This window comes from Acinetobacter genomosp. 33YU (genome assembly GCF_001990725.1).
GTDB lineage: Bacteria > Pseudomonadota > Gammaproteobacteria > Pseudomonadales > Moraxellaceae > Acinetobacter > Acinetobacter seifertii.
The window spans coordinates 230,687-346,029 of sequence record NZ_LFZQ01000007.1 but is presented as its reverse complement, the minus strand read 5'-3'; the positions used below and the strand labels follow the sequence as shown (position 1 = coordinate 346,029).

General features: G+C 37.6%; 103 protein-coding genes and 1 pseudogene (2 of these 104 running past the window's edge). 65 read left to right on the top strand and 39 right to left on the bottom strand.

All coding sequences use genetic code 11. The features are described from left to right. A protein-coding gene (locus tag AC056_RS09180; RefSeq protein ID WP_077163422.1) for an aldehyde dehydrogenase family protein crosses the window boundary here: on the bottom strand, positions 1–200 show its start. It extends 1,312 nt beyond the left edge of the window; only the first 200 of its 1,512 coding nucleotides appear in the window; its start codon is at positions 198–200; the stop codon falls past the left edge of the window. Positions 201–342: 142 nt separating this feature from the next. On the opposite strand from AC056_RS09180, the gene AC056_RS09175 reads away from it, so the two are divergent. Next, the gene (locus AC056_RS09175) at positions 343–1,533 is read left to right on the top strand and encodes a helix-turn-helix domain-containing protein (protein WP_004700959.1); all 1,191 of its coding nucleotides are present in this window, start codon (positions 343–345) and stop codon (positions 1,531–1,533) included. Here AC056_RS09175 and AC056_RS09170 read toward each other — a convergent pair. Together AC056_RS09170 and mdh are read right to left on the bottom strand one after the other, a co-directional pair. Then, positions 1,530–2,498 (bottom strand): alpha/beta hydrolase, encoded by a 969-nt coding sequence (locus AC056_RS09170; RefSeq protein ID WP_077163421.1) that lies wholly within the window; start codon positions 2,496–2,498, stop codon positions 1,530–1,532. The genes AC056_RS09175 and AC056_RS09170 overlap by 4 nt on opposite strands. A 195-nt stretch (positions 2,499–2,693) precedes the next feature. Further along, on the bottom strand, positions 2,694–3,866 hold the full coding sequence (gene mdh, locus AC056_RS09165; protein WP_077163420.1) for an iron-dependent methanol dehydrogenase: 1,173 nt from the start codon (positions 3,864–3,866) through the stop codon (positions 2,694–2,696). 230 nt (positions 3,867–4,096) lie between these two features. On the opposite strand from mdh, the gene AC056_RS09160 reads away from it, so the two are divergent. The 3 genes from AC056_RS09160 to AC056_RS09150 all read left to right on the top strand — a co-directional run bounded on the left by AC056_RS09160 (position 4,097) and on the right by AC056_RS09150 (position 7,145). Continuing rightward, the gene (locus tag AC056_RS09160; RefSeq protein ID WP_077163419.1) at positions 4,097–5,809 is read left to right on the top strand and encodes an AAA family ATPase; all 1,713 of its coding nucleotides are present in this window, start codon (positions 4,097–4,099) and stop codon (positions 5,807–5,809) included. A 43-nt stretch (positions 5,810–5,852) separates the two neighbouring features. Then, a complete protein-coding gene (locus AC056_RS09155; RefSeq protein ID WP_213033482.1) occupies positions 5,853–6,212 on the top strand; it encodes a 5-carboxymethyl-2-hydroxymuconate Delta-isomerase in 360 nt (119 codons plus the stop codon). Between the two features lie 81 nt (positions 6,213–6,293). After that, positions 6,294–7,145 carry an AraC family transcriptional regulator gene (locus tag AC056_RS09150; protein WP_077163417.1) on the top strand — a complete coding sequence of 284 codons (852 nt, stop codon included), beginning with the start codon at positions 6,294–6,296 and terminating at the stop codon, positions 7,143–7,145. A gap of 28 nt (positions 7,146–7,173) precedes the next feature. Here the strand turns inward: AC056_RS09150 and thiM are convergent, their stop codons facing one another. The 3 genes from thiM to AC056_RS09135 all read right to left on the bottom strand — a co-directional run bounded on the left by thiM (position 7,174) and on the right by AC056_RS09135 (position 9,596). Further along, complete coding sequence (thiM, locus tag AC056_RS09145) at positions 7,174–8,001, bottom strand: hydroxyethylthiazole kinase (protein WP_077163416.1); 828 nt, start codon at positions 7,999–8,001, stop codon at positions 7,174–7,176. Positions 8,002–8,029: 28 nt separating this feature from the next. Further along, complete coding sequence (locus tag AC056_RS09140; RefSeq protein WP_139344642.1) at positions 8,030–9,187, bottom strand: hypothetical protein; 1,158 nt, start codon at positions 9,185–9,187, stop codon at positions 8,030–8,032. Positions 9,188–9,338: 151 nt separating this feature from the next. Further along, entirely contained in the window at positions 9,339–9,596 is a 258-nt protein-coding gene (locus tag AC056_RS09135) for a hypothetical protein (protein ID WP_004700972.1), read from the bottom strand. Positions 9,597–9,915: 319 nt separating this feature from the next. Between AC056_RS09135 and pepN the strand changes: the two genes are divergently transcribed. The 9 genes and pseudogenes from pepN (at position 9,916) to AC056_RS09090 (ending at position 20,853) form a co-directional block, all read left to right on the top strand. After that, positions 9,916–12,522 carry an aminopeptidase N gene (gene pepN / locus AC056_RS09130; protein WP_077163415.1) on the top strand — a complete coding sequence of 869 codons (2,607 nt, stop codon included), beginning with the start codon at positions 9,916–9,918 and terminating at the stop codon, positions 12,520–12,522. Between the two features lie 500 nt (positions 12,523–13,022). After that, entirely contained in the window at positions 13,023–13,559 is a 537-nt protein-coding gene (locus AC056_RS09125) for a spore coat U domain-containing protein (protein ID WP_199983325.1), read from the top strand. A gap of 91 nt (positions 13,560–13,650) precedes the next feature. Continuing rightward, positions 13,651–14,355, top strand: coding sequence for a molecular chaperone (locus AC056_RS09120; RefSeq protein ID WP_077163414.1), 705 nt, complete (start codon positions 13,651–13,653; stop codon positions 14,353–14,355). Positions 14,356–14,364: 9 nt separating this feature from the next. Continuing rightward, positions 14,365–16,824, top strand: a complete 2,460-nt coding sequence (locus AC056_RS09115) for a fimbria/pilus outer membrane usher protein (RefSeq protein WP_077163413.1) — start codon at positions 14,365–14,367, stop codon at positions 16,822–16,824. After that, the gene (locus AC056_RS09110; protein WP_077163412.1) at positions 16,815–17,837 is read left to right on the top strand and encodes a spore coat U domain-containing protein; all 1,023 of its coding nucleotides are present in this window, start codon (positions 16,815–16,817) and stop codon (positions 17,835–17,837) included. The genes AC056_RS09115 and AC056_RS09110 overlap by 10 nt, the downstream gene beginning before the upstream one ends. A gap of 231 nt (positions 17,838–18,068) precedes the next feature. After that, complete coding sequence (locus AC056_RS09105) at positions 18,069–18,755, top strand: glutathione S-transferase family protein (RefSeq protein WP_077163411.1); 687 nt, start codon at positions 18,069–18,071, stop codon at positions 18,753–18,755. Positions 18,756–18,762: 7 nt separating this feature from the next. Then, positions 18,763–19,524 carry an SDR family NAD(P)-dependent oxidoreductase gene (locus AC056_RS09100; protein WP_077163410.1) on the top strand — a complete coding sequence of 254 codons (762 nt, stop codon included), beginning with the start codon at positions 18,763–18,765 and terminating at the stop codon, positions 19,522–19,524. 9 nt (positions 19,525–19,533) lie between these two features. Beyond that, positions 19,534–20,217, top strand: a complete 684-nt coding sequence (locus tag AC056_RS09095) for an SDR family NAD(P)-dependent oxidoreductase (RefSeq protein WP_077163409.1) — start codon at positions 19,534–19,536, stop codon at positions 20,215–20,217. Positions 20,218–20,295: 78 nt separating this feature from the next. After that, positions 20,296–20,853 (top strand): annotated as a pseudogene (locus AC056_RS09090) (chorismate mutase). A gap of 28 nt (positions 20,854–20,881) precedes the next feature. Here the strand turns inward: AC056_RS09090 and AC056_RS09085 are convergent. Then, positions 20,882–21,367 (bottom strand): Lrp/AsnC family transcriptional regulator, encoded by a 486-nt coding sequence (locus AC056_RS09085; protein ID WP_031944456.1) that lies wholly within the window; start codon positions 21,365–21,367, stop codon positions 20,882–20,884. Positions 21,368–22,021: 654 nt separating this feature from the next. Between AC056_RS09085 and AC056_RS09080 the strand changes: the two genes are divergently transcribed. After that, complete coding sequence (locus tag AC056_RS09080; protein ID WP_077163408.1) at positions 22,022–22,360, top strand: hypothetical protein; 339 nt, start codon at positions 22,022–22,024, stop codon at positions 22,358–22,360. A 247-nt stretch (positions 22,361–22,607) separates the two neighbouring features. Here the strand turns inward: AC056_RS09080 and AC056_RS09075 are convergent, their stop codons facing one another. Then, entirely contained in the window at positions 22,608–23,069 is a 462-nt protein-coding gene (locus tag AC056_RS09075) for a hypothetical protein (protein WP_077163407.1), read from the bottom strand. 34 nt (positions 23,070–23,103) lie between these two features. After that, a complete protein-coding gene (locus tag AC056_RS09070; protein WP_077163406.1) occupies positions 23,104–23,631 on the bottom strand; it encodes a hypothetical protein in 528 nt (175 codons plus the stop codon). Positions 23,632–24,280: 649 nt separating this feature from the next. Between AC056_RS09070 and AC056_RS09060 the strand changes: the two genes are divergently transcribed. Beyond that, positions 24,281–24,835, top strand: coding sequence for a TetR/AcrR family transcriptional regulator (locus tag AC056_RS09060; RefSeq protein ID WP_077163405.1), 555 nt, complete (start codon positions 24,281–24,283; stop codon positions 24,833–24,835). Positions 24,836–24,899: 64 nt separating this feature from the next. On the opposite strand, the gene AC056_RS09055 is transcribed toward AC056_RS09060, so the two are convergent. The 8 genes from AC056_RS09055 to AC056_RS09020 all read right to left on the bottom strand — a co-directional run bounded on the left by AC056_RS09055 (position 24,900) and on the right by AC056_RS09020 (position 37,849). Continuing rightward, positions 24,900–27,134, bottom strand: coding sequence for a TonB-dependent receptor (locus tag AC056_RS09055; protein WP_077163404.1), 2,235 nt, complete (start codon positions 27,132–27,134; stop codon positions 24,900–24,902). 153 nt (positions 27,135–27,287) lie between these two features. After that, positions 27,288–28,061, bottom strand: a complete 774-nt coding sequence (locus AC056_RS09050; protein ID WP_139344638.1) for an HpcH/HpaI aldolase family protein — start codon at positions 28,059–28,061, stop codon at positions 27,288–27,290. Continuing rightward, positions 28,054–31,581: an IucA/IucC family protein gene (locus AC056_RS09045; protein WP_077163403.1), complete on the bottom strand. Its 3,528-nt coding sequence runs from the start codon at positions 31,579–31,581 to the stop codon at positions 28,054–28,056. The genes AC056_RS09050 and AC056_RS09045 overlap by 8 nt, the downstream gene beginning before the upstream one ends. Continuing rightward, positions 31,578–32,783, bottom strand: a complete 1,206-nt coding sequence (locus tag AC056_RS09040; RefSeq protein WP_077163402.1) for an MFS transporter — start codon at positions 32,781–32,783, stop codon at positions 31,578–31,580. The genes AC056_RS09045 and AC056_RS09040 overlap by 4 nt, the downstream gene beginning before the upstream one ends. Before the next feature lie 3 nt (positions 32,784–32,786). Continuing rightward, the gene (locus AC056_RS09035; RefSeq protein WP_077163463.1) at positions 32,787–34,427 is read right to left on the bottom strand and encodes an IucA/IucC family protein; all 1,641 of its coding nucleotides are present in this window, start codon (positions 34,425–34,427) and stop codon (positions 32,787–32,789) included. 71 nt (positions 34,428–34,498) lie between these two features. After that, positions 34,499–35,512: a 2,3-diaminopropionate biosynthesis protein SbnB gene (gene sbnB / locus AC056_RS09030; protein WP_003652251.1), complete on the bottom strand. Its 1,014-nt coding sequence runs from the start codon at positions 35,510–35,512 to the stop codon at positions 34,499–34,501. A 21-nt stretch (positions 35,513–35,533) separates the two neighbouring features. Further along, positions 35,534–36,538, bottom strand: coding sequence for a 2,3-diaminopropionate biosynthesis protein SbnA (sbnA, locus tag AC056_RS09025; RefSeq protein ID WP_077163401.1), 1,005 nt, complete (start codon positions 36,536–36,538; stop codon positions 35,534–35,536). Between the two features lie 363 nt (positions 36,539–36,901). Continuing rightward, positions 36,902–37,849: a metal-dependent hydrolase gene (locus AC056_RS09020; RefSeq protein ID WP_077163400.1), complete on the bottom strand. Its 948-nt coding sequence runs from the start codon at positions 37,847–37,849 to the stop codon at positions 36,902–36,904. Between the two features lie 327 nt (positions 37,850–38,176). Between AC056_RS09020 and AC056_RS09015 the strand changes: the two genes are divergently transcribed. The 7 genes from AC056_RS09015 (at position 38,177) to AC056_RS08985 (ending at position 42,751) form a co-directional block, all read left to right on the top strand. Further along, entirely contained in the window at positions 38,177–39,412 is a 1,236-nt protein-coding gene (locus AC056_RS09015) for a mechanosensitive ion channel family protein (RefSeq protein WP_004701012.1), read from the top strand. 307 nt (positions 39,413–39,719) lie between these two features. Further along, a complete protein-coding gene (locus AC056_RS09010) occupies positions 39,720–39,971 on the top strand; it encodes a hypothetical protein (protein WP_004701014.1) in 252 nt (83 codons plus the stop codon). 407 nt (positions 39,972–40,378) lie between these two features. Beyond that, positions 40,379–40,849, top strand: a complete 471-nt coding sequence (locus tag AC056_RS09005; protein ID WP_077163399.1) for a hypothetical protein — start codon at positions 40,379–40,381, stop codon at positions 40,847–40,849. Between the two features lie 182 nt (positions 40,850–41,031). Then, positions 41,032–41,385 (top strand): hypothetical protein, encoded by a 354-nt coding sequence (locus AC056_RS09000; protein ID WP_228144359.1) that lies wholly within the window; start codon positions 41,032–41,034, stop codon positions 41,383–41,385. A 182-nt stretch (positions 41,386–41,567) separates the two neighbouring features. Next, positions 41,568–41,849, top strand: a complete 282-nt coding sequence (locus AC056_RS08995) for a hypothetical protein (protein ID WP_004701021.1) — start codon at positions 41,568–41,570, stop codon at positions 41,847–41,849. 175 nt (positions 41,850–42,024) lie between these two features. Then, the gene (locus AC056_RS08990; RefSeq protein WP_077163397.1) at positions 42,025–42,408 is read left to right on the top strand and encodes a hypothetical protein; all 384 of its coding nucleotides are present in this window, start codon (positions 42,025–42,027) and stop codon (positions 42,406–42,408) included. A gap of 211 nt (positions 42,409–42,619) precedes the next feature. Then, a complete protein-coding gene (locus AC056_RS08985; RefSeq protein WP_019458666.1) occupies positions 42,620–42,751 on the top strand; it encodes a hypothetical protein in 132 nt (43 codons plus the stop codon). Positions 42,752–42,793: 42 nt separating this feature from the next. On the opposite strand, the gene AC056_RS08980 is transcribed toward AC056_RS08985, so the two are convergent. Continuing rightward, entirely contained in the window at positions 42,794–43,498 is a 705-nt protein-coding gene (locus AC056_RS08980; RefSeq protein WP_077163396.1) for a hypothetical protein, read from the bottom strand. Between the two features lie 381 nt (positions 43,499–43,879). On the opposite strand from AC056_RS08980, the gene AC056_RS08975 reads away from it, so the two are divergent. Continuing rightward, positions 43,880–44,311 (top strand): DNA breaking-rejoining protein, encoded by a 432-nt coding sequence (locus AC056_RS08975; protein WP_077163395.1) that lies wholly within the window; start codon positions 43,880–43,882, stop codon positions 44,309–44,311. Between the two features lie 60 nt (positions 44,312–44,371). Here AC056_RS08975 and AC056_RS08970 read toward each other — a convergent pair whose 3' ends face one another. Both AC056_RS08970 and AC056_RS08965 read right to left on the bottom strand, forming a co-directional pair. Further along, positions 44,372–45,955, bottom strand: coding sequence for an ATP-binding cassette domain-containing protein (locus AC056_RS08970; protein ID WP_077163394.1), 1,584 nt, complete (start codon positions 45,953–45,955; stop codon positions 44,372–44,374). 265 nt (positions 45,956–46,220) lie between these two features. After that, positions 46,221–46,664 (bottom strand): universal stress protein, encoded by a 444-nt coding sequence (locus tag AC056_RS08965; RefSeq protein WP_077163393.1) that lies wholly within the window; start codon positions 46,662–46,664, stop codon positions 46,221–46,223. A gap of 285 nt (positions 46,665–46,949) precedes the next feature. On the opposite strand from AC056_RS08965, the gene AC056_RS08960 reads away from it, so the two are divergent. From AC056_RS08960 to AC056_RS08945, 5 genes are all read left to right on the top strand, one after another. Continuing rightward, a complete protein-coding gene (locus AC056_RS08960; protein WP_004701036.1) occupies positions 46,950–47,177 on the top strand; it encodes a hypothetical protein in 228 nt (75 codons plus the stop codon). Positions 47,178–47,605: 428 nt separating this feature from the next. Next, entirely contained in the window at positions 47,606–48,049 is a 444-nt protein-coding gene (locus tag AC056_RS08955) for an RDD family protein (protein WP_077163392.1), read from the top strand. 303 nt (positions 48,050–48,352) lie between these two features. Continuing rightward, positions 48,353–48,511 (top strand): hypothetical protein, encoded by a 159-nt coding sequence (locus AC056_RS19580; protein ID WP_004701042.1) that lies wholly within the window; start codon positions 48,353–48,355, stop codon positions 48,509–48,511. A gap of 101 nt (positions 48,512–48,612) precedes the next feature. Further along, a complete protein-coding gene (gene mgtA / locus AC056_RS08950) occupies positions 48,613–51,369 on the top strand; it encodes a magnesium-translocating P-type ATPase (RefSeq protein WP_077163391.1) in 2,757 nt (918 codons plus the stop codon). A gap of 15 nt (positions 51,370–51,384) precedes the next feature. Then, positions 51,385–52,104 carry an MgtC/SapB family protein gene (locus AC056_RS08945; RefSeq protein ID WP_004701047.1) on the top strand — a complete coding sequence of 240 codons (720 nt, stop codon included), beginning with the start codon at positions 51,385–51,387 and terminating at the stop codon, positions 52,102–52,104. Between the two features lie 73 nt (positions 52,105–52,177). Here the strand turns inward: AC056_RS08945 and AC056_RS08940 are convergent, their stop codons facing one another. Next, the gene (locus AC056_RS08940; protein WP_077163390.1) at positions 52,178–53,350 is read right to left on the bottom strand and encodes a benzoate/H(+) symporter BenE family transporter; all 1,173 of its coding nucleotides are present in this window, start codon (positions 53,348–53,350) and stop codon (positions 52,178–52,180) included. A 187-nt stretch (positions 53,351–53,537) separates the two neighbouring features. Between AC056_RS08940 and AC056_RS08935 the strand changes: the two genes are divergently transcribed. Next, positions 53,538–54,011, top strand: a complete 474-nt coding sequence (locus AC056_RS08935; protein ID WP_004701051.1) for an Lrp/AsnC family transcriptional regulator — start codon at positions 53,538–53,540, stop codon at positions 54,009–54,011. A 35-nt stretch (positions 54,012–54,046) separates the two neighbouring features. Here AC056_RS08935 and leuE read toward each other — a convergent pair whose 3' ends face one another. The 3 genes from leuE to AC056_RS08920 form a co-directional block, all read right to left on the bottom strand. Continuing rightward, positions 54,047–54,697: a leucine efflux protein LeuE gene (gene leuE / locus AC056_RS08930; RefSeq protein ID WP_004701054.1), complete on the bottom strand. Its 651-nt coding sequence runs from the start codon at positions 54,695–54,697 to the stop codon at positions 54,047–54,049. 73 nt (positions 54,698–54,770) lie between these two features. Beyond that, the gene (gene tal, locus AC056_RS08925; protein ID WP_049065164.1) at positions 54,771–55,760 is read right to left on the bottom strand and encodes a transaldolase; all 990 of its coding nucleotides are present in this window, start codon (positions 55,758–55,760) and stop codon (positions 54,771–54,773) included. Between the two features lie 130 nt (positions 55,761–55,890). Continuing rightward, positions 55,891–56,784: a LysR family transcriptional regulator gene (locus AC056_RS08920; protein ID WP_004701057.1), complete on the bottom strand. Its 894-nt coding sequence runs from the start codon at positions 56,782–56,784 to the stop codon at positions 55,891–55,893. A gap of 90 nt (positions 56,785–56,874) precedes the next feature. Here AC056_RS08920 and aceI point away from each other — a divergent pair, with 90 nt between their 5' ends. Continuing rightward, the gene (aceI, locus tag AC056_RS08915) at positions 56,875–57,309 is read left to right on the top strand and encodes a chlorhexidine efflux PACE transporter AceI (RefSeq protein WP_004701059.1); all 435 of its coding nucleotides are present in this window, start codon (positions 56,875–56,877) and stop codon (positions 57,307–57,309) included. 60 nt (positions 57,310–57,369) lie between these two features. On the opposite strand, the gene AC056_RS08910 is transcribed toward aceI, so the two are convergent. Next, positions 57,370–58,938 (bottom strand): acetyl-CoA C-acetyltransferase, encoded by a 1,569-nt coding sequence (locus tag AC056_RS08910; protein ID WP_004701062.1) that lies wholly within the window; start codon positions 58,936–58,938, stop codon positions 57,370–57,372. A gap of 235 nt (positions 58,939–59,173) precedes the next feature. Between AC056_RS08910 and AC056_RS08905 the strand changes: the two genes are divergently transcribed. The 3 genes from AC056_RS08905 to AC056_RS08895 all read left to right on the top strand — a co-directional run bounded on the left by AC056_RS08905 (position 59,174) and on the right by AC056_RS08895 (position 62,825). After that, entirely contained in the window at positions 59,174–60,565 is a 1,392-nt protein-coding gene (locus tag AC056_RS08905) for a 3-oxoacyl-ACP reductase (protein ID WP_077163389.1), read from the top strand. Between the two features lie 74 nt (positions 60,566–60,639). Next, positions 60,640–61,494, top strand: a complete 855-nt coding sequence (locus tag AC056_RS08900; protein ID WP_077163388.1) for a MaoC family dehydratase — start codon at positions 60,640–60,642, stop codon at positions 61,492–61,494. 71 nt (positions 61,495–61,565) lie between these two features. After that, positions 61,566–62,825, top strand: coding sequence for a serine hydrolase domain-containing protein (locus tag AC056_RS08895; protein WP_077163387.1), 1,260 nt, complete (start codon positions 61,566–61,568; stop codon positions 62,823–62,825). A 47-nt stretch (positions 62,826–62,872) separates the two neighbouring features. Here the strand turns inward: AC056_RS08895 and AC056_RS08890 are convergent, their stop codons facing one another. Beyond that, entirely contained in the window at positions 62,873–63,451 is a 579-nt protein-coding gene (locus AC056_RS08890; RefSeq protein ID WP_077163386.1) for a TetR family transcriptional regulator, read from the bottom strand. 125 nt (positions 63,452–63,576) lie between these two features. On the opposite strand from AC056_RS08890, the gene amvA reads away from it, so the two are divergent. The 5 genes from amvA to AC056_RS08865 all read left to right on the top strand — a co-directional run bounded on the left by amvA (position 63,577) and on the right by AC056_RS08865 (position 72,537). Further along, positions 63,577–65,055: a multidrug efflux MFS transporter AmvA gene (gene amvA / locus AC056_RS08885; protein ID WP_077163385.1), complete on the top strand. Its 1,479-nt coding sequence runs from the start codon at positions 63,577–63,579 to the stop codon at positions 65,053–65,055. A gap of 257 nt (positions 65,056–65,312) precedes the next feature. After that, positions 65,313–67,094 carry a metalloendopeptidase CpaA gene (cpaA, locus tag AC056_RS08880; protein ID WP_077163384.1) on the top strand — a complete coding sequence of 594 codons (1,782 nt, stop codon included), beginning with the start codon at positions 65,313–65,315 and terminating at the stop codon, positions 67,092–67,094. 22 nt (positions 67,095–67,116) lie between these two features. Continuing rightward, entirely contained in the window at positions 67,117–67,749 is a 633-nt protein-coding gene (gene cpaB / locus AC056_RS08875) for a metalloprotease secretion chaperone CpaB (protein ID WP_077163383.1), read from the top strand. Between the two features lie 123 nt (positions 67,750–67,872). Then, positions 67,873–69,984 (top strand): DNA polymerase III subunit gamma/tau, encoded by a 2,112-nt coding sequence (locus AC056_RS08870; protein WP_077163382.1) that lies wholly within the window; start codon positions 67,873–67,875, stop codon positions 69,982–69,984. Between the two features lie 324 nt (positions 69,985–70,308). Further along, positions 70,309–72,537 carry a phosphocholine-specific phospholipase C gene (locus tag AC056_RS08865; protein WP_077163381.1) on the top strand — a complete coding sequence of 743 codons (2,229 nt, stop codon included), beginning with the start codon at positions 70,309–70,311 and terminating at the stop codon, positions 72,535–72,537. 47 nt (positions 72,538–72,584) lie between these two features. Here the strand turns inward: AC056_RS08865 and AC056_RS08860 are convergent, their stop codons facing one another. Continuing rightward, entirely contained in the window at positions 72,585–73,019 is a 435-nt protein-coding gene (locus tag AC056_RS08860) for an acyl-CoA thioesterase (protein WP_077163380.1), read from the bottom strand. After that, positions 73,019–74,176 (bottom strand): iron-containing alcohol dehydrogenase, encoded by a 1,158-nt coding sequence (locus tag AC056_RS08855; RefSeq protein WP_077163379.1) that lies wholly within the window; start codon positions 74,174–74,176, stop codon positions 73,019–73,021. Before AC056_RS08855 ends, AC056_RS08860 begins: the two co-directional genes overlap by 1 nt. A gap of 303 nt (positions 74,177–74,479) precedes the next feature. Here AC056_RS08855 and AC056_RS08850 point away from each other — a divergent pair, with 303 nt between their 5' ends. From AC056_RS08850 to AC056_RS08840, 3 genes are all read left to right on the top strand, one after another. After that, positions 74,480–74,839, top strand: coding sequence for a YcgJ family protein (locus tag AC056_RS08850; protein WP_213033481.1), 360 nt, complete (start codon positions 74,480–74,482; stop codon positions 74,837–74,839). Between the two features lie 399 nt (positions 74,840–75,238). Next, a complete protein-coding gene (locus tag AC056_RS19860) occupies positions 75,239–75,469 on the top strand; it encodes a hypothetical protein (protein WP_139344641.1) in 231 nt (76 codons plus the stop codon). 232 nt (positions 75,470–75,701) lie between these two features. Beyond that, positions 75,702–76,244: a cysteine hydrolase family protein gene (locus tag AC056_RS08840; protein WP_077163377.1), complete on the top strand. Its 543-nt coding sequence runs from the start codon at positions 75,702–75,704 to the stop codon at positions 76,242–76,244. A 261-nt stretch (positions 76,245–76,505) separates the two neighbouring features. Here AC056_RS08840 and AC056_RS08835 read toward each other — a convergent pair whose 3' ends face one another. Next, a complete protein-coding gene (locus AC056_RS08835) occupies positions 76,506–76,973 on the bottom strand; it encodes a winged helix-turn-helix transcriptional regulator (protein WP_077163376.1) in 468 nt (155 codons plus the stop codon). Positions 76,974–77,035: 62 nt separating this feature from the next. Between AC056_RS08835 and AC056_RS08830 the strand changes: the two genes are divergently transcribed. The 5 genes from AC056_RS08830 to AC056_RS08810 all read left to right on the top strand — a co-directional run bounded on the left by AC056_RS08830 (position 77,036) and on the right by AC056_RS08810 (position 81,285). Next, a complete protein-coding gene (locus tag AC056_RS08830; protein WP_077163375.1) occupies positions 77,036–77,263 on the top strand; it encodes a tautomerase family protein in 228 nt (75 codons plus the stop codon). Positions 77,264–77,564: 301 nt separating this feature from the next. After that, the gene (locus AC056_RS08825; protein WP_004701092.1) at positions 77,565–78,068 is read left to right on the top strand and encodes a low molecular weight protein-tyrosine-phosphatase; all 504 of its coding nucleotides are present in this window, start codon (positions 77,565–77,567) and stop codon (positions 78,066–78,068) included. 19 nt (positions 78,069–78,087) lie between these two features. Then, the gene (murB, locus tag AC056_RS08820) at positions 78,088–79,122 is read left to right on the top strand and encodes a UDP-N-acetylmuramate dehydrogenase (RefSeq protein WP_077163374.1); all 1,035 of its coding nucleotides are present in this window, start codon (positions 78,088–78,090) and stop codon (positions 79,120–79,122) included. Between the two features lie 4 nt (positions 79,123–79,126). Next, a complete protein-coding gene (locus AC056_RS08815; protein WP_077163373.1) occupies positions 79,127–80,257 on the top strand; it encodes a YdcF family protein in 1,131 nt (376 codons plus the stop codon). Continuing rightward, positions 80,257–81,285 (top strand): alpha/beta hydrolase, encoded by a 1,029-nt coding sequence (locus AC056_RS08810; RefSeq protein WP_004701095.1) that lies wholly within the window; start codon positions 80,257–80,259, stop codon positions 81,283–81,285. Before AC056_RS08815 ends, AC056_RS08810 begins: the two co-directional genes overlap by 1 nt. Before the next feature lie 60 nt (positions 81,286–81,345). Here the strand turns inward: AC056_RS08810 and AC056_RS08805 are convergent, their stop codons facing one another. The 3 genes from AC056_RS08805 to AC056_RS08795 form a co-directional block, all read right to left on the bottom strand. Then, positions 81,346–81,849, bottom strand: coding sequence for a hypothetical protein (locus AC056_RS08805; protein WP_077163460.1), 504 nt, complete (start codon positions 81,847–81,849; stop codon positions 81,346–81,348). 61 nt (positions 81,850–81,910) lie between these two features. Then, on the bottom strand, positions 81,911–82,966 hold the full coding sequence (locus AC056_RS08800; RefSeq protein ID WP_077163372.1) for a linear amide C-N hydrolase: 1,056 nt from the start codon (positions 82,964–82,966) through the stop codon (positions 81,911–81,913). Between the two features lie 209 nt (positions 82,967–83,175). Beyond that, complete coding sequence (locus AC056_RS08795; RefSeq protein WP_077163371.1) at positions 83,176–84,849, bottom strand: FMN-binding glutamate synthase family protein; 1,674 nt, start codon at positions 84,847–84,849, stop codon at positions 83,176–83,178. 539 nt (positions 84,850–85,388) lie between these two features. On the opposite strand from AC056_RS08795, the gene AC056_RS08790 reads away from it, so the two are divergent. The 5 genes from AC056_RS08790 to AC056_RS08770 all read left to right on the top strand — a co-directional run bounded on the left by AC056_RS08790 (position 85,389) and on the right by AC056_RS08770 (position 91,148). After that, positions 85,389–85,820, top strand: a complete 432-nt coding sequence (locus AC056_RS08790) for a hypothetical protein (RefSeq protein WP_077163370.1) — start codon at positions 85,389–85,391, stop codon at positions 85,818–85,820. Positions 85,821–86,349: 529 nt separating this feature from the next. Continuing rightward, entirely contained in the window at positions 86,350–86,880 is a 531-nt protein-coding gene (locus tag AC056_RS08785) for a spore coat U domain-containing protein (protein ID WP_213033480.1), read from the top strand. An 89-nt stretch (positions 86,881–86,969) separates the two neighbouring features. Further along, positions 86,970–87,677 (top strand): molecular chaperone, encoded by a 708-nt coding sequence (locus AC056_RS08780; RefSeq protein WP_077163369.1) that lies wholly within the window; start codon positions 86,970–86,972, stop codon positions 87,675–87,677. A 40-nt stretch (positions 87,678–87,717) separates the two neighbouring features. Then, complete coding sequence (locus tag AC056_RS08775) at positions 87,718–90,126, top strand: fimbria/pilus outer membrane usher protein (RefSeq protein ID WP_081410803.1); 2,409 nt, start codon at positions 87,718–87,720, stop codon at positions 90,124–90,126. Next, positions 90,117–91,148 carry a spore coat U domain-containing protein gene (locus tag AC056_RS08770; protein ID WP_077163367.1) on the top strand — a complete coding sequence of 344 codons (1,032 nt, stop codon included), beginning with the start codon at positions 90,117–90,119 and terminating at the stop codon, positions 91,146–91,148. The genes AC056_RS08775 and AC056_RS08770 overlap by 10 nt, the downstream gene beginning before the upstream one ends. A 71-nt stretch (positions 91,149–91,219) precedes the next feature. Here the strand turns inward: AC056_RS08770 and AC056_RS08765 are convergent, their stop codons facing one another. After that, a complete protein-coding gene (locus AC056_RS08765) occupies positions 91,220–92,572 on the bottom strand; it encodes a PepSY-associated TM helix domain-containing protein (RefSeq protein WP_077163366.1) in 1,353 nt (450 codons plus the stop codon). A gap of 317 nt (positions 92,573–92,889) precedes the next feature. On the opposite strand from AC056_RS08765, the gene AC056_RS08760 reads away from it, so the two are divergent. The 3 genes from AC056_RS08760 to AC056_RS08750 all read left to right on the top strand — a co-directional run bounded on the left by AC056_RS08760 (position 92,890) and on the right by AC056_RS08750 (position 95,765). Continuing rightward, positions 92,890–93,687 carry an MBL fold metallo-hydrolase gene (locus tag AC056_RS08760; RefSeq protein ID WP_077163365.1) on the top strand — a complete coding sequence of 266 codons (798 nt, stop codon included), beginning with the start codon at positions 92,890–92,892 and terminating at the stop codon, positions 93,685–93,687. A gap of 261 nt (positions 93,688–93,948) precedes the next feature. Further along, entirely contained in the window at positions 93,949–95,115 is a 1,167-nt protein-coding gene (locus AC056_RS08755; protein WP_213033479.1) for an MFS transporter, read from the top strand. 146 nt (positions 95,116–95,261) lie between these two features. Then, positions 95,262–95,765 (top strand): hypothetical protein, encoded by a 504-nt coding sequence (locus AC056_RS08750; protein ID WP_004701120.1) that lies wholly within the window; start codon positions 95,262–95,264, stop codon positions 95,763–95,765. A gap of 45 nt (positions 95,766–95,810) precedes the next feature. Here the strand turns inward: AC056_RS08750 and accC are convergent, their stop codons facing one another. The 4 genes from accC to AC056_RS08730 form a co-directional block, all read right to left on the bottom strand. Then, positions 95,811–97,190 carry an acetyl-CoA carboxylase biotin carboxylase subunit gene (gene accC, locus AC056_RS08745; RefSeq protein WP_077163364.1) on the bottom strand — a complete coding sequence of 460 codons (1,380 nt, stop codon included), beginning with the start codon at positions 97,188–97,190 and terminating at the stop codon, positions 95,811–95,813. A gap of 16 nt (positions 97,191–97,206) precedes the next feature. Then, a complete protein-coding gene (accB, locus tag AC056_RS08740; protein ID WP_004701124.1) occupies positions 97,207–97,626 on the bottom strand; it encodes an acetyl-CoA carboxylase biotin carboxyl carrier protein in 420 nt (139 codons plus the stop codon). A 17-nt stretch (positions 97,627–97,643) separates the two neighbouring features. Beyond that, a complete protein-coding gene (gene aroQ, locus AC056_RS08735; RefSeq protein WP_019458705.1) occupies positions 97,644–98,099 on the bottom strand; it encodes a type II 3-dehydroquinate dehydratase in 456 nt (151 codons plus the stop codon). 235 nt (positions 98,100–98,334) lie between these two features. Further along, a complete protein-coding gene (locus AC056_RS08730; protein WP_077163363.1) occupies positions 98,335–99,663 on the bottom strand; it encodes a Y-family DNA polymerase in 1,329 nt (442 codons plus the stop codon). Between the two features lie 220 nt (positions 99,664–99,883). On the opposite strand from AC056_RS08730, the gene AC056_RS08725 reads away from it, so the two are divergent. After that, entirely contained in the window at positions 99,884–99,988 is a 105-nt protein-coding gene (locus AC056_RS08725; protein WP_077163457.1) for a hypothetical protein, read from the top strand. A gap of 17 nt (positions 99,989–100,005) precedes the next feature. On the opposite strand, the gene AC056_RS08720 is transcribed toward AC056_RS08725, so the two are convergent. Next, the gene (locus tag AC056_RS08720; RefSeq protein ID WP_077163362.1) at positions 100,006–101,028 is read right to left on the bottom strand and encodes an ABC transporter substrate-binding protein; all 1,023 of its coding nucleotides are present in this window, start codon (positions 101,026–101,028) and stop codon (positions 100,006–100,008) included. Next, complete coding sequence (locus AC056_RS08715; RefSeq protein WP_077163361.1) at positions 101,029–101,619, bottom strand: ANTAR domain-containing response regulator; 591 nt, start codon at positions 101,617–101,619, stop codon at positions 101,029–101,031. A gap of 455 nt (positions 101,620–102,074) precedes the next feature. Here AC056_RS08715 and AC056_RS08710 point away from each other — a divergent pair, with 455 nt between their 5' ends. The 10 genes from AC056_RS08710 to moaCB all read left to right on the top strand — a co-directional run. Beyond that, a complete protein-coding gene (locus AC056_RS08710) occupies positions 102,075–102,344 on the top strand; it encodes a hypothetical protein (RefSeq protein ID WP_309171092.1) in 270 nt (89 codons plus the stop codon). Positions 102,345–102,355: 11 nt separating this feature from the next. Then, a complete protein-coding gene (nirB, locus tag AC056_RS08705) occupies positions 102,356–104,902 on the top strand; it encodes a nitrite reductase large subunit NirB (protein ID WP_077163359.1) in 2,547 nt (848 codons plus the stop codon). Between the two features lie 12 nt (positions 104,903–104,914). Continuing rightward, positions 104,915–106,537: a nitrite reductase small subunit NirD gene (gene nirD / locus AC056_RS08700; RefSeq protein ID WP_077163358.1), complete on the top strand. Its 1,623-nt coding sequence runs from the start codon at positions 104,915–104,917 to the stop codon at positions 106,535–106,537. Positions 106,538–106,556: 19 nt separating this feature from the next. Beyond that, positions 106,557–109,337: a nitrate reductase gene (locus AC056_RS08695; protein WP_077163357.1), complete on the top strand. Its 2,781-nt coding sequence runs from the start codon at positions 106,557–106,559 to the stop codon at positions 109,335–109,337. Next, a complete protein-coding gene (mobA, locus tag AC056_RS08690; RefSeq protein ID WP_077163356.1) occupies positions 109,334–109,963 on the top strand; it encodes a molybdenum cofactor guanylyltransferase in 630 nt (209 codons plus the stop codon). Before AC056_RS08695 ends, mobA begins: the two co-directional genes overlap by 4 nt. A gap of 150 nt (positions 109,964–110,113) precedes the next feature. Further along, complete coding sequence (locus AC056_RS08685; protein WP_077163355.1) at positions 110,114–112,387, top strand: molybdopterin-dependent oxidoreductase; 2,274 nt, start codon at positions 110,114–110,116, stop codon at positions 112,385–112,387. Positions 112,388–112,614: 227 nt separating this feature from the next. After that, positions 112,615–113,655: a GTP 3',8-cyclase MoaA gene (gene moaA / locus AC056_RS08680; RefSeq protein ID WP_077163354.1), complete on the top strand. Its 1,041-nt coding sequence runs from the start codon at positions 112,615–112,617 to the stop codon at positions 113,653–113,655. Further along, positions 113,656–113,910, top strand: a complete 255-nt coding sequence (locus AC056_RS08675) for a MoaD/ThiS family protein (RefSeq protein ID WP_077163353.1) — start codon at positions 113,656–113,658, stop codon at positions 113,908–113,910. Between the two features lie 3 nt (positions 113,911–113,913). Further along, positions 113,914–114,399 (top strand): molybdenum cofactor biosynthesis protein MoaE, encoded by a 486-nt coding sequence (locus AC056_RS08670; protein ID WP_077163352.1) that lies wholly within the window; start codon positions 113,914–113,916, stop codon positions 114,397–114,399. Between the two features lie 23 nt (positions 114,400–114,422). Next, a protein-coding gene (moaCB, locus tag AC056_RS08665) for a bifunctional molybdenum cofactor biosynthesis protein MoaC/MoaB (protein WP_077163351.1) crosses the window boundary here: on the top strand, positions 114,423–115,343 show its 5' portion. 3 nt of this gene lie beyond the right edge of the window; 921 of the gene's 924 nt are visible here — the first part of the coding sequence; it begins with the start codon at positions 114,423–114,425; the stop codon falls past the right edge of the window.

Sequence of the window (115,343 nt, the reverse complement as noted above, 5' to 3'; positions counted from 1 at the left end):
TTGTGTGCTGCATCTAGAGCGAGCTCAATATCTTCGGCACTTGAGCGTGGAATACGTGTAAAAGCTTTTCCGTCAACAGGAGATACATTGTCAAAATATGCACCCTTTACAGGTGCTAACCATTCACCGCCAATAAAATTTTCGTATTGTGATTTAAATTGAACTTTTGAGCCTGGTTGATTTGGATCGATATAGCGCATATAAATATTCCTTTGCTTTTTAGGACTAAAGACTAACAAGAACCCTGTCAGTAGGTACTTTCGTACTTTGTATAATTAGGATATAAAGAAGAAGGTTGGAGAAAGGTTGGAATAGAAATGTGGATATATAAGGAATTTACAAATGTTCACAAAAAAGGATTTATTGCAGCAACGGACGTTGATTGATCAACTGCGCACGCAAAATAGTCTCTCTCCTCAGAATGCTGCCAAACTCGGCCAAAGTATTGCAAGCTCGTGGGAACGATCAGCTTCTGCTGCGATTCCTAAAGAACGTTTTGCGGCTCCCTTAGTCGAGAAAAAAACTGCTTCACAAAACGCTTTAGATATGGCTCTAAGCCAATGTGCCGACGACTTACGTCATATTGCAGAGCAATCTTCAATGGTGATTGCTGTCGGTGATATCGGCAGTACGATTATCTGGACGGCAACAAGTGCTCAAATGCAAAGTGCTGCTGAACGTGTGCATTTTGTGCAGGGTGGGCAGTGGCGTGAAGAATTTGTTGGTACGAATGCCTTGGCTTTATCTTTAAAAACTCAACAATCAAGCTGTGTTTTTTCAAACGAACATTACATGGAATCGATTCATGATTGGGTGTGTTATGCTGCGCCGATTATCGATCCATACTCGAAACAAACTCTTGGTGTTGTTGATTTATCAACCACTTGGAAGAATCATAATAGTTTAGGAATATTGGCTGCTGAACGTTGTGCATCCATTATTCAATCCGCTTTGCTAGAGCAGCAGCGCCAGCAATTACATATTCGTGCTTTTTCGACACCGCAAGTTAAATTTAATGGCAAAAGTTTATTATTGACACCGCGCCAAATTGAGATTTTAACCATATTGGCGTTATGTCCACATGGTTTAACTTTAGAGCATCTTTATCAGGCGCTCTATGGCGAACGTAAAGTCAGTATGGGTACGCTTAAAGCTGAAATGTCTCAACTACGAGATATTTTGGGTGGTTTACTTGGTTCACGTCCATATCGTTTACTTGTACACGTTGAAGCCGATTTTTTACAAGCTGAACAAGCGCTCGATGCGGGATATGCGGCCTCAGCTTTGCAGCTTTACACAGGTGTATTTCTGGCAAAAACGGAAAGTCCGTTTTTATGTGCATGGCGTGACTGCCTTGAGTCACGCTTGAGCGATGCAATTTTTAAAACACAAGAAACAGATTTATTACTTAAGCATTTAGCTCATTTTCCTGAAGCAATTGATGCGGTAGAACGCCTTATGGAGCTATTACCGAGTGAACATCCTGCGCATCAACTGCTGGTGAAATACCTTGACTCACCTAAACTCAGTTAAGTGATTTTTTGATCTAGCCACTGGAACAATTGTTGATAGACTTGTTCCCGTACTGGCTGGCCTGAAAGCACTAAGTCATGTAATCCATTGTGAATAGAAACTACAGAGACATCGCCTTTCATTTTTTTACCAAATTTGGCAATGTCTTTAACATCTAAAATGATATCGCTTTGAGTCGCATCTGGTCCCCATTTTTTAGGGTTTTTAGTTTGGTGCGAGTGCATAATCAGTGCGGGAACATTGAGTTTAACCCCGCGATGTATTTCTTTTTGTGCTGTATGAATCGCATGTAGAAAGCTGAGTTGAACCGTAGGGGCAGAGGTCGGTTTCCAGTCCAGATTAAAGTCCCATTCGCCCTTGAGCTGTTTGTGAAGGCTCGCGGTGTACCACTTGTTTAATTGACTTGGGAATTTAACTTTTGGCAGATATTTTCCTACTCGACTGAGTACTGGAATACCAAATTTTTTCTCGACTAGACTTAAATTGAAGTCGTAAAACGGGCTGTTTGCCCAAAGTCCTTTAATCAGAGGGTGATTCGCGTTATGGGCAGCATAAAGCGTTGCTGTCAAACCGCCAGTCGAATGTCCTGCAAGCAAGACTTGGGTATGTTTCTCTTCGCCAATAATCTCTAATGCTTGGGTAATTTCGGCGTCGTATTCATTTAAATCATGCACATTATAGAAAATTTGATGAGGCAATTTTGAACGCCCATATTTTCTTAAATCAAGTGCATAGAAGTCATAACCATGAGCATTGAATTGCTCAGCCATTTCGGTTTGAAAGAAATAATCTAAAAAACCATGAATATATAGCACAGCTTTTTGAGTCGATTGAGCTGCCTTTTTACGCACTAAGGTAGCTACAACTTTTCCTTCGTAATCATTAGGAAAGTTGAGTGTAAGCTGATCGTAGCCAGCACCTAAAATATCTGGAACATAATTTTGATTAGCTGAAGATGTATTCATTTTTATCGAGCTATTGTAATTAAGACATGCAGAGTATCCTTCAATGAAATGGGCGAATTGTCAATCAGGTTTGGAGAAGGTTGGAGTATAGGTTCTAAAAAAAGGGAATACCGCTGGAGCTAAGTATTCCCCAAAAAAGTAAGTCAACGGTCGGAGGGATTTGACTTACTAGAGGGACATGCCATTACATCAGGATTAAAGTGCTGCTTTGAAAATCTCCACAACTTGAGCATGATTAGCTTTACGAGGGTTGGTCAGCATACATGCATCTTTTTGAGCATTATCTGCCATCACTGCAAGGTCTTCGGTTTTCACACCTAACTCTGTTAAGCCAGATGGAATACCAATCGATGCAGACAGTTTGCGAATGGCGTCAATTGCAGCATAGGCAGCTTCCATCACTGTTAACCCGTGAGTTCTTACACCCATTAACTCGGCGATTTTTGCGTAACGATCTGGGCAAGCAATTAAGTTAAATTCACATACGTGTGGTAATAAGATTGCGTTACATACGCCGTGAGGTAGGTTATAGAAACCGCCCAACTGGTGCGCCATGGCATGAACATAGCCTAATGACGCGTTGTTAAATGCCATACCAGCCAAATACTGCGCATAGCTCATCGCATCTCGTGCTTCGATATTTTCGCCGTTTGCGACAGCAGGTTGTAGCCATTGGCTAATCATGGTGATGGCTTTTTCTGCACACGCATCGGTAATTGGGTTTGCCGCTGTAGAAACATATGCTTCAACTGCATGGGTTAATGCATCCATACCTGTTGCAGCAGTTAAACCAGCTGGTTTTGCAATCATGAGTTTCGGGTCGTCAATTGCAATGAGTGGGGTACAACGCCAGTCAACAATTGCCATTTTTACATGAGTGTCTGTATTGGTAATAATACAGAAACGAGTCATTTCAGATGCAGTACCAGCAGTTGTATTTACTGCAATCAGTGGTGTCATTGGCACTTTGCTTTTATCAATGCCCTCATAGTCACGAATATGACCACCGCCAGCGGTAACTAGGCCAATACCTTTTGCGCAGTCATGAGATGAACCGCCACCTAAAGACACAATAAAGTCACAGCCATTGTCGTTATAGGCTTTCACGCCATTGTGAACATTAATATCCGTTGGGTTAGGTTCTGCACCCGGGAAAATATGGCTCGAAACGCCTGCTTCGGTTAAATAGTTTGCGATAAGGTCTGCAACGCCAAATTTAAATAAGCCTTCATCGGTCACAATTAATGCTTTTTTTGCGCCGAGGTTTTGCGCCTTCGTACCAATTTCTTTAGCACATCCTGGTCCAAAGAGAGATACGCAAGGAATATAAAAACCGTTTGTTTGATCTGCAATATTTTTAAAAGCCATGGAGTGATTCCTTTTTCCATAAATCCATTGTTTGTTATTACAGGTGAGCCTCACCATGGGCTTAGTATTGTGATCTGAAGATTATTTTCCTACCTACCAAAAACCTACCAAATATTACTTGGGATTTAATTATTGATTTTTAATGACTTTATATAAAATTTGGCGCATTCATTTAATTTTTTCGGGAAAATCGTTAAGCTATGGGCTGTTGAAGATGTACATATGAGATTATGAAACAGGAAACTGCGCTTAAACTGCTCAAAGCAGGTGAAAATGTTTTTTTAACCGGTTCGGCTGGTGCAGGGAAAACCTATACACTCAATCAGTACATCCAATATCTAAAAGCACGTAAAGTGCCCGTGGCTATTACAGCATCTACAGGTATTGCGGCAACGCATATGAACGGCATGACCATTCATACGTGGGCGGGCATCGGTATTAAAGATCAGTTAACTGACGATGACTTAAAACGTATGAAAGAGCGTAAATATCTCAAGGAACACCTTGAAAATGCGCAAGTTCTCGTTATCGATGAAATTTCGATGCTACATGCGAAGCAGCTTAATCTGGTCAATCAGGTTTTAAAATATTTTAAAGAAAGTGATGAGGCTTTTGGCGGTATTCAAGTCATTGTGGCTGGAGATTTCTTCCAGTTGCCACCAGTAGGACGTAATGGTGAAGCTAATCGTGACAAATTCTGTTTTATGTCAGATGCATGGGTCGAAGCCAAATTCCGAGTATGTTATTTAACAGAACAGCACCGTCAAGACGATGAAATTCTAAATCAGATTTTAAATGCCATCCGTGCGCAGAATATTCAATCAGATCATTTACACGCATTACGTCAATCACGCTCACATGATATTGGTGAGACCTTTACTCGTCTTTATACGCACAATATGGATGTCGACAATATCAATTATCAGCACTTAAATGAAATTGATAATGAAGGGCATCAATTTAATGCCGTTTTAGATGGTAATGAGAAACTGGTAGAAACTTTAAAATCCTCGGTACGCGCACCAGAAGAACTCACACTGAAAAAGCATGCCAAAGTTATGTTTGTCAAAAACAACTTTGATATGGGATATATCAATGGAAGCTTGGGTGAAGTTATCGGCTTTGAAGAAGATGACGAAAATGGCTTACTGCCGAAAGTAAAACTAACCGATGGCACGACATTGCTTGTTGCCCCTGAAACATGGTCAGTTGAAAATGAAGCAGGCAAAGTGATTGCAAGTTTTCAGCAAATTCCACTTCGTTTAGCGTGGGCGATTACTATTCATAAAAGTCAGGGTATGACTTTAGAAGCTGCAGAAATTAACCTCATGAACACCTTTGAGAAAGGGCAAGGTTATGTTGCTCTTTCGCGCTTAAAATCTTTAACAGGGTTAAAGCTATTAGGTATTAATGAACAAGCTTTAGAGTTAGATAGTTTAGCTGTTAAAGCCGATCGCCGTTTTCAGGAGTTATCGGCTGAAGCCGAAGATAACTTTGCAGATGTAGATTTAACGGCTCAGCACAAAGCTTTTATTCGTCATTGTGGCGGTACCTTAAATGAAACCGAGATTTCTCGTAATGAGAAGAAACTCGCAAAAGGTGGCAAGCAAAATTACGCTACGGCAACGCTAGATGAAACACGTGCCTTGTTTGAAGAAGGCTACGAGATTGAAGACATTGCGCATGAACGTGGCTTGACACCAGCAACGATTATTAACCATTTGGCTCGACTTCATAAAGAACAAAAGCTGGATATTTCGGTTGCTCATCCTGGTGAAGAAGTGGTTGAAGAAGTCCGTAAAATTTATAAGAAATTGAAAAAACGTCAGAATCCAGATCATTTTTCTGATGATGGTTCGATCAAACTAAGACCAATTGTTGAAGCAACTAGTCCTCGAATGGGATATGATCAGGTTCGATTAGCTTTATTATTTATTGAATAAAGTTTGATTTGCTTAATTACTTATTACATAACTTGAGGTGGCTATGCCGCACGTAGTAGTCGATTATTCAGAAAACTTAACTGGATTAAACGCAAAACAATTACTTGAAGAAATTAATAGCACACTGATTGAGACAGAGTTATTTAGTCCAGAAGACATTAAAAGCCGTGCACGTAAAGATGATGTTTTCCTAATAGGCTTAGGAGCTGATCAAGCCTATATTCATGTAAAGGCGTATATTTTGTCGGGAAGAACGGCTGAACAAAAACAGCTTATGGGTGAGCAATTATTAACAGCACTTAGCAACAAAAGATATTTACAACAAGGGTTTAATAAAGAAACTCAATTGTGTGTTGAGCTAATTGACATGCCAAGAGAAGATTATTTTAAGCAAGTTGTATAACTATAAAAAGCGCAATTTCGATCAAGAATAGCGATGAGCACTATGTAAAAGTAGTGCTATCGAATGAACAGACATAAATGTATGGCTGTATATACACAAAAGCTGCAACTGGTTTGCGATTATATTCAAAGACATTTAGATGAAGATTTAGATGTTGACCGATTGAGCCAGATTGCGACCTTATCTAAGTTTCATTTTCATCGCATTTTTGCCATTCATATTGGTTTAAATGTGATGAAGTTTATTCAACTTTCTCGTTTAAAGCGGGCCTCTTTTCAACTGGCTTTTGAACCCGATCTCAAGATTATTGAGATTGCATTACAAGCAGGGTTTGACAGTCCCGAGGCATTTACTCGTGCATTTAAGCGTTCATTTGATCAAACTCCTCGGGCTTTTAGAGATAAACCAGACTGGGAATCTTGGCACCAGAAGTTTGTTTTTACGATTCCAAAAAGTGAGCTAAAAATGAATGTAAATATTGTTGAGCGACCTGCTGAAAAGATTGCGTATCTATCGCATTTAGGAAGTCCCGATAAAGTCTTGGAAACAGCTGCGCAGTTTATTGCTTGGCGCAAAGAAACTGGCTTATCGCCTGTAACCAAGTCTAGAACTTATGGTATTCCGTTTGCTGACCCTGATCAGACACCATCTGATGAGTTTCGGTTTGATATTGCAGGTTCAATTGAAAAGGCGGTACCTGAAAATAGTTACGGCGTACAAACAGGTGAAATTCCTGCGGGGCGTTATGCAACCGTAAGACATTTTGGTAGCCATGACCAGATTAAAGATAGCGTCTATTACATCTTTAGAAACTGGTTACCTGAGCAACCAGAAGAAGCAGGGGATTATCCAGTTTTCTTTCACTATCACAACTTTGTGCACGAAGTGAACGAGTGCGACCTTGTTACCGACATTTACTTACTTCTAAAGTGAGTCTAATCTGATACAGGCCTAGCTTAGGTTATGCCTGTATGTTTAAAAGTTTGATATCTGCATATTGTTCAATCAGGTTGTCATCTAGCATATGGAGATAATCCATAAAGATGCTACTAAAGCTTCCCATGGTTTGCGCTTGATTTGCTGCAAGTTTACCCGCAATTGCAAAATGAACATGAGCTGAGAGAGCAGCAATAGTTGGTGTTGTCACAGCGCTATATGCGGCAATTAACACACCTAAAGCACAGCCTGTTGCAGTAATTTTTGGTTGTAAAGGACTTCCGCCGTTCACTTGAATCACTGCATCTATTTCATGAGACAATATATAATCTGATTCGCCCGAAATAGCGATACAACTTGCATGTGTTAAGAGAGGAAAAGCTTGTTGATAGGCTTGGTCGCTACTTAAAGTGCTATCTACACCTTTAGATTGAACCTGATTGCCTGCAAGCGTACTGATTTCTGAAGCATTACCACGAATAACGCTTGGCTTGAACTGTAAAAGCTCGTCTGTCATTTGACTGCGCCAAGCTAGAATTGGGCCGTAACCGACTGGATCAAGTACCCAAGGAATATTGTTAAGTTGTGCTGTTTTGGCAGAGATTTGCATGGCTTGCATTTGCTCTGAAGTTGGCGTCCCCAAATTAATGCTCAAAGCCGATGAGATCTTGGTAAAGCTTTCTGCTTCATAAGGATTATCAATCATTGCCGGTGAAGCACCAGAAGCCAGTAACACATTGGCTGTGTAGTTGGCTGCAACGCTATTGGTAATGCATTGAACAAGAGGCGTTTGTGCCTGCATGTTTTGCCAAGCTTCAATCACCTGTTCAATGAGGTTTGATGTTGAAGTCATCTGATCATCCTTATTAAGCCAGAAGTATTTAACGGGTAAAATAGTGATCCTGATGCTTACATCTTTCGCAAATCAAAGAAACATAATCTGCTGCATCATAATCAACACTTAAATCATTTGAACCACAATGCATACACCGTTTAACCGAGTAAAAGTTTAACCGAGGTTCAATTTTTCGCCATGCTTTCCATACAGGTTGTACAAAAATGTGTTCGTCATAACCTAAAAAGCGGTTAAACAAAATGTGGCTCATTTTACTGTAAGGAATATTGTAAGGGCGTGGCAACATTGAAGTTTCCCACTTTTCAGCTAAAGCCCGTTCCCGATATTGCTCTAAAGTTTTCTTTAATAAATTGGTATTAATAAATTTTTCATTACGTGGCTGTAGCGCCTTTTGTTTATAAAGATATTCGAGTGCAGTTTGAATCAAATAATAAATTTGACCAATGGCCAATGAATCCATTAAACGATAGCAAAAAGTTTGAAAGTTAGAGCTTCCAGCAATTTGAATACCCCATGTTCGGCAGTAGAACTGCGTAAACTGAATAATTTCTTGATAGAGCACTTGAAACAGGACGTCTTTCACTTCGTCGGCACTACGAAACGGAATACCAAGACTTAAGTTTTCATAAAACCAGAGACGTAGTTGTTGGGCTACACTAAATAAGCTTGGGTCACTATAACCATCTAAACGAATGTTTAAATAAAAGCACTGTGGTTCGTCAGATTGATCCTGTGCATTTAAAATTCCATCTTTATGAAGCTGTTTAATGAGATGATTTTGGAACATCCAGTTGGGTGTAATAGGCTGATATTTTATTTGGTCCCAGTGAATGTATTCGTCATGCGCAACATCGTCACGTGCATAATCATCGAGCAAGCTAAGTAGAAAAAGTTTATTTAAAAAACTAAGTTGCTCCAGACTACGTTGAGGTTGATCTTTTGACTTAAACTGGCGTTGTTCTTGTAGGCGGGTTTGCTGTAAAAGTTTCTTTCTTTGTTTAGTGCATTGGTCACAGTGGCACGTCATTTTTGTGTCTTTAAATACACGGTGCTGGCAATGACTGCATTCATGAAACTGAATGTCTTGCTCAAATTGTTCGGCATCTACCCAATACATTGAAGCTTGGCAGAGTGGGCAATGGCTACTTTCATCTAGCTGTTTCTGTAGAATTTGTAAGGCCATTTCGCTCCGAACACTTAAATCAATCATGATTGACCTATTATACACAGCCGCATTGCCGATAGCTGAGATTGTATTTTTGTTTGGTGCAAAAATAGAAAACCTAAAATCTTTATTTTGATTTTAGGTTTACATAAGGGGTTAAAAGTTAAGGTTAAACAGGGCACGGTAAGCTCTCATCATGTTGTCCAAGTTTTTTAGCATTAATAAGCGCCTGTACTTTTTTACTTGGTAATTTCACTTTACCTAATGCGTCATAAGTATTAACGATAGTTGTTACCTCCTGAGCAGTCATTGAAATACCTTCAGCAGTTAAAAACACGGCAATCACATGATGGTCGAGTCCCGCTGCATCTAGATCATGAATAGCTTTAATATTTTCTAAACGATGTAAATAAGTTTTTAATTCCATAGTAGCTACCTCTTGTTCTGATCGAAATACTTATACTGGTATATTAGTTAAGGCAAGAACCATGCCTAAAATGTAAGCAGCTCCTAAAAAATGTTAAAAGCGAAAGGAGTTTTATTTTTATTGTATAGATTGATTATATAAACAACGATTATCGTAATTTTGGTCTAATCTGTGCTAATAAAACCAGATTCTAATTTGAAATGTATAAATCAAGTCCCATTAATTTTATTAAGGTAAGCAAACATAGTATGTATGAATGTGTATGATCAAGTTCATAAAATTCGTACTACGGTTTTCGAAAAGTATATAAGGAATAAAGATGAATATTGCGGCACAGCCTCCCGTTCAGGCAGATCAAACAGTTTATTTAAAAGATTATCAAAAACCTTCGTTCTTGGTTGAATCCATTAATCTTGATATTCAAGTTTATGATGATAAAACAATTGTTGATTCAACTTTAGTCATGAAGCGTCAAACTGCTGGAGACTTGGTGCTGTTGGGCCGTGACCTTGAGTTGCAATCTATTCAGCTCAATGGTCAAACGCTTACTCCTGCACAATATTTACTCGATAGTGAGCAACTGGTGATCACTAACGCACCAGATGAAGTCATTTTACAAACTCAAGTGATTATTCATCCGGAAACCAATACTCAGCTTGAAGGCTTATATAAAGCTGGTGATTTGTTTGTTACGCAAAACGAGCCTGAAGGCTTCCGCAAAATTACCTTCTATCCAGACCGTCCAGACGTACTTTCCGTCTTTACGACTCGTGTAGAAGCAGACAAAAAATACCCAGTATTACTTGCCAATGGTAACTTGCTTGAAACAGGTGAAGCGGGTGAAAACCGTCACTTTGCGATCTGGCAAGACCCAACTAAAAAACCAAGCTATTTATTCGCCTGCGTTATTGGTGATTTGGCTGTATTGAAAGATCGTTATACCACTTCGGAAGGTCGTGATGTTGCCTTAGAAATCTATGCCATTGAGAAAGACATTCCAAAATGCCATATCGCGATGGAAGCATTAAAGCATTCAATGCGTTGGGATGAAGAACATTACGGCCGTGCCTATGACCTCGACAACTATATGATTGTTGCAGTGAGTCAGTTCAACATGGGTGCAATGGAAAATAAAGGTTTAAACATCTTTAATACTTCATGTGTACTTGCTGATGAAGAATACACAACGGACGCAGCGATTATGCATGTCCAGTCTGTAATTGCCCATGAATATTTCCATAACTGGACAGGTAACCGTATTACATGCCGTGACTGGTTCCAGTTGTGTTTAAAAGAAGGTTTAACGGTATTCCGTGATCAGTCTTTCTCGGAAGATTTACAATCTGCTGCGGTTCAACGTATTGATGACGTTGCTGTACTTAAATCACACCAATTCCCTGAAGATGCAGGTCCATTGTCGCATCCACCACGTCCAGACCACTTTGTAGAAATTAATAACTTCTATACAGCGACTGTTTATGAAAAAGGTGCGGAAATTAACCGAATGATGTCGACCTTACTTGGTAAAGAAAAATACCGTAAGGGAACAGATGAATACTTCCGCCGTCATGATGGACAAGCCGTGACTGTAGAGGACTGGGTTGCTGCATTATCAGCAGGTTCGGGTGTCGATTTATCTGCATTTTTAACTTGGTATAACCAGCCAGGTACACCAAAGCTTGAAGCAAAAGGTGAGTACGATGCAGCAGCACAAACTTACCGTTTAAGCTTTAAACAAAGCCTGAAAGCTCATCCTAAATATCCAAATTTAAAAGCTGTTCCAATTCCTGTGGCTTTAGCGCTATTTAATGCTAAAACAGGCGAGCAATATACATTGCACAGCAACAGCTTATTCGTTAATGATGTTAAAGATGGTGTGTACTTGTTTGATCAAGACGAGGCAACCATTGAGTTTACAGGTGTGACTGAACAGCCAGTTGTTTCGTTACTCCGTAATTTCTCTGCGCCTGTAAATCTTGTATTTGACTATACCGATGCAGAATTAGCTTTCTTAATTCAGCATGAAACCAATGGTTTTAACCAGTGGCAAGCAACTCAAACCTTGCTTGAGCGTATTTTGTTAGAAGACCATTCTGCCGATGCTTACATTCAAGCTATTCAAAGCACTTTACCTGAGTTAGTTGGCCGTGACCCACTTTTAGCATCTCGTTTGTTTGATGTACCTAGTGAAGGTTATTTGGGTAGCCGTATTGATCAGGACTATGCACCAGCCGATGTTCATGTAAAACGTGAAGCCTTGCTGAATCGATTAGCACAAGAGTTAGGTTCTTTCTGGAAAGATACTTACCTTACCCTTGACCCAGACCTGCAAAAAGAATTTTCTTTAGCGATGGGTGTTCGTGCATTAAAAAATATCATGCTGATGATGATGGCTCGTCAGGGCGATCAAACTGCATTTGAATTGGCTTATGAGCAATATCAAAACACAGGTAACATGTCTGAACGTTTAGGTGCATTACGTGTACTAGTTTGGCAAAATGCGCCTCAAGCGAAGCAAGCACTTACTGATTTTTATAACCGCTTTAAAGATGAAGCATTATCTTTAGACCAATGGTTTATGATTCAGGCAGCCAATCCAAATGCGACAGCAGAAACAATCGAGTATTTAATTCAACATCCTGATTATGACCTCACGACGCCAAACCGTATTCGTGCTGTAAGTGGTGGCTTGTCAAATAACCCTGAAAATACTTGGGGCTTTGGTGTAGCGCACTTTATTAATCTTGCGCAATATCTTGACGAGAAAAACCCGATTTTAGGTTCACGTTTATTACAGGTATTGTCACGCTGGTATACGCTTGCAGAGCCTCAACGTACGCAAGTGCAACAAGCTTTGCAGGCATTACAGCCTAAAGTGAAATCTAAAAACGTTTCTGAAACTTTAAATAGTATGTTAAGCGTTTAATTATTTAACAATACTTAATAAAGGTCTCGTATGAGGCCTTTATTTTGACCATTATTTTGTATTTTTAAATTATAAAGTTTTTTAATTAATATTAAATGTATTATTTAAATATATTAAAAAATAAAATACTTTAATTTTAAGTGAATTGTTTGGTTAAAAAATTGATTTATGTGACCAAATTCAATAAAAATATAGATTGAAATATTTGGTTAAAGTTTTACAGGTAAATATTGTTGAATATATTTTAAATTAATATAAATCAATTATTTGTAATTTTGCTGTGTCTTTTTTTATAATTGGAAATTAAGTTTTATTAACAGTATTTTGTTAGTTGGAAATTAAAATAATAATAAACTCATGCATTTTAATTATTTTTATGTATGATATTTAAAAATAGGAATAAAAAATAAGCTTTAAAAGAGCAGTCAAATAAAAATGATTGTAAGGATAAGAGTTAATTTTTTTATATCTATTAATTCGACAATTTCATTCAAAAGGTTTTGACCATGAAAAAGACTTTTTTTTATTTATCAGCACTTGCTATAGCATTAATTTCTGTTAATGCAGCAAATGCCGCTACAGCAACGGGGACATTAACTGTTAAGGCGACAGTAACAAATAGTTGTGTCCTTAATACCTCTGCAACAGGTACCACAACAAATGCGGTTTTGGACTTTGGTACTTTAAGTTCTCTGACTAGTAATGTTGATGCCGATACCACAACGACAGGCGGTACAGCAATTAAAGTCCTTTGTAACAACACTGTGCCATGGACTTTGTCATTTGATGGTGGTCAAAATGTTTTATCCACTCAACGACGCATGATCGGTGGGGCAACAAGTAACGAATATATCCCTTATAACTTGTATTCAGATACAGGCCGCGGTACCGCGATTGGAATTGCTACAACAGCTTATAGTGGAACTGGTAGTGGTGCAGTACAAACAGTGAACGTATATGGCCGTCTTCCTGCTGGTTCAGCTTTGCCAAGCGCTGGTAGCTATGTTGATACAGTAACTGTGACTGTGACTTATTAATTTTTTAAATAAGTTCTGTTCATTGTTGTCGCTAGCTCTTTTGTAAGAGCTAGCTCTAGCTTAATTTGAGAAAAGTAATTCTGGGCAAGTTATGAAAAAAAATATCTTTGTTGCTACAAGTTTATTGTTATTTTTGCCTAGTATGTTAAATGCTGCCTCAATACGTCTTTCTCCTGTGAGTGTTGAAATATTGAGTGATCAATCTGCGTCCTCAATTAGTTTATATAACCAGTCGAACGAAAGTGCTGACTTACAAATACGTATATTTGAATGGACTCAGAATGCTGGACAAGATCAATTAATTCCAACAGATGATATTGCAGTTAGTCCACCTTTCTTAAAATTAAAACCGAATGATTCTTATAATTTACGTGTAGTTCGCATTAAGCCAGAACCAATTTCTGGTGAAAAAACTTATCGTATTATTCTTGATGAATTACCAAAACCCATCGATAGCCGTAAAGCATCGCAAGGTGTAAATGTATTACTTCGCTCATCATTACCTGTATTTGTAGTGAATAAAGATGCGATTACCCAACTGAACTGGAAAATTGATGCGAAGCAAAATGATACTTCCTTGAATATTAGTAATATTGGTAACAGACATGCACTTTTAAATGACTTAATTCTTGTAGATAACACAGAGAATAAAAGTTATCCGATTAAAGTAAATACCGTAAATGGTTATATCCTTTCAGGAAAATCAAAAAATTATTCAATTAATAATTTTACTTATCAGCCAAATCACAAATACAGTATTTCTCTAACAGTTAATGGTAAAAAAACCACACTTTAAGAGGCTTATATGAAATATATTATAGGTGTCTTATGTGTCGCATATTTTCCAGCACATTTATTTGCTGAACAACTTTTAGATCATACGAACACTGCGGTTCCCAGTGTTCCTAAGTCTATAAGTAACAATAATAAATATATGCACGAAAAGACGGATGGACAAGAACAAGAAAATAATTTTACTCAGCTATTTCTAAATATTTCTATTAATTCAAATGCCTCTGAAGACTTGTTTTCTGTAAAACAATCTAAGGATGAAAAACTATATATTCGCTCTGGTGACTTAAAAACGCTAAGAATAAAAATTGATGAGCATATCCCTGACAGCCAATGGGTATGTATTAATGAATTGAAAGGAATCCAGTTTAAGTATCTGGAAAATGAGCAGTCTCTAAACTTACAGGTTCCTGCGAGTATGTTGAGTGATTATTCTGTTGACTTAACTGGTCAACCGACTACAAACACCAACTTACTAAAAATGAAACCTTTAAATGCTGCAATTCTGAATTACAGCATGTATCACACCATTACTAATAATGAGAGTATTTTCTCAGGTTCGGCAGAAGGGATTTTTAACAGCGCGCTTGGTAATTTTTCATCAGGCGTTTTATACAACAGTAATAATGAAAATAGTTATAGCCATGAGAAGTGGGTGCGCTTAGAGAGCAAGTGGCAATATGTAGATCCTGAAAAAGTCAGGATATATACCCTAGGTGACTTTATTTCCAATAGTTCTGACTGGGGCAGTAGTGTGCGTCTTGCCGGTTTGCAGTGGTCGAGTGCCTATACCCAGCGTGGCGATATTGTTACTTCTGCGCTGCCACAGTTTTCCGGTTCAGCGGCGCTGCCTTCTACACTGGACTTATACGTTAACCAGCAAAAGATTTATTCAGGTCTAGTGCCTTCAGGTCCATTTGATGTTAAGCAGCTTCCGTTTATTTCAGGAAATGAAGTTACACTAGTCACCACCGATGCAACAGGTCAGCAAACCATTACTAAAAAACCTTATTACTTTTCATCGAAGATTTTGGCAAAAGGTATAAATGAGTTTTCAGTCGATGTTGGGGTTCCGCGCTACAACTACGGACTGTACTCAAACGATTATGATGATGCCACCTTTGCCTCTGGTGCAATTCGTTATGGTTATAGCAACTCACTGACCTTAAGTGGTGGTGCAGAAGCTTCCACAGATGGTCTTTCCAACGTGGGAACGGGCTTTGCCAAGAACCTGTTTGGTGTTGGGGTGATTAATGCCGATATTGCTGCAAGTCAGTATAAAGATGAAAATGGCTATTCGGCTCTGGTTGGTTTAGAAGGGCGAATTAGCAAGAATATTTCATTTAATACCAGCTACCGCAAAGTATTTGATAACTACTTTGACTTGGCACGGGTGTCACAAATTCGATATTTAAAAGAAAATCAGCTTAATGCTGAATCACAAAACTATTTAAACTACAGCGCGCTGGCAGACGAGATTTTTAGAGCAGGGATTAACTATAACTTTTATACGGGTTATGGTGTTTATGTCGGCTATAACCAGATCAAATACAGTGATAACTCGTATAAGTTACTGTCTGCTAACTTAAGCGGAAGCTTAAACAAAAACTGGGGTTTTTATAGTTCTGCATATAAGGATTATGAAAACCATAAGGACTATGGTATTTACTTTGCGCTGCGCTATACGCCATCTACCAGAGTCAATGCGATTTCTAGTGTATCCAGTGATAGTGGCAGGCTGAGTTATCGCCAAGAAGTATTTGTTTTATCGGAACCGCAAGTTGGTTCATTTGGATGGGGTGGTTATGTTGAGCGGGATCAAGATGCACATGCTAACAATGCATCGGTCTATGGATCTTATCGAGCACGAGCTGCGTACCTGACAGGCCGTTATAACCGAATTGGAGATAATGACCAAGTTGCACTTTCAGCGACAGGATCTTTAGTTGCAGCAGCAGGCCGTATATTTGCGGCGAATGAAATTGGAGATGGTTATGCTGTTGTCACCAATGCTGGACCGAAAAGCCAAATTTTAAATGGTGGCATAAATCTAGGAACAACGGACAAGTCTGGAAGATTTCTTATACCAAGCCTTATGCCGTATAGAGAGAACCATATTTATTTAGATCCATCATATCTGCCTTTAAATTGGAATGTTAAATCTACAGATCAAAAAACAGTAGTAGGCTATCGCCAAGGGACTTTAGTCGACTTTGGTGCTCATCAGGTTATTTCAGGTTTGGTGAGAGTAGTTGATAAAAACAACTCACCATTATTACCGGGTTATAGCGTTCGAATTAATGGGCAACAAGATGCCGTAGTGGGCTATGACGGTGAAGTATTTATTCCAAATCTATTACAACAAAACAAACTTGAAGTAGATCTTCTTGATCATGGTTCATGTCAAGTTGAATTTACATATAACAGTAATCAGTACTCAACTAAAAAATTGGGACCTTATATATGTCATTAAATATTATGAATAAGGCTCAAATAGAGAGCTCTAAAAAAATTTCCTTATCTTTAAAGTACTTTATAGGTATTTGCTTATTTTATCTCGTTTATGCTTTTTTTAGTCCAACACATGCTGCTTGTACGGTAGCTGGAACCACAAATAATACGTTTATTTACACAGCAGCAAATATTAATAGTGATGCAACTGTAAACTTTTCAGGAACAATTAGTTGCACGAATGGAGGACTACTACCTCAAATTTCTCCGTTTATGTGTATGAAGACAGTATTTACAGGAGCAACCACTACAAATAATAGCGTATCGTTACCATATACAGTCACTGCAACTGTTGGTGGAGCAGGTTCTTCTACCACCAATCAAACTTCCAATGTTTGGTATGGTCCAGTGGTAACAATCGCTTCAAATAATATTCTTAGTTACTCAGTAAATGTGAAGGTACCGGCACGAACGGGATCCCTCATTGCATACCCTCAAGGAACCTATACAGCTACAGTTCAACTCTTTTGGGATATGGATCTTCTAGCGGTGTTATGTTTAGGAGATGTCATCAGTTGGAGTTCTGGAAATGTAACTTTAACAGCAAACTTTGTAGTGCCGACGCTTTGCCAATTAAACTCAACTTCAACTGTCGATTTTGGCAATATTAATGATATCGGTATTACTAAACGTGACTACACGACTCAAGGTGCTGTAAATACGACCTGTAACTATGGAACTCCATATACGATTTATTTAGGGGATGGCAATAACCGTATAAGCGGAGGGTTCAGGCGTATGGCCAATAGTAATAATGAGTTTATTCCCTATCAGTTATATAAAGATTCTAACTATAGTTCGGTGTGGGATGCTACAGGTGGGGTAGCTAGTATTGGTGGAGCAGGTGGAGTGTCTGGCACTGGATCAGGTAACGCTCAAACTACAACCGTTTATGGGAAAATTCCGCAGGGTACTACCATTGCAAGTAGGCCAGGTGCTTACTCCGATAATGTTGTTGTTACAGTGACTTATTAATTATTTTAAAGCTATATAAGAAGCTCTTTTATGACAGAGCTTCTTATAATTAAAATTGTATTGGCTAGAAATTGCTAAAATATAAATAATAAAAATCAAATAATTCTTAGTATTCGAAACTTGACCGTCATCAAAAATGGTTTGACTTAAAAAGCTATTCTGTATATTTATTTATCAGTTCTAAAAGAGAACTAGTAAGTAAAACAGGCAATTAAAAATAAAGGTGAATAAATGTCGGATATTATTTTGCACCAATGGGAAATTTCTCCATTTTGTCAAAAAATTTCAAGGGCTTTGAAATTTAAGGGTATCCCATTTGATACAGTGAACTATAACGGCATTCTTGGTGCCAAAGTTCCTTTGCTGAGTAAAGTGGGGAAAGTGCCCGTTATAGATGATAAAGGGCAACGTATACAAGACAGTACTCGTATTGCTCGTTATTTAGATGAAGCCTATCCAGATACACCGCGACTTTATCCCGAAGATCCAAATCAAAAAGCACTTGCCGAACTGTGGGAAGACTGGGCAGATGAGTCTCTTTATTTTTATGAGGTGTATTTAAGGGTAAATGACTCGGAAGCGTTAGAAGAAGCAATCCGTATTAGTAGCATTGGTCGCCCAGCATATGAAAAGCCAATGGTAAAAGCTTTTATTTTAGCCGAATTAAAAACACAGCTTTTCTTTCAGGGTTTAGGCCGAATGAAAGCCGAAAATGTTGAAGCAGAGTTTATTAAACATCTAGACCGTATTGAGCAGGTGTTATCACAAAGTGAATGGTTGGTTGGAGATAACCAAACGATTGCAGACATTGCTGTGGTTGCTCAACTTGGTGAAGTGGTTCGAACAAGTAAAAAGTTTAGTAAAGAAATTTTGAATCGTCCGTTTATTGCTTTATGGTATAAAAAACAAACAGGGTGAAACGGCTATGTCATTAGAACCACCGAGTAAAACACGAGATTGTGCAGTTATTATTGGTGTCGGAGCTTCACAGGGAATCGGAGCCGCCGTTTGTCATCGTTTTGCAAAAGAAGGATTAAAAGTTTACGTTGCTGGGCGAACTTTCCAGAAAATTGAAGCAGTCGCTGCCGAAATTCATACAAAAGGCGGTGAGGCAACCGCATTTCGTTTAGATGCTGAAGATATACATCAAGTACAAGCCTTGTTTGACACCATTACTAGTCAAAACGAACGTATTACTGCTGTTATTCATAATGTCGGAGGAAATATTCCCTCAATTTTTTTACGTAGTCCACTCTCCTTTTTCAATCAAATGTGGCAATCCACATTTTTATCGGCTTATTTGGTTTCTCAAAGCAGTCTAAGAATTTTTAAAGAACAAAAACACGGTACGCTTATTTTTACTGGGGCGAGTGCTTCATTACGTGGAAAGCCCTTTTTCGCTGCTTTTACCATGGGTAAATCTGCCTTACGAGCTTATGCATTAAATCTAGCTCAAATATATAAAAATCAAGGCATTCATATTGCGCATGTCATTATTGATGGAATGGTTGATGGGGATAGAGTGAATAAAGCTTTATTTGGTTTAGGCCGTTTAGCACGCCTTACACGTGGGACGGGTGGGCTTAATCTTAATGCAATAGCAGAAAACTATTGGATGCTTTACCTACAAAGTCCTGAACTCTGGACACATGAGTTAGATTTACGCCCATACCAAGAAAAATTTTGAGAGACTTATATGCTAAAAACAATATTTCAGAAGTTTCAAAAAAAGCAGGGCTGTGTAGTGGTTGCAGGCCATGATTTAGAACTACCTGATCAAAGTTTTGTAATTTTAGATAAACACAGCCAATCTCAATTACACGTTTATCAAGTCGTACATGATGCAATTGTTCAGAACATACAAGTTACCTCTGTAAATGATGGCATAACAAGTGTTCGCTTAAACTTGGTAAATACTAAGCATTTAAAAAGTCTGCTGAAATATATAACAGAGCATCGCCATACCATTGAGTTATGCGTCTTTCAGCCAAATTTTTCATCTGCGCCAAATATTGAATCTTTATCTTTAGAAGAAATTGAGCACAGTTGGCAGACTACAGGTTTAAGCGCAGTGAGCGTGTCGCAATCAGTGCTGAAACCGATGTTAAAGCAGCAAAGAGGTAAAGTTATTTTTCTTGGAGCACCATCTCACAATTCACCTCACCACGATGTATTAAGCCAAAGTATGTTTGCGGGTATTCGAGCGTTATCGCAGTCATTGGCAAGAGAGTTTCAGCCCAAAGGCATACATGTGACGTATTGCATGTTAGAAAAATGGGATGGACAAAACCCGCACTTTATTTCATCTGTTAAACAAGTATGTCAGCACATCTATCACCAATCTGAATCTGCATGGAGCCAAGAGCTTAGCATATCTTGAGATTTTACTTTCGAGGGTTCTTAAAATAGAGTACTGCTTTGGAATGACAGCACAACAATAATTTCGATAGGTACTCAAATGTTAAATATTAAGAACGCTCAACAAACGGTTAAGGTAGCGACTACAGTGGCAGCTTTGATGTGTTTTTCTTCACTGGCACAAGCATATCAATATGATCAAACCGCGCGTTTAGTTAACGAGCGTTTATCTTATATGAAAGATGTCGCAGGCTATAAAGCAGAGCAGCATTTACCGATTGAAGATTTAGCTCAAGAAAAGAAAGTACTTGACCAATCACTTTCTGAAGCCGAATCTTTTGGACTGAATAGCTAAACGGTAAAGCCGTTTATAGTGACACAAATGAATGTAGCCAAAGCTATTCAGTACCGATATAGAGCAGATTGGCTGTCGAGTCCTGAAACCAATTGGAAGCCTCAGGACTTAAGCGAAGTGCGTTTAAAAATTAGTTCTTTAAACACCGAACTTCTAAAAAATATTGCCTATGAACTCAAGAAAAATAATAACAAGGCACCGCATGGCTGTAGCTATATGTGGCCAGTTCAGCATCCTCAGCTAAAAGAAGCCGATAAGAAGGCTTTATGTGCAACATTGAATAAAATCAAATTAAAACAATGAAGCACCTAAAACGGCTTATATAAGTAAATTATTCAATTAACATTAAATCGGCAGTATTGGCAGATTTAAGTGGTCGTAAAGCAAAGGTTGAACGCGTGTGCCGAATACCTTTAATCGAATAGAGCTTTTTACGTAAAAAGCGTTCGTAATGTTCGGCATCTTTTACGGCCACTTTCACCAAGTAATCATAGTCACCCGTAACTAAATGCGCCTCGACCACTTCAGGAATATCTGCCAAAGCTTCACTAAAGTTTTCTAGCATTTCGTCGTCGTGGCGTTCTAGCGTAATTTCAATAAAGAATAACTCGTGAATGCCAATCGCTTTTGGGTTTACGTTTACCGTATAGCCTTCAATAATTTTTAGAGTTTCTAAACGTTTGAGTCGAGTCCAACAGGGTGAAGATGAAAGCCCAACTTCTTCAGCGAGCTGCGCAACCGTTAAACGTCCATTTCCACGAAGGGCAGATAATATTTTCCGATCTATGCGATCTAGTGTGTATTCTGTGCTGTTCAAAATATAAACCAAAGAAGATTCTTCTGTTAATTTTTAATATACGTGATTTTTATGCTGAGATCATTTAAAAAAACTGAAAATACAGTAAACATTTTGAGGTCGACAGCCATACACTATTTCTATGCATCGAACTCTACTGGATAGGAGTTGTGATGAAGCAAAGAGTACTGTTTCAGTAAGGGTGACTAAACAGTGCTCTTTGCGGATCTTATAAAAATTTAAATATTCGTATTTTTTGCTTCGAAAAATTGCTTTAAAAAACAACTTTCACATATATCTTAGTTTTATTTAAAAAAATATATTTGTATGTCTATCGCATACTCTTTCAAAAGACTAAATGCACTGATTTAATGAAGTTAATTCTCATTTTTTATTTTATAACTATTCTTATATAGCCTTATAAGTTCTTTTATTAAAATCTTAATAGAATGTTATCTAACGAGAAGAATAATTTAACTAATAAAGATAATTATAAAAACTCATATCACTTATTCATAAAAATTAATTCCACATTTTTATTAAGGTGATGAAATATTCAAAAGATAAGAGGATTTATCTAACTTTCTTATTATTAATAGACACTTATAAACAATTATTATTTAATACACCCGCAACATTGCCACTTATACTTTTAATAATTTTATCGGGGAAATAATGCGTAATTTTTTAGTAACAGCTTTCACTTTATTGGTAGGTACATCAGTTTATGCTGGTCAAGAACCCAAAACTTTTGTAACGCGGACAAGCTGCGAGAGAACAGTACAATTACATGGCTTTTTAAGCCGTGCTCAACTTGATTGTAATTATCACTATAACTCACAAGAATTAGTTCATGAATCTGACAAGTGTACTAAACATGAATTAGGTGAAAAATATGGTAGAGAAGTTATGAGATTAGGTATGGACCAATTTGAAGCGCGCAAGCGCGAAGATATGAAAGGCCAATTATGCAGTATGGTTTTAAAAGAGTTTCCAAACTATATTAGAAAATAAAATGGAATCTTAAAAAGCCTCTGTAGGCAAGCCGATAAAATGGATTTTATGATTCATTTTATCGGTGTATCACTTCATATAACTATTAGTTAAATCAGAAAATAATTATTAAGAATCCATCCAATATCACATTGACACTTAAAATCTCTCTTATTATTCTCTGCGGTAGAATGAAGGTGGGACGCTTTATGCGTGCCAGTTGCTAGATGGCTGGTCTGTCAACCCGCCTTTGTTCTGTCATCATGATTTATAAAATTGAATTTTGATATTTAATTAACTCATTTAATGCAAACTTAACAGTTTGTATAGGAATAGTTTCCACATAACCTTCACCAGCTTTTATGAGTGAATGAGATCCATAGAATGGATGATTTGGTACTTTAAAAAAGAAGAATACTTCATGGACGTTCCTTACAGTACTATTTTGAAAATCATAGATATTATTTTCTAATTCTAAATACTCTAAATTTATTAACTTTTTAATTAACTCAATGTTTTCATTAACAGTATCTACTTGGAGATAGTCTATTTCTCGCTGGTTAGTATATAGCAATAAGTTTAAGTCATTAATTAAAACTGTAAGATTTATAGGGGTCTCATAATTGCTAAAAGAAGTACCATTAATATTAACAACTAATAAAAAGAGATCATTCTTAGGTTCATATTTTTCTATTGAAAAGAAAAATTCTTTTTTACCTAACTCTTTCATCTATCTCCAACTCTTTCTTCATATTGAAAAAAAACTAGATAAAACCTTCACTCCATTTTTTGTCTAATTCTTTTAAATCATTATATGCTTTTTCAAATTCGCTCAACGAAAAACTTAACCGCGGAGCAGAAGGTGAGGTTTCCCAAACTACGGATGTCACAACATCGTGAATATGGTTAAATGCAAGACCAAAACGAGCCCATACGACTTGATCTGTGGAAACAATTTGTTCAACCATAATTACGCTGCATGCTAGATCTAAATCATCAGAGCAAATTAATATTGGAACCACTGTTGAAACAGCTCCATTTTTATAAACTTCAGGCTTAAGAAGTTTCCATGCATTACTTAATGCTAACTCACTATCATAGTCATATAACCAACCTTGAGCTGGAACTAAAGTTTCTGCACGATCAATAATTTGGGTATTCTGGTGCACCCATATATTTAATGGAATATTATCAATTGCAAGAATAGGGAATGGTTTAAAATTACCATTAGCATCTTTTATACATCCTTCAATCAGATGTTCACGTAAAAGAGTAGCTGAGATCGTATTCATATTTATAAGTTAATGTGCGTTAAGCAAATATAATATATTCTATTCAATAGATTAACGAATCTAATCTAATGAAAAACAAAAAATTATTTATCCATTTTCTAGCCAATATCACATTGACACCCCAAATCTCTGCGATTATCCTTTGCCTGCTGGCCTACATTGCCAGTCGATTTTGACAGATCGATTTAACACACAAGACATCAAAAAGTTCTCTTTTTGGTGGCGAACTCGTTCGTCCCCCTTCGTAGCGGTAGGGCGAGGGAGGGACGCCTTGTGCGTGCTGATTCTTGTGTGTCAGTCTGTCAACCTTCTCTCGTTCTACCACCATAATCATTTGACAGTGATCTGGTAGAACTTCTTTACACACAAGGAGTCCGCTATGCGTACTAATTCATCTTATTTATTGGCCTTTGCCAAAATCTCTCTGTCCATACCATTTAAACATTCTATAAATCGGTTTAATCGACTCTAGGTTTTCTGCACCTTAAGAATCGTTACGACTCAAAAATCATAGCAACAATAAACCTGAGATAGGCGAGCACACCTTAATTGTGTCGCTTTTACATGCCTTTTTTTAGCACTCATTTTAAGAGTGACGGCATTTCTATCTCTTTTACATACAACAAAAATTATTTTAAACGGTACAAATATGTCACCTTTAATACTTTCTACACGTGCTTTAAAAGTTGTGAATCATGCAATTCATTTATTCCATCAACACGGATTCCATTTAGTAGGTGTCGACAGAATAGTGAAAGAGTCTGAAATTACAAAAATGACGTTTTATCATTACTTTCAGTCCAAAGCGCGGTTTATTGAAATCTGTCTACTTGTGCAAAAACAACGTCTTCAAGACAAAGTCGTTGCAACGGTGGAATATGACCAAGACTCAAGTGTGAGAGACAAACTCAAAACACTGTATGACTTACATACAGACTTAGAAGGAATGTATTACCTGTTATTGAAAACCATTTTTGAAACTAAAAATAATTATCCAAACGCTTACCAAACTGCGGTGAGATATAGAATGTGGCTCACCAATGAAATCTATAGTCAGCTAAAAATGCTTAAAATATATACTGCGTATGATGAAGCTAAACTTTTTTTACAGATGATTGAAGGTGCTATTATCCAAAGGCAGAGTCATAACGATGTAGATGAAAGAGATAAGCAATTCCAATATTTTATAGCGATGTTTTTATAAAATATTCTAAAAATAAAAGCCCCGAAGTCGGGGCTTTTACTGTATTAGGGTCTAAGCAAAGTTCTTACCATTTATGACTATAAGTCACTTTAAGCGTTATACCATTTGCAAGTAAGTGGCTGGTGTTATCGTTCGTTCTTAGTAATTGGCTATAAAGCGGGTAGTACTTGCGGTTAAACATGTTTTCTAAACCAATGGTCATGGTGTCTTTCTTGTTAAGCGCAAAACTACTGATCAAATCTGCTGTGGTATAAGATTTTACATCGTAGCGACCAAAACTATTTACACCATTTAAACGGTAATCTTCTGAACCAAAGTATGTTGCTTGTAATCGGTTCGTCCAAGTTTCAGTTGGACTGTAAGAGATATAACCCGTGAGTTTTAATGGTGGAATACGGAAACCCGTCATGTCTTGTTCATTACCGTTTTGAGGTTTTTCACGGCCTTTCATCCATGTAACGCTACCGCCAGTTCCCCAGACATTTGCATCATCAAGATAATCAAGTGTTGCTTCAACCCCAGTAACTTTCTCTTTGGTTCTTGCTAGTACTAAACCATTGTTGAATGATTGCACAGCACCTAAGTCAGATGTTGAACGGAATACCGCTAGGCTTGAAGAGATATTATTAAAGTTACCTTTCCAACCGAGTTCATAGTTATCAACCTTAACAGGCTCTAAGAATGACGAACCAAGGTTAAAACTTGTACCTGCATTACGAATAATTAAACCGACATCAGGTAACTGAAAACCTTGGTTAAACGATGCATAAATCGAGTGTTGGTCGTTTGGTGAGAAAGTCACATTAGCATTGTACAACCATGCATCAGCTTTTACTTTTCCGCCTGGAACCGTGTAAGGATTGGTTTTGCCTAATTGTGATAATGGAACAAAGCTATCAATTTGGGCATAGCTATCTTCATAGCGTGTACCAGCTTCTGCTGACCATTGGTCATTAAAGCGGTGTTTTAACTGCACAAAACCACCGACACTTTGCGTGGTCAGTTCAGGTAGATAAATCAGTTTTCCGATTTTTACAAACTCTAAACCGCCAGATTGATCATAAATATTAGGGTCGAAAATATCTAAAGGCATTTCGCTTTTTTCGCGGCTAAAGTCACCACCCCAAACCAATGATGTATCACCTAAAAACTCAAGGGGAGTGGTTACCGTTAAGCGGCTACCAAGTACGTTATTTTCTTGATAAATCTGGTCGACTTGTTTACCACGGTTGGCATTTGCACGGGCATCAAACGGTGAAAAACGGGTAAAGAAGTCGCGGTAATAAATTTGAGCATCAACCTTATTACCAAAAAAGTCTTTATGGTTATAGGTTAAATTGTAGATCTGGTTTTCGTTTTTATTTTGGTCTTTGAGCTTTAAGCCTTTAATGGCTTTGGCTGGGACAGTTCCAGCAGGAGCTTTTTTTACACTTGGGTCAGATGCATAATCTGAGTCTTGCTCGGCATTATAGTAGTTTGCAGCAAACTGTAGGTATTGGTTGTCATCAATGTGGTAACCCAGCTTACCGCCGATGCTATAACCATTTGAATCGTAAAGGTCACCCTGACTTGGTTCTGGTGCAACACGGTCACCACTTGCATCGTATGGGCTACCAATACGTTGATAACCAAAGTCGAGCGCATAGTCAAAAGCGTTAAAACTGCCCGTAAAATACTGGTGAATATCGCCACTTAAAGCATTAGAACGCAGATTTGTAAGTGGTGTTTGAAGTCCAACGACGGTTTTAGCCGTAGGTTCACCGCCCGCAGCTTTTGTAGTAATTGAAATAATACCGCCCGCAGCACCGCCCCCATAAATTGCGTTACTACCACGAATCACTTCAATGTTGGCAATACTTTCAGGGTCAATGGCTGAAAGTCCTCTCGCTGTATCACGTGTAAGGTTCATAGGAACGCCATCCACCAAAATAAGCGCATTACGGCCACGTAAAGTTTGACCATAATCGGTAATGGTTCGGCTTGAGTCCGATAGGCCCGGTACGGCTTTCGCTAAAACTGTCGCAATGTTGCCAGACGAACCATTTTTTAAAAGTTCAATTTGTTTTTCATCGAGCTTGGTGACTTGTTTGGCCGATGTAGAAAGTTCATCTGCACGTGAAGCGGTAATGGTAATGGTAGGAAGAGCTTCAGGCTTTTTTTCTGTTTCTGTGGTGTCAGAAGTTGAAGCTGCAAATGCTGTGTTTGAAAGAATAATGGCTCCACCAAGTGAAAGAAGTGGAATGATATTTTTAACTTCAGATTTCCTCGTTAAAAGCTTATTACTTTTCTTATTTCCCATTGTCTCGCCCTGAGAGTGATTTTAAATTGACCGAATTATAAATGAGAATCATTGTAATTAACAATATTATTAATTGCTTTAAAATAATATATTTGAAATTTATTCAATGAATTAGGGGAATAGGCTTTTATTCCCCTAAAAAGATTTGAACAGTTATGAGTTGTCTTTAAAGGTGTTTAGATGGTTTTGATGGGCACGGCGAATAATGCTGCGGTCATCGCCGAGTACAAAAAGCTGAACAGATTGCTGTTTCCATGCCGCGATATCTTCAGGTTGTCGAGGAATGGCGCAGAAATGCTTTTGACTATTTTTAGTCTTTAAATACATCTCTTGAACTTTTTCTTTCACCTTTGGATGGCTAGTTTGCCACGGCATTCCCATCGATTGAGAAAGGTCGGCAGCACCTTCAAGAATAATATCAATGCCTTCGACTTTTAAAATTTCACTAAGTTGTTCTAGTCCTTCTAAGCTTTCAATCATAGCAATGACAACAGTCTCGTTTGCAGCCTGTTGAACAAAACTCGCTAAATCGTCCATGCCGTATCGATTTAACCTTGTCGAGTTGAGTCCTCTTTGCCCAAGCGGCATATAGTGGCAATAGTTCACCGCCTGTTGAGCCTGCTCCGCATTTTCAATACGCGGAAACACAATGCCCGTTACCCCTGCATCGAGCAGAGGTAGAACTAAATGGTTAGCGTTTAACGGCACTCTTACAAACACATCGAGGCTCATAGCTCTAGCGGCTAAAAGCATGGTCTCGACTTGAGACGTACTAAATAAAGTATGTTCCAAGTCGATAATAATAAAGTCATAGCCCGCAAGTGCCAGTTGTTCAACATTAATCGGAGAAGCTACGGAACAAAATATTCCGTAGAGCGTCTCACCATGTGCTATTCGCTTCTTAAAAGAAATCGAATGCTTATTCATATTCAATTTCCTTAATAAGGCTAAGCGGGTTTGGTGTGGTTTGTACTCTTAAGCGAATTTCCGGAAGGAAACGGCGGCTTGCGAGTTGTTCAATATCAATGGTGTCATCTGTAAAGTTAAACAATTCATATCGCTCGGCAAACTCTGGGTGAGCTTCTTTGTGTTGATTAATAATGGTTCTTAACATAGTCCAGAATTTGATTTCATCGAAGCCATAATGTTCATTTAAGAAAATCGCTAACTCTGCGAGATTTACAAACCAAAGCGCATCTTGAGTAAAGTCTCTGAGCTCATTTGGAGAGTGGGTTTCCAAGAACGAGTTCGGGTTAATTTTGGCATGTTCTTTAGGTGCATCTTGCAAGTTAGGTAAAAGATTCGGCTCACGTAAAAGATGGCGGCTAAAACGAATTCCATCGTGGAAATCTTTCAATGCAGCTTTAACAGGTAAGCCATTTTTATGAATCAGAACCATGTTTTGTGCATGTGATTCTAAAGCGAGGCCGTGGCACCATAAAATATGCATGATTGGTAAATAAGCATTGATGAGTAATTTTTCTAACCAGAACTCGATACCGTACTCTTGAATCCAATCATCAATGAGAGGTTTTTGGTCAATATCGAGTTGCATCAATCCTGTTACTGGAGTTGCCGATTCACCTTCTTTTAAGTAGCTGTAAATACTTTCGCGCCAAATGCAGGCGAGTGCGCCGTATTGAACAGGTAGCGCAATCGGCTGGTTCACTGAAAGACCGCCAATCTCTCTTAAAATAACAGGCTTACGCTGTTTTTCTAAAATAGAGTCTTGTTCAACAATGTTATACAGCCAGTCACTCATTTTTGCCGCATTTTGAACGGTATGCGGTGCCAGTACACGGGAAGTCGAAGTATTGACCAAGTTCATTGCCAACTTGAGAGAAAGCGCTGAAATATCGCTAATATTTGATAAAGTTCGAATCGACTGCTGTGGTAAATAAGTTGGACCTTCAATATCTAACGGAATGATCAGTTGGTTGCTGATTGCATCTTGATAATATAATTCAATAATTTTATCCCACTGCCACGGGTGAATTGGAGTGAGGATATAATCTTTAAAATCTACATTTTGCTCTTTTAATTGATCATTAATGGCTTGTAGATCTTTTTCTGAAAAATGCTGTTTATAAAGCTGTTCTAAGTTAATGGTTTCACTTAAAACTAGTTTGCATAAACTGTTATGAGTCGCCACCCATTGAACCGTAAAGCCTTCAGAAAGCTCTGGTGCATATTTTTGATTTTCTTTTAAATCGAAGCCGATACGTGACTTAAAGCTTGGGTGATATAAATGGGCGTTGGTAATTCGCGCTTCTTGTTCTAGGTACGGCAAAGTTCTTAAAGGTTGAGCAGGTGCTTGGCTTAAAGTTTGCGCATGTTTAACGTAAGTTAAATTGAGTTCATCATTAAAGTTTTGCCATTTAACTGGATCAGCTTCAATAATATTTTTTAAATCGGCAAGTAGCGTTTTTAAGCTAGGACGAGTTTCAGCATCTAACGTAATATCAGAACGGATTAAGCTTGAAGGATCTAATTTAATTCGTTTAAAACTAAAGTGTCGTTTTGCTGCACAGGTATAAAAAACGGTATCGGAAATATAGAACTTGATTTGACCTTTAGAAAACTCGTATTTAAAAGTATTTTCAAAAATAAGCGCTTCTAGTAATTGGCCCATCACGCGATTTTCCGCGAGGGTTTTATAATTGGTTTGTTGTGTTGGTTGAAGAGGGCAAAGCGCTTCTGCTCCGCGATATTTATAAATAGGGTTTTCAACTTCAATCCAGATAGGATTGCCACCACTGTGGTAGAGCGTATTTAACATATTTGCCTTGATTGGTAATGTGAGTGAATTAATTAATAAATCGCGGTACTGCTGACCTTTGGCGCTAAAGTTTTCTTGTGTGAGCGTAAGACGGGTGGCTTGCCAAAGTTCAGATTCTTCAATGGCTGTAACTCGTGAAATTGCACTGATGAGATGAGCAATATGGTTGATCACGAGGTAATATTTTAAAAAGGTCCATGCATCTTTTTGAGAGAACCAAACGGTACTATCTTCAGAAATAGATGAGTCATCTTCTATCATTTCTGGAACAATGCTAATGCCTTCCATGTCTCGAAGAATAAGGCGATGTGGATAGCCGTTTTTAAATTCCATTAAGCTGTTTTGCATGTGCGCTTCTACGCTAATGCCTTTGTTTGCAAACAACTCAATTAATGGAATGAGTGAAACTTTAACGTACTGTTTCCACCAAAAAGTAATGAAGTCTTTCGCATCGTTCGATTGTAAGTTTTGATTCGGTGCAGCTTGCTGAATAAAGCTTAAAAGTGGGATTTCATGGTTTTCGTTTTCTTCAACCAAGCCACCTAGCATTCGGGTATTTTCTAATACATCTGGCGTGAGTCCTGCTCTATAAATAATGCCAAATGAACTTTCTAACTCAGGAATTTTGACTGTTTTTGCCTCGAGTTCGGGCAGAATCACAAGGTCGGGATATTGTTCATTAATCTTGTGATTAATAATAATTTTGCTCGCATCAATCGCGCGTTCCATTTCATCCATTGGGTTATTACGAATGAAACTGGTAATTCGTACATCAATAGAGAGTTTTAAGAATAGGTTCGATTGAGGTAACCACACTGTACGAACGGATGAGGTCGGCCATACCGTTTGACCTAAAGCGCCCAGATAGATTACGTCTTGGCTGTCTAAATGTTTCTTTAACGATGGATGTTGAAGTAAGAAATTGGCTTGCCACGGATGCGTTGGCATGAGTTCATAATTAGTGAATTTCTCTTGCAAACGATCTTTTGCTGCTTCTAAAACTTCATTTTCAATACGGTGAGAAGGTTCGGTCTCACTTACAAGTTTTTGGATTAAAGACGAATGAACCGCAAAGTAGTGGAGTTGGAAACTCGCACCTAACTCAGGGCTATACTTTTTCATGTCTTCTTTAGAAAAACCTAAGTTGGCTTTAGAGGTCACATGAAAAGGGTGCCCATACAACATGCCTTGCTCAGTTGCCTGAAAACCACTCAATGCTTTAGATGCTGATTGGGAAGGCTTATTTTCTAAAAAGAATTTTGTGTTCTCGATACTATTGGCAATATCGGAGTACAGATTTTTATTGTGGTTTTTATCTTTAAATAAGCTATTCAGTTCATCTGTAATCAGCTTCACTAACTGTTTAGGGTTAGTGAGTGAGTCAAACGTATTGTCGTTCAAATTTTGCAGAACAAAACCACGTTGATATCTGTGATAACCCGTAGTTGATAAGTGCTGAACTGCGCCATAAATAACCGTGTTAGATGCATGAAATGTATAAGCAAAACATAGGGTGTCTGGTTGCTCTGCATATAGGGTGAATAACGGAGAATCTTGAGAGGGAATAATGCATTCTTCAAGATTCACTTTGAGTTCACGAAAGAAAGTATTCAGGTACTGTTCGAAAAGTTTATAAGACCATGCATCTGTTGTAATAATTGAGTTCATTCTTGTGCCTCTTTTAAAATTGTATCCATTAAAAATCTATTCAAAATCACCACTAATCCCGCACCGATAAAAAATAGTGAGGTGCAGATTAATGCCGCGGTAATATTGAAAAATGAGTAGGTGAGCGTGATGGTGATTGGGCCAATAAGCTGTCCTAAGACAAAGGCACTGTTAGAAATGCCAATCACTTTTCCTTGGCTTTGAGCGCCAGCTTTTAGAGAAATGGTGTGTAAGATCGAAGGAATCAGGGCTGCAAAGCAAAAGCCTTGTATGAGTCGTAATACAAGAACTAGCCAAATATTCGAAACCCAGATCAATGCGAAAATTGTGATGCCGCAAATTAAAGATGCGTAAATGAAGTTATTAAAAGAATCTCCTTTATCATCATTTCGTTTTCCCCAATAGGTTGCAGCAATAAAGGCTGCTCCCCATGAAAGCGCATGAATGGTTCCTGTTAAGCTTGCTGCAGATAACGATGAATGAGTGCTTTGGCTTATTTCACTAATGTATAAAACGAAGCAAGACACCAAACCAAAGCCACCCGCTTGAACCAAAATGCCAGCGCTTAACCATGAAAAAATCGTTCTATCAAAGAAAGCGGGAAGCTTAGATTTCTCTTTGGTTTTTGTGGTTTCAGTTTTAACGGGATTAGTTAATACAAATGACGCGATCACAATGAGCGTCATCACAACAAATGCTGTTGCGTTGAGTAATACTTCAACCCGCCATTGATCCATAAATATCCCGCCGAGCACGGGGCCACATAGGCAAGCGAGCGCAACACTACTTTGTAGTTGCCCAAAAGCGGCACCACGTTGTTGCTCGTTGGAAAGATATGAAACATAGGCATTTAAAATCACAGAAAGACCGCAAAAACCGAGTAGAATTCGCGCGAAAATAAATAGGTATAAATGCTGGGCGCTCGCCATGAGCAGTATTGAAATACAGAAACCAGCCAATGAAAGTAACAAGGCTTTTTTATGCCCGAATGTGTCGGATAGATGACCCACAATCGGTGCTGTAAATAAACTGCCAATGGCGGGAGCCGCGAGTGCCAAACCTGCCCAGATAGTGGGAGCACTCATATGCGCCGTCAGTTTTTCCATATAGAGCGGCATGATTGGAATAAGCACCATGAGCCCAAAAGTGGAAAAAAACTGACAGAGCAAAATAATGAAATGATCTAGGCGAGATGAGCGCATGATTTAGATATCCATGGTCTCATAGCTAGAAACAGATAAGCTGTGATAAGGGTTTGGCGTACTTCCGATTTTACTTGGCATGCCTGTTGAGTCGCTTTCTTGCGCAAGTAAAGGCGTAAGTAGCTGTTTGAATGGCCAAGTCTTATTGTCGAAAAGATAAGTTTGAATTTGCGATTTTGTTTGCTCTGAAATGGGTTGGGTTTCTATAAAATCGTGAATAATGTCTTGAACCATCTCCCAAAAATCGCTTTCTGTACGATCCGTATATTTCAAGGCAGCTAGAGCAATTGGGTAGAGGTTAATTTGAATGCCTAAGGTAATGAAGTAATTAAATAAGTCTTCATTTTTAGTAAAGATAAGATTGTTCGGTGTACTGGTATCAATGGTATAAATCGGAGGGGTAAAACCACTTTCTTCAATGGCTGTGGTACATATTCTTAAGGTATCGTGGTCACGCAAAACAAAGCATTTCAACTTGTTATTTTCATAACACACTATGGTGTTTTGCCCGTGGCATTCAGGCATGATGCCTTTTGTCCAAAGCGTTAAAAATGTTTGAATGAAATGAACACTTAAGTCTTTTAGTAATGTCCATTTGTCACCTTCAACACCTAAAGCTTCCCAAGGGTCAACATAGGTACAGCTTAAAGATGACATAGTGATTGGAATAACTTTTTTGTCTTGGCAAATATCCGGTAAATGTCGGACTTGGCAACCGATTATCCCTAAATTTTTTACAATCGGCTCTTGCTTACCGAGCACCCACCAATGTGTTTCATTACTCAAAAAGAGACGATTTTTTATTAAAGCAGTTTCATTAATAACGTCATTTAAAAAATCATAAGCCGTATGCCCATTCATTAAATAACGACCTGGCATAGAACGGATTGCACCTAATGTTTTGGCATTGGTTGAGAGTTTTAAATGTAGAGTAGGGTTTGCATTGTGAATAAGGGTTCTTAAAGAAGACGTCGGTAAACCAATTGTGGTGACATGGTTTAGGTCAATACCGCCGTACTTATTTTCATCAAACTTTAAATAGCGATGTTGGGTCTCTAGTAAAGGCAGGGCTAAGTAGTTATCTGAAAGCTCAGCCATTTTGTCAGCAATAAGACTTTCCTCAACTTCTGATAAAAGAAGCTCTTTATGAGGAATCGACTCCATATTGTTGATCACGTCATCTTGCTTAAAAGCCCACCAGTACACTTCAATTTCTTTTTGAGTTGTAAGTGGTGCAAGTTCACCTTTTGAGTGAGCGAATGGATGAAATGGACGGTCAGCGACCAGCGATAGCAATTCACTCGTAATCAAAGGCGAAGAAAATGACAGGGCTGACTGTAAGATTTGAGGAATTTTTTCAGCCGTTACTAAGTTTTCGAGCCAATAATTAACAGCTTTTTGATGGTGTGGTGACGGCCACCAATTTGCTTTGGTTAAATAGTTAAAAACTTCAGAAATAGAAATTTTAGAAGTTGTATTGCTCAAGAGGTTATGAAGCAAAACTTCGGGTTGGGTAACATAGAAAGGATTTACACCATCTACTTTTAAACAGTTGAAATAGAGTTCCAACTCATCATTGAGAGTAATTGCCAGATAAGGCTTTTTATAGGAAATATGATCTTTAAAATCTCCATAATTCTCCATGTAGAGTGCATCTATTGTTTTTTGTAGTTGTGCTGTGTAAATCCGATCTAACATTTTAGTTATTCCTATTCTTATAAAAGTGGTAGAACCGTGCCAACGTTTTGTTCTTGTGCGGCATTGAAGAACCATTTAGCGCAGACAATGTCATCAATCGCCATGCCCATTGGATTGAGCAAAATGATTTCATCTTCGTGTTCACGACCGTTTTTATGACCAATAATGATGTCGCCAAGTTCAGCATGTAGTTTTTCACGGCTGAATAAGCCATCCTCAACCAGCACGTTGATAACTTTCTTTTCTCGGTTTGATTGATCCCAGTCATCCACAATGACTTTGTCGACTTTTAAGAAGACTTCAGGTTCAATATCCATAATTGAAATGTTTGAAACAAAGCAGCCCTTTTTAAGCCATTCAAACGGAATGTATGGCTTATCTGAAACGGTACAGGTAATGAGGACATCGGCTTGTTGAATCGCAGACTTGGCGCTGTCATGAATTTCAATTTCTAGATGTGGATATTCCGATAAGAACAAAGCTTTGAGTTTTTCAGCCGCTTCAGGGTTCACATCAAATAAATGGATTTTTTTCACTTGGGCATATTGTTCAAGCACCGTCTTAATCTGCATTTGGGCAATTGGGCCGCAGCCAATTACGGTAATGTCAGAAAAGTCTTTTTTTGCTAGATACTTAATCGAAACACCCGTAATTGCAGCAGTTCGCATGGCACTGATAAGGCTGCCTTCCATCACTGCCACTGGATAATTTGTTTCTGAGTCATTTAAAACAATTAATGCGCTCGCACGCGGAATATTGAATTTTTTAGGGTTATGTTGTCTTGAACCAATCCACTTAATTCCGGCAATTGGGTCATTACCGCCTAAATAACACGGCATAGCGATAATACGGTCAGCAATATGGTCTGCACCTTGCCAGCGAAGATACGGTTTTAAGGGTTGTACAAACTGTTTATTTGCATGCAGGGTTAAACCTTCAGTAATCGCTTCAATAAATGAATTACTATGATTTGCGCCAAGATTTAATAAATCTGATTGACTTAAATAGCGAAGGGTAGCCAAATTGCTCATGAATATGTCCTAAGGAGAAAGTTAAACAACATTTTGTAAAGTAAGGTTTTCTTGGCGTCGTATGTTTCGATTAAAGTGACGCTTTTTGATCATTTCGAACCATTCATCTTCATAAACCAGATCGAGATAACGATCACCGCGATCGGGCAGCAGCGTTAAAACGCATGAACCTTCAGGAATGGTTGGAATCAATTTTTTTATGGCTGAAATAGATGAGCCGCTTGAACCGCCTGCAAAGATTCCTTCGTGTTCAAGAAGTTCTCTACAACCAAGTGCCGACTCGTAGTCATCTACATAAATGACATCATCAATTTCATCGGGGGAGAGGAGAGCCGGAACAGTACTTGCTCCAATACCGGGAATTTCGCGTGGACCAGATGTACCACCGAACAGCACAGAGCCGACAATATCGACAGCGATGACTTTTAATTCTGGAAATCTTTCTTTAAGGCGACGAGACACGCCCATAATCGTGCCGGAGGTACTTGCTCCAATCACGAGGTAATCAATCTTGCGATCAATTTGATTTAGGATTTCTTCTGCTTCACCAAAATAGTGGCTTTTCCAGTTGTTTGGATTGGCATATTGATTAATCCAAACCGCATTTGGTAGTTGTTGGCAGAGCCGTTTTACGGTGTCAATTCGGGTTTTTAAATAACCGCCGTTTTGGTCTTTTTCAGAGACCATTTCGATATTGGCTTTGTAAAGCTTCAGCATTTGTAGGTTTGCTGAGGCAATTTTCGGATCAATAACGGCAGTAAATTTTAATCCATATATTTTGCAAGCCATTGCAAGCGCAATCGCTAAGTTCCCTGACGAACTTTCAACAATGTGACTATCTTTATGAATTACTCCAGATTTTAAGCCTTCCTGTAACATGAATAATGCCGGACGGTCTTTAATACTTCCTCCTGGGTTTAACAATTCCATTTTCGCAATCACTGAGACTGATTGATGCGTGAATAGCCTTGATAGTTGTAATAGTGGCGTTTTACCTATGCATTCGAGAATATTTTCATGGATCATGGCAGATCTTCTCAGGTTTTTATGTGTTGTAAATGATAATTATTATTAATTAAATTATTATTACGATTTATTCCAAGATTGTTGCGGTTTGTAAAGAAAAAGCAGGGGGAGTTATAGGAATTTTCACTAAATTTTTTGATCTAATTCTTTGAATAATAAAATCTATATTTTGTAAAAGGCTAAATAAATTAAGTTTTTAAATATAAGCAGATAGGCAGGAACTTACTATTTTATAAAAATTGATCACACTAACAAAAAGTAATCTTTTGGAAAAAATGACGGATATATTTTGTGAATAATGCTTTTTACATAAAAAAAGCCCCTATAAAGGGGCGCTGATTAAAACAAAAAATAGGTCAGCATTTAGCTTAATGTTGAAGCCGTAGCAGAATGTTGTGTCATTTGTTCAAAGTATTGAACCGCAGGTGAGCGAGCCATATAGGCTAAAGCTTGTTCGGTGTCACCTTCATGGATCGGATTAAATTTTGGAGACACCCATCTTAATGTCGCTTTCCATAAATATTTGATTGTTGGTAGGTTATCTGATTGAGTAGCAGTTTTTTCAAACTCACGAATAATATTAATGTAACCCCGACGCATCAATTTTTGAATATCTTGGTGTTCCAAATCTTGTCGCCCAAGACTACGGGCGAAATCGGCAAGAAAATAAATAAATAATGGGAAAACTGCCATCATGATGGCTTGCCTAGAAATATAAAAACCAAATTTATTTGTTAATAAATGCTCAAATAAGTCATAGGCAACACAGCGATGTTCAACTTCTTCTGCAAGATGCCAACGGAATAAATCTGCCATGGCAGGATCTACCTTATCCCACGACTTACTATCGAGAGTCCATTGGCCAATCGTTCCGGTAAAGTGCTCAATTGCAGCAATTACACCGACTCGGAATAGTAACCAATACTCCTCAACTTTCTCACCTTTTAAAAAAGGAATACCAAGAGGTTTGTCACCTAATAAAATATTAAAAACCAGATGAGCACGATTGAGAGGATCTTGAATGTCGTAGCCATGTTCCCTTAAAAAGTCTTGCGCTTTTTCATGGGCACGAGCATGAGCTGCTTCTTGACGTACAAAACCAACGACCTCTTGTTTTAATTTTTCATTGTTAATGTAGGGTAGAGTTTTATTGAACACTCGGCAGAACCAAAACTCACCCGCAGGCAAAAGCATATTTATGCCATTAGCAACATGTGAACACAGAGGGTCATTTGGCATCCAACATACAGATGACTCTGAAAAGTCGAAATATACTTTTCTTGCTTTAAGTTGATGATTCCCTGTGAGCATAGATGTCACTCCATTCATAATTTTTGATTTAATGCGAATGGCTAATTTTTAGCATTAGGTAAATTTATTCACCATGTGCTTAAAGGACAAAAATCTGATTTAGATGGTCTACAAAGATAAAAGCGGCTTTGCGTTAGAAATTATTTAAGAACTTTCTAAAAATTTAAGCTTATTGTCTGTATGAATCATATTTCCATAAATTAATCTAATTTAGCGATTAAGTATTATAGACGTGTTGTATTTATGACGACATATGTAAACAAGTCTTAATCTATAGCACACGAACACTTTAAAATTATTGAAAATAAAGTTTTAAGGTGTAGAGGTTTGAATTTTTTTAATTATTATCGAGATCTTCAGGCTGAGTTAAGCAATTATCCTTGGCTAGAAATGATAGTTTCACTCACAATTTTAATTCTATTTGCTGCATTGGCAAACTTCATTGCTAAGCGAATTATTGTTCGGGGTATTCGTCATTTAGTGACTAAAATCAAGTCACTTAATCAATCTGTCTTTGCTCAACATAGTGTCATAAAGCGGTTTGCCAATATTGTTCCTGCTATCGTCATTATGAATGGTATTACCACCGTTCCACACTTATCTGAAAAAGCAATTGCTTTGGTACAGATGGGTGCCCAGGCATTTATTTTCCTGACTATTGCGCTCACGATCAGTGAATTATTAAATATATTTAATTTAATCTATCAACGTAATCCAAAATCTAGAAACAAGCCGATTAAGGGCTATTTGCAACTTGTTAAACTTATCCTGTTTGTAGTCTGTGGTTTAATGATTTTAGGTACATTCCTTAAAAAGGATGTATTTACCTTGCTTGCTGGTTTTGGTGCGATGGCAGCCGTATTAATGTTGGTTTTCCAAAATACGATTTTGTCATTGGTCGCGAGTGTACAAATTGCTTCTTATGACATGGTGCGTATAGGAGACTGGATTGAAATGCCGTCGCTAAATGCCGATGGTGATGTGATTGATATTTCACTACATACTGTAACCGTACAAAACTTTGATAAAACCTATACCACTATTCCAACCAATAAACTTGTTACAGACACTTTTAAAAACTGGCGCGGTATGAGTAACGCTGGATGCCGTCGTATGAAGCGTTCGCTTTTCATTGACCAGAGCAGTGTGCACTTCATGACCGAAGAAGAGCAGCAAAAGCTAAAAGATTTTCTATTGTTAGATCAATATCTCAATGCTAAACAATCTGAGATTGACGAGTTCAATAAGCATTTAGGTAGTCAGTCTCGCTATAACAAAAGACGTTTAACCAATATCGGAACATTTAGAGCGTATGTTGAATTCTATTTGCGTCAGCACAAAGGAATCGCACAAAATCAAACTTTAATTGTTCGTCAATTACAACCGACGAGTGAAGGTCTACCACTAGAGATTTATGCCTTTACTAATACCACTGCATGGGTTTCTTATGAAGCAATTCAGTCCGACATTTTTGACCATCTCATCGCGATTTTGCCTGAGTTTGGTTTAAGAGTGTATCAGGCACCATCAGGCCATGATTTTCAAAAACTTACAGTAGAGTAAGTGGTACAAGAATGCTATCTTCTTTGAATTTTCAAGTAGATAGCATTTTTTTAATATTTTTATACATTAATTTATAAATATTTTTGGAAAATTATTATTAAATAGCGGTATAAATTGACTATATGAGTTATGCGCGTTTCATGACTTAGTAAAGACTGATTTTTAAGCAAACTCGATCCAAAATTTTTAAGGAGTGAGGCTTAAGTAACGAATTTGACACTTTGAACAAAGAAAATACTAAATGTTTAAGAATAACAAACAATAAAGTTGCTTTACTAAAATTTGTTAGGTGAGTTGGAGTGTTTGAATGGCTACAGCAATAGAGAACAGAGCTAGACAACTTAAAAACGCAAAACGTGGAGGATATGCGCCAACCATTGCCAAAGACGTAAACAAACACAAAGTACAAAAATTAAGGAGAGCTCTAGACGAAGCCCGGCGATATGTGAGTGAACTCAATGATGAAACGATTATCTTCGATGATCAAGACGCAAGGCAAAAGGCTGAAGGAGCCAAAGCAATTATTGAAATGTTTGAAGCAGCGCTAAGTAGTGCATAAGCTGCATCACTAAAATATAAACCATAGAAGACCTTGCTGAATATAGGGTTAACTTTTATTATTCGACTAAATCACCTCGTTATTCAGCAAGGCAGTAAATAAAAATAATTCAAATATTCCTATATTCTATTTTTAGCTAACATATCAGAAAAAACTTGGGTCAAATAATATTATTGATCAGCTTAATTTTTTAGAAAATTATTACCAAATATAAAATTTTTCCGCATATAAATTGTGATGAATTTTGCATTTTAATTATTTGCTGTGGTGAGTTATGGGCGCAAGTTTCATAACACTCTTATTGATTACACTTGCCATTTCAACACTTACATACTGAAATGATATATCCATCATACTTCCTTAAAAGTCAGTCTAACAAAAAAAGTTAGAATAAGAGGGAAGGAACCATGCCAAAATTTATAACAATTGCCGAAAAGATCTATAAAAGATTTGAAGAAGATAAATTATTTTCTGACAACCTGATTGAACAACTGAATAATTTAGTCAGCATTATTCGAAAAGAGATAAAGGGCACTCCCTGTAAACTGAAATATAATTTTATAGATTTTGAAGAGTGCTTAAGTAAACCTTTAAATGAATGTACCATTAAAATCGACATGAGCTTAATGCCTAAATATAAAAATAAGGGTGAATATATTATGTGGTTAGCAAGCTTTATTGAAAAAATTACGATAGGTGGGCAGCCAAAACTTCCACCACTTTCAAGTGTTATAGCAGCAGACTTTAATGTAAAAAAAGAAGCCCAGAGGGTACTGGAAAATAAAAAAGCAGTATCGGAAGAAAACGTCAGAATGATCGAAAATTATTTTAATTCTGAAGAGTATAAGAAAAATAATAAAAAAATAAATCTAGTCTAAAGTCCTATAAAAGTGTGTATCCACCGCACTTTTATAATCGCTGGAAAATTTCAGCAACCGCCTTCTGGGGCGGTTTTCTTTATATAACTTATTTACTTTATTTGATCATGATTGTCTTATAATATGCACTTTTTAATTATGATAAGTGAATATTATATATTATGAAATCAAGAGTTTTTATCTTGGGCTTACTTATTTGTACTAATAGTATGGCGGCTTCACACACAAGTTTTGAAGAGGAATATCATAGTCATTTAGAAAAATTCTATACAGCTCAAGCACAAAGAGATACTTTTATAAAAAAGAATGCGAATAAAAATCTAACTAGTGCACAAAGAAAAAAGCTAGATTCAATAGAATGTACTTATATGCAATCTGAACTACAATATAATGAATTTCTTATTGCTAGATTCAAGGAGTATAAAACCTTTATGAAGAAATCTGGTCGAGAACTAGCAAATGATAAAGAATTAATTAAAATGGATATTGATTCTTTAAAAGAAGAAATAAACAGTCCTCATGGAAAGTGTAAATAACTATAAGCACCGATAACGGTGCTTTTTTTCGAAAATTGCTATCAATCTAATTAAAGAAAACAGTTCACTTTTCAACATGATATACATACTTAAACAATTACATTATAAAAAATTCCATAACTTATGTGCATAGCATGTTAAGTTTTCCTACACATCTATAAAAATTATGGAAGGGCTTAAATATGAAATGTTCATATCAAGATTTGGATGGCAATAGAGTTCATGTTACTTGTGAAAGTTATATACACATACCTTTAGGTGTGGGTAAAAGTAAAATAGCAGTAGATAATAGCTCAGAGGACTTAATCCATATCAACGAAGATTTTAGTTTTTTTAAAAAAACAGAGGCAGATTCAATTCCCCTCTATCGATTCGCTATTGATAGTAAAAATAATGTTTTTAATAGTGATGAACTACCTGCTTTGGCACAAATTGGAACTGATTGGGAAATTTTAGATCAATAATTTTTTGATTTGATATATCAGTTGTTTGGCTGTTTTTTCAATATTTTGTAAAATTTATCAAATAGTAAATATTTAACTAAACTTAATAGAGGTATTATAGGCAACTCAGTTAAATATAGTCTAAATATTAATAGGCAGTTTTAGGCTAAATATCGAATATACAGAGAGAAAGAACATGAAGCGCCTTATTACTTTATTTCTATTGCCTTATGCAACGGGGACATTCGCTCAAGAGCCCTTCGAGGTCAGTAAAAGTTGTTTTGTCGTAAATGGTAAAAATACTACAGAGACTTGCTTACTCTCTTCTACAAATAACTCAACATCTAACTTTGAAAGATTAATTTTTCCTAACACTAAAGTATTTATTAAAGAATCAAATATTTGTTCAAACGAGGACCCATGTGTTTCTGTCGGAAGTAACTTATCTAATTTAAAAGATGCACACATTTATTATCGTAATTTAAAGACAAAAAAAATTGTTGATAAACCTGAAAAAGATGCATGGACATGCTTTAATCAACCTCAAGATAAGTTAGATTTTTGTGTTTCTTACGATTAGAACAGAACGAATTGCATTACTCGGATTAGTGAAAAGTTATAAGTAGTGGCTTTATACAATTTCTAAAATAGTGTCTTACTTTGGCTACAGTGCATTGTTTCAGTTTACATTTCTATGTAGATAAAACAAAAAAGTCTATAAACCTATGCTGATCGTAATATTGATAGCCAGTATTTATTAGCTAATCAATGGAAATTGTATGAGGTAAAATATGACTAAAATAATTGCTACTCTAAGCTTAGTAGCAATCGTATCAATCTCTGTTATAGGTTGCCAAGGCGAGAATGATACGAAGCAGCAAGATAAAACTACAACGCCACATTCGCTAGATAAAGATTCATAAAAACAAAAGCCCATCCTGAGATGGGCTTTTTTAATGATCATTTCATTTAGAAAAAAGTGGATTAGTCACAAAGATTAGGCCGACAGAGAAAAATGAGTCATCTTTGGTTTTATTTAAACGGTTACCATAACTTGCATTGAACTGGACATTATCTTTGTACAACATATATTTAATGCCGGTTTGATAAAATGAATTGTCTCGATCATTTCCATAAATTTCGGCAGTAAATGTTAATGGTTTCGTAATGAATGTTTCTGTACCCACACCCCAAGTAGTTTGTTCGCGGTGAGTGGTATGTTCTTTAAGCCAACCCACATTTGTATGTACCAAAAAATGGTCATCTAACATAGAAATACTTAAGGGAACATTCACAGTCCAATCTTTTTCAGAAGTATGGTTGTTACTCATTTGAGTCGAAAATGAAAAACCAATCCCCCAGTTATTCGTCTCAAGTGGTTTTAAGAGTGTTTTCCCTTGCACAGTTGTATAAGTCGCATTGCCAGTGTCGTCAGAAAAATGACGGCCCATGCCTATACCAAATTCAAAATTACCACCAATATTACAAGAAGGGATGACCCAATATTCCTTATCGTTAGGGTTATTCTGCATCCATGAGTCAAGCTGACAGGTGTGGGCAGGAACTAAAGAGGCATCATCGACAACCATTGGTCGACCGGCATAACTTGAAATAAAGGCTAAGCAAGTACTCACAAAGACAATAGATTTTTTTAAGTTCAGAAATAGCATTGATGACTCCAATACAGCAAAGAGCACATGTAAGTATTTGCTAGTTTGTAAACAAAACTGATGAATAAGAATAAAATAAGGTGGGGACTCTCTTAGATCCACAAGAGAGCCAGAGGGCTGTAGTGGATACTTAGATATGAGTCGATGATTTAATTCTATCAATCGAGCAAGTACTCACAATGAAGCCCCCAGAAATTCGTTGGGCGGATTCTAAATTGGTTTTATTGGGCTGGCAAGTTAAAGTTTAGTGACATCTGTTTTTTAAGGCTATAAGAAAATGATTTACAAACTCAAACGGTACACATCAAATTTATACATAAATTAAAACTTAATAAAAAGTATATTTCATATAATTATTCAAAATAATGTTGAGGATTAAAAATGAATAAAATCATTAAAACTATATTATTATCTGGTTTAATTTTATCTATACCATTATCAGTTCTTGCTAAGAATGTTGAAACAAAAGTAAGTTTCTTAAAAGGTTCACATCAAACGATATTAACTGGAAAGTTTCAAGGTTATGATGATGTTAGATATAGAGTGTTTGCAAAAAGTGGGCAAGTTTTAAAATTCAATATTAATAGTTATAGTAATTTAGCTTATGTTAATATTTTTGCTCCAGGTAAAAAGCCAGGCAAAGATCAAGCCTTGTTAGTGGGTTCGACATTAGGTTCTTCTGGAGAAATAGTATTGCCCGTCGATGGTGATTATATTATCCAAGTTTATCAAATGCGAAATAGTGCACGTAAAAATAGAACAGTGTCCTTTAATTTAGATTTGCAAATAGTAGATAATAAAAATATAAAATGACAGAGATAATCTATACATAAGCTCTATACTATCGAGCTTATGTATAGATAAAAAATAGAATCAGTTTAAATAAAGTTTATCTACAATTCCGCATTTATCAACAAAATTTGAATCATGAGAAACAAGTAATACAGCACCTTCATAGCTTGAAATTGCTTTTGCGAAAAGTTCTCTTGATTCGATGTCTAAATGATTTTCTGGTTCATCGAGTAATAAAAGTTCAGGCATAGTCTCTGCATGACTTAAACCTAATAAAGCTACTTTTAGTTTTTCGCCGCCGCTCAGTTGAGTTAAAGGATGGGTACCTTTATCACCACGGAGCCTGAGTTGACCTAGTAAATTTCTCCACTCCAATTCGGAAATATTCGAATTAATATTCCTTAGGTTTTCAACTGCTGATAGATGATCTAACAAAAAGCTAAAGTTCTGATCAAGATAAAAACAATTTACAAATAGGCTAATTTCGTCGGTAGGCAATAAACTACTTTGAACAATCTGTTTCAACAAAGTTGATTTACCAATACCATTGCGACCAACTAAGTGAAGTTTTTGAGAAGCTTTGAGTGCGAAATTAATTGGCTGCTGTGTGCCATAGTTGAGTTTTAGATTATGAACCCTGAGAATTTCTCCTGACCTTTTTTGAAAAGAGGGGAAGACAAATTGCTGGGGCTTAACGGTTTCCAGAAGTACTTTTTTATTCTTTAAGTCTTGCTGGCTTTGATCAATTTGACGCTGATGTTGAGAATGTATTGCTCCTAAGCTTTGCCCAGCCTGTTCTTTTTTAAAGTCGAGTAAAATTTTGGCTTGTGAATTTGAATCACGAAGTTTATTACCAGCACGTTCACGTTTTTGTGCTTTCATTAAGACATCATGTTGCTTCTGCTTCATGTGTTTAACTTCACGTTGATGTTGATGCACCGACTGCTCTAAAGACTCAATCTGATCTTGATATTGCTCATAAAAAAAATCATAGTTTCCTGTAGTGTGATGTAAACCATGTTCATTTAAATAGTAAATATGGTCTACTTTATTGAGTAAAGTCAGATCGTGGCTAATAATAAGAGCACCTGCCGGATGATTTTTTAAGTGAGCAATCAACCACTGTCTAGCATCTTGATCGAGATGGTTACTTGGTTCATCAAGCAATAGATAGTGGTCGGTTTTTAAAAATAATGCTGCTAACGCTAACTTGGTTTTTTGTCCTTCACTTAATTGATGAACTGGAAATTTTAAGTCGGTTGGTAGTTGTGCCGATCGCAATAAAGTTTCCCAAACTGAAGGAAGATCCCATTTGCCCTCTAATAAATCATAATCATCATATTCAGCTTCGCCTTGTTCTACTCTTTGCAAGGCATTGTAGAGATGATCGATCTCTAAAGCTTCTGCAATGGTGGATGAAGAAAGACGCATTAATTGAGATAAATATGCATGCTTCGTTTGCCAAGTAATTTGACCGCTGATGTGCATTTCCTCAGTGGGACAAACTTCTTGGAGCAATTGCATAAGTAAGGATTTACCTTGACCATTACGACCAATTAAAGCGGATACTTGGCGATACTCTAGTGAGAAATTCAATTGTTTAAACATCACTTTCGAAGGAAATTCTAGAGTGAGTTGTGATATTACACATGCCTGCTGAGTCATTAAAACCTCATAAATACAGGATGTACAAAATAGGAAAGTTAAACTTTAAATAAAGACGTTAAGCCACTAAGAAATAGTCTATTTTGCACATCAAAAAAGGAAAATTGATGAGAAAAAGGACTTACTTCATTGGCGTGACTCACAAAAAATAGGAAACGAGCTTGGTATTCTATAGTGATTTTTAGTCTGTGTAAAATTTATGCAGTTTAAAAAGGAAAAGCCCAATCCATAGATATAGATTAGGCTTTCCCTTAACATCAAGAAATTATTCTTTTACGACCAAAACCTGAATTTTGGTGCTGTTAAGAACATCTTGCGCAAAGCTACCTAAAATAAGTTTTTGGAACCCTTTACGGCCATGTGAACCAATAACAATTAAGTCTGATTTTAAGTCTTCTACAGCTTTTAAAATACCGTCAGATGAAATTTCACCCTGAATAATTTCTGTATCAATATCAATACCTTCTTCAGCACATAAAGCTTTTACTTTAGCCAGTGTTTTTTCAGCATTAGCACGAGCTTCAACAAAGTAATCTTTTACAACAGGGGATATGTAATAAAAATCTACACCGCTAAATGGATCTACTGCAACAAGACTAATCGCTGTAAGTTTACTACCAAAAGCCTTAGCAATATGGGCAGCTTGACGTGCTGCTGCCAAAGAAATTTCTGAACCATCTACAGGTACAATAATATGTTGATAATTCATAATGTTATTCCTCTTATTTACAAGTTGTTATATGTATGAAGCTTTTCTTACTTTAAGAGTAACACATTTGTTTAAAGGTACAAATCAATTCAATTAAGTCGCAATCAAATTAAATGAAGTTTAATTATTTATTTGTTTTATAAGGTTTTTAAATATAAATATTAAGATAGTAGAGATTAAACTGAAAACTTATTTTTTAGATGAACTTTACAATAAATTACTTTTTCATATTTTTGTCACACTGAGCTCGTATAACCAAATAGTATATCGAGGGGGAGAGACCATATGGCAGATTTAACAGCAAAGAAAGTAAGTAAGCTTATTGAAGAATTTAAACAAACAGGTAAAGAGCCAGAAAAATTAGTAATCGGCTACAAAACTTATGCAAGGCTTATGGCTGATGATAAATTTGCAGAAAAAGTAGTCCCTTCGCTCGAGAATGCCAAGGATCGATTATATAAAAATCTAAAAATAAAACTCGTTACTGAAAAGCATTATTTTGAAGTTAAATAAGAAATATGATCTTTATCATGTTTTTTGGTGGTATTTAACATTCTGAAAAATTTAATAGCATATTAACTTCAAGCCTCTTTAAATTATTATTAGTTTAGGGTTTTTTTGTGCTGTTTATTATTTAAAAAGAACGTAAAATCGATGTTTTTTCTATTGGGAATAGTTAGCTGTTATATATACCTAATCGAATGAAAATAATTAAGCTACTTTCTTTAGAGTTTTGTGTTTATAAAATACTTAAAAATGATCTATGTTATTTTAATGTGATGAGTGTAGGATCTCGAAAAAATTAGGGCAATTCTTAATAAAATTGAAAATTAAAAAATTACTTCAAGTATTTAAAAATAAAAACGTTTCCTTTACGATGAAACTAAAATGAAGTTATGCGTTTGGTGTAAAATAAAAGTATAAAAAAGTGAGGTGTATGCATGAGTTATAAATACGAATATGCAGGGTTCTGGCTAAGATTTGGGGCAATGATTATAGATAGCCTTATCATGTTTTTAGCAATTATACCTGCAGCATGGATTTTTTATCATGGCGATTATGATTTGATATTTTCTACTGGTTTGAGCAGTAAACCTCAAAATTATGGTTTTGATTTGATAGTAAATTATGCTTTTCCGTTTTTATACACCGTTTTATGTTGGCTCTACTTTGCAGGTACACCTGGAAAACGTTTAATGCGTTTAAAGGTTCTCGATGAAAAAACAGGCAATAAGTTAACTTTGATGCAATCTATCATTCGTTATATTGGATATATTCCATCCATTTTAGTGTTTTGTATCGGTCTTTTTTGGGTGGCGTTTGATCCGAAAAAACAAGGATGGCATGACAAGATGGCGAAAACAGTAGTTGTAAGAGAGCTATAGAGCTTGATTAAAATTTTTGTTAATAAAAAATTACAAAAATAAACTTGTGTGCTAGAGACTAAAACATATACTTGCCGCGAGTTTATTTAATGGAGATCCTAAATGGGTAGTTGTTCGAGGTTCGAGTTTAATTATCAATTAAACCAAAGCCAATACTGAGCAAGATCACCTTTAGGAAGGGCTATCTTGCAATGAGATAGCTTTGTAAAAAATTAGATTAAACCTATACAAATTACTTTATTTGTAATCAAGTACTTCAAGCGCTTATCTGTTTAGTTTCTCGCTAGAAATGGGGAGAAGCCAATGTTTTTATATGCTTCCACACACAGCTATGCCTACCAAACTTCAATGTTGGTAAATAATTCGTCTCATACGATTCAAAGTATCCGAGCTATGTTCAAACCTGTGACTTTCCGTCAGCGTTGGTTTGGCTTTGGGCTAATTTTCTCTTCTTCATCGTAAGTCTACGATCTCCTATTCCTTTCTAAATTTTAAATTTTTATAGACTTTATTTCTTAATAAGGTCGAGAGCTTTGTACGCCTAAAAAATGGAGGATTTCGTGATGAAATTCTGGCAACGACTCTTCACAGCATTTTTACAAAGATTTCATTTGATGCGTTTTTTTGGTCGTAATCGATCTTTTAAAGAGCTACATCAATCAAGCTATGCTCAAGAAATTAGCAAAAATTTATCTATGCGTCTGCTCGATGCATCAAGAGCCCAAACAGGTGACTTATTAAAACAATTCGATACTCACTTCACAGGGCTTACAGAAGAGCAAGCACATACCCAGCAAATGGCAGTGGGACTTAATGAGATTACTCATGAGAAACCATTAACTTGGTGGCAACATCTTTGGTATTGCTACCGCAATCCGTTCAATATTTTGCTTAGCCTTTTGGCACTGATTGCTTTTTTTACCGATGATTTAACTGGCTCAACCATCATTAGTGTGATGGTTATTCTCTCGACGTTACTTCGTTATTGGCAAGAAGCAAAATCAAATCAAGCTGCGGATGCTTTAAAGGCAATGGTGAGCAATACTGCTACAGTACTTCGTCATCAAGTCAGTGCAGAAGATTTAGCGCTTATGCATGAGCGCTATGGTATTGATATTAAGAATCAAACCAACCATCAATTTGAAATGCCAATTCAATATTTGGTGCCAGGTGATGTGATTTTACTATCGGCGGGAGATATGATTCCTGCTGATTGCAGAATTTTAAATGCTAAAGATTTGTTTGTTTCTCAAGCTGCAATGACTGGTGAATCGATGCCTGTCGAGAAATTTCCTTTACAGAAAAATCTCGAAGAAACGAGTGCTTTAGAGCTAGATAATATTGTATTTATGGGAACCAATATTGTTTCTGGTTCGGCTCAAGCAGTTGTTTTAAGTACCGGTATTCAAACATATTTTGGTGCACTCGCTCACCGAGTTACGGCTACTGATCGAAGCAACACAGCATTTCAAATGGGTGTTAACAAAGTCAGTTGGTTACTCATTCGCTTTATGTTGGTGATGGCACCTGTTGTACTGTTCATTAATGGCTTTACCAAAGGTGATTGGACTGAGGCATTTTTATTCGCACTATCTGTTGCTGTTGGTCTTACTCCAGAAATGCTACCGATGATTGTGACTTCAACTTTAGCAAAGGGCGCGGTTTTCTTATCTAAAAAGAAAGTGATTGTTAAACGTCTAGATGCAATCCAAAACTTTGGTGCGATGGATGTTTTATGTACCGATAAAACTGGAACGCTCACTCAAGACAAAATCTTCTTATCTCAACATATTGATGTAAATGGTGAAAAATCAGACTTTGTGCTCATGCAGGCATTTTTAAACAGTTACTATCAAACTGGTTTGAAAAATTTGCTTGATGTGGCTGTGTTAGAAGCTGTAGATGATCAGATCAAAACGCAAAAGTTACGTTATAAGAAGTTAGATGAAGTTCCTTTTGATTTTGATCGCCGCCGTATGTCAGTCGTGGTACAAACGCCTCAAGAAAAAGTGCGTATGATTACTAAAGGCGCAGTTGAGGAAATGTTGAAAGTTTGCCGTTATGTTGAAGTAAATGGCAAAGTAGAACCTTTAACAAAACAACGTGAAGTGGCAATTGAAGCATTAACTCAACGTTATAACCGTGATGGCTTACGTGTTGTTGCTGTAGCGTATCGTGAGTTTGATAATAATCAGGAAAATTATTCGGTTGTTGATGAAAGTGATCTCATTTTAATTGGTTATGTTGCGTTTCTTGATCCACCTAAAGAGTCTGCTCGAGAAGCAGTACAAAGTTTGCATGCTCATGGTGTAACTGTAAAAGTACTTACTGGTGATAATGAGTTTGTCACTCAAAAAGTATGTCGTGAAATTGGTCTGAACTATGATCAGGTTCTGTTAGGTGGTGTAGTTGAAACCTTAACTGATGAGCAGCTCAAAAGAGCAGTGGAGCAATACCATATTTTTGCCAAGTTAAGCCCAGTGCACAAAGAGCGTATTGTTGATCAGTTAAAAGCAAATGGTCATGTGGTTGGCTTCTTGGGAGACGGTATTAATGATGCTGCTGCAATACGTGCTGCCGATATTGGTATTTCTGTAGATACTGCTGTAGACATTGCTAAAGAATCAGCAGATTTAATTTTGCTCGAAAAAAGCTTAATGGTACTTGAAAAGGGTGTAATAGAGGGTCGTCGAACTTTTGCCAATATGTTGAAATACATCAAAATGACGGCGAGTTCAAATTTCGGTAATGTTTTTTCGGTATTAATTGCGAGTGCTTTTATTCCATTTTTACCAATGCTGCCTATTCATTTACTCATCCAAAACTTACTTTATGATGTGTCACAAATCGTGATTCCTTTTGATAATGTTGATGAAGAATTAATAGCAAAACCACAGCGTTGGCAGCCTGAAGAAGTTGGTCGTTTTATGGTGGTATTTGGACCAATTAGCTCAATCTTTGACATTATCACTTTTTGTTTGATGTGGTTTGTGTTTTCGGCAAATACGCCTGAACATCAGACTTTATTCCAGTCTGGTTGGTTTGTGGTGGGATTACTCACTCAAACATTAATTGTTCATATGATCCGTACGGCTAAGATTCCATTTATTCAGAGTCGTGCCGCAACCCCATTGTTAGTCATGACAATGGTGATTATGTGTATTGGTATTTTCTTACCAATGGGGCCTTTAGCAAGTTATTTAAAACTACAAGCTCTACCATTAAGTTATTTCTTATATTTGCCATTCATTTTGATTGCTTATATGTGTATTACTCAATGGGTAAAAAAAATCTACATCCGCCGTTACGGTTGGCAATAAAACTATAGGTGCAAGATGAAGTTGCAATTTCTACAACATGCAGATTTATCCAATATTGTTGATACTTTAATTAGTCTCTCTGTTGCTTTTGTTTTAGGAGCATTAATTGGATTTGAACGTCAATATAGGCAACGGACTGCTGGTCTTCGAACCAATGTACTCGTCGCTGTAGGCGCTGCAATTTTTGTGGATGTTGCAACAAATCTTACTGGAGCAGATGGAGCTGTTCGGGTCATTGCTTATGTGGTTTCAGGGATTGGTTTCTTGGGCGCAGGTGTGATTATGCGTCAAGAAGGTAATATCCATGGCTTAAATACCGCAGCGACTTTGTGGTGTTCTGCTGCGGTTGGAGCGGCGGCAGGTTCCGATTTAATTATTGAAGCTATACTGGCAACAGCTTTTATTTTATCTGCCAATACGCTATTGAGACCGATTGTTCATATCATTGATCGCCGTCCATTAGACGATGATACAGAGGTCTTGCATGTCATTTACATCATATGTGACCGCAGCCAGAGTAAAGTGGTTATGGATGAATTAAACCTAACGTTGAAGCATCACAATTATCCTGCTAAAGACATTGATGTGACACCTTTTGGAGAGAAAGAAGTTGAGATAGAGGTGACGCTTATTGCCACTTCAATTGAGACAGAAGAAGCACAGCATATTATTAACCACTTAAATGCAATGCCACAAATACGCCAAGCTTTTTGGGATAAAAACGCAATTAATTAATTTAATAAGACTTTGCACTTAACTGTTTATGAAATGCTCTAAATGGTTAAGCGCAAAGTTTTTATTTTAGGCCTTACTTTCTAGCCTTAAACTTAAGAACTACAAATACAATAATACCGACAATCAGACCCCAAAATGCCGAACCTATACCGAAAAATTGGATACCCGAAGCACTACATAAAAAGGTAAATAATGCGGCCTCACGGTCTTCAACAGGGCCAAATGCAAGTGCAATGTTATGGCTGATGGTACCAAGTAATGCAATACCTGCTAAAGCTACAATAAAAATATGAGGAAAAGACATCAGCAAGCTTGTCAGTGTTGCTGCAAATAGTCCCATCAATGCATAGAAAAACCCAGAGCTTATGCCAGCAATATAGCGTTTGCTGGGGTCAGGGTGAACCTGATCGTCAAGGCATACAGCCGCACTAATCGCGGCAATATTGACGCTATAACAACCAAAAGGCGCAAGCAAAACTTGGGTTAAACCGGTCCAGCCAATGAGTTGGTTAACATGTGGTTTATAGCCATAACTCTTAATCATGGCAATACCAGGTAAGTACTGCGAAGCCATGCTAATCACAAACAATGGTAGAGCTAAGCCCAAAAGAGCCGACCAGCTAAAGACAGGACTAATCCAAACAGGTTTAGCCAAAGACCAGTGAAGCGTAGGCATATGAAAGTCTAAAAACACAGGGCAGAGTACGACACCAGCAAGTGCTGTGAACACGATGCTATAACGCGGCCATAATCTTTTTGTAATGATATAAATGACGAGCAAAGATAAAACGAATGCCCAATCATTTTGTAAACTTGCGAAAAGTGAAATACCAAATTTGAGTAAAACGCCTGCAAGCATGGCACTGGTCAAGCTTTGAGGAATATATGAAAGTGCTTTTTGAAAAATTCCTGAAAAACCTAAAATCGCAGTCAGTACACCAACAACTAAAAAAGCACCAATTGCTTCATTTATGCTATATCCACCGCCAGTTGCAATAATTAAGGCGAGACCAGCAGTAGACCAAGCTGTTGCTACAGGGTATTTGAATTTCCAAGAAAGAATAAGTCCTGATAAACCAAGACCCAAACCTAAAGCCCAAAACCATGAGGTAATTTGTTCAGGTGAAGCACCTAAAGCTTGGGCGGCCTGAATCACTAAAATAGCCGAAACACTAATACCAATAAGAAAGGTAATGAAACCTGCGAATACAGCTGGAATAGAAAAATCTTGAAGAATCTTTTGCATGGCTAAATGTTCTAAATCCCTGAAAAATTAATATGTTTCTGCCTACATTTTCAGCTAGGTAAATCTAACAATTTTTTTTAAGAAGGTGCTTTCTATTTTTATCTTAAAAATGAAATAATATTTTTTAAATAGCTATAAATGCTATTATTCATTTCATAAAAATTAATGAATACTGGATATTATTCTTATGGATGAACAAGCTGAAAATTTAACACCGCTTGATCTGAAAATTATGCGTTGTTTACAAGAAAATGGACGCTTAAGTAACGCCGAACTGGCAAAACTTGTAGGTATAAGCACCTCATCTTGTTGGAATCATACCCAGCGTCTTTTTAAAATAGGGGCAATCTTGGATGTTCGTGCGCGAATTAATCCTGCTACAGTACAGCGTGAAACAATTGTATTAGTAGGTGTGGTACTAGACCGTTCAACACCCGATAGCTTTCAAGCGTTTGAACAGGCATCAGGTGGTTTGGAGAATGTTTTAGAATGTTATCTAGTTGCTGGAGAAGTCGATTATTTTCTAAAAATTCGTGTTAAAGATTTGGCTGCTTTTAACCGATTTCATAGTGAGAAAATTATTGCCTTACCAGGAGTAAGGCAGGTTAGAACATTCTTTGTACTCAATGAAGTCAAAACAGATGGCATGCTGGCATTTTAAAAGTTCAGTATGTTCATCTTTATAGGCTAGGCAGCTTACATCGTTGAAGTTGCCAACTTTAACCCAAATCCAAAAAATAAAATGCCAACCAAGAAAATACTACTTGCTGCAATTTTATGGTTTTGTTTAAAAAATGCCGAGAGCTTAATTCCAGAGAAAATAAGCGCTGTTAAATAGCTAAAGCTAATAATCTGTAAAATAACCGCTAAAATTAAAAAACTTAAAGCTGGATAAGCGTAATCTGGATTAATAAACTGAACAAAGAAAGATAAGAAAAATAAAATCGCTTTCGGGTTAAGTAAACTAATACTTAAGGCAGTTTTATACGGGTGAATTTTATCTAAAGTAGGTAAATCAGCCATTTCTGGTTGTGGTTGATTACGTAGTTTCCAGCGTTGAATACTGCCTTGTAAAAGCTTAAACCCTAAATAGGACAAATAAAGTGCACCAACGAGTTTAAGAATAATAAAAACCCAAGGAAATGCTTTTAATAAAGAAGCAGCACCCAGTACGGTACAGAGCATTAAAATAAGATCACCAGTAAAAATACCAAGTGCACCCATATATCCGGTTTTAATCCCGTAGCGTGAAGCAATTGACATCACATAAAGGGAATTGGGTCCGGGTAATAACACAATTAGGAATGTACCAATAATATATGTTGTTATATCTGTTATGCCGAACACAAGAAACCTAATAAAAAACCGATTTTTGTCATGATAACAAAAATCGGCAATTTTGTATGAAAAGTGCAGTTTTTTAAGGTTTAATTTCTGCATCAATTCCAAAAGATTGACGTAATAAAAAACTTAATTGGTCACGAGCTTTAATAAAGCCATCGACACCACCTTGTAAAAGTTGGAATGCCATTAAGTCATGATTAAGTTCGTCTTTAAAGCTTTGTTCATCTTGAGCAGATCTAACAATAGCCTCTGCTTGTTTTGATTTAGTCGCATCAAGAGCTGCATCAACTGTACGTGTATCTTGCTCAAGCTGGGTAAGTAGCCCCGGTGAAATCGTTAGCAAATCACATCCTGCAAGGCCAAGCACTTGATCAATGCTACGGAAGCTCGCACCCATCACTTGAGTTGGAATATTTTGCTGCTTGTAGTAAGTGTAGATTTTCTTAACTGAAACTACGCCTGGGTCTTTTTCGATTGGGTAGGCATCTACACCTTCAGCCTTTTTGTACCAGTCTAAGATACGGCCGACAAATGGTGAGATTAAAGTCACTTTTGCATCTGCACATGCTTGCGCTTGGTGTAAACCGAAAAGCAGAGTAAGGTTACAAGCAATCCCTTCAGCTTCAAGTACCTTAGCAGCTTGAATACCTTCCCAAGTCGACGCGATTTTAATCAAAATACGTGATTGATCAATACCATAACCTTTGTAAAGTTCACATAATTCATGCGCTTTTTTAATGGTTGCTTCGGTGTCATATGAAAGGGCAGCATCAACTTCTGTCGAAACACGGCCTTCAATGAGTTTTAAAATTTCTACGCCAAATTTTACGGTTAAAATATCAATGGTTCTTTCAATCAACTCATCACTTTTATAGCCTTCTTCTTTGGCTTGATAATAAGCATCTTCAATGAGCTCTTTACTTTCTGGTTGTTCTGCCGCTGCCGTAATCAATGAAGGATTTGTCGTAGCGTCTAATGGACGAAATTTACGAATTGCATCAAGGTCACTACTATCGGCAACAACGGTCGTTAATGTTTTTAATTGGTCAAGTGCTGTATGAGTCATTGATATTCAACATCTTCAGTAATAAATTTTATGTTTTCTTTATAGCACAAACTCTATCCATACTGTCGATATATCAATTGTTATGTTTCAAAGAAAAACGTTTATGTTGTGCATCTAAATTGAAATTATTTTAAGGGACCTGCTGCATTCGCTTATTACGAATATGGTCAATGAGGAATCGTGCAGCAGCACCAAGTTCATTTTCACGGCTCCAAACTAAGTCGACGTAATATTCAAAACGCGCTGTAAAATCAAATACATCTAATGCTTTTAGCTTGTTGTTTAACTCAGGGTTTTCTTTAAACATTTCTTGTGGCAGTACCCCCCAACCCAAATTACGTAAAATCATTAGGCATGCGGAGTGGTGGTTGTCTGTACGCCAGTAGTGTTTTGAAAATAATAATTCGGGTTTTAACGTCTCATCTCGACTTGCCACCACAATTTGTCTCGTACCCAAAATCTGCTCATAAGAAACATGCTCTTGGCTTGCGAGCGGATGGGTTTTTGAAATAACAGGAATTAAAGCTTCACGTTTGAGTTCTACAAACTGCTCTCTATTGTCTAAATGTTCACGTTCAAACATAAGGGCCAGTTGGGCAGAGCCATCTAGTAACATGTGAAGTGCATCCTCTTGAGGGGCAGACACAATATTAATTTGTAGGTCAGGGAAGCGGCTTTCTAATAGGCAAACATAGTCGGTCCAATTGGTATGTAGCAGCTCAGACACCACAACAATAGTGAGGTTTGGTTCTAGACCAGTACTTAATGCATGGGCGTGTTGTTTCCATTGATTCATTTCAATTAATAGTTGCGCCGTTTTTTCATATAGCACTCGTGCTTCAGCTGTTGGGGTAGGTTCACGGCCTTTACGTTCAAATAAAGTTAAGTCCAGATCGATTTCTAAATTAGCAATAGACATGCTTACAGCAGAAGGAACTTTTCCAAGTTTGCGTGCTGCTGCTGAAAATGAACCTGTTTCCATAACGGCTTGGAACATGAGCAATTGTTCTTGATTAATATTCATCTGTCAAAAAAACTGAAAGAACCTGATTGGATTAATCAAAATTATAAAAATAAAATGCACATTATCCAAGTAATTATTGAGTATTTAAAAATGTTGATTTCCAAGAGAAGACTCATTCATGCAATCAGTTATGAAGGAATTTTATTGGTCATCATTGCGATTGCATTAAGTTTTATTTTTGACATGCCGATGGAAGTGACCGGAACACTTGGTGTGTTTATGGCAGTGGTTTCAGTTTTCTGGAATATGATTTTTAACCACTATTTCGAAAAAGTAGAGCATAAATATAATTGGGAAAGAACGATCCCTGTGCGGATTTTACATGCAATTGGTTTTGAGGGTGGTTTGCTGATTGCGACTGTTCCAATGATTGCATATATGATGCAGATGACAGTGATTGATGCATTTATTTTAGATATTGGCTTAACCTTATGTATTTTGGTTTATACCTTTATTTTCCAGTGGTGCTATGACCATATTGAAGATAAGTTTTTCCCAAATGCTAAAGCTGCATCACTTCATTAAAATTAACTAGTTAAAGTAAAAAAGCACCCATCAGGGTGCTTTTTTAGGTGAGTCGTAAAATTATTTCTCTACGATTGCTACAACGCCTTCACCACCTGCTGTACAGATCGAGATTAATGCACGACCTGAACCTTTTTGATTAATCAATTTCGCAGCAGTAGCCAAGATACGACCACCAGTTGCAGCAAATGGGTGACCTGCACCTAAAGATGAACCATTTACGTTAAGTTTAGAGCGGTCAATTGAACCTAAAGGTGCATCTAAACCAAGACGTTCTTTACAGAATTTTTCGTCTTCCCAAGCTTTCAATGTAGATAACACTTGAGATGCAAATGCTTCATGGATTTCGTAGAAATCGAAATCTTGAAGTTTAAGGTTAGCGCGCTTAAGCATACGAGGTACTGCATAAGCAGGAGCCATCAATAAGCCTTCTTTAGGGCCGTTCTTACCAATGAAATCAACCGCTGCTGTTTCTGAGAAAGAGAGATAAGCTAAAACTTCATGGCCGTTTTCTTTTGCCCATTCTTCAGATGCAAGCAATACAACAGAAGCCCCGTCAGTTAACGGAGTTGAGTTACCTGCTGTCATTGTTGCAGTTTCGCCTTTACCGAAAACTGGTTTTAACTTAGCAAGTTTTTCAACTGTACTGTCTGCACGTAAGTTGTTGTCACGGTTAAGACCTAAGAAAGGAGTCATTAAGTCATCAAAGAAACCACGCTCATAAGCAGCAGCAAGTTTTTGATGGCTGCTTGCAGCTAACTCGTCTTGTGCTTCACGAGTTATACCCCATTCTAAAGCAGTAATTGCTTGGTGCTCACCCATTGAAAGGCCAGTACGTGGTTCGCCATTGCTTGGTGCATCAAGAAGCTTTTTAAAATCAATTTTTGTTAAAGCTTTAAGGCGGTCTTTACCAGTCTTAGCAACATTGAGCTCAAGTAAAACTTTACGTAAACCATCACCTACAGCAATCGGCGCGTCAGAAGTTGTATCTACACCACCTGCAATACCTACGTCGATTTGACCAAGTGCAATTTTGTTGGCAACTACAAAAGCTGCTTGTAAACCTGTACCACATGCAATTTGAATATCATAAGCAGGAGTTTCAGGAGCAAGATCTGTGCTCAATACAACTTCACGAGTCATGTTGAAATCACGGCTGTGTTTCAAAACAGCGCCCGCAACAACTTCACCAATACGCTTACCTTGTAAATTAAAGCGTTCAACCAAACCATTCAATGCTGCTGTCAGCATGTCAGAATTAGACGCTTTGAAATAAGCAGTATTTGAACGTGCAAATGGAATACGGTTGCCACCAATAATTGCAACGCGGCGAACGGTGTTTTGACTCATGGTTTTATCCTGTTGAACAGAAGGTTTGGTTTTTGTTGCTTTTGGTGCTGCAGCTACATTTGAAGATGTAGACGGGGTTGCTGAAGCAGCGCTCTTACTACGAGGGCTACGTGCAGGTGCAGTCGTTGAACGAGTACGTGTCGTTTTTTGTGTATTAGTTGCTGCTTTAGGAGTAGTGCTGTTACGCTTAGCCGTGTTAGAAGCCGACTTTGATGTATTTGACACTTTTTCCTGAGCAGAATTCTCGACTGCTGGATTTTCTTGAGTTGTTTTGCTCATAAGGCTTTTCCAAGCATAATAACGATATTCTTGTAAGCTACCTTAACACAATTCAAATAGACCTGTATTGACTAGAATGACATTGTAGATAGCATTCAGGTCAAGACATCCAGAGATGAACTCAAGTATGATTTGGAGTAACTCTAATGAACGACTGATTTCATATTGTTTCTGTCCATCTCATAACATAATGAAGCCTGTCGTAGAAAATTCATTTCTTTGAGAGATAATAATCATGACTGATCAATACCAAGCATTTACACAATCTCCTATTGGTAAATTCGTTGTTAAAAATTTGGGTTTACCATCGCCAGTTGCATTAGAGCGTTTTGAAAGTGCTCAGCCAGTAGTGAATGGTGCAGTATTGGTTGGAGCAGCGCCGTCAAGTGTATTATCTGGTGCGATTGCACAAGTACTTAGCAATATTCATGCAGATAGCTATGTAGGCAATAATGTTGCATTACAGCAAGAAGCTGCAAAAGTTGGTTTAAATTTACGCCCATTTAATGCAGGCGACAAAGAATCAAAATTCAAAGCAGTAGTATTTGATGCTTCTGGTATTCAAAACTCAGAACAGTTAAACGAACTTTATAAATTCTTTAATCCGATTGCACGTCAAGTTGCAACTTCTGGTCGTGTAATTGTGATTGGTACAACTCCTGAAACTGCAAAAACTGTAAAACAGGCGATTGCACAGCGTGCACTTGAAGGCTTTATCAAATCTGTAGGTAAAGAGTTTAAAAAGGGTATTACTGCTCAAGTTGTTTATGTAGACGAAGGTGCTGCTGCAAACCTTGAATCAACTTTACGTTTCTTGCTTTCTCCACGTTCAGCTTATGTGTCTGGTCAAGTAATTCGTGTATCTAAAGCAGATGTAGTTGATGTTGATTGGGCAAAACCGCTTGCTGGAAAAACTGCGTTAGTAACTGGTGCAAGTCGCGGTATTGGTGAAGCAATTGCACATGTGTTGGCACGTGATGGTGCGCATGTTATTTGTCTCGATGTACCACAACAACAAGCTGACCTTGACCGTGTAGCTGCTGACATTGGTGGTTCTATATTGGCAATTGATATTACTGCTGCCGATGCAGGCGAAAAAATTAAAACTGCTGCGGCTAAACAAGGCGGTTTAGATATTATCGTTCATAATGCAGGTATTACACGCGACAAAACACTGGCAAACATGAAGCCAGAGCTTTGGGACTTGGTAATTAACATTAACTTGTCTGCTGCTGAACGAGTAAATGACTACTTGTTAGAAAACGATGGTCTAAATGCAAATGGTCGCATTGTTTGTGTATCATCAATTAGTGGTATTGCTGGTAACCTTGGTCAAACCAACTATGCTGCGTCAAAAGCTGGTGTGATTGGTCTAGTGAAATTTACTGCGCCTATCTTAAAAAATGGTATTACCATTAACGCAGTAGCACCTGGCTTTATCGAGACTCAAATGACTGCGGCAATTCCATTTGCAATTCGTGAAGCTGGTCGCCGTATGAATTCAATGCAACAAGGTGGTTTACCTGTTGATGTAGCAGAAACAATTGCATGGTTTGCATCAACTGCGTCTACTGGTGTAAACGGTAACGTTGTACGTGTGTGTGGTCAAAGCTTGTTGGGCGCTTAAGCACTTTTAGCTAAATAGGGGTGCTTGTGCATCCCTTTTTTATTAAAGAATCTATAAATTATAAAAGGTTAGGTATGAATACTCGTCATTTTAGCCAACTACCAAAAGCGGCATTGGCTTATCCAAAAGTAGTACAAGGCTTAATTTTTAAAAAGCCTCAGGGGCCAAAAATCTTGCCACAAGTTGAATATGTGGTAGACCGTCTTGAAATTGATCAGAGCCATCTCAAAGCTTATAACGAAGTATGTGGCTTCCAAAATAATGGTTTTGTACCGGCAATTTATTTGGCTGTGCTTTCTCAAAGTTTACAAATGCACATGATGACAGCAGAAGCCTTTCCATTTCCAATTTTAGGTTTAGTCCATATCCGTAACCAGATTAAACAAACCAGACCAATTGGTGTAACTGAAAAACTCACTCTGTCATGTAAATTTGGGGAACTAAAACCGCATGATAAAGGTGTTCAGTTTGACTTTATTACTACGGCAAAAGTTGGCAATGAAGTAGTGATGGAAGGTTTAACGACTTATTTATCTCGCCAAAAAGTCGAGAAAAGAGTAGGTGAGAAAGCTAAAGAAGAACAAGCGCCAGCTTATGTTCCAAAGGCAGAGTGGGATATTTTAGAAAACACAGGCCGCCGTTATGCGAAAGTGTCTGGTGATTTTAACTTAATTCATATTCATGCCATTACAGCAAAAGCATTTGGCTTTAAACAGGCCATTGCGCATGGTATGTGGAGCAAGGCTAAAGCATTAGCGAATCTTGAGTTACCTAATGCTTATGAAGCAGATGTCTGGTTTAAGCTACCAATGTTCTTACCGTCAAAAGTTGAGTTTTTAACTGCTAATACAGACAAAAAGACTGACTTTTTGATTCGTAATGCAAAATCGAAAAAACCGCATGTTGCAGGAGCTGTAAAAGCATTATAAAAATATCAGCAGCCTGAACAGAGGTTTGGGCTGCTTTTGAGCAAAATAACAAAAAATGCAAGGAACTTCATGTGATTAAAGAAATTTTACTGGCCGATACCCATAACTATCACGGTATTTTAGATGAACGTTTTATTGATTTAGCCCACCAATTTAGCCGTCTTCAAGATGCTAGAACAGGACAAGGTGGTGCTGCATTAGCGGTTTATTTTAGAGACCAGAAAGTTGTAGATATCTACACCGGTCTAAAATCACAAAATGAAGCTTGGCAACCTGACACTTTGGCAGTTTGCTACTCTACAGGTAAGGGTGTACTTGCAACCTTGGCGCATATTTTAGTCAGTGAAGGTTTTTTAGAATACGATAAACCGATTGCGACCTATTGGCCTGAGTTTGCTCAAAATGGTAAAGAACAAATCACTTTACGGCATGTGCTGAGTCATCAAAGTGGTATGTTTGATATTCGAAATATTATTGAAAGTGCGAGGGAAATGCTGGACTGGTCACATATGTTAGATGTGATGGCAGCCACCAAGCCAAGATTCCTTGCAGGACAGGGCAATGCATATCAAGCCTTAACATTTGGTTGGCTTGTCGGTGGCGTGCTTGAAAAAGCAACTGGTCAATCTTTAGATCAGCTCATGCAAAAATATCTTGTTGAACCGTTGCAGTTAGACGGTGCTTATTTTGGTACACCTGCAAGCGAACTGGATCGAGTAGCACGATTAATTATTCAACCAAAATCAGAAAAACCAGCACCTACTCAAGCTGAAAAACCTAACAAACCTCAGCCGCGCAAAAGTTCACTTTCTGAAAAAATGATTACTTGGACTGGACAAGACCCGCAAGATTTTCAGGATGCCATGATTCCAAAAGGAATGAAGAATTTTAGTTTCTTTAGTGATGAGGGATTACAAGCAATTATTCCGGCAGCAAACGGTACATTTACTGCAAATAGTCTTGCTAAAATTTATGCGATGCTAGCAAATCAAGGCGAATGGAATGGACAACAACTCATTCGCCCAGAAGTATTTAAAGAACTCAGTACCATTCAAAGTTATGCACGTGATCGTGTTATGCCAATTCCGATGAATTGGCGCTTAGGATATCACCGCATTATTACCATGGGTAAACGCGCTAAAAATGGATTTGGACATATTGGTTACAATGGTTCAGGCGCATGGTGCGATCCTGAGCGTGACCTGAGTTTTGCCTATACTCATAACTTTCAAATTGGTTCAATCACGGGTGATTACCGTTTGTGGGGGCTTACTCAAGAAGCCTTGCGTTGCACTGACCAAATTTTAAAAGGCCGTAAAGGTTGGTTCTAATTTTAGTGTTTTAAGGCTGGTATTTTAATTAATGCCAGCTTCTATATTTATAATAATTCTAGACGAATAATTGCTTCGGTATGACGCTTAAAGTCTTCTTCAGCTAAACCTTGTAAACCAAGTTGATAAATACCTTCTAATCCACATACAAAGGCAATGAGCCGCCAAGCTATGTCTGTTGAATTAGATGTATTTTTAAATTCACCTTCTTTCTTGCCACATTCAATTGCTTGCACAATAGATTCATGCCAACTCTGCATGGCAAGATTATACGCCTTTCGTATTTCCGCATCTTGTTCAATCAAGAGTTCAGCCTCATTCCATAATCGTAAGTAGGGCTGAAGTCTGTCGATATTTTCTGCACCTAACAAAATGAATAGCCTTTGAAATTGGCTAGTGGTTTTTAGGGTTTGTTCAATTTCATCAAGTTGTTCCATAAGCTTTAAAAAAGCTTCAGCTTTTAAATGCGATGCTGAAGAAAAGTGGTGGTGAACTTGTCCAGTTGATGTTTGTGCTTCTGTTGCGATTCGGCGTACCGTCATGGCTGTAAAACCTTCAGCCAAAGCAACTTGCATGGCAGCTTGCAGAATCATTTCTCTGCGTTGATCGCGATTAAGATAGGCCATGTTTCTTTCACCTGACTGAATTCGACACAAATTACATTAAAACTAAAAGTTGGACAAGTGTCCAATTGTGTATATAATAACCATGATTTGAACACATGTCCAAGTTTTGGATATTGAAGAGCGTTATGCAAAAAAAATGGTTAATCCTGACAATTATCGTCCTTATATATTTACCAGTTACGATTGATGCAACCGTGATGCATGTTGCAACACCTTCTTTAAGTGCAGCATTGAATTTAACTGCCAATCAGCTTTTATGGGTCATTGATATTTATTCACTGATTATGGCGGGTTTGATTTTGCCAATGGGTGCACTTGGTGATCGTATTGGCTTTAAAAAATTATTATTTATTGGAACTGCAATTTTTGGAATCGGTTCTCTAGCTGCGGCTTTTTCTCCAACAGCTTACGCGCTAATTGCTTCCCGTGCTGTTTTAGGTCTAGGGGCAGCGATGCTTATTCCTGCCACTTTATCAGGTATACGTAATGCCTTTACCGAAGAAAAGCAGAGAAATTTTGCACTCGGTCTTTGGTCTACAGTGGGTGGTGGCGGAGCAGCTTTTGGTCCATTGGTTGGTGGTTTTGTACTAGAACACTTCCATTGGGGAGCTGTATTCCTCATTAACATTCCGATTATTTTAGTCGTTCTAGTCATGATCACGATGATCATTCCAAAACAACAAGAGAAAACTGATCAGACAATTAACTTAGGGCAAGCTTTAATTTTAGTCGTGGCAATTTTAAGCCTGATCTATTCAATCAAATCGGCGATGTATAACTTCTCGGTACTTACAGTCGTGATGTTTGTGGTGGGTATTAGTACTTTAATTCACTTCATTCGAAGCCAAAAAAGAACGACCACGCCAATGATTGATCTGGAATTGTTTAAACATCCAGTGATTTCTACCAGCATTGTGATGGCGGTGGTTTCCATGATTGCTTTGGTTGGCTTTGAATTACTCTTGTCTCAAGAGTTGCAGTTTGTGCATGGGTTTTCTCCATTACAGGCAGCCATGTTTATTATTCCATTCATGATTGCAATTAGTTTAGGTGGTCCATTAGCTGGTATTTGCTTGAATAAGTGGGGGCTTAGACTTGTATCTACTGTTGGTATTTTAATAAGTGGATTTAGTCTATGGGGGCTTGCCCAGCTTAACTTTTCGACCGATCACTTTTTAGCGTGGACGTGTATGGTCTTTTTAGGCTTTAGTATTGAAATTGCCTTATTGGCTTCAACTGCTGCGATTATGTCATCTGTTCCACCACAAAAAGCAAGTGCAGCAGGTGCGATTGAAGGTATGGCCTATGAGCTTGGTGCTGGTTTGGGCGTAGCTATTTTCGGGTTAATGTTGTCTTGGTTTTATAGCCGCTCAATTATTTTACCAGCAGAGCTTCCATCGAACTTAATTGAAAAAGCGAGTATCTCGATTGGTGAAACCATGCAATTAGCTTCTAACCTTGAAAGCCCTTTGGGAGGGCAATTAATTGCAGTTGCCCAGCAAGCTTTTAGCTATGCGCATAGTTGGGTACTCACTATTTCAGCTATTTGTTTTTTCCTTTTAACTGTATTTGTCTGGTTTAGCTTTCCTAAGAAAGTAAACTAAAAGAAAGGGTAAAAAGAGAGATTTATCTTTCTTTTTACCTTCAAATGTCTTTTTTAATATTTTCTTTATAATAAATTTAGTTATTTAATTCTCATAAATAACCCATTCTTTAATAAATTTCATGTTTTTATTTCAAAATGATTCAATATTCATGTAATTGAAATTTAATGAAAAATTGATTGATCGAAAATTGACTGTAAAAAAATGGTTTGTTAACCTGCTATTCGAAAATCTAAAAACAAATAAAAGAGGCTGCTGTGAATTTTAAATTAAAAACATCACTTATTATTGGAGCAATTGTTGCGTCTTCCCTTGTGTATGCCGCAACTGTACTTTCACCAAATCAGAATAATAATAGTGGATCAATACCATCTGGTTATTCAGATTTAGAATTTTCTTTAGCAAATGGGAATTGGGTCAAAAATCTCTCTTTACCGGCGAGTGCTAATAATTCGGACAAAATTACAATTCGTTCTAGTGCCGCCTATAGTAGTTATTTAGATACTTCTAATACGAATATTCCGTTAGAAGTGTTGAAGATAAATAGCGGAGATATCTATCAATTCATCTTCAATAGCAGTCAAAATAAATGGATTGCTCAGCTAGCGACGGTTAGTCCTACCAATGGTACTAACTATGAGGTTGTACCTTTAACAACCGCATCAATGCAAAAAGTACTCATTCAAAATGACAAATGGGCACAAACCATTGCATTACCGAGTGATGTACGTGACGGAACAACCGTACAAGTTGTTTCTACAGCAAGTGCAAGCTCAGAGATTGATAAAACAAATTTACTATTCCCGAGCAGTTTTACATTAAAAAATGGCTCTGAATATTGGTTTAAATATTATTCTGCTTTAGGAAAATGGGTTCCAGAGTATATAAAACCTCAGAAGTTAAATGTTCAGCAAATCGGAACATCTTTAGCCGCGGTAAGTAGCCCTCTAACGGAAGTTTCATTTGGAGATGGGAATTGGGTCTCGAATTTCACTTTGCCTACCACTGCAAGTGATCGAGATAGAGTTATTATCAAGTCTACAGCGACTTGGTCAGCAAAGATTAATAATACCAATGTTAATAGCCAAGCGACTTTAACGCTTAAAACAGGCGATCAATATGAGTTTATGTATGTAAGTGATAAAGGCTATTGGCAGCTGATCTCTTCACCAACAAAGGTGATTGATTCAACGGCAACAATCCCTGCAACTTTACCGAATATGACTCAGCCCACTTTAAAGGTGAAACTGTCTACATCAAATTGGCAACCGACCTTGCAGCTACCAGCTCAAGCTCAAGTCGGGGATAAGGTGGTTATTGTGTCGAATGCATCGGCAAACACCTATATTAATGCTGCTAATGGCTTGTCTACTGCAATTAAAAATGGTGAAAATCGCCGTTTTATTTACACTGCTCAAGGCTGGACAGTAGATAGTTATACAATTGATATGTTGTTAGTTTCTAGTCCAGAAGTAAATGCAATTTTAGGAGAGAGCGCTGCAAAACTTAGAATGATTGAAGGCGTAAATCTAACAAACTTAACCGCTGAAAATTCAAATGCGCGTTTTTACTTAAGAGATGTGGGCTATTTAACTTATAAAATCCCTGCAGCCACTTTAAAAGAAGCGATCTCGACTGGACGAGATGACACGACGGTACAGAATGAGCGTAAACGTGTATTGGCAGACGGTGTTTATTATCAAGGTAATGAGCCGGGCGATGGTGGCTGTGGTTGGGCTTGGATTAATGCTTCTGCATATAACATGATTGGCGCAAATGATATTGCAGGTTGTTCTTTCGCGGCCATGCGTCATGAAGTCGGGCACAATCTTGGCCTGTACCATAATGGTTCAACCAATATTGGTTCAGGTTTTGCCCATCCGTTAGGAAGTACCGCAATGGGTGGTAATAATATTAATTTTTACTCTAGCCCGTATCTGTATAACCCTAAATATGGTGTACGTTTAGGTGTAGAAGGAAAAATTGATGCGGTTAGTGTCATTAACCTGAATGCGCAGAAAATTTCTCTATATAACTAATCTCTATTTTTAGCTGTAACGAATGAACAAAAATAAATTGTTAATAGGAACTGCTATCGCTTGTGTGGCGTTAGCAGTTTTAATCTGGTTTGCCTTTTCACAGCAAAGTTCTTCTGCTTTAACGTCGCCTTTAGAAGGTCGGCAAGAGGCTGGGACAAAAGTAGCAGATAATCAAAATGGTTTGGTCCGTCAAAATATGCTGAATTTGAGCCCGTCAGAAAAGGAAAAATTGTCTAGGCAACAGATTGTTTTTAATGAAATAGAAAAAGATCAGCTTCCTTCTAATGTTAATTTTCCGCTACTTAAAAATGCGAAAGGTATGGTCATTAAATATGATCCAAATGTGATTGAGCTTAAAAAAGTGGGCGACACTGTTAAGTTTCAAATGTTGGAATATGGCATTAATCGCACAGGAAAAATTGTAGAGATTGAACCTATTGATCAAGATATTGTTCGATGGACTGGAAAATTTGACCAAGGCGATCCAAATCAGGATTTCTTTACTATTACTCAAAGTCAAAAAGACCATTATACGATCATGCAGATTTTTACCGAGAAAGGAAATTATTCGGCTGAAATTAAGGATGGTGTAGGGCTGGTCCAAACCATGGATGAAGGTGTAACTGATCAAGAGCTTCATCATGATCATCCTTAGGCAAATAAATGGTTCTGGTATAGAAAAGAAGCCAGTTCGCAGTTTATCTGTACGGATATGAGCTTTATGCGTTCACACTCTTTTAAAAACAAAGTATGCTTATGCCTGTAACAAGGAGCATACATGTATCAAGTACTTGCTAGAAAATACCGTCCACGTAATTTCAATGAGTTAGTGGGGCAAAACCATGTTTCTCGTGCATTAAGTAGTGCATTGGAACGCGGTCGTCTTCACCATGCTTATTTATTTACAGGAACGCGTGGTGTAGGTAAAACTACAATTGCACGTATTTTAGCCAAGTGTTTGAACTGCGAAACGGGTGTGACTTCTACACCATGTGAAGTCTGTGCAACGTGTAAAGCGGTAAATGAAGGCCGTTTCATTGACCTGATTGAAATCGATGCTGCTTCAAGAACAAAAGTAGAAGATACACGTGAACTTTTAGACAACGTTCCTTATGCGCCAACGCAAGGTCGTTTTAAAGTTTACCTGATTGACGAAGTACATATGCTTTCTACGCATTCTTTTAATGCGTTATTAAAAACACTAGAAGAACCACCAGAACACGTTAAGTTTCTGTTTGCTACGACGGATCCACAAAAGCTACCGATTACGGTTATTTCACGTTGTTTGCAATTTACTCTACGACCTTTAGCTGTAGATGAAATTACCAAGCACCTTGGCGCTATTCTTGAAAAAGAGCAAATTACTGCTGATCAAGATGCAATTTGGCAAATTGCTGAATCTGCCCAAGGTTCACTGCGTGATGCATTATCTTTAACTGACCAAGCCATTGCTTATGGTCAGGGTGCGGTACATCACCAAGATGTTAAAGAAATGCTAGGCTTGATTGACCGTACGATCATTTATGATTTGATTTTAGCGGTTCATCAAAACCAACGTGAAAAAGTGAGTCAGCTTTTATTACAATTTAGACATCAAGCGCTAGATGTTTCACTTGTGCTTGATCAGTTGATTTCGACATTGCATGAATTGGCAATTTTGCAATATCTACCTGATTTGAGTTTGAAATATAGCGATGAAATTAATCGCAAAATCATGCAACTGTCTAAGCTAATTTCTGCTCAAGATTTACAGCTTTATTACCAAATCGCATGTAAAGGTCGTTCAGACTTGCAACTTGCCGTGACGCAAGAGCAAGGTTTTGAAATGTGTATTTTACGCTTATTGGCTTTCCGTCCTTTAGCACCTAATGAAATTTTAGTTTCAGAGCCTGTTCAACAAAATAGACAAGCAGAAGTAGATTTAAATTCGCAAGCTCAGCAAACAGCTCAAGAGATTGCTCCTATAAGTACTGTTCAGCCGGTTGAAGTTATTAATCAACCCGTTATGGTTGAACCTGAACCTGAACCTGAACCTGAACCTGAACCTGAACCTGAACCTGAACCTGAACCTGAACCTGAACCTGAACCTGAACCTGAACCTCAGTCTAATCAGGATTTAATGGTATTTGATCCAAATCATCATGAGCTGATTGGGCTTGAGTCAGCAGTTGTTCAAGAAACAATTAGTGTTCTGGAAGAGGATTTCATTCCGGTACCAGAACAAAAGTCAGTACAACAGGTTGAAACTCAGGCCAAACAAATTGAACCTGAGCCAACTTTTACGGCTGAGCCGCAAGGTTTATTTGAAGAATCTAGCGCTGCTGAATTTTCTCTTGGTCAGGATGCGCCTTTAACTCATGACTTGGTTTCTGAACCTATTATTGAGCAGCAACCATGGGTGCAACCCGAAGTGGTTCTTGAAACTGCTACAGCTGTAGAAGAATCTAGCGCAACTGATAACGGGCAGTTGATGCCTCAGGATATTTTGAAGCTTTCTGCTCAAGTCTTAGAAGGTGAGTGGACACTTGAAAAATGGGAATACTGGTTTAGAAACAGCCAGCTTTCTCCAGCCGTTCAAGAACTTGCTCAACATGGTGTAATGACTGGAGAAATTGGAGGCAATACGATTTTCCATATTCCTCAAGAATATGAAAATATGTTGACCCAATTACAACAAGGCCTCATTGATGCTTTAAAACAACAGTGGCCAAATACACAATTTACGGTTGAGTATGGTTCAGTTAATACATCTACACCTTATGTCATGCAAAGCATTCGTAAAGAAAAAGCTTTCCATAGAGCGACAGAGCTATTACAGCAACAACCCGTTATAAAAAGCCTGATTGATACTTTTGATGGCGAACTCCAAAATATTCAATTAAAGCCTTAAATTTACATAAATTTTGATCTGGTGAGAAATGTGGAAATAATAGAATTTTCATATTTTTCATTGGATTGAAATATTCAAGTCACGCCACTGTCATTGTACTTTTCTATGTTAGCCATTTTAGATTTTAAATGGACTATATATCGTCATGAAAAGGCAATGCACAGGAACACCTTCCTTTAAATATTCTTATTTTTTATTGATCGGCGCCATTCTGCTGAGTGGTTGTAACGACTCATCAAATGATAATTCAAATACACCAGAGACAGGTAAAAAGCCTGTAATGCGCTGTGCTCCTTAAACTTAAATAATAAAAAGAACCTGATCATGATTACACGTCGTAAATTTTTAAATTACTCTTTAAATATGGGTTTTGGTGCTGCGGCATTGGCAGCTTTTCCATCTAGTATTCAAAAGGCTTTAGCAATTCCTGCAAATAATAAAACGGGTACCATTCAAGATGTTGAGCACGTTATTATTTTAATGCAGGAAAATCGATCTTTTGATCATTACTTTGGGACGTTAAAAGGTGTTCGAGGTTTCGCTGACCGCTTTACAATTCCTATGCCAAATGGTCGTAAGGTTTGGGAACAGCTTAGACGCAATGGGCAAGTTTTAACGCCTTTCCATTTAGACGGTACAGCCAACAATGCACAGCGTGCAGATGGCACACCGCATACATGGAACGATAGTCAGTTGGCTTGGGACAATGGCCGTATGGCGAACTGGCCAACTTATAAGACCGACATATCTATGGGTTATTTTAAAGAAAAAGAAATTCCATATCAGTTTGCGCTTGCTAATGCCTTTACGATTTGTGATGCCTACCATTGTTCTATGCACACCGGAACAGATGCGAACCGATCTTTTCATTTAACTGGAACTAATGGGGCAACACCGACCAAACGTTCATTTGTAAATAACGAATGGGACTGGATTGATGGTAATCCCGCTACGGCAGATCGTGGTTACACATGGAAGACCTATGCTGAGCGTTTAGAAGAAGCAGGGGTAAGCTGGATTTGTTATCAAAATATGCCGGATGAATGGGGCGATAATATGCTTGGCGCATTTCGTTCCTTTAGAAAGGCAAACATTGCTTCTGGCTACCCAGTTGCAAGTGGTGGCGAACCGAATAAACCGTATGCCGATACGGGCCAAAAACTACCGTATAAAGCCTATGATGCGGCTACCGATAATGCCAAAAATCCACTCTATAAAGGCATTGCAAATACACTACCAGGCAATAAACCCGAAGAGTACCTTGACGCTTTTAAAAGAGACATTCGTGAGGGTAAATTACCGCAAGTCTCTTGGATTAATGCGCCATCAATTTACTGTGAACATCCAGATCCTTCAAGCCCAGTTCAAGGGGCTTGGTTTATTCAAGAAATTATTGATGCATTAACTGCTGTGCCAGAAGTCTGGAGTAAAACAGCACTGCTTATTAACTTCGATGAAAATGATGGTTACTTTGACCATGTACCGTCACCATCTGCGCCATCACGACTTGCAAATGGTCAGTATGCTGGCAAATCGACATTAAGTAGTGCCGATATGCAGGATGAATATTTTGACCACGCTGCGCCTGAAGGAAGCCATTCTCAGCCTACACCTGATGGTCGTGTTTATGGTCCGGGCCCGCGTGTTCCTTTATATGTGATTTCTCCGTGGAGCCGTGGTGGTTGGGTAAACTCGCAAGTGTTTGACCATACGTCCGTGCTCATGTTTTTAGAAAAACGTTTCGGTGTCAAAGAGCCGAATATTAGTGCGTACCGCCGTGCAGTGTGTGGTGATTTGACCAGTGCATTTAACTTTAAAACACCAAATGCAGATGCTTTACCGCAGCTTGATGGTAAACAAACACGTGTGCAGGCAGATGCATTAAGAGAAAATCAAGAAGCCTTGCCCGCTGTTCCTGTACCTACGGATATTAAGTTACCGATTCAGCAAAGTGGCATACGTTTGTCGCGTGCGCTACCTTACGAATTGCATACCAGTGCACGCTGTAAAGCGGATGGTAAGGTACAATTAATATTCTCTAATACAGGTACGCAAGCTGCGGTTTTTCATGTTTATGACAAGCTCAACCTAGACCGTATTCCAAAGCGTTATATTGTCGAGCCGAATAAAACTTTAGATGATGAATGGGATGCTTTAAAAGATAACCTAGGTCGTTATGATCTATGGGTACTTGGTCCAAATGGCTATCATCGTCACTTCAAAGGAGATACTCAACGCATTGTTGATAGTGGCGTTAAACCTGAAGTTCGCGTCTGTTATGACATTGCCAATGGTGATGTTTATGTCGAACTTATGAATGAAGGAACCAAGGATGCAATATTGACGGTAAAACCTTGTGCATATCGACAAGATGCGCCGTTACAACTTACCGTAAAAACGGGACAGGTTGTTAAACAACATTGGGCTTTGGCTGACGTCGGGCATTGGTATGATTTTGAAGTAACTAGTCAGAGTAATCCGTATTATTATCGACGTTTTGCTGGTCGGGTCGAAACGGGTGAAGACTCTTTTAGTGACCCTGCAATGATGTAATTTTAGGTGGGCAAAAAGAACAGATCATTTTCTTTTTGCCCCATTTTTTATAATAAATAACTTTTTAAAACTTCACGAACTGACTCAGAAATGGGCACAGTCTTACGCGTTTCACGATCAACAAACACATGCACAAAATGTCCTTGAGCTGAGGCTTGATCTTGACCTTGTTTAAAGATTGCCAATTCATAACGTAGTGAAGTCGTACCAATTTTACCAATCGCAACACCTACTTGAATAATTTCTGGAAATGACAACTCTTGAAAAAAGCTACATGCTGAATCAACCACTAAGCCAATTGATTTTGCTTCATGAATATCAAAACCTGTTTTTTGAATGAGTAAAGCATTGGCGGCTGTATCGAAGTAGCTATAGTAAGTCACATTATTCACATGACCGTAAATATCATTATCTGCCCAACGCGTTTGAATGTCTAAAAAGAACTTAAATTGATCTCGGTTTTTTAAAACTGGTTTAGTCATTAATGAATCGCCTGATAAATTGCCAAAGCAGCGGCTTCTGTCATGTCTCGTGGGTTATTTTGTAGTAAGCGAGTTTGCAACATGGCATCTTGAGCAAGCCGAGGTAAACTCGACTCATCAATACCCAAATCTCTAAGTTTTAAGGTCAAGCCACTACGGTCTAAGTGGTTTTGCATATGGTCAATGAACAGATCACACAAGCCATCAGTGCTGCCATTGCTATATGGGTCTAACCATTGCATAAGTTCCGCATAGTATTTTTTTGCATTCGGCGCATTAAATTTTAAAACTTCAACCAGAACTAAGGCATTGGTATGTCCATGCGATAAATGAAAATGCCCACCCAGTGGATAAGCTAAAGCATGTACCGCAGCAACAGGTGAATTAGCAAACGCTTGACCTGCCAGCATTGAACCGAACAGCATGTTTTGACGTGCTTCTAAATCATTACTATCTTTAAGAACTTTCGGTAAGTTATGGTTTAGTAGCTTCAAAGCATTCTTAGCTAAAATATCGGTATAAATATTTTTTTTATGTTTAGAGGTATATGCCTCAATGGCGTGTACCATCGCATCGATACCTGTTGCAGCGGTAATATGTGCTGGAAGGTTTTGAGTAAAAGTAGCATCAAGAATCGCAGTGTCGGCGTACAGTACTGGAGAGACAATCCCCATTTTTGTTGTCTCTCCAGTAGTCACAATTGAAATAGGTGTTACTTCTGAACCTGTACCCGCCGTCGTTGGAATTAAAATAAGCGGAAGGCGAGCTGTGGTGACTTGGTTTACGCCATACATGTCTTGCAAACTTTGAGTCTGGTCGGGGTGGGCGAGTAAAGCGATTACTTTTGCAACATCTAAAGAACTACCACCACCAAAGCCAATAATGGCATCTACATTTTGCAGCTTTGCATAATTGGCTGCATCTAAGACCACTTGTTCTGGTGGGTCAGCCTGAACATCTGCATAAATGTCATATTCAATATTGAGCGTATCTAAAATTTGAAGAATGGGTAGATGTAATTGATTTTTGATCATGCCTGCATCGGTGACTAGCAATAACTTACGGTAAGTTTTTGAAGACAAAACATTTTGTAATTCTTGTATAGAACCTAAGCCAGAAATGATATTTGGAACGGTTTGAAACTGAAAATGGCTCATATACGTTATTTCCTTATTCTTGAACATTATTGTTGAATGGTTCTATAAGATTCAATCTTTAAATAACTTAGCACAGGACACCTTAAAATAAAGTAGTTCTAGGGCAATTATGTTGGGTGTTAGATGACATAAACACTATTGTTATCTGTTTGGGATCGAGACGGATGTGCAGATGATGCATAAGTTATTTAAAAAGGCATTGAATGGTGGGCTTTTTGTTATTTATAGGCTGGTAGAGATTTTCTGGCAAGCTTCTAATTTATATAATGCCTTAACAATTAATAATTTTATTCGGTTCTAAAAATGAAAATTTCTAAAACTTTACTTAGTATCATTGGATGTAGTTGCTTCATGTTTAGCTCAGTAGCGATAGCAAAAAACAACTCTGGTGTATTTTCACCTCAAAAGGGTGTAATTTGTGACAAATACATATGCGCAGACAAAAAAGGTATCTCAAAAAAACTTACAACTAAATACTTAGGTCCTTATAAGGCGAATAAGGCTTTCTCTCAAGGCGATTTTGATACTTCAGCATTTACACTCTCAAATGGTGTGTTCTGTGATACCAAAACAAAACTATGTCATGTCGATCGATACTTTGAAAATGGACATCGTAGTAAAATTGATAGAAATACGACTGATAAGTTATTTAAAAATAAATAAATTTTTTAAAAAATTATATAAAATTATAAATTGAAATAACCTCATAAAAGCAAATTTTTTACCATGTACCCTGCTAACTATCGACTAATGGTGGGGTTTCTTATTATTAAGTATTTCTGTAATATTAATTTAATAGTATAAGTTGTGAAAAGCCAAATAATTGATTTTATAAAGTAAAAGGGAGGAGTTCATTTTTTAATAGTTTGAATTAAATAATTATTTATCTTAATTCGCGTTGAGGTTGTATAGACGTTATTAAGTAGGAAATATGATCAAGTAACTGTTTCTTATTTGAGGTTTAAGCGTCTTTTCCATTAGGACTTTTTAATTAAAAGTGAAAATGGGTCTTTTTATTTTCAAGAAAAAGCATAATTGATTTGAGATGGGATTTTCATGTTGATGTATACAATTAGATATGTTCATCGGAACAATACTTACTATATCGCTTCAAATAGCGAGGGAAAATTTATTATTTTTGAATCACTTGATTCTGAGTTCCGAATGGGCCATCAAATTTCTTATGAGAATGGGACAATATTTAATTTGACACTAAATGACGAAACGGATGCAGTTATTAAGCTAGAGAGTAATGAAAAAGGAGCCTATGAGTACTTACATTCAATTAAGTAAATAAGCTTTGTTTTTTGAGAAAAAACTATGCTATGTTTATTTGCGCTTTAATGATGAGCAAGTTTAATTCATGAACTGTTTACTAAAAAAAATCAATACCACCACCACGACCTTCAGAAAAGGCTGCGTGTGATTTTTTATTAGAGCGACTTAATAAGATAACCAAACCCAGCCAATAATGGCTGGGTTTCTTTTTCTCTGCACATTATTGGTTTTTTTAAAGAGAAAGATTATGGATAAAAGTCATAACTCAAAATCAGCTTTACTTGTTATTGATATGCGAAATGGCCTATTCAATGCAGAGTCGAAACCTTGTAACCATCAACTCATACTTTCAAATATTCTTAAGCTGATAGAGCATCACCGATTGAATAACAGACCTATTATTTTTGTCCGTCATGTGGGCGACAAAAATACACCCTTAGATCCAGATAGTCCGAATACCCAACTAATAGCAGACTTATCTTTTAATTCAGATAAAGATTTTGTTATTGAGAAAACTTATCCGAGTAGCTTTAAGAATACGGACTTAAAAGAACTGTTAGAGAGACTTGATATTGAACAAATTATAGTAACTGGAATGAAAACTGAATATTGTATAGACATGACTATTAGAGCTGCTTCAGAGGCTGGATATAAAGTAATGGTAGCCTCCGATGCACACACTACATTTGATTCAATACATTTAAGTGCCCAATATATAATTGATCATCACAACCAAATTTTTAGGAATGCTTTTGCTAAGGTAAACACTACAGAGGAGCTTATCTTTTAGTTTTAATTTATAAATAAAATCGTAAAGATAAGTGCTCTTATAGGTGGTTGAATAGTCTTACAAGGATATGATTTAGCAAACTCGAAAGGTCTTTTTTATTTTTAAGTATTTCTGTAAGATCATGGAGTTGCTTTAAACAACAATAAACCTTAATGATCAGCGCAAAAGTCATAAGGGGAAGCCTACTTGAAAGAGTAGGCTTTTTTTATTTTTAATATGATAGCTTTCGAACTTGTATCACTGAACTTAAGATGTAGAAATTTATTTTTTAGAATGGATAAGTTTAAGTTCCAAATTATTCAAATCTATAACTTGATTAGATGAATCAACAAGTTTTAATTTCAGTTCTTCATCGGTACTTTTATCAAAAACTTTGACTACATCTTTACCTTCTTCAATAAAATTACCACCTGACTCAAGCATCGCGAGTAGAACAATATTTAGGCTTTTACCCTTTTTAGTGAGTAAATATTCTTTACGCTCTCGTACGCCAACTTCTTTATAAATTGATAGTTCGAATATTTCTAATCGGACAAGATGTTTGAGACGATCGGTTAAAACTTGCTTTGATATACCTGTATTTTCTAAAAAATCATTAAATTTCGTTACCCCATAGAAAGCTTCTCTTAATAATAAGATTGTCCATCTGTCATTCAATATTTCTGTAATTTTGACTATCCCACAGACGTCTACGGGAAATTTATGTTCTGGAATAAATTGATTTGACATTAGAGGAGGCTCCAATTAGGATGAGTCTTTAATTTAGACCTAGAGTTAATTCAGGTAGCATTATGCCATTTATAAATATACAAACTATAGAAGGTTTACTCGATAAAGACAGTAAGGCCGAACTTTTTAAACGCATAACAGACTTATTTGTAGAAATAGAAGGTAAAGGTAATCCTGCTTTTCGGGAACATGTCTGGATTCGTATTGATGAATATCCACCTGAGCAGTGGCAATTAGGTAGCTTAAGGCCAACGAAGGAAATGATCGAGTTAATGAGTTCAGAAAAATGATTTATCTAAAGCCCTATGAGTAGGGCTTTTATAATTGAATATGATTTTATTCAAAATATGATTGCTATCTCTAATTAAATTCAAAATAAAAGTTTAGCGAGTTTATCGCCTGATTTATCAACTTTTAATCTATTGATAAACATTATTTTCCTTTTCAACCCAACTGAGTTTTGACAAAATGCAACAGGACATTAGGGTCAAGAAAGACTTGGCCAGATTTGTAGCTTGTGGGAATTTTGCAATAACTTTGCAAGCAATCTGTTTATTTTTATGTAATTCAAATGTTTGGAACTAATTTCTAATGGAAACACAATATAAGGTTTTATGTGTCTGTTTAGGAAATATTTGCCGCTCACCCACCGCTGAAGTGGTTTTCAGACATTATTGTGATAAGCATCAACTCAATGTAATCGTCGATTCGGCTGGAACGAGTAATTATCATCCAAATAAAGCGCCTGATCAGCGTAGCCAAATGCATGCTAAAAAAAGAGGCTATGATTTGTCATCTTTACGTGCTAGACAACTTTCAACTCGAGATTTTTTAGATTTTGATTTGATTTTGGCAATGGATCATCAAAATTTTGAAGATATTCATGATTTGCTACAAAACGCTATATTTCAATTTGGCAGTCATCAAATTCGAGCAAAAATTGCATTAATGAGTGAGCATGATCCGCAATATCCAAAACAAGCTTTACCTGATCCTTATTATGGTGGTGAGGAAGGCTTTGAGCGTGTACTTGACCAATGTGAATCAAGTACTTTAGCGTGGGTTAATATTTTAAAAAAACAGTTGAATGTTTAGGAATAGGTTTTTCAATACAATGCAAATTCAAAATCAAGTACAGCTTAAGCCATTCAATACTTTAAGTTTAGATGTGACAGCATCTCATTACACTAAAATCACGTCTATCGAAGATATTAAAGCTGCTTTGGATTTTGCTAAACAGCATGAGTTAAACGTACTTGTTTTGTCTGGCGGTAGTAATATGTTGTTGCCGCAGCAGATTAATGCGCTAGTTATACATCTTGACATTCAAGGTATAGAAGTTTTATCTGAAAATCAGGATTTTGTTCAAGTTAAAGTAGGTGCAGGGCAGGTTTGGCACGATTTTGTTTTATATAGTACTAAGCAGAACTGGTATGGATTGCAAAATTTAGCACTTATTCCTGGATTAGTTGGTGCTTCACCAGTACAGAACATTGGTGCTTATGGCGTTGAAGTTGGTGAGTTCATTGAGTCAGTGCAAGTCTATGACCGACAGTTTAAAGAGATCAAATCAATTTTAGCAGCAGACTGTCATTTTTCTTATAGACATAGCATTTTTAAAGATGATCCGACACGCTACATCATTACGCATGTCACCTTTAAATTACCTAAGCAGCCTCATTTAAAGTTAAATTATGGTGATTTAAAGCAGGCAGTTGGAGACAATCTAACTGCTGAAAATTTACAAAATCAGGTTATTAACATTCGACAAAGTAAACTTCCTGATCCTAAAGAATATCCAAATGTAGGAAGTTTCTTTAAAAACCCAATAGTAAATGAGCAAGAATTTGAACGTTTAATCACACAATTTTCAACAATTCCACATTATCCTCAAGCTAACGGTAACGTTAAAATTGCAGCTGGTTGGTTAATTGATCAAGCAGGTTGGAAAGGTAAGCAGTTGGGTGTGGTGGGTATGTTTCACAAACAAGCATTGGTTTTGGTGAATTATGCCAATGCATCTCTTGCTGATGTGAAGAAAACTTATCAGGCTGTACAGCATGATGTTGATCAGCATTTCCATGTTATGTTAGAACCTGAACCTGTGCTTTATAACAGTTTAGGTTTAATTGAAAATCATACGGAATAGTTTTATGCCAAAAGTACATTTAATGGTACGTTTTGTACAAGTAGTCACTGTGCTATTTGTACTATTAGGCTGTTTCGTAGTTTTTTTATATTCACCATTTTATTCAAAACTTATTGTAGCTGGGCTTAACTATTTTGTGCCTGTAGATGTGAATGAAGTGGCTGCGGAAAGCCAGAGAAAAGCTGCCTTAAGTGAACATGATAACTTAGAGCCAGGTTCAAATTTATGGATTGCTCGTCAAGCTTATTTAAAGTTGACCGAAGATGCTTTACGTGAGAAAAAAGCAGCAGATTTGGGCTACATACAAGAAAACTATAAAGCTTTGCAGCAAATTATTCTTTTAGAAGAAAAAGAACAAGAAATAGAAGAAGAGCAAGAAACTTCAGCTGTAAGTGTTCCTTTAGTTGCTAAAAACTCAGAAATAGATGCAGCTGATGAAACAAGTGGTCCTATTGATGAAGCACTTTTTATTAACAGCTCAGAAAATAAAGCGCTTACAGAACAATACACAGAGTTTTTGGCAAGAAAACCTGTATTACCCGAGCATCAAAAAGCGGTAAGCGAGCCTGAGCAGAAAGTTGAAGATGTCAGTAAAAATCCACTTCAACCTCAGCCCAAAAAACTGTCAGAACCTTACGCAATTGTGGTGTTAGGTGGTGGTTTAACTTTAGATAAAAATGGCAAAGACATTGTAGTTAATAGTTATACACGTTTAAGACTGGAAAAAACGTTAGAAGTTGAGCAACAAAATGACCTACCGATTGTGTTGAGTGGTGTTGAGGCACCTTATATGCAGGCATGGCTAAAAAAGCGTGGGGTCGATGCAAAGTTATTAGAACAAAAAAGTATGAATACTTGTGAAAATACTCGTTTTAGTTCGTTACTGCTTCAAAAGAAAGGTGGTGCTCCTACGGTAATGTTAGTCACAGATGAATATCATATGCCGCGTACACGTCGCTTATTTGCTTTGAATGGTATCGAAACGATTCCTGTTATTGCCCCAATGCCAACAGCACTTACACGTTGGCAACCGAGTGTACAAAACTACGATCATAGTCGTCGTGCAAATTATGAATTACTTGCGACAATTCGTGACATGCTATTTGGTTCAAGTGATTGTCGAGAGGTGCCTTAATGTCTGAGATCCCATTTCTCAATCCTGCCGTATTAAAACAATTAGATTTACCGGTGCCTAACCGTGATCTCACTCCGCAAGTTTTAAGTCCTCTTAATTTAAATACATTAGAAGAACCTTCTCGTGAACTTTTAGCATATCGAAAATTATACGGTTTACATTTACTCGACTGTGATCACTGGCAAGGCTATGTCCAAATGCCTTTATTCCGTCTACATGTTCAAGTTTTTAAGCCTAAATTAGACAAAGTACAAGGAACTGTCTGTTTATTACATGGTTATCTTGAACATAGTGGAATATATCAGCCGATTATTCGTGAAATACTTGAACAGGGTTTTAGTGTAATTACCTATGACTTACCTGGTCATGGTTTAAGTAATGGTTCACCAGCAAGTATTCAAAATTTTGATCATTACCAACAGGTTCTGATGGCTGTTTATCGATATGTTAAACACGCAGATCAGTTACCTAAGCCTTGGGTAGGAATAGGTCAAAGTACGGGTGGTGCAATTTGGATGCATCATTTGCTTGAGTATGCAGAAAAACGCCAAGATCCAATTGTTGATAGAGTTTTATTACTTTCACCTTTAATTCGCCCAGCTAAAACAGCATGGTGGCATAATCCAGTGGGACTTGGCATTATTCGCCGCATTAAACGCCAAGTACCAAGACACTTTAGACGTAATAATCATAATCCTGAATTCTTACGTTTTATTCGTTTAAAAGATCCATTGCAGCCACGCATGATGGGTATGGACTGGATTTTGGCAATGTCGAAATGGATGCAGGAAATGGAAGAACGACCTGCTTGTCGTATTCCTGTCTGGTTGGCGCAAGGTGCATTAGATCAAACAGTAGATTGGCGTTATAACATTGAGTTTATTCGCCGTAAGTTTAGGCTTCAAACCTTATTAATGCTTGAAGAGGGGTCTCATCAATTAATTAATGAGCGTGCAGATATACGTGCAGCTTTAACAGGTTTGATTCCAGCCTTTTTGCATGCAAAGCCAAAGCATTTTTATTATTAAAAAAGTAATGCACTCAATCTAGTCAATAGATTGAGTGCATCAGTTAATTAAATCAGATGATTATTTTAAACTCTGATAAAGCTCAACGAAGTTTTTATAGACCGAAGATTGTTTCTGCGGAGAATACATATTGCGCTCAATAATACCTTTGTCAGTTTTAACTAGAACATTAATGTTTTGAGCATTTTTAAATTCCTGTAAGAATTGACTTGGAATAATAAAGTAAGTTGTCGAGTGCTTAGGAACAAGTCGACTAACATTCGTTTTCTCAGTAGCTTGAGCTGGTTTATAACTAAACTGCTTTCCATCGATATCAAATACTAACGAATTAATATCATAGAAGTTGTAACTGCTACTTAAATGAACATCTACACGAACTTGATTTTTCTGTTTTTCATTCCATTTAACCAGTAAGCTTGGACAAAGTTCTGTAGGTAAGCAATTAAGCTGACCAGCTGTTTTTAGCTCAGATGTTGCTGTCGTGGTATTAGACTTATACGAGGTTGTGCTACAAGCTGCTGTAAGTAAACAAGTACCTAATAAAAATAGGGCTTTTTTCATAATGTAATTCCAAGAAAGCACGTTTAATGTTATTTATCTTAAAGATGATAAATTTTACCCCTCATTAAAAAGTTTTTGGACTTAAAAAAGCAAATGGTTTCGTAACTTTAAATTCAGATGTCGCGTCACCCGCATAGATATGGCTCTGCTCAGGTCCAAGATCAAGTCTTCGCGTTTTACCGTCTTTAAAATTTATTTTCTTTAAGTCAACCCAAAATACATTTGGTGATAAGGCTGACTCAAAAAAATAAAGCATCTGTTTATGGTCTGCAACAGTTCTCCAGCGAGTCGATGAAATATTAGGCTCTTCTTGTGTGTTTAAACCGTATGGAACCGATGCATTACGAATCACGCTAAATACAGAAGCCTGTGCTTGTTTCATATCATCATTTTTAGGAATTGCATTGATATAGAATGAAGCGCGAGCAAAACGGTCAGAAGCTCGGTTTGTACCAGGAAGCATAACGGTACCACCAATTTGTTTCCAATATTCTGCCAATGCCAATTGTTTATCAAAAGTAGGTGAGTTAGTCATGATTTGATAACTTCGGCTGTGGTGAATAACTTGTTTGCCACCAATGTATTCAATAATTGCGCTATCACCTGTTTTATCTGAAATAGATAAATGTAGTGTCGTTAATCTCGTTTCACCTGGAACGCTATCTGTCACAATTGTATAAGGTTCTTTCTCAAGCGCTTTCACAGCCTCATCTACAGTTGCGAAATTATCAAGAACATATTGTGCCCAAGCGGCAATACTTAACAGTGGTTTATTTGATTTTTTTACATCAGGATATTGAGATTCAACTAGCCATAAGACATTTGCAACTAAACCAGCTTCATTCATTCCATCAGTCGTAGAGACTTCGTAACCGGTTGCAATAACGCTGCCATACTTAGAAGTCCATTTTATTGATTTAGATCCTGCACTTCCATCGCGGGCAACACCACTTGGCAAAATCCATAAATTCGTACCCGTATCAACCTTCCAGTCCATCGAGCGGGCAGTAATAACATGTTGATTATTGCCTAAATAAACTGCACGTGTACAAGCAACTGCATAGCTACTTAACCCTACAGCCAATGCGACAAAAGATGAAATGAATGTTTTCTTTAACATGAGAATACACCTTCTTGTTATAACAATTTGAGGATATTTATTTAATAAAATTAAAGCATGTATATTATTTATACTTTAATAGTAGGTGAAAAATACATTAAATACAAACTAAAATAAGAAACTAATTTAAGTAGAAATTACATATAAGTTTAAAATAGAAAAGAGCATCACACTTAACTATGATGCTCAAATTATCAAGTTAATATAAATTAAAAATGATTGGCATCAGCCATATTCCACATTCGGTAATAAAAATTATCACCATCATTATTAAGTTCAGATTGCAAAAGCTCTCCGTCTTTTAAGAAAAAGTGCAATTGAGCATAATTCTTAATTTCACGGTCATTTACACGTTGTGCCAAGTGATGGGCTTTAATATCCGAAGGATGACGTAAACCGGCAGCAGCAATCATTTCGGATAAAGCATGTAATGTATTTTTATGGAAATTAAATACGCGCTCTGCTTTGGTAGGTACATGGAGGGCTTTTTGACGGTCTTTATCTTGGGTTGCTACACCTACAGGACATTGGTTGGTATGACAACTTTGAGCTTGAATACATCCAACTGCGAACATGAATCCTCGTGCTGAATTGACCCAATCTGCACCTAGTGCAAATGTGCTAGCAATATCAAATGCACTAATAATTTTACCACTTGCACCAATTTTAACTTGGTCTCTTAACCCTGCACCTACAAGTGTATTATGTACAAAACGTAGGCCTTCACGTAACGGTGTTCCAATATAATCACTAAACTCAATTGGCGCTGCGCCAGTTCCACCTTCAGAACCATCTACTACAATAAAATCAGGAACAGTTTTTGTTTCAAGCATGGCTTTTACAATACTCATAAACTGCCAAGGTTGCCCAATACATAGTTTAAAACCAACAGGTTTTCCGCCAGATAATGTGCGCAACTTTTGTAAGAACTGCATCATTTCAATTGGTGTAGAAAAACTTGAATGTTTTGCTGGAGAAATACAATCGTGATCCCGTGAGACACCACGAATTTCGGCAATTTCAGCAGTAATTTTATGCTTAGGTAAAATGCCGCCATGCCCGGGTTTAGCACCTTGTGAAAGCTTTAACTCAATCATCTTGATTTGTGGTAGTTGAGATTGTTTAGCAAATTTTTGCTCGTCAAATTTTCCATCTAAAGTACGGCAACCAAAATAGCCACTGGCAATTTGCCAAACAATATCACCACCATTTTCTAAATGATAAGGACTGAGGCTACCTTCACCTGTATCGTGATAAAACCCGCCTAATTGTGCTCCTTTGTTTAATGCGCGTATTGCATTTGCGCTTAAACTACCGAAACTCATGGCAGAAATATTCATAATAGAAGCGCTATACGGTTGAAGGCATTGGCTATTACCAATTTGAATCCGAAAGCTCTTTGGGTCTGCCGGTGGACATGGGCTAATTGAATGAACAATAAATCGGTAATCTTCTTGATATACGTTAATAATTGAACCAAAAGGTTTGTCTGCATTTTCATTTTTAGCACGTTGATAAACTAAACTTCTTTGCATGCGCGAGAAGGGTAGTGCATCTTGATCGGCTTCAATGAAATATTGGCGAATTTCAGGACGTATGTCTTCAAATAGAAAACGAAAATGGCCCATGATCGGGTAATTTCTTAAGATAGAGTGCCTATTCTGTAATACATCATATAAGCCTACTAGACTTAATACACCTGTAAGCACCCATAATCCGTTGAGTAAAGTATCAGAAATAAAATAATAGATACTATGTGGGGTATATACAATTCTGAACCAAGTGATGCTAAGTGCAGTAAAAATACATAAGAACCAGAGAGAATGGCGTGAAAAAAATGTATTGAGAAATTTATGTCGAATAATTTGTGCTGGACTCGCCATATGTGAACAAATTCCTAATGTTTTACTGGTAGATACCTTGCCAAGAAGCAACTTAAACTACAAGTATGGAATTGTTAGTTTCAATAAGGTGGAGATCAAAAGTAGTCGATGATGCTTAAGATTAAAAAGTTTAGTATTCTTATATGACCAGAGCACTATTTACTCATTTTTTAAAATTTGGATATTTTAGATATTATTAAGTTTTAGATTAGAAATAAGTCTATTAATATTTATATATTATACTTTTAAGATGAGCGTTTATTGATTTTAAATATGTGAATAATTACAGAAATAATTTTTTAACCAGAGCTTTAATATTATAAAAAATTGTTTTTTTATGTTTATTGCTGTTTTCTTAAATATTTAGCTAGGCTCTTAGAGCCTTGTTTGCTTGTAATTTGATCGTAAGTGTAAATTTTGACTTGTTGATCTGATATTTTTTAGATTTGTTTTTTGGTAATATTTGTAGATTGATATAGTATTTTAGACCGATCTTATTACAACTATATAGCACTCTAAAAATTAAGTAGGGAATTGGAATGAGCTGGAAATTATTAACAATTTCTGTTTTTTTTACTGATGTATTTTTATTAGTTTTAATGTTTTATCTAGGTTATGATTTTGAAACTTTTAAAAAAGTTGCTTTAGTTGAATCTTGTCTAGTTGCAGTTGCTATTATTTTTGATGCTATGGAACGAAAAAAGAAACCTATTTTTCCAGGAAGTATTGTCTATCCCTTATTAGGTATTTTATTTATTTTAGGCTTCACACCTATTCTTGATTTTTTTGCTGTAAGACCTAAAGGATTTCATACTTGGGACATAAAAAATATTTTGATCATTGATGCATATAGTGAAAATTATCCATTTAATAAGTTGGCTTGGTACGGAAAGGCTTATGTTCAGCTTAGCTTTGCGATGGTAGGTGGGGTGTTGGGGTTCATTTTTCATTTGGTATTTAGGAATACTTAAGCAAGTATGTCTTTCTTTATCAATAATTTTATCTTGTTCTAAAGTTAAGGAAATCAATCAAAGCATATTCTAAACTCTTAGAATTCTTATTCATTAAATTTTAATTTCTTATTCATTTAAAATATATAGAATTAAAAAAATGCCTATTTTTTAATCTTTTAATCTAATATTAGTTCTGAAAATAATAAAATATAAAAAATGATGGTAAAATTTAACTAATGAATTTTTTTTGATTTTTTAATAAAACTAATAAAAAATTAAATAAAATTACCGGAAATTTCTTTAAAAAGTGGTACATACCATATAAATACTTATAATTGAGAAATCCATCGAAATTTAACTTGTTAATAGATATTTAAAATGAAATGAATAGCTATATTTTTGTTGTTTTTTTGTATGATGCGCGCACAGTAGAGTAAAAAAAAAGACGCTTTGAAAAAACAGTCAAAGAAGCTAGTGATTGGATTGGGGAAGGCTAGTTTTTACATCTATTAATTCTTATTGGCGTAATGTAAAAAGGTTTTCAATCATGAAAAAATCTCTCATCGGTTTATCTGCAATTGCTATGGGTTTAATGTCTATCACCGCTGCAAATGCTGCAACGGCTACTGGTACATTAACTGTTAAAGCCACTATTACGAATAGCTGTGTACTTAATACTTCAGCTACAGGCACAACTGCAAATGCAATCTTAGACTTCGGTACTTTGAGTTCTCTTGCGAGCAATGTAGATGCAGACACGACTACTACAGGTGGTACTGCAATTAAAGTCCTTTGTAACAACACTGTGCCATGGACTTTGGCGTTTGACGCAGGTAAAAATGCTCAGACTACTCAACGCCGTATGATTGGAGGAGCAACAAGTAACGAATATATCCCTTATAACCTTTTCTCAGATACTAACCGTGCAACAGCAATTGGTATTGCAACAACAGCTTATAGCGGTACAGGCACTGGTACAGTACAAACAGTGAACGTATATGGCCGTATCCCTGCTGGCTCAGCTTTGCCAAGCGCTGGTAGCTATGTTGATACAGTAACTGTGACTGTGACTTATTAATTTTAAATAAGTTCTGTTCATTGTTGTCGCTAGCTCTTTTGTAAGAGCTAGCTCTAGCTTAATTTGAGAAAAGTAATTCTGGGCAAGTTATGAAAAAAAATATCTTTGTTGCTACAAGTTTATTGTTATTTTTGCCTAGTATGTTAAATGCTGCCTCAATACGTCTTTCTCCTGTGAATGTTGAAATATTGAGTGATCAATCTGCATCCTCAATTAGCTTATATAACCAGTCGAACGAAAGTGCTGACTTACAAATACGTATATTTGAATGGACTCAAAATGCTGGGCAAGATCAATTAATTCCAACAGATGATATTGCAGTTAGTCCACCTTTCTTAAAATTAAAACCTAATGATTCTTATAATTTGCGTGTAGTCCGTATTAAGCCAGAACCAATTTCTGGTGAAAAAACTTATCGTATTATTCTTGATGAATTACCAAAACCTATCGATAGTCGTAAAGCATCTCAAGGTGTAAATGTATTACTTCGCTCATCATTACCTGTATTTGTAGTGAATAAAGATGCGATGACTAAACTGAGTTGGTCAATACAGCAAGAACAAAGTAGTGCTTATCTTACTATTAGTAATGTTGGCAATCGCCATGCGCTTTTAAATAATTTAACACTTGTAGATACTACTTCTAATAAAAGTTACCCGATTAAACTAAATACTGTAAATGGTTATATTCTTTCCGGAAAATCAAGAAACTTTAATATTAGCCCGGATTTTAAATTCCAAGCTGATCATAAATATAATATTTCATTGAATATTAACGGTAAGCCAGCATCTCTTTAACGAGGCACATATGAAATATCTCGTAAGTGCTTTGTGTGTTATGTACTTGCCGGTTCATGCTTTTGCTGAATCATTACAAGACAACACTAATGCCGCTTTGCCTAATATTCCGGAAGTTTCAAACGCCGCTTTTCAGACCTCTGGTTCAGATAAAGGCTATATACAACTATTTTTAAATATTTCTATCAATTCTAATACTTCTACCGACTTAATATCGGTACATCAAGATCAAGATAGAAAATTATATATACGCGTCCATGACTTAAAAGCCTTAAGACTGGAAATGGATGAACATATCCCTGACAGCCAATGGGTATGTATTAATGAACTGAAAGGAGTCCAGTTTAAGTATCTGGAAAATGAGCAGTCTCTAAACTTACAAGTTCCTGCGAGTATGTTGAGTGACTATTCTGTTGACTTAACTGGTCAACCGACTACAAACACCAACTTACTAAAAATGAAACCTTTAAATGCTGCAATTCTGAATTACAGCATGTATCACACCATTACTAATAATGAGAGTATTTTCTCAGGTTCGGCAGAAGGAATTTTTAACAGCGCGCTTGGTAATTTTTCATCAGGCGTTTTATACAATGGTAGTAATGAAAACAGTTATAGCCATGAGAAGTGGGTGCGCTTAGAGAGCAAGTGGCAATATGTAGATCCTGAAAAAGTTAGGATATATACCCTAGGTGACTTTATTTCTAATAGTTCTGACTGGGGCAGTAGTGTGCGTCTTGCCGGTTTGCAGTGGTCGAGTGCCTATACTCAGCGTGGTGATATTGTTACTTCTGCGCTGCCACAGTTTTCCGGTTCAGCGGCGCTACCTTCTACACTGGACTTATACGTTAACCAGCAAAAGATTTATTCAGGTCTAGTGCCTTCAGGCCCATTTGATGTTAAGCAGCTTCCATTTATTTCAGGAAATGAAGTCACACTGGTAACAACTGATGCAACAGGTCAGCAAACCATTACTAAAAAACCTTACTACTTTTCATCGAAGATTTTGGCAAAAGGTATCAATGAGTTTTCAGTCGATGTTGGGGTTCCGCGTTATAACTACGGACTGTACTCAAACGATTATGATGATGCCACCTTTGCCTCTGGTGCAATTCGTTATGGTTATAGCAACTCACTGACCTTAAGTGGTGGTGTAGAAGCTTCCACAGATGGTCTTTCCAACGTTGGAACAGGCTTTGCTAAGAACCTGTTTGGTGTTGGGGTGATTAATGCTGACATTGCAGCGAGTCAGTATAAAGATGAAAACGGCTATTCTGCCTTGGTTGGATTAGAAGGGCGTATCAGCAAGAATATTTCGTTTAATACCAGTTACCGCAAAGTATTTGATAACTACTTTGATCTTGCCCGTGTATCTCAAATTCGATATTTAAAAGAAAATCAGCTTAATGCTGAATCACAAAACTATTTAAACTACAGCGCGCTGGCAGACGAGATTATTAGGGCAGGGATTAACTATAACTTTTATACGGGCTATGGTGTTTATGTCGGCTATAACCAGATCAAATACAGTGATCACTCGTATAAGTTACTGTCTGCCAACTTAAGCGGAAGTTTAAACAAGAACTGGGGCTTTTATAGTTCAGCTTATAAAGACTATGAAAACCATAAGGACTATGGCATTTACTTTGCGCTGCGCTATACACCATCTACCAGAGTCAATGCAATTACAAGTGTATCTAATGACAGTGGTAAAACAACCTACAGGCAAGAAATCAATGGATTTACAGATCCGCAAATTGGTTCATTTGGATGGGGTGGTTATGTTGAACGAGATCAAGATGCACATGCTAACAATGCATCGGTCTATGGCTCTTACCGAGCACGAGCTGCGTACCTGACAGGTCGCTATAACCGAATTGGAGATAATGACCAAGTTGCACTTTCAGCGACAGGATCTTTAGTTGCAGCAGCAGGCCGTATATTTGCGGCCAATGAAATTGGAGATGGTTATGCTGTTGTCACCAATGCTGGACCGAAAAGCCAAATTATAAATGGTGGAGTAAATTTAGGAGAGACAGATAAGTCAGGAAGATTCTTAATTGCGAATTTAAGACCGTATCAATCTCATCATATCTATCTAGACCCATCTTATTTACCACTGGAATGGGATCTGACAACGACCAATCGAACAGCACTTGTGGGCTATCGTCAAGGGACTTTAGTTGACTTTGGTGCTCATCGAGTTATTTCGGGCTTAGTCAAAGTTGTAGATAAAAATAACTCGCCATTATTACCAGGTTATAGCGTCCGAATTAATGGGCAACAAGATGCCGTAGTGGGCTATGACGGTGAAGTATTTATTCCAAACCTATTAAAGCAAAATAAACTTGAAATAGATCTTCTTGATCATGGTAGCTGTCAAGTTAATTTCACTTATGAAAGTCAGCAATACAGTGCTAAAAAATTGGGGCCTTATGTATGTCAGTAAGTGTAGTAAGTCATAGATCTTGGTTGGTCGCTAAAAAGTTTTCATCTACTTTAAAGTATGTTTTAGCTAGTTTATTGTTATTGGTGCTTTATGCTTTTTTTAGTTCAGCACATGCTACCTGTACAGTAATTGGTGGAAACACAACTGGTTCTTATAATTATACAGCAGCAAATATTAATAGTGATGCTACTATTACTTATACTGGGAATATCCGCTGTACGAGTGGTGGAAGTAATGCTCAAATATCAAGATATATGTGCATGAAGACAGTATTTACTGGAGCAACTACTTCAAATAGTAATGTTTCATTACCTTATACGGTTATTGCAACTGTAGGTGGAGCAGGTTCTTCTACGACCAATCAAACTTCCAATGTTTGGTATGGTCCTGTTACTACGGTGGCACCAAATAATATTATTAGTTACTCAGTAAGTATTAAAGTTCCAGCAAGATCGGGCTCTTTAACAGCCTATCCCGTAGGGACTTATATTGGCTCCGTTCAAGTATTTTGGGACATGCAAGCAAATTCGAGCAGTGTATGTGAGGGTGATAGTGGCGGTGGCTGGGACTCGGGTAATATGATGATTACAGCTAACTATGTAGTACCAAGTTTCTGTCAGTTAGATTCCACATCAAATGTCGATTTTGGCAATATTAGTGATATTGGTACAACTAGTCGTGACTACACAGCTCAAGGTGCGATTAATGCAACTTGCAACAATGGAACACCTTATAGCATTTATTTGGGTGACGGCAATAACCGTATAAGCGGTGGATTTAGACGTATGACCAATGGAAGTAGTCAATACATTCCTTATCAGTTATACAAAGATTCTGCTTATGGCACAGTGTGGGATGCTACAGGTGGTACAACAACGGTGGGTGGTTCTGGTGGAGTGTCAAAGACTGGATCTGGCACTAGTCAAATTTCAAATGTATATGGAAAAATTCCACAAGGAACCGCTATTTCAAGTACGCCCGGTAACTACTCAGATAGCATAGTTGTTACAGTGACCTATTAATTATTTGCCAACTCACTATTCACTTAAAGTAAGCAGATAGTGAGTTGGTAAGTGTATGTTTGTTATGAATCTTATTTAGTTTGTAGAGAGCTTTGTTTTCGTATTAGCAATATAAACAGTGTGATTAATAAGCTAAATCCGAAAATAGGCAAACTAATTCCTAAAATAATAAGTGTAAGTACCGTGATTATTTTTTGTTGATTGCTTGCGCGCTTCCAGACCAATAAAGTTTGGCTAACAAAATGGTTAGTCGTAAGTTTTAAATTAGACGTTTTAAACCAAGCTTTATATGCATAAATAATCATGATACATAGCCCAAGAGCATATAAGGCGAGTATCAATTGATTGATCCAACCGAATAACACGCCAATATGAGCATCGATCCCCCAGCGTGTAAGTTTTGCAAATAACGAGTAATCTTTAAAAGCCAGTTTGTCGATGACTTTATGTTGATGTACATCAATCGCTATACTGTCTGCTTGAGTTGGCCATTTACGCTGTAGTTCAGTAACAGTCCAAGCCTGATTTGCATCAACTGGTGGTTTGATTTGTATTTGGGCTGAATGAATTCCATTTGCCCTAGCAATTGCTAATGCAGAGTCGAATTCAGTTGGCATGAGCTCTAAATCCGAAGTTTCCATGACCATACCATGATGTTCTTTATGCTCATCATGAGACATTTGGGGTAATGGAGCATTATTTAAAGTTGTGGATAATGTTGGTGTTTGCCAATTTAACCATTGACGAGCGATACGAATATTATCGCCAGCCCATTGAGACCATGTAAGACCGGTAATCGAAATGAACAATAAAAGTGGTAATAGAGTCAAGCCGATAGAGCTATGCCATTTTAATAAACGATTTTTAGATGTTTGTCTGATTTTAAAATTTTGACGACGTTTCCACCAACTATATAGGCCCGTTAGGGTTAAAATGCCCAGCCAGCTTGCAGCAAGTTCACTATAAAAACGACCCCATTTCCCTAATAATAAATTACTATGTAATTGATCTAAGAATGTACGAAATGGAAGTACTCCACTGGTCCCATATATAGTAAGTTGACCTTTTATAGAGAGTGTATAAGGGTCTACAAAAACAGCTTCATTATTTAAATGATGAGCCTTATCAGAAAAAATAACTCGTGTTGTTTGTGTTGAGCTTGGAGCTGGCCTCACTTCTGTAATTTGTGCAGATTCGGGCATCACTTTTTTTGCTACCTCAACCTGTTGGCTTAGTGAGTGGGTATCTTTATTTAAAGGCTGAACATATAGTGTATCTTTATAGATAGATTGTTCTATCTGAGGAGTAATTGCATATAGAAGACCTGTAAACGCCGCAATAAATATAAATGGGGCAATAAAAATACCAGCATAAATATGCACAAGACGGAAAAGACTACGCCAAAAGCTAGGGGTATGAGGCATGTTGAGAGGTATCAAACAAACTTTGGTGTGAAGTATATCTACTTTATTCTTAAATTTTAAAATAATTAAGGGGGTGAGGGTGTTTTGTATATCTAAGCACTTGTAAGAAAGGCTTTTTTAAATAAATAGATTAGAAGATAGAAGTAGGCTATGTTGACTACATTGAATTAGTGTCGAAAAATATATTCATTTATGGTTATGGGGCAAACTTAAGCCTTTGTTTGGGTGAGTATGAGAAATAATTTATCAATGATTAAATTTCTATTAAATTCATAGTTTATAATTGAATTTTATATAATTAAATAATTTATATATCTATGAAAATTCATCATTTGCGAAGTGCAACTTTTATTATAGAAACTGGGCCTTATTTTATTTTAATTGATCCGATGTTGGGTGATAAAGGTTCGCTTCCTGCTTTTTCATACATCCGCTTTAAGGCTAAAAAGAATCCTTTAGTTGATCTACCTTTGAATGCTCAAGAGTTATTAAACAAAGTTACCCATTGTTTAATTACTCATAGCCAAACTTTTGGAATAAAAGCATTTCAACATACTGATCATCTAGATCAAAAGGGCGAGGACTTTCTTGTTCAAAAGCAAATTCCTGTTTATTCCTTTCAAAATGATGTGTCGTATTTATCTAAACATGGAATAAATGTTCAGGCAGGTATTGATTACTGGAAAGAAATCGAGTTTTTAGGTGGAAGATTGGTCGCGATACCGGCGCACCATGGGCATGGCTGGATTAGTAAATTGATGGCGAATGGTTGTGGCTTCTATTTAGAATTGCCAAATGAACCTTCTTTATATATTAGTGGTGATACCGTACTTACTCATGCTGTTAAAAATGCCTTACTTAAATTTCGACCTGATATTGCGGTAGTTGCTGCGGGACGAGCGCAAATGGATATGGGACAGCCGATTCTTATGTCGAAAGATGAAGTACGCGAATTTATTGAGCTTTCGCCTAAATATGTTATTGCTAATCATCTTGAAGCATTAAATCACTGTCCTGTAAAACGAGATGAAATAAAGCAAATTCTGCATGAAATGAATGCAGTTGACCGTGTACAAGTACCCGATGATGGACAAACACTTATTTATGAAAATTAAGACAAGATTTAATCAATATTTATTAAATGAAAATCTTGTAATTCCATATTTTCTATTATGAATAACACTATGAGTTTTTTATGTAAATGATAGAATTGCGACGGTCGGTAAGTTGATATCTACTTTGTCTAACTAATGCACAGTCTACAAAATGTTTAAGATTAAGTTTGTAGACTGTTGAACTACAAGTGAGGGTAAATGTAGATATACATATGCAACCATCTAAAATTTTAACCTATTGAAAATACAAAGGTTTATCACTTGCTCCCATCACTTACAATCCAAACCAGACTTGGTGGATTCTACTTTTTCTATTATTCCATTGTTGGTACATTCATGCCGTATTGGAATTTATATCTTCAAGATCAAGGGTTTAATTATCAGCAAATCGGAATTTTATCATCTATTGCGATTGTGACACGATTTTTTGCACCTTTAGTTTGGGGGTGGATTGCAGATAAATCTGGTAAAAGAATGCTTTTGGTGCGACTGGCAACTTGGATGGAAGCCTGTATATGGTTGGCTATTTTTATAGTTCCTAATACCTTTCAATCTGTCGCTTTACTCATGCTTATTTTTAGTTTTTTCCAAAATGCAATTTTAGCTCAGTTTGAGGGGGTAACCTTATTTTGGTTAGGTGATCAAAGAGCAAAACTCTATGGGAAGATTCGAAAATGGGGATCAGTTGGATTTATTGTAGGTGTATTTACTATAGGTGCCATTTTAGAAATTATTCCAATTTCTATGTTGCCTATTTTATTACTCATAATAGCATCGCTTGCATTTATTTGGGCTTTTACGATTCGTGAACCAGAAGGGGCTCCTACTTCACAAAAGCATTTAGAACCTTTATTGCCTGTGTTAAAGCGTCCAGAAGTTGCTGCTTTTTTTACTATTGAATTTATTCTTCTTTTTTCACATGCCCCTTTTTATAGTTTTTATAGCAACTTTCTAAAATCTTTAAATTATAGTACCACTGAAATTGGCTTCTTATGGGCAATGGGGGTTGTCTCTGAAATCGTAATGTTTGCATGTGCGGCTACTTTCTTCAAATATTTTTCTTGGCGTAGTCTTGTTGCTATATGTTTGGTTTTAACCAGCATACGTTGGTTGCTAGTCGCTCTCTTTTCTCATTACTTTATAGGTCAGCTATTTGCACAATGTTTACATGCTTTTAGTTTTGGTCTATTTCACCTTATTGCAATGCGGCTTATTTTTCAAAACTTTTCAATAGGACAACAAGGTCGTGGACAGGCTTTATACAGTACCATGTGGGGATTGGGAGTGGCATTTGGAAGTATTTTAGCGGGTCATTATTGGAAAACTCTGACCGGTGAGCATATTTTTATGATTGCTGCGCTCGTTGTGCTATTCGGTTTATGTTTTGTATTTTGGTTACCCAAACAAATTGAAAAGCCAGCTTCTTAATCGAAACATCACTAACATTGTTAACATTACGTGGTTAAGTGGCTAAATTGTTTTATGGAAAGTATTTATTCGTTACGGTTGAAAAATATTGTTTTTATATGGTTATGAAGCAATGTTTTTCTAAAAAAATGTGCTAACTTAAACTCATGCGTTTAATGATTAATAAATCTATGAAAAATATTTATATTATGGGATTATTATTAGCTTTTTCTGGTTTTGCTATGGCTGAAACAGCAACGCAAAAGCCTGCTGAACAGCCTGTTCGAACTGCAAGTAATCCTAATGCTATACGTATTGTTACGCGTCCTGAGATTATGGGATTATGGGGAATGGAGATTCCAAATAATAAGAAATGTGTAGAGTACTATAACTTCCGCAGTAGTAATGATGTAGTGATCAAAAGTGGTGAGGAATGGTCATATGGTATTTATGAATACCAGCCATCTGATGACCCTAAAGAGCAGTTATCTGCTTTAGTTATGCAGATTAAGTTTGATAATAATAAAGTAGATTGCTCTGGTCAGCAGCAAGATCAGACTGGTGATGTTTCCCAATATTTTGTGCAGTGGAAAAATGACCATACTATTAATTTCTGCTCAACTGCTAAAGGTGAGCAATGTTTTGCAACTTTACGTCGAATGTTGCCATAAATCTAAATAGATATAAAAAAGCCTCTTATTTAAGAGGCTTTTTTATTATGCATGTTGTGCAGTTTCAGCTTTCTTCTTTTCTTCCAATTGCTTCAACAAGTGCTTTTCAAGGTAATGGATGTCCATTGCCTGTTCACAGAAGCTTTTGTCTTGCAAGATAAGATCTTTATGCAAAGGAATGTTGGTTTTAATTCCAGTAAGAATCATTTCGTCTAACGCTTGACGCATACGAGCAAGCGAAGTTTCGCGATCTTTACCATGAGAAATTAATTTTGCAATCATTGAGTCGTAGTATGGAGGAATACTATATCCAGGATAGATATGAGAATCTAAACGAATACCTGCACCGCCTGGCGCATAGAAGCTCTCAATTTTACCTGGTGAAGGTAAGAAAGTTGTTGGATCTTCTGCATTAATACGACATTCAATAGCATGACCACGAACTTCAATATCTTTTTGTTGAAGCTCTAGACCCAAACCAGCTGCAATACGTAATTGTTGCTCAATGATATCAACACCAGTAACCATTTCAGTTACAGGGTGCTCAACCTGAACACGAGTGTTCATTTCGATAAAGAAGAATTCACCATCTTCGAACAAGAACTCAAATGTACCAGCACCACGATATTGCATTAACTGACATGCGTTAACACAAGCTTCTAAAATATCAGCACGTGCTTTTTCTGGTAGATTTGGAGCAGGAGCTTCTTCTAAAACTTTTTGATGACGACGTTGTAATGAACAGTCGCGATCATATAAATGGATTGCATGACCGTTACCATCACCTAAAACTTGAACTTCGACATGGCGAGGTTTTTGTAAGAAGCGTTCCATGTATACGGTGTCATCACCGAACCACATTTCTGCATCACGTTGAGCCGCTTGAACTGACTCAAGTAATGTGTCTACGCGCTCAACAATACGCATACCACGACCACCACCACCAGCTGCCGCTTTAACAATGAGCGGGAAACCGATTTCTTTAGCTTCTGCTAAAGCATTGTGGATAGTTACAGCATGGTCGCAACCAGGTACTGTAGGTACACCAGCTTTTTTCATTGCAACAATTGCAGAAACCTTGTTACCCATTAAACGAATATGTTCTGGGCGAGGGCCAATAAATGTGAAACCCGAGCTTTCTACAATTTCGGCAAACTCGGCATTTTCAGAAAGAAAGCCATAGCCTGGGTGAATTGCATCAGCACCAGTAATTTCTGCAGCAGTAATAATTGCTGGGATGTTTAAATAGCTGTCACTACTTGCACCCGGACCAATACATACTGCTTCATCAACGAAACGTAAATGCATCAAATCTTTATCAGCATCTGAATAGATACCGACAGTTTTGATTCCTAATGTTTTGCAAGCCCGAGTAATTCGTAAAGCGATTTCACCACGGTTTGCAATTAAAACTTTTTGCAACATAGTTGTCCCCGGGGTATTACGCGCGATAACGGAATAAAGGTTGACCGAATTGGATCACATCACCATTTTTCACTAAAATTTCTTCAATCACGCCGCTTTGAGTTGCTTCAATCGGGTTCATGATTTTCATTGCTTCGATAATACCCAAAGTCTCACCAGCAGATACAGTTTGACCTACTTTAACAAATGGTGCTTCACCTGGGCTTGGAGCAGCATAGAACACACCAACCATAGGAGAAGTTTCAACTGCTCCACGTGGGGTTTTTGCAACAGGTGCTTCAGCAACAGGAGCTGCTGGAAGTGCTACACCAGCCGCAGCAACGACAGGATTACGACGAGTTAAAGCGATTGATTGATCACCTTCTTTAACTTCAATCGCTTGCAAGTCAGACTCAATCATTAAATCGATGAGTTTTTTAATTTTGCGGATATCCATGGGCGACTATTCCTGAACTAGTTTGGGTTAGATGGTTGAATTTTTTCAATGGCGTAATCGAGTGCAAAGCTATAACCTTTTGCACCTAGACCACAAATCACGCCAATTGCTTTGTCTGATAAATAAGAGTGGTGTCTAAACGCTTCACGTGCGTGAACATTTGACAAATGTACTTCAATAAATGGAATGGCAACGCCAAGTAGAGCATCACGTAAAGCAACTGAGGTATGAGTAAGAGCAGCAGGGTTAATAATAATAAGTTTTACGCCTTCTGCTTGTGCCTGATGAATACGGTCAACAATGGCACCTTCCCAATTGCTTTGAAAAGTATCGAGTGTAATAGAGGCTTGTTTAGCTTGAGCAATAAGTTGTTGGTTGATATTGTCTAGGGTAAGATGACCATATACTTCCGGTTCGCGTTTTCCCAGCAAATTCAAATTCGGTCCATGAATTACCAAAATGGTCGAACTCATTCAGATTGCTCCAGCTCTAAAGTTGCAAATAGTCTTTGCAAGATGTCTGCAAAGTTTGCTTATTATGGCATATGTTTCTACAAGTTTTTTATAATTTCTTTTAATTGTCGCAGAAAGGGTACACCAAATTCGGCTTATATATTGTAAATTTTGCGACGAATTAGCAATGTTAAAAAATGACAAAATTTCAAGTAATTTAACAAGGCTCATTTTAAACCGAATTGACAAAAACAGTTCATGTATTTTGTGTAACGACGGTATGGGCATCTTCAATTGTTAACATTTCATTCCAGCGAGTTAGGTAGTTTTTTGAGCGATGGCATTGTTTCATTTGCCAAGATGGATTGCGCGAGTGATATCCCACTTGTAAATAATGACTACCAAAACGCTTACGAACTGTACCTAAAGTTTCCATTAATTGTTGTCTTTGATGAATAAGTTCCAGAGGCTGCCATAAATCATCAATGTGTTGTTGACGCGCGTGTAGACCACAAAATAATACTCCAATTTTTATATAACTTTTATTTTCTTTATATAAAACATCAATTTGATGCATTGCTGCTTTTGTGATTATGCATAAGTCATCTGTTGCATAGTGAAGACCAATGGCCTGAGAAGTGGCTTTTTTATAAGGTGGCTTATCGGTTTTCTCATAAAGCATGACTTGAATGCAGGCACAAAGTTGTTCTTGTTTCATTAAGCGGCGATGCGCTCGATTAAGATGAAAAATAAGTGCTTGTTTAATAATCTCGATACTGGATAAAGCTTGAGCAAAACTTCGTGACGCTAAAATCCTTTTAGTTGGAATACTAGGATCGTCAAGTTCAATACATGATTGGCCTTTTAGCTCACGAATAGTACGTGCCATGACCACAGAAAATGCCTTTGCCATATGATGTTCATTGGCAAAAGTTAAGTCTAGGCATGAATATACTTCATAACTTTGTAGTTGTTTGACTAATTGGTAGCCAATTCCCCATACTTCTTTGACCGATGTCTGTTGCATGAGGTCTTCCATAATTAATGGATCTAAGGTGATGAAATTACAGATTCCCTTAAAACTTTTAATTTTCTTAGCAAAATGATTGGCAAGTTTTGCTTGTGTTTTTGAATATCCAATTCCAATACAACAAGGTAGACCTAACCATTGGAGGAGAGTCTCTTTCACCTTAAAGCAGTAGTCAGATATATCAATAGATTGAAGGTAAGGAGTGAGATGAATAAAGCACTCATCTATAGAGTAAGCTTCTATATCATCTGGAGAGAAAAATTCACCAAGAACAGCAAAAAAACGACGAGACATCTCGGCATATAAAGTGTAGTTGCTTGAATAGACTTGAACACCAGCTTGCACGGCATCTTTCTCAATTTGAAACCACGGTACTCCCATCTTAATACCTAAGAGCTTTGCTTCTTCACTACGTGATACAACACAACCATCGTTGTTAGATAAAACAACTACAGGTTCATCAATGAGTTTGGGGTTGAAAAGTCGTTCACAGCTGACATAGCAATTATTGATATCAACCAGTGCATAAACTTCGCGGTGTGAGATCTCTCTCATTATTTCATCCCCCCAAATTCATCAACTCAAAATTCATATTTTGAATTTGTAACATAATCAAGTTAACAAAATTACGCGCAGATATCTAGGGGAGTTCTGGTTGTTCGTCGAAATTATGAAAAGGATGTAAAAGTAATGAATTGTCAGTTATTGATATGGAAATGTCTGAAAATGATAAGTTTAGATAGATATGATCATTTCCATAAGCGCTATATTTTCAATGGATCAGTTGAGCCTGGAAAATATAGTAATGCGTGTTTCGCATTTTGTCTTATGGGTCTTTCAAGCTGTCTTTTTTATAAAAGACAGCTTTTTTTTATGCTGATTTGACTCTTAGATAGCTTATGAAGAATATCGCTGTTTGGCTTGTTCATAAGCCTCAAGATTAATGCATTGAGCGCCCAAGCGTGTGATTTGTGCTTGGTCAATTTGAAGTTCATCCCACTTTTGCATTTGCTCAAGCAGCCAATAAAAGTCTTCTACTTTTGGAAGTGCACTTTCTTTTACTAGATGTTGAACAATTTCCTGAATCTTAAAATATTTATCAACATGCACTTCTTCTGAGCAATGAAAACGAACAATTTCAAACTCAACCAATAACTTTAAAATTGGAGCAAAGTCTTGGAACTCACTCAATTCTTGTTGGGCTTTCATAATTGCTGCGGTGAGCGCGACTAGTGTTTGTGGGTGCTGATTTGCCCATTCCTGTGTTACGGCTAAAACCTTGTCAGCCACAGGAGGAATAATGTTTTGGCTTGAGCAGATTATTTTACTTAAACCAAGAAGCTCACCTTGGGTATTCCAAGGTTCACCCACACAAAAACCATCAATCACATGTTTATCGAGTGCTTCGACCATATAAGGTGGCGGTAATGTTTTGAGGTGAATAGACTGCGCGATTTTGGGATTTGCTAAAGCCAACCATTCTCTTAAACAATAATGATGAATGGAATGTTTAAATACATGAGCTAAGGACAAAGAATGATCTGCTTCAATATAGCTCGTCACTTTTTGGGCTGTAGCTTGTGCATTATCGTTTTCTTGAATAGCCAGTTGATGAGTTAATTTTTGGCTTAAGCTAATAAAGGCACGGTTTTTACTTAAAATAAGAGGGGTTTGCAGTGCAATACCAATTTGGTCTGCACCCACGGCTGCTGCAGGTAGCATGGCAGATAAACAATGTGCAGCATCTAATAGCCCAAAAGCTAAACGGTCTCGAAGACTTGCCCATGATGCTTCTTTGACTAGGGTAACCTCTAAACCGACTTCTTCGAAAAAACCTTGCTGTTTTGCCCATAGTAAAGCGATGCAATCAAGTAAAGGAATATAGCCGAGTTGCAATTGAGTCTTTTCTAATGTGCTCATTTATTCGTCCTTTAGTTGATCATTTAGTAGTTTTTGAGCGTCAAGTAAACGGCGTGCCATTTCCCCAATGGTTATACGGTGGCTCATGGCATTTTTTCTGAGTAATTGAAAAGCCGTGTCTTCAGGTAAGCCGTGCAGTTGCATGAGTAGAACTTTGGCCTTTTCAACATCCTTACGGTCAGCAAGTTTGGTTTGAGCTTCTTTTAAGTCACCTTCGAGCTTTTTATGTTTTTTATATTGCTCAATTGAAATCTCTAAAATGGTATGTAAGCGGGCAGGGTCTATGCCGTCTACAATATAAGCCGTTACGCCTGCATCTATCGCTTGTTTGATGGTTTCTTTATCTGAATTTTTAGTGAACAGGACAGTCGGTAGGTCATAGCTACTCACACAACTTTCAATAATGTCGCGATGAGGATGATCCATATCGAGCAAGATGACATCGGCTTGTAAATCTTCAAGACGAAAAATATTTAAGTGGTCCAAAGTAAGGCAGGCCACCACTTCAAAGTCATTTTCAAGCAGACTGTTTTTTATATAGTCGGCTCGCGCATGATCATCATCGATAAGAGCTATTTTGAGTTTTGGCATAAGTTCAGAAAATCAGGCTAAGAAAATGCGCCAATTCGACGCGTTTTTTGTTATTAAGTTTTAAGCAAGATTAGTGCCATCCAAAACTAAACTAAAAATCAGGATTTATTGGTAATTTAAGAAGTCAAAAAATCGATATGATCAATCTTAGTGCAAGAGGACGATTCATTTTGTGGCAAGACGTATTTCTATTTAAACCATTTAAATGTAGAGCTTTGGTGCAAATTGAATAAGACTTTGTTTTTATATGAGAAGCAGGGAAATTATATCTATATGAAAATAAATATAAAAATTATAAATTTCGAATCTTAAAGCAATTGGCATGCAAAATGCTTATTTAATTACAGGTCGAAGACGACCATAAGTTTTAAAGACGGCCAACGATGTCCGTTCTGATCGAATTTGTGAGTGCAACTGTACACACAAAGAATTTACGTTCAGTCGGAGTGAAGGCCATGTCTTTATTTTTATTGCATAAAAAAGTTACATCTGAATTATTTAATTTTTCAGTTCCAGCGATGCGAGCCTTCTCTATGAGGGGGCTCGCTTTTTTTATTTCTTTTTATGACTTTGCTGTGCATTGGGTGTCATTAACGAGTGGGAAAAATGGATTCCAAGCAGCTAAATGCTTTGTGAGATTGATTCGCTTCTCGGTAGAACACAAGGCAAAAAAACAACGTCTATTTGAGAACGCAATAACGCAGCTTAAAAGCAACGTGATTTGAGGAGAAACACTATGAAATTGGTAATGATTGGTCATGGTATGGTGGGCCACAAATTCATCGAAGCCATTTTAGAAAAAGCAGATGATGAACTGGAAATCACGATTCTCGCGGAAGAACCTCGTATCGCGTATGACCGTGTACATTTGACAGAATATTTCTCTTGGAAATCAGCAAAAGATTTATCTTTAGCACGTTTTGATTTTGCCGATGCTCATGGCATTGACTTACGTCTAAATACCAAAGCAACTGCAATTGATACAGTTGCACAAACAGTCACCACTAATCATGGTGATGTCATCAGCTATGACAAATTGGTGTTAGCTACGGGTTCATATGCGTTCGTTCCACCAATTCCGGGTAATGACCGTGAAAACTGCTTTGTTTACCGTACGATTGAAGACTTAGACGCGATTCGTGCAGCGAGTCTTAATGCAAAAACAGGCGTAGTAATTGGCGGTGGTTTACTTGGACTTGAGGCAGCCAAAGCATTACGTGATTTAGATTTAGAAACACATGTTGTTGAGTTTGCACCACGTTTAATGGCAGTTCAAATTGATGACCTAGGCGGTAAAGTTTTACGCCGTAAAATTGAAGATTTAGGTGTAAAAGTTCATACACAAAAAGCGACGCAATCTATCGAATGTGGCAACAGCACTACACATGTAATGAAATTTGCAGATGGTAGCGAGCTTGAAGCAGATGTCATTTTATTCTCTGCTGGGATTCGTCCACGTGATGAACTCGCACGCAACAGTGGTCTGGCGATTGGTGAACGTGGTGGTATCGTCATTAATGATTATTGCCAAACGTCAGATCAAAACATTTATGCCATTGGTGAATGTGCGCTTTGGCAAAACAAAATTTATGGCTTGGTTGCACCGGGCTATGACATGGCACGTATTGCAGCAAAACACATTTTAAATGAAGAATGTCACTGCTTCGCTGGTGCAGACATGAGCACTAAATTGAAGTTGATGGGTGTTGATGTTGCTTCTGTAGGTGATGCGCATGCCATGACTCCGGGTGCATTAAGCTATTTCTATGCAGATGAGCATGCACTGGTTTATAAAAAGATTGTTGTAAATGCTGAGAAAACAAAATTGCTTGGTGCAGTTTTGGTGGGCGATGCGAAAGAATACAACGACCTTTTACAAATGATGTTAAATGGTCTGGCTTTACCAGAAGTTCCTGAAAGCTTGATCATGCCGGGCTTTGAACAATCAGCAGGTAAGTCTGGTGGTAGCGGTGTAGATTTACTTCCAGACAGCGCGACCATTTGTTCATGTAACAACGTATCAAAAGCGGACATCTGCCAAGCGATTAGCGATGGTTCGACCTCTTTAGGTGCATTAAAGAAATGCACCAAAGCAGCAACAGCGTGTGGTGGTTGTGCACCATTAGTGACTCAAGTGTTGAAGTCTGAGTTGCAACGTCAGGGTGTGACTGTTAACAATCACATTTGCGAACACTTCCCATACTCGCGTCAAGAGTTGTATCACTTGGTTCGTGTCAATGAAATTAAGACATTTGATGATTTGATTCATCAACATGGTCACGGTTTAGGTTGTGATATTTGTAAACCGGCGGCAGCAAATATTTTTGCATCTTGCTGGAATGATTTCGTCCTTGAGCCAAGCCACGCAGGCTTACAAGACAGTAATGACTACTATTTAGGTAACATCCAAAAAGACGGTTCTTACTCGGTTGTACCGCGTATGGCTGGTGGTGAGGTGACTCCAGATGGTTTAATCGCGATTGGTCAAATTGCGAAAAAATATAACCTGTACACCAAAATTACTGGCGGTCAACGTGTTGACATGTTTGGTGCGCAAGTTCACGAGCTTCCATTCATTTGGGAAGAGTTAAATGCTGCTGGTTTCGAGTCTGGTCATGCTTACGGTAAATCATTGCGTACCGTGAAATCTTGTGTGGGTAGCACATGGTGCCGTTACGGGGTAGACAACTCTGTTGGTTTAGCGATTGAACTTGAAAACCGCTACAAAGGTTTACGTTCACCGCATAAATTAAAAATGGCTGTGTCTGGCTGTACTCGTGAGTGTGCAGAAGCGCAAGGTAAAGATGTAGGTATTATCGCGACCGAAAAAGGGTGGAACCTTTATGTCTGTGGTAACGGTGGTATGAAACCACGTCATGCCGAGTTACTTGCATCTGACCTTGATAAAGCAACGCTCATACGTTACATCGACCGTTTCTATATGTTCTACATCCAAACAGCAGACCGTTTACAACGTACGAGTGTATGGCGCGACAACATGGAAGGTGGCTTAGATTACCTTAAATCTGTAGTTGTGGATGATTCACTTGGTTTGGCTGCCGAGCTTGAACGCCGTATGGAACACATTATTGGCACATATCAAGACGAATGGCGTACTGCGGTGGAAAATCCTGAAGTTCGTAAGCGTTTCCAAACGTATATCAATGCAGATGCAAATGAACAGGCCGATCCACACATTCAATTTACAACTGAACGTGGTCAAATCCGTCCATTGACTGAAGCTGAACGTTCTGAAGACCGCATTCCAATGGTTGAAGCATAAAGGAGAGTTTCTATGAATATTGTACAAGACAAAAATATGCTTCCTGATGATCAGTGGATTGACGTTTGCGCACTCGATGATTTAACCCCAAATACTGGCGCGGGTGCGTTAGTCGGTGGACAAATGGTAGCAATCTTCCGTGTAGGACATGAAAAACGTGTTTACGTGCTGAGCAATAAAGACCCATTTAGCCAAGCGAATGTGATGAGCCGTGGGATTATCGGAGATTTACAAGGCGAGCGTGTCATTGCATCTCCAATCTATAAACAACATTTTAGTCTGGCTACGGGCCGTTGTTTAGAAGATAAAGACCAAAAATTGGCGGTTTACCCGAGCAAAATTGTTGATGGCCGTGTTTGGGTCAATGTGGTGCCGCAAAAAACTTATATTACCAATACAGGTGTATCACAAGACAAACTTAGACTGGTGCTGATCGGGAATGGTTTGGCAGGTATGCGTTGTCTGGAAGATTTACTCGATATGGCACCAGACCGTTATGAAGTTACGGTGATTGGTGAAGAACCTTGGGGTAACTATAACCGTATTATGTTGTCTCCGGTTTTATCGGGTGAAAAAACCATTGAAGATATTATGCTGCATCCACCAAAGTGGTATGACGATAAAGGTATTAAATTTATTGCAGGCGATAAAGCGGTAAAAATTGATCGCCCTCGTAAAGTGGTTTACACCGAAAAAGGCCAGACAGTTGATTATGATCGTTTAATTCTGGCAACAGGTTCGGCTCCGTTTATTCCACCAGTTCAAGGGGTCAACTTAAAGGGTGTGTTAACTTTCCGTGATATCTATGACGTTAACACCATGATTGAATATTGCGGTTCAAAAAACAATGCAGTGGTGATTGGTGGCGGTTTACTTGGTTTAGAAGCGGCGTACGGTTTAAAACAACGCGGTATGAATGTGACAGTATTACATTTGATGGACCGTATTATGGAACGTCAACTTGATGGTCGTGCGAGCCAGTTACTGCGCCATAGTATTGAACAAAAAGGCATTCAAATCATTAGCGAAGCCAATACTGAAGCATTAATTGGTGATGAAAATGGTCATGTGAAGCAAATACGCTTGAAAGATGGCACAGTGTTAGATGCTGACCTTGTGGTGTTCGCTGTGGGTATCCGTCCAAATATAGCTTTGGCACAAAGTGCTGGTCTACGCTGCAATCGAGGTGTGTTGGTGAATGACACCATGCAAACATTTGATCCAAGTATTTATGCCGTGGGTGAGTGTATCGAACACCGTGGTCAAACTTTTGGTTTGGTTGAACCACTGTGGGTGCAAGCTTTTATTTGCGCGACCCATTTGGCTGAACACGGCAGCTTAACTTTTAAAGCACCGACCGTACCGACTCAGTTAAAAGTCAGCGGTGTCGATGTGTTCTCTGCGGGCAATTTTGAGCCGAAAGATGATTATGAAGACATTATCCTGAACGATGAAAAACGCCAGATTTATAAGCGTATTATCATTCAAAGCGATCGGGTAATCGGTGCAGTATTGTTTGGTGATACTGAAGATGGTATGTGGTATGCAGAGTTAATTGCAGACCAAACACCTGTTTCTTCATTTAGAAATAAGCTGCTATTTGGTCGAGATTTTGCATTAAAAAATGCAGGCTAAATAGGGGAAAGGAGCAGTTATGAACAGTATTCCAAGCGTTGAAATCGATAGCTCCGATCATGTTGCAAAAACAATCAAAACAACATGTCCATATTGTGGGGTGGGTTGCGGTGTTAGCGTAAACGTCCAACAAAAACCTCAAGGACCTGTGGTGCAAGTTGAGGGGGATGCTGAGCATCCTTCCAACTTTGGGCGCTTATGTATTAAAGGTAGCCGACTTGCGGATACATTAGGATTAGAAACACGTGTTTTACAACCAATGATGGGGCGCAAAGCTGATCGGGTGGTAACGACATGGGATGCGGCAATCAATAAAATTGCTGATAAATTCCAATCTTGTATCGACAAATATGGTCGTGACAGCATTGCATTTTATGTTTCAGGTCAGCTTTTGACTGAAGACTATTATGTGGTAAACAAGTTTGTAAAAGGCTATTTGGGCACTGCAAATATCGATACTAACTCACGGCTTTGTATGTCATCTGCGGTGGCAGGTCACAAACGTAGTTTCGGTGAAGATATTGTCCCTGCAAGTTATGAAGATTTTGAACATGCAGATATGGTGGTATTGGTTGGTTCTAATACTGCATGGTGCCATCCTGTGCTGTATCAACGGATCATGCAGGCTAAAAGCCAAAATCCAGATATGTTTGTGGTGGTGATTGACCCACGTTTTACCAGTACCTGTGAACAAGCGGACTTGCATTTGCCGATTTTACCGGGTCAAGACGTGGCTTTATTTAATGGCTTATTTCAATATCTATATCAAAATGGTCATGCCGATCAGGCCTTTGCAGATGCCTATACCGAAGGTTTGCAAGAAGTTTTGGCAAGCAGTCAGCCAGAAACTGATATCGAATATGTGGCAAAGCGTACAGGAATCGCACTCGATAAATTACAGCAGTTTTTTGAAAAATTTGCACAGACTGAAAAAGTAATCACCCTATTTTCAATGGGTGTGAATCAATCAAGTCAGGGAGTCAATAAAGCCAATAGCATTATTAACTGCCATTTACTAACAGGCAAAATTGGTAAGCTCGGTGCCGCTCCATTTTCGATGACAGGACAACCTAATGCGATGGGTGGACGAGAAGTTGGTGGCTTAGCCAATATGCTGGCTGCGCATATGGATTTAGATAACCCACTACATCAAAAAGTAGTGCAAACCTTTTGGGACAGTCCATTCATTGCAAATCAAGTGGGCTTAAAAGCAGTTGATTTATTCCGTGCTGTTGAAGCTGGAAAAATTAAAGCCATCTGGATTATGGCGACCAATCCAGTCGTGAGTTTGCCAGATGCAGATCAAGTTAAACGTGCATTAGAAAAGTGCGAATTGGTTGTCGTGTCAGATATCTGCGCAGATACGGATACTACAGCTTATGCTGATGTTTTGCTTCCAGCTTTAGGTTGGGGCGAAAAAGATGGGACCGTCACTAACTCTGAGCGTCGTATTTCACGCCAGCGTGCTTTTTTACCTGCACCGGGTGAAGCAAAAGCAGATTGGTGGTCAGTGAGCCAAGTTGCGAAAAAATTAGGCTTTAAAGGTTTTGACTTTAATAGTGCTGTGGATATTTTCAATGAGCATGCAGCGTTATCTGCACAAGACAATGCAGACATAAATGCTCGTGCAGAAAGTAATAATTTTCGTTATTTCAATCTAAAAGGTTTAATGAACCTAAGTAATGCTGAGTACGACGCTCTACAACCAATTCAATGGCCAGTGTGGAGTAAAAACCAAGACGCTAAAGCCGTTCAACAACTGTTTGGCAAAGGGCAGTTTAGTCATAAAAATGCCAAGGCAAAATTGATTCCGACTGTTGCAACTAATCCGGTACATGCAATTTCAGAAGATTATCCGCTCATTTTGAACACGGGGCGTATTCGTGATCAATGGCATACCATGACCCGTACTGGTTTGTCGCCAAATTTAACCAGTCATCGTGCTGAACCATTCTGTGAGATTCATCCAAGTGATGCATTGAAGTTTGGTGTGCGTGATCAAGGTTTGGTAGAAGTTCGTTCGAAATGGGGCAGTTGTGTACTACGCGTGACATTCTCATCGGGTGTTCGTCGTGGGCAAATTTTTGCACCGATTCACTGGACTGAACAGGTCGCATCCGACGCGCGTATTGGTAAAGTCGTGAATCCAGAAGTTGATGCAATTTCAGGTGAGCCCGAGTTCAAACATACGCCTGTAACCATTCAACCGTTCTATACCACTTGGCAAGGCGTGCTCTATATTCGTGAAGGATACGATTCGCACATTCAAGAATCGCTACATCACTGTGCATGGTGGACCAAAGTCAAAATGGTGAAAACCAATCGCTATGAACTTGCAGACCGCCAAACTTTTCATGATACTCAAAAGAATCTGAAAAGCTTTTTGCCATTTGCTGATGAAACCTTTGAATGGTTAAGCATAGAAGATATTTCTTCACAGCTGAGCCATAGCGTTATTTTGAAAGATGGCATTGTAATTGCAAGTCTATATATTGCACCGCCAGATTTATTGCCAGACCGTGATTGGGTAGCGAGTCTGTTTAAACGAGAGCGTTTAAGCGCCTTGCACCGTAAAGCTTTACTGGCAGGTATGCCAATGTCGGCTACCAATAATGATGGGCCTTTGGTGTGTAGTTGTTTTAAAGTAGGTAAGAATAAAATTATCGAAGCAATAAAAACACAAAACATTACCCATGAAAAACAGGTCACTGCTTGTTTAAAAGCGGGTGGGAACTGTGGTTCATGTTTACCTGAAATTCGTGGCCTGATTAAAGCTTGCCAACAAGAGGTGGAAGTGTGAATAAAGGATATCCCATAACTGATGTAGTCATATTAGCGGGAGGACAAGCCCGCCGTATGAATGGTTTAAATAAGCTTTTGCAACAATTTGATGGCGATACGCAACTACTCAAAATTCATCAAAAACTAAAGTCATCTGTATCTGAAATTTGGGTAAATAGTCATCGTGACTATTCAATCTATCAAAGTATTGTGCCCGATATTAAATGTTTTCAAGATGATGCTTCCGGTTTTTTTGGCCCACTTATGGGAATGAAAAGCGCATGGTCTCATGTAGAAGCAGATTATGTTTTATTTATTCCTTGTGATGTGACCTACATACCTACGCAAGTCGTTGCGAAATTACACAGCACTCTTCGGAAAAATAAACAGGCCCAGACAGCTTATGTTTCAATTAATGGTGATGCCTTATATCCATTTTGCTTATTAAAACGTGAAAGTCTCATCACCATAACGGAGCAAATTGAAAAGCAACGATTAAGTTTGAAAGAATGCTTTAAGCTTTTGCATGCGCAAGTCGCTATATTTCAAAAGCAAAACTTATTTTTCCATAGCATTAATTCTTTAGATGAACTTCAACAATACAAACAAATTAAAGCATTTAAAGAGATTTTTTCGACTAATTAGAACCTCAATCATATCGATTTAAAATTTACATTGATAATCTGAAATCATTTTTTAAATTTTGAGTTATTGACTGTTTAGAATTTAAGTTCTATTTTGGAACTTGTTATTTTCATTCTAGCCAGATGTATAAAAATAAATGGAGCCAGAAAAATGATGGACGCAGCTCAGCAAAGTAAAACAGATGTGACCGCATGTATTTTATGTTCAAGAAACTGCGGTTTGAGCGTAGAAATTAAAGATAACCAATTTGTCAAAATTAAAGGTAATCCTGAGCATCCATTTTCTCAAGGTTACATTTGCCAAAAAGCGGCAAGATTACAGCATTACCAGAAACATGCAGACCGTTTGAACACACCTTTAAAACGCCAACCAGATGGTTCATTTAAAGAAATTAGTTGGGATGTGGCGATACAAGAAATTGCCGATCAATTGGTGCAGATTAGAGATAAATTTGGCGGTACTGCTTTTGCTTCGGTTGGGGGCGGTGGACAGGGTAACCACCTCGGTGCAGCTTATGGTCGGCAACTTTTATTGGCTATGAAAAGTTATTATGCATATAACTCACTTGCCCAAGAAAAAACAGGTGATTTCTGGCTCAATGGCCGCCTATTCGGTAGTCAGGCTTGCCATACGACAGAAGATGTTGAATATGCAGATTACGTACTTTTTATTGGAACAAATCCGTTTCAAGCGCACGGTATTCCTAACGCACGAGACACGCTAAAACATATTAAGAAAGATCCGAACCGAACTATGGTGGTGTTCGACCCGCGTGTTACCGAAACAGCAAAACAAGCAGACATTCACGTACAGCTAAAACCTGGAACAGATGCTTTTTTAATGTCGGCCATGATTGCGATCATCATTAAAGAAAAGCTTTATGATGCAGCGTTTATTGAGCAGCATATACATGGGTTTGAAGAAGTAAAAGCTGCATTTAACCATGTCCCGATTGAAGACTATATTGCTAAAGCTGATGTACCTGTCGATTTGATTTATCAGGTTGTTCGAGAGTTTGCCAAGGCAAAAAGAGGCTGTGTACGTATTGATTTAGGTATTCAACATACTTTGAATACAACATTAAATGGTTATTTAGAAAAGCTTTTATACTTGCTGACAGGGAACTTTGGAAAACAGGGTACCAATAATTTGCATACCATGTTTATTCCAATTTTGACCGATACGGATGAAAGAAAAGCAAAATATCGACGTAGCGTTTATCATAAAATGTTCCCGATTTCCGGGTTTTTCCCGCCTAATATTTTACCCGATGAAATCCTAAAAGCAGGGGAAAATCGAATTCGTGCTGGGTTTGTAGATAGTTGTAATCCATTATTAACCTATCCTGATACACCAGCTTTTGAGGAAGCATTTAAAGCATTAGATTTGTTGGTGGTAGTTGATGTTGCGATGACAGAAACCGCGAGACTTGCACACTATATTTTGCCTGCTCATACTCAGTTTGAAAAATGGGAATTTACTGGTTTTAACTTGGAATTTCCTAAGAATGGTTTTCACCTGCGTCATCCCGTATTGGCTGCTCAAGCAAACACTTTACCGGAAGCCGAAATTTATACTCGATTACTGGAGGCTATGAATGCTATTCCGAAGAGTTTCCCAATTTTAGAAAAAATAGCTGCGGTCGACTCGAAAAAAACCGCCTACTTACCATATTTGTCGGCGCTAGGACTTACCTTGGCACGGCATAAAAAATATATCCCTTTTGCTGCCTCTATTATTTATCGAACTCTTGGCAAACGACTTGGCAATTCTGCAGATTCAGTTGCTTTTTTATTGCCCCTATCTATTCAATATGCTGTTTTACATACCAAAGCAGTACGCCGTGCAGGTTATAAAGGTAATCCATTAACACAAGGTGTCAAAGTATTTGAGCAGATATTAAAGCAACGTTCAGGTATGGTTTTATCGCAACATGAATATGATGAAGTCTGGAAACTGGTGGCTTATAAAGATAAGAAAATACGTCTTGCAATTCCAGAGATGTTAGCTGAGCTGGCAAATTTAAAAAATCATCAGGTTAATGTTGAAGAATTTCCATTCATACTTTTATCAGGTGAGCGACGTAGCTATAACGCCAATCAAATTTACCGTGATCCAGCTTGGCGAAAAGTAGATGCTGAAGGGGCTTTACGAATTCATCCTGAAGATGCAAAGCACCTAAATGTAGATGCAGGAGGTCAGGTTAAATGTATTTCACAACATGGGGAAATTCAGGTTACTGTAGATTTTGATGAGGGAATGCGAAAAGGTGTAGTTTCACTTCCACATGGTTATGGCATGCGCTTTCAAGGTGGTGAACCCATTGGACCACAATTAAATCGACTAATTTCCGCTGAACATTGCGATCCATTATCTAAAACGCCGTACCATAAATATGTACCCATCCGCTTAGAAAAGTGCTAGAAATAATGTAAGGCAAATAAGAGATTAATGCTGCACCAACTTTATACAGTTTTAAAATTACAGTGAAGTGGTGTAGCCAAAGGTCTATCAAAAAACCGAAGAAGTTATGGATGATAAATAGAATTGGAACAAATTTTGCATAAAAATCAGAGCACTATTGAAGAGCAATTTTCTATTTTAATTGCCCAGAAAAAGTGCCAGCAATATTTGAACTGTTCTCGACATGAGTGCAAAAGATGAAACAATACCACTCTGAAAATACGCCATCTGTTCTACAAGACCAATATGGGCGTATCAAGCGAAAGTTACGAATTTCGGTAACTGATCGCTGTAATTTTAAGTGTGTATATTGCATGCCTGAACATCCTGAATGGTTAAATAAACAAGACTTGCTTAGTTTTGAAGCGCTCTTCCAATTTTGTCATTTTATGGTGCAGCAAGGTATCGAAAGTATTCGCATTACGGGTGGTGAACCATTAATGCGTCAAGGTATTGTTCATTTCATTCGAGATCTACAGTCTTTAAAAAGTTTAGGTTTAAAACGTATATCGATAACTACAAATGGTCATTACCTTGCTAAATACGCTAAACAACTAAAAGATGCTGGATTAGATGACTTAAACATTAGTTTAGATAGTCTTGATTCAATTCAATTTAAAGAGCTCACTAAGAAAAAGTTAGAACCCGTTCTTGAGGGTATTCAAGCTGCTAAAGATGCAGGACTGCCTTTTAAAATTAACTGCGTATTAATGAAAGATAAAAATGATGATCAAATCTTACCCATGGTGAAGTGGTCGATTGCTAATCATATTCCGCTACGTTTTATCGAGTTTATGCCGCTTGATGGTGATGCACTTTGGTCAAATAAAGATGTGGTAAGCGAGGCTGAAATTTTGCAGGTATTGCAACCGCATTATTCGGTACAAGTGATCGAGCAGCAACATGAGCCAGCGCGTCAATATCTAATTAACGGTAGCTACCATTTAGGAATTATTTCCACAATTACGCATTCATTTTGTCATCAGTGTGACCGCATACGAATTACAGCAAAAGGCGAACTATATAACTGTTTGTTTGCACCGAAAGGCTTAAATATTAAGCCTCAGCTTGAAGCATTGGTAAGTAAACAACATAGGCCAGAATACGATATGACGGTCCAAAATTTAAATCATTTGGTTCATCCTTATATCTGGCACAAAGCCAAAGGTTTCCATGCCTTACAACATCAACAAACCCGTAAAATCAGCATGCATATGCTTGGGGGATAAATGCAACAATCTATTCAAATTAAAGTCGAAGCATTTGGTGCAATCGAAAAATTGCTTCCTGAAAATCTTTTGTTAGTTTGTCCTAATCATAGTTTGGTTAAAGATGTATTAGATGAAATTGTTTTATTACATCCGGAATCGACAAAAGCCATGGAAAAATGTGCATGTGCAATTGGTGACAATGTCATAACTAGAGAAACTGTCTTAAGTGAGCCATGCACTTTGGTTTTATTATCACCCGTTGCTGGAGGATGAATCATGAAAGATTTCGCAAGAATACAAGAGCAGGTTTTAAGCTTAGATAGTTTTGATCAGATTCAAGCTTTTCCTGAGTGTGGCGGTATCGATATTTTTATGGGTACGGTTCGTAATCACCACGAAGGTAAGGCGGTAAAGGCGCTGAAATATACATCGTATAAACCACTTGCAGAAAAAATGATACGTGAAATTGAACTAGAAATTGAGAAAAAGTATCAGGTATCTTATGTGCGAGTGGTTCATCGAATTGGATATCTGGATGTTGGTGAAACAGCAATCATTGCAATTGCTTATGCAGCCCATCGCCGTGAAGCTTTTCAAGCATGTGAGGAAGCAGTCGAACGGGTAAAACATGAAGTACCTGTCTTTAAAGAAGAGTTCTTTACCGATGGCACAAGTCATTATGTAGAGGGCTGCTGTATTCGTAAGGATGCACCACACGACCATAAGCATCACCATCATGCCGGCCATGAGCACTCACACTGAAATATGTAATACTAGGATAAATAATGAAAAACGTTGGAATGAAGCCGGAAAGTTATCGTGTTGCCGAAGCACAAGCGATTTTATATGCACCGCCGCACTGTATTGAACTATTAAGACAAGGAAACACGGAAAAAGGTGATGCATTAAAAACAGCACGTGTTGCAGGAATTTTGGCAGCAAAACGAACTGATGAGCTGATTCCATTATGTCATCCGCTACCGATTTATCGGGCAGATGTTGAATATGAATTAGAACATGACTTTGTAAAAATTATTACGGTCGTTGAGACCATTGGACCAACTGGCGTAGAAATGGAAGCTTTAACGGCGGCAAGTCTGGCCAGTTTAACCATTTACGACATGTTAAAGCCACATTGTGAACCAGAAGAGCTCTGGATGGATCAATGTAAACTACTGAAGAAAAAAGGTGGTAAATCACACTTCAAGCGAGTTCTTCGTCAACCTGTTTCGGCTGCGGTTATTGTATTGTCAGATACCGTAGCAGCGGGTAGAAAGCCAGATACTGCCGGAAAATCTGTAGTTGAAACGTTAACTGAAGCAGGGTTTGACCCCATTCATTACCAGATTTTGCCAGATGAAGCAGATACTTTAAAAAACTTAGTGCTTGAGTTGAGCAAATCATATGCTTGCATTATGACTGTTGGTGGTACAGGAATTGGCAAGCGTGATATTACAGTTGATACGCTAGAGCCTCTTTTAGAACGTAAATTAGATGGCTTAATGGAAGCTGCTCGCTCATTTGGACAAAAGCGTACACCGTATGCTGCTATGTCACGCGGAGTGGCAGGGTTTATTGACCGTTCGTTAGTGGTGACGTTACCGGGAAGCCGTGGTGGAGCAAGCGAATCAATGGTAGCTATTTTACCTGCCTTAGTCCATATTTTTGATGTTTGCCGTGATTTACCGCATCCAGGAGGCTATGAA

Coding starts and splice junctions, on each gene's coding strand:
- AC056_RS09175 (WP_004700959.1), top strand. CDS start 343: ATGTTCACAAAAAAGGATTTATTGCAGCAACGGACGTTGATTGATCAA.
- AC056_RS09170 (WP_077163421.1), bottom strand. CDS start 2,498: ATGAATACATCTTCAGCTAATCAAAATTATGTTCCAGATATTTTAGGT.
- mdh (WP_077163420.1), bottom strand. CDS start 3,866: ATGGCTTTTAAAAATATTGCAGATCAAACAAACGGTTTTTATATTCCT.
- AC056_RS09160 (WP_077163419.1), top strand. CDS start 4,097: ATGAAACAGGAAACTGCGCTTAAACTGCTCAAAGCAGGTGAAAATGTT.
- AC056_RS09155 (WP_213033482.1), top strand. CDS start 5,853: ATGCCGCACGTAGTAGTCGATTATTCAGAAAACTTAACTGGATTAAAC.
- AC056_RS09150 (WP_077163417.1), top strand. CDS start 6,294: ATGGCTGTATATACACAAAAGCTGCAACTGGTTTGCGATTATATTCAA.
- thiM (WP_077163416.1), bottom strand. CDS start 8,001: ATGACTTCAACATCAAACCTCATTGAACAGGTGATTGAAGCTTGGCAA.
- AC056_RS09140 (WP_139344642.1), bottom strand. CDS start 9,187: ATGGCCTTACAAATTCTACAGAAACAGCTAGATGAAAGTAGCCATTGC.
- AC056_RS09135 (WP_004700972.1), bottom strand. CDS start 9,596: ATGGAATTAAAAACTTATTTACATCGTTTAGAAAATATTAAAGCTATT.
- pepN (WP_077163415.1), top strand. CDS start 9,916: ATGAATATTGCGGCACAGCCTCCCGTTCAGGCAGATCAAACAGTTTAT.
- AC056_RS09120 (WP_077163414.1), top strand. CDS start 13,651: ATGAAAAAAAATATCTTTGTTGCTACAAGTTTATTGTTATTTTTGCCT.
- AC056_RS09115 (WP_077163413.1), top strand. CDS start 14,365: ATGAAATATATTATAGGTGTCTTATGTGTCGCATATTTTCCAGCACAT.
- AC056_RS09110 (WP_077163412.1), top strand. CDS start 16,815: ATGTCATTAAATATTATGAATAAGGCTCAAATAGAGAGCTCTAAAAAA.
- AC056_RS09105 (WP_077163411.1), top strand. CDS start 18,069: ATGTCGGATATTATTTTGCACCAATGGGAAATTTCTCCATTTTGTCAA.
- AC056_RS09100 (WP_077163410.1), top strand. CDS start 18,763: ATGTCATTAGAACCACCGAGTAAAACACGAGATTGTGCAGTTATTATT.
- AC056_RS09095 (WP_077163409.1), top strand. CDS start 19,534: ATGCTAAAAACAATATTTCAGAAGTTTCAAAAAAAGCAGGGCTGTGTA.
- AC056_RS09080 (WP_077163408.1), top strand. CDS start 22,022: ATGCGTAATTTTTTAGTAACAGCTTTCACTTTATTGGTAGGTACATCA.
- AC056_RS09075 (WP_077163407.1), bottom strand. CDS start 23,069: ATGAAAGAGTTAGGTAAAAAAGAATTTTTCTTTTCAATAGAAAAATAT.
- AC056_RS09070 (WP_077163406.1), bottom strand. CDS start 23,631: ATGAATACGATCTCAGCTACTCTTTTACGTGAACATCTGATTGAAGGA.
- AC056_RS09060 (WP_077163405.1), top strand. CDS start 24,281: ATGTCACCTTTAATACTTTCTACACGTGCTTTAAAAGTTGTGAATCAT.
- AC056_RS09055 (WP_077163404.1), bottom strand. CDS start 27,134: ATGGGAAATAAGAAAAGTAATAAGCTTTTAACGAGGAAATCTGAAGTT.
- AC056_RS09050 (WP_139344638.1), bottom strand. CDS start 28,061: ATGAATAAGCATTCGATTTCTTTTAAGAAGCGAATAGCACATGGTGAG.
- AC056_RS09045 (WP_077163403.1), bottom strand. CDS start 31,581: ATGAACTCAATTATTACAACAGATGCATGGTCTTATAAACTTTTCGAA.
- AC056_RS09040 (WP_077163402.1), bottom strand. CDS start 32,783: ATGCGCTCATCTCGCCTAGATCATTTCATTATTTTGCTCTGTCAGTTT.
- AC056_RS09035 (WP_077163463.1), bottom strand. CDS start 34,427: ATGGAGAATTATGGAGATTTTAAAGATCATATTTCCTATAAAAAGCCT.
- sbnB (WP_003652251.1), bottom strand. CDS start 35,512: ATGAGCAATTTGGCTACCCTTCGCTATTTAAGTCAATCAGATTTATTA.
- sbnA (WP_077163401.1), bottom strand. CDS start 36,538: ATGATCCATGAAAATATTCTCGAATGCATAGGTAAAACGCCACTATTA.
- AC056_RS09020 (WP_077163400.1), bottom strand. CDS start 37,849: ATGCTCACAGGGAATCATCAACTTAAAGCAAGAAAAGTATATTTCGAC.
- AC056_RS09010 (WP_004701014.1), top strand. CDS start 39,720: ATGGCTACAGCAATAGAGAACAGAGCTAGACAACTTAAAAACGCAAAA.
- AC056_RS09005 (WP_077163399.1), top strand. CDS start 40,379: ATGCCAAAATTTATAACAATTGCCGAAAAGATCTATAAAAGATTTGAA.
- AC056_RS08995 (WP_004701021.1), top strand. CDS start 41,568: ATGAAATGTTCATATCAAGATTTGGATGGCAATAGAGTTCATGTTACT.
- AC056_RS08990 (WP_077163397.1), top strand. CDS start 42,025: ATGAAGCGCCTTATTACTTTATTTCTATTGCCTTATGCAACGGGGACA.
- AC056_RS08985 (WP_019458666.1), top strand. CDS start 42,620: ATGACTAAAATAATTGCTACTCTAAGCTTAGTAGCAATCGTATCAATC.
- AC056_RS08980 (WP_077163396.1), bottom strand. CDS start 43,498: ATGCTATTTCTGAACTTAAAAAAATCTATTGTCTTTGTGAGTACTTGC.
- AC056_RS08975 (WP_077163395.1), top strand. CDS start 43,880: ATGAATAAAATCATTAAAACTATATTATTATCTGGTTTAATTTTATCT.
- AC056_RS08970 (WP_077163394.1), bottom strand. CDS start 45,955: ATGACTCAGCAGGCATGTGTAATATCACAACTCACTCTAGAATTTCCT.
- AC056_RS08965 (WP_077163393.1), bottom strand. CDS start 46,664: ATGAATTATCAACATATTATTGTACCTGTAGATGGTTCAGAAATTTCT.
- AC056_RS08960 (WP_004701036.1), top strand. CDS start 46,950: ATGGCAGATTTAACAGCAAAGAAAGTAAGTAAGCTTATTGAAGAATTT.
- AC056_RS08955 (WP_077163392.1), top strand. CDS start 47,606: ATGAGTTATAAATACGAATATGCAGGGTTCTGGCTAAGATTTGGGGCA.
- AC056_RS19580 (WP_004701042.1), top strand. CDS start 48,353: ATGTTTTTATATGCTTCCACACACAGCTATGCCTACCAAACTTCAATG.
- mgtA (WP_077163391.1), top strand. CDS start 48,613: ATGAAATTCTGGCAACGACTCTTCACAGCATTTTTACAAAGATTTCAT.
- AC056_RS08945 (WP_004701047.1), top strand. CDS start 51,385: ATGAAGTTGCAATTTCTACAACATGCAGATTTATCCAATATTGTTGAT.
- AC056_RS08940 (WP_077163390.1), bottom strand. CDS start 53,350: ATGCAAAAGATTCTTCAAGATTTTTCTATTCCAGCTGTATTCGCAGGT.
- AC056_RS08935 (WP_004701051.1), top strand. CDS start 53,538: ATGGATGAACAAGCTGAAAATTTAACACCGCTTGATCTGAAAATTATG.
- tal (WP_049065164.1), bottom strand. CDS start 55,760: ATGACTCATACAGCACTTGACCAATTAAAAACATTAACGACCGTTGTT.
- AC056_RS08920 (WP_004701057.1), bottom strand. CDS start 56,784: ATGAATATTAATCAAGAACAATTGCTCATGTTCCAAGCCGTTATGGAA.
- aceI (WP_004701059.1), top strand. CDS start 56,875: ATGTTGATTTCCAAGAGAAGACTCATTCATGCAATCAGTTATGAAGGA.
- AC056_RS08910 (WP_004701062.1), bottom strand. CDS start 58,938: ATGAGCAAAACAACTCAAGAAAATCCAGCAGTCGAGAATTCTGCTCAG.
- AC056_RS08905 (WP_077163389.1), top strand. CDS start 59,174: ATGACTGATCAATACCAAGCATTTACACAATCTCCTATTGGTAAATTC.
- AC056_RS08900 (WP_077163388.1), top strand. CDS start 60,640: ATGAATACTCGTCATTTTAGCCAACTACCAAAAGCGGCATTGGCTTAT.
- AC056_RS08890 (WP_077163386.1), bottom strand. CDS start 63,451: ATGGCCTATCTTAATCGCGATCAACGCAGAGAAATGATTCTGCAAGCT.
- amvA (WP_077163385.1), top strand. CDS start 63,577: ATGCAAAAAAAATGGTTAATCCTGACAATTATCGTCCTTATATATTTA.
- cpaB (WP_077163383.1), top strand. CDS start 67,117: ATGAACAAAAATAAATTGTTAATAGGAACTGCTATCGCTTGTGTGGCG.
- AC056_RS08870 (WP_077163382.1), top strand. CDS start 67,873: ATGTATCAAGTACTTGCTAGAAAATACCGTCCACGTAATTTCAATGAG.
- AC056_RS08865 (WP_077163381.1), top strand. CDS start 70,309: ATGATTACACGTCGTAAATTTTTAAATTACTCTTTAAATATGGGTTTT.
- AC056_RS08860 (WP_077163380.1), bottom strand. CDS start 73,019: ATGACTAAACCAGTTTTAAAAAACCGAGATCAATTTAAGTTCTTTTTA.
- AC056_RS08855 (WP_077163379.1), bottom strand. CDS start 74,176: ATGAGCCATTTTCAGTTTCAAACCGTTCCAAATATCATTTCTGGCTTA.
- AC056_RS08850 (WP_213033481.1), top strand. CDS start 74,480: ATGAAAATTTCTAAAACTTTACTTAGTATCATTGGATGTAGTTGCTTC.
- AC056_RS19860 (WP_139344641.1), top strand. CDS start 75,239: ATGTATACAATTAGATATGTTCATCGGAACAATACTTACTATATCGCT.
- AC056_RS08840 (WP_077163377.1), top strand. CDS start 75,702: ATGGATAAAAGTCATAACTCAAAATCAGCTTTACTTGTTATTGATATG.
- AC056_RS08835 (WP_077163376.1), bottom strand. CDS start 76,973: ATGTCAAATCAATTTATTCCAGAACATAAATTTCCCGTAGACGTCTGT.
- AC056_RS08830 (WP_077163375.1), top strand. CDS start 77,036: ATGCCATTTATAAATATACAAACTATAGAAGGTTTACTCGATAAAGAC.
- AC056_RS08825 (WP_004701092.1), top strand. CDS start 77,565: ATGGAAACACAATATAAGGTTTTATGTGTCTGTTTAGGAAATATTTGC.
- murB (WP_077163374.1), top strand. CDS start 78,088: ATGCAAATTCAAAATCAAGTACAGCTTAAGCCATTCAATACTTTAAGT.
- AC056_RS08815 (WP_077163373.1), top strand. CDS start 79,127: ATGCCAAAAGTACATTTAATGGTACGTTTTGTACAAGTAGTCACTGTG.
- AC056_RS08810 (WP_004701095.1), top strand. CDS start 80,257: ATGTCTGAGATCCCATTTCTCAATCCTGCCGTATTAAAACAATTAGAT.
- AC056_RS08800 (WP_077163372.1), bottom strand. CDS start 82,966: ATGTTAAAGAAAACATTCATTTCATCTTTTGTCGCATTGGCTGTAGGG.
- AC056_RS08795 (WP_077163371.1), bottom strand. CDS start 84,849: ATGGCGAGTCCAGCACAAATTATTCGACATAAATTTCTCAATACATTT.
- AC056_RS08790 (WP_077163370.1), top strand. CDS start 85,389: ATGAGCTGGAAATTATTAACAATTTCTGTTTTTTTTACTGATGTATTT.
- AC056_RS08785 (WP_213033480.1), top strand. CDS start 86,350: ATGAAAAAATCTCTCATCGGTTTATCTGCAATTGCTATGGGTTTAATG.
- AC056_RS08780 (WP_077163369.1), top strand. CDS start 86,970: ATGAAAAAAAATATCTTTGTTGCTACAAGTTTATTGTTATTTTTGCCT.
- AC056_RS08775 (WP_081410803.1), top strand. CDS start 87,718: ATGTACTTGCCGGTTCATGCTTTTGCTGAATCATTACAAGACAACACT.
- AC056_RS08770 (WP_077163367.1), top strand. CDS start 90,117: ATGTCAGTAAGTGTAGTAAGTCATAGATCTTGGTTGGTCGCTAAAAAG.
- AC056_RS08765 (WP_077163366.1), bottom strand. CDS start 92,572: ATGCCTCATACCCCTAGCTTTTGGCGTAGTCTTTTCCGTCTTGTGCAT.
- AC056_RS08760 (WP_077163365.1), top strand. CDS start 92,890: ATGAAAATTCATCATTTGCGAAGTGCAACTTTTATTATAGAAACTGGG.
- AC056_RS08750 (WP_004701120.1), top strand. CDS start 95,262: ATGCGTTTAATGATTAATAAATCTATGAAAAATATTTATATTATGGGA.
- accC (WP_077163364.1), bottom strand. CDS start 97,190: ATGTTGCAAAAAGTTTTAATTGCAAACCGTGGTGAAATCGCTTTACGA.
- accB (WP_004701124.1), bottom strand. CDS start 97,626: ATGGATATCCGCAAAATTAAAAAACTCATCGATTTAATGATTGAGTCT.
- aroQ (WP_019458705.1), bottom strand. CDS start 98,099: ATGAGTTCGACCATTTTGGTAATTCATGGACCGAATTTGAATTTGCTG.
- AC056_RS08730 (WP_077163363.1), bottom strand. CDS start 99,663: ATGAGAGAGATCTCACACCGCGAAGTTTATGCACTGGTTGATATCAAT.
- AC056_RS08725 (WP_077163457.1), top strand. CDS start 99,884: ATGGATCAGTTGAGCCTGGAAAATATAGTAATGCGTGTTTCGCATTTT.
- AC056_RS08720 (WP_077163362.1), bottom strand. CDS start 101,028: ATGAGCACATTAGAAAAGACTCAATTGCAACTCGGCTATATTCCTTTA.
- AC056_RS08715 (WP_077163361.1), bottom strand. CDS start 101,619: ATGCCAAAACTCAAAATAGCTCTTATCGATGATGATCATGCGCGAGCC.
- AC056_RS08710 (WP_309171092.1), top strand. CDS start 102,075: ATGTCTTTATTTTTATTGCATAAAAAAGTTACATCTGAATTATTTAAT.
- nirB (WP_077163359.1), top strand. CDS start 102,356: ATGAAATTGGTAATGATTGGTCATGGTATGGTGGGCCACAAATTCATC.
- nirD (WP_077163358.1), top strand. CDS start 104,915: ATGAATATTGTACAAGACAAAAATATGCTTCCTGATGATCAGTGGATT.
- AC056_RS08695 (WP_077163357.1), top strand. CDS start 106,557: ATGAACAGTATTCCAAGCGTTGAAATCGATAGCTCCGATCATGTTGCA.
- AC056_RS08685 (WP_077163355.1), top strand. CDS start 110,114: ATGATGGACGCAGCTCAGCAAAGTAAAACAGATGTGACCGCATGTATT.
- AC056_RS08675 (WP_077163353.1), top strand. CDS start 113,656: ATGCAACAATCTATTCAAATTAAAGTCGAAGCATTTGGTGCAATCGAA.
- AC056_RS08670 (WP_077163352.1), top strand. CDS start 113,914: ATGAAAGATTTCGCAAGAATACAAGAGCAGGTTTTAAGCTTAGATAGT.